General features: G+C 69.6%; 64 protein-coding genes and 2 pseudogenes (1 of these 66 running past the window's edge). 35 read left to right on the top strand and 31 right to left on the bottom strand.

Features of this window, described 5'->3' with window-relative positions; all coding sequences use genetic code 11:
• Nucleotides 1–614 precede the first annotated feature (614 nt).
• From KY572_RS34240 to KY572_RS34220, 6 genes and pseudogenes are all read left to right on the top strand, one after another.
• Complete coding sequence (locus tag KY572_RS34240) at nucleotides 615–983, top strand: helix-turn-helix transcriptional regulator (RefSeq protein ID WP_224247883.1); 369 nt, start codon at nucleotides 615–617, stop codon at nucleotides 981–983.
• A 139-nt stretch (nucleotides 984–1,122) separates the two neighbouring features.
• Nucleotides 1,123–1,395: a hypothetical protein gene (locus tag KY572_RS34235; RefSeq protein WP_224247880.1), complete on the top strand. Its 273-nt coding sequence runs from the start codon at nucleotides 1,123–1,125 to the stop codon at nucleotides 1,393–1,395.
• A 284-nt stretch (nucleotides 1,396–1,679) separates the two neighbouring features.
• Nucleotides 1,680–1,775: pseudogene (locus KY572_RS48230) on the top strand (Imm52 family immunity protein); the annotation flags it as partial.
• Between the two features lie 241 nt (nucleotides 1,776–2,016).
• The gene (locus KY572_RS34230; RefSeq protein WP_224247879.1) at nucleotides 2,017–3,210 is read left to right on the top strand and encodes a hypothetical protein; all 1,194 of its coding nucleotides are present in this window, start codon (nucleotides 2,017–2,019) and stop codon (nucleotides 3,208–3,210) included.
• Between the two features lie 147 nt (nucleotides 3,211–3,357).
• A complete protein-coding gene (locus tag KY572_RS34225) occupies nucleotides 3,358–5,004 on the top strand; it encodes a HEAT repeat domain-containing protein (RefSeq protein ID WP_224247878.1) in 1,647 nt (548 codons plus the stop codon).
• Nucleotides 5,005–5,075: 71 nt separating this feature from the next.
• Nucleotides 5,076–6,581 carry a chondroitinase-B domain-containing protein gene (locus KY572_RS34220; protein WP_224247877.1) on the top strand — a complete coding sequence of 502 codons (1,506 nt, stop codon included), beginning with the start codon at nucleotides 5,076–5,078 and terminating at the stop codon, nucleotides 6,579–6,581.
• Here the strand turns inward: KY572_RS34220 and KY572_RS34215 are convergent.
• On the bottom strand, nucleotides 6,541–7,464 hold the full coding sequence (locus KY572_RS34215) for a LysR family transcriptional regulator (protein ID WP_224247876.1): 924 nt from the start codon (nucleotides 7,462–7,464) through the stop codon (nucleotides 6,541–6,543). The genes KY572_RS34220 and KY572_RS34215 overlap by 41 nt on opposite strands.
• Before the next feature lie 167 nt (nucleotides 7,465–7,631).
• Between KY572_RS34215 and KY572_RS34210 the strand changes: the two genes are divergently transcribed.
• Nucleotides 7,632–8,291 (top strand): hydrolase, encoded by a 660-nt coding sequence (locus KY572_RS34210; RefSeq protein WP_224247875.1) that lies wholly within the window; start codon nucleotides 7,632–7,634, stop codon nucleotides 8,289–8,291.
• Between the two features lie 38 nt (nucleotides 8,292–8,329).
• Nucleotides 8,330–8,422, top strand: a pseudogene (locus tag KY572_RS34205) (NAD(P)-binding domain-containing protein); the annotation flags it as partial.
• A 33-nt stretch (nucleotides 8,423–8,455) separates the two neighbouring features.
• Here KY572_RS34205 and KY572_RS34200 read toward each other — a convergent pair.
• Nucleotides 8,456–9,760, bottom strand: coding sequence for a Zn-dependent hydrolase (locus KY572_RS34200; RefSeq protein WP_224247874.1), 1,305 nt, complete (start codon nucleotides 9,758–9,760; stop codon nucleotides 8,456–8,458).
• 99 nt (nucleotides 9,761–9,859) lie between these two features.
• Between KY572_RS34200 and KY572_RS34195 the strand changes: the two genes are divergently transcribed.
• The 9 genes from KY572_RS34195 (at nucleotide 9,860) to KY572_RS34155 (ending at nucleotide 21,737) form a co-directional block, all read left to right on the top strand.
• The gene (locus KY572_RS34195) at nucleotides 9,860–11,086 is read left to right on the top strand and encodes an erythromycin esterase family protein (RefSeq protein ID WP_224247873.1); all 1,227 of its coding nucleotides are present in this window, start codon (nucleotides 9,860–9,862) and stop codon (nucleotides 11,084–11,086) included.
• A 534-nt stretch (nucleotides 11,087–11,620) separates the two neighbouring features.
• Nucleotides 11,621–12,148 carry a hypothetical protein gene (locus KY572_RS34190; protein ID WP_224247872.1) on the top strand — a complete coding sequence of 176 codons (528 nt, stop codon included), beginning with the start codon at nucleotides 11,621–11,623 and terminating at the stop codon, nucleotides 12,146–12,148.
• Nucleotides 12,145–13,110, top strand: coding sequence for a beta propeller repeat protein (locus KY572_RS34185; protein ID WP_224247871.1), 966 nt, complete (start codon nucleotides 12,145–12,147; stop codon nucleotides 13,108–13,110). The genes KY572_RS34190 and KY572_RS34185 overlap by 4 nt, the downstream gene beginning before the upstream one ends.
• A gap of 27 nt (nucleotides 13,111–13,137) precedes the next feature.
• Complete coding sequence (locus KY572_RS34180; RefSeq protein ID WP_224247870.1) at nucleotides 13,138–14,148, top strand: hypothetical protein; 1,011 nt, start codon at nucleotides 13,138–13,140, stop codon at nucleotides 14,146–14,148.
• A 44-nt stretch (nucleotides 14,149–14,192) separates the two neighbouring features.
• Entirely contained in the window at nucleotides 14,193–14,747 is a 555-nt protein-coding gene (locus KY572_RS34175; protein WP_224247869.1) for an RNA polymerase sigma factor, read from the top strand.
• Entirely contained in the window at nucleotides 14,744–15,631 is an 888-nt protein-coding gene (locus KY572_RS34170) for a hypothetical protein (RefSeq protein ID WP_224247868.1), read from the top strand. Before KY572_RS34175 ends, KY572_RS34170 begins: the two co-directional genes overlap by 4 nt.
• 23 nt (nucleotides 15,632–15,654) lie before the next feature.
• Nucleotides 15,655–16,989 (top strand): serine/threonine-protein kinase, encoded by a 1,335-nt coding sequence (locus KY572_RS34165; protein WP_224247867.1) that lies wholly within the window; start codon nucleotides 15,655–15,657, stop codon nucleotides 16,987–16,989.
• A 134-nt stretch (nucleotides 16,990–17,123) separates the two neighbouring features.
• On the top strand, nucleotides 17,124–20,558 hold the full coding sequence (locus KY572_RS34160) for a hypothetical protein (protein WP_224247866.1): 3,435 nt from the start codon (nucleotides 17,124–17,126) through the stop codon (nucleotides 20,556–20,558).
• 522 nt (nucleotides 20,559–21,080) lie between these two features.
• A complete protein-coding gene (locus tag KY572_RS34155; RefSeq protein ID WP_224247865.1) occupies nucleotides 21,081–21,737 on the top strand; it encodes a DsbA family protein in 657 nt (218 codons plus the stop codon).
• Between the two features lie 93 nt (nucleotides 21,738–21,830).
• On the opposite strand, the gene KY572_RS34150 is transcribed toward KY572_RS34155, so the two are convergent.
• The 8 genes from KY572_RS34150 to KY572_RS34115 all read right to left on the bottom strand — a co-directional run bounded on the left by KY572_RS34150 (nucleotide 21,831) and on the right by KY572_RS34115 (nucleotide 32,995).
• Nucleotides 21,831–22,982 (bottom strand): DUF5011 domain-containing protein, encoded by a 1,152-nt coding sequence (locus KY572_RS34150; RefSeq protein ID WP_224247864.1) that lies wholly within the window; start codon nucleotides 22,980–22,982, stop codon nucleotides 21,831–21,833.
• A gap of 175 nt (nucleotides 22,983–23,157) precedes the next feature.
• Nucleotides 23,158–24,525, bottom strand: a complete 1,368-nt coding sequence (locus KY572_RS34145; RefSeq protein WP_224247863.1) for a GH1 family beta-glucosidase — start codon at nucleotides 24,523–24,525, stop codon at nucleotides 23,158–23,160.
• Nucleotides 24,526–24,585: 60 nt separating this feature from the next.
• Nucleotides 24,586–25,407: a carbohydrate ABC transporter permease gene (locus KY572_RS34140; protein WP_224247862.1), complete on the bottom strand. Its 822-nt coding sequence runs from the start codon at nucleotides 25,405–25,407 to the stop codon at nucleotides 24,586–24,588.
• Nucleotides 25,404–26,282, bottom strand: a complete 879-nt coding sequence (locus KY572_RS34135; protein WP_224247861.1) for a carbohydrate ABC transporter permease — start codon at nucleotides 26,280–26,282, stop codon at nucleotides 25,404–25,406. The genes KY572_RS34140 and KY572_RS34135 overlap by 4 nt, the downstream gene beginning before the upstream one ends.
• Complete coding sequence (locus KY572_RS34130) at nucleotides 26,279–27,568, bottom strand: sugar ABC transporter substrate-binding protein (protein WP_224247860.1); 1,290 nt, start codon at nucleotides 27,566–27,568, stop codon at nucleotides 26,279–26,281. Before KY572_RS34130 ends, KY572_RS34135 begins: the two co-directional genes overlap by 4 nt.
• Nucleotides 27,565–29,010 carry a glucoamylase family protein gene (locus KY572_RS34125; protein WP_224247859.1) on the bottom strand — a complete coding sequence of 482 codons (1,446 nt, stop codon included), beginning with the start codon at nucleotides 29,008–29,010 and terminating at the stop codon, nucleotides 27,565–27,567. The genes KY572_RS34130 and KY572_RS34125 overlap by 4 nt, the downstream gene beginning before the upstream one ends.
• An 8-nt stretch (nucleotides 29,011–29,018) precedes the next feature.
• A complete protein-coding gene (locus tag KY572_RS34120; RefSeq protein ID WP_224247858.1) occupies nucleotides 29,019–31,889 on the bottom strand; it encodes a TonB-dependent receptor in 2,871 nt (956 codons plus the stop codon).
• Nucleotides 31,890–31,927: 38 nt separating this feature from the next.
• Complete coding sequence (locus KY572_RS34115; RefSeq protein WP_224247857.1) at nucleotides 31,928–32,995, bottom strand: LacI family DNA-binding transcriptional regulator; 1,068 nt, start codon at nucleotides 32,993–32,995, stop codon at nucleotides 31,928–31,930.
• Between the two features lie 83 nt (nucleotides 32,996–33,078).
• Between KY572_RS34115 and KY572_RS34110 the strand changes: the two genes are divergently transcribed.
• The 4 genes from KY572_RS34110 to KY572_RS34095 all read left to right on the top strand — a co-directional run bounded on the left by KY572_RS34110 (nucleotide 33,079) and on the right by KY572_RS34095 (nucleotide 39,194).
• Nucleotides 33,079–36,276 (top strand): discoidin domain-containing protein, encoded by a 3,198-nt coding sequence (locus KY572_RS34110; RefSeq protein WP_224247856.1) that lies wholly within the window; start codon nucleotides 33,079–33,081, stop codon nucleotides 36,274–36,276.
• 346 nt (nucleotides 36,277–36,622) lie between these two features.
• Nucleotides 36,623–37,384 (top strand): SDR family oxidoreductase, encoded by a 762-nt coding sequence (locus KY572_RS34105; RefSeq protein WP_224247855.1) that lies wholly within the window; start codon nucleotides 36,623–36,625, stop codon nucleotides 37,382–37,384.
• Nucleotides 37,385–37,508: 124 nt separating this feature from the next.
• Complete coding sequence (locus tag KY572_RS34100) at nucleotides 37,509–38,705, top strand: acyltransferase family protein (protein ID WP_224247854.1); 1,197 nt, start codon at nucleotides 37,509–37,511, stop codon at nucleotides 38,703–38,705.
• A 273-nt stretch (nucleotides 38,706–38,978) separates the two neighbouring features.
• Entirely contained in the window at nucleotides 38,979–39,194 is a 216-nt protein-coding gene (locus KY572_RS34095) for a hypothetical protein (RefSeq protein WP_224247853.1), read from the top strand.
• 63 nt (nucleotides 39,195–39,257) lie between these two features.
• On the opposite strand, the gene KY572_RS34090 is transcribed toward KY572_RS34095, so the two are convergent.
• Entirely contained in the window at nucleotides 39,258–40,721 is a 1,464-nt protein-coding gene (locus KY572_RS34090) for an SH3 domain-containing protein (protein ID WP_224247852.1), read from the bottom strand.
• A gap of 640 nt (nucleotides 40,722–41,361) precedes the next feature.
• Here KY572_RS34090 and KY572_RS34085 point away from each other — a divergent pair.
• Nucleotides 41,362–46,713: a trifunctional serine/threonine-protein kinase/ATP-binding protein/sensor histidine kinase gene (locus KY572_RS34085; protein WP_224247851.1), complete on the top strand. Its 5,352-nt coding sequence runs from the start codon at nucleotides 41,362–41,364 to the stop codon at nucleotides 46,711–46,713.
• 14 nt (nucleotides 46,714–46,727) lie between these two features.
• On the opposite strand, the gene KY572_RS34080 is transcribed toward KY572_RS34085, so the two are convergent.
• From KY572_RS34080 to KY572_RS34065, 4 genes are read right to left on the bottom strand one after another with little or no spacing between them, the layout of a single operon-like run.
• Nucleotides 46,728–47,375, bottom strand: coding sequence for a hypothetical protein (locus KY572_RS34080; protein ID WP_224247850.1), 648 nt, complete (start codon nucleotides 47,373–47,375; stop codon nucleotides 46,728–46,730).
• Nucleotides 47,369–48,433, bottom strand: coding sequence for a pilus assembly protein (locus KY572_RS34075; protein ID WP_224247849.1), 1,065 nt, complete (start codon nucleotides 48,431–48,433; stop codon nucleotides 47,369–47,371). The genes KY572_RS34080 and KY572_RS34075 overlap by 7 nt, the downstream gene beginning before the upstream one ends.
• Complete coding sequence (locus tag KY572_RS34070) at nucleotides 48,433–49,920, bottom strand: Tad domain-containing protein (protein ID WP_224247848.1); 1,488 nt, start codon at nucleotides 49,918–49,920, stop codon at nucleotides 48,433–48,435. The genes KY572_RS34075 and KY572_RS34070 overlap by 1 nt, the downstream gene beginning before the upstream one ends.
• Nucleotides 49,917–50,696 (bottom strand): TadE/TadG family type IV pilus assembly protein, encoded by a 780-nt coding sequence (locus KY572_RS34065; protein WP_224247847.1) that lies wholly within the window; start codon nucleotides 50,694–50,696, stop codon nucleotides 49,917–49,919. Before KY572_RS34065 ends, KY572_RS34070 begins: the two co-directional genes overlap by 4 nt.
• A gap of 382 nt (nucleotides 50,697–51,078) precedes the next feature.
• Here KY572_RS34065 and KY572_RS34060 point away from each other — a divergent pair, with 382 nt between their 5' ends.
• Nucleotides 51,079–52,326, top strand: coding sequence for a sensor histidine kinase (locus KY572_RS34060; protein WP_224247846.1), 1,248 nt, complete (start codon nucleotides 51,079–51,081; stop codon nucleotides 52,324–52,326).
• Nucleotides 52,327–52,335: 9 nt separating this feature from the next.
• Here KY572_RS34060 and KY572_RS34055 read toward each other — a convergent pair whose 3' ends face one another.
• Complete coding sequence (locus tag KY572_RS34055; RefSeq protein WP_224247845.1) at nucleotides 52,336–54,945, bottom strand: LamG domain-containing protein; 2,610 nt, start codon at nucleotides 54,943–54,945, stop codon at nucleotides 52,336–52,338.
• A gap of 230 nt (nucleotides 54,946–55,175) precedes the next feature.
• On the opposite strand from KY572_RS34055, the gene KY572_RS34050 reads away from it, so the two are divergent.
• The 4 genes from KY572_RS34050 (at nucleotide 55,176) to KY572_RS34035 (ending at nucleotide 61,012) form a co-directional block, all read left to right on the top strand.
• Nucleotides 55,176–56,864: an MFS transporter gene (locus tag KY572_RS34050; RefSeq protein WP_224247844.1), complete on the top strand. Its 1,689-nt coding sequence runs from the start codon at nucleotides 55,176–55,178 to the stop codon at nucleotides 56,862–56,864.
• Between the two features lie 54 nt (nucleotides 56,865–56,918).
• The gene (locus tag KY572_RS34045; RefSeq protein ID WP_407660053.1) at nucleotides 56,919–58,358 is read left to right on the top strand and encodes a hypothetical protein; all 1,440 of its coding nucleotides are present in this window, start codon (nucleotides 56,919–56,921) and stop codon (nucleotides 58,356–58,358) included.
• Nucleotides 58,359–58,524: 166 nt separating this feature from the next.
• Entirely contained in the window at nucleotides 58,525–60,171 is a 1,647-nt protein-coding gene (locus KY572_RS34040; protein WP_224247842.1) for an endo-1,4-beta-xylanase, read from the top strand.
• Nucleotides 60,172–60,259: 88 nt separating this feature from the next.
• Nucleotides 60,260–61,012: a hypothetical protein gene (locus tag KY572_RS34035; RefSeq protein ID WP_224247841.1), complete on the top strand. Its 753-nt coding sequence runs from the start codon at nucleotides 60,260–60,262 to the stop codon at nucleotides 61,010–61,012.
• A 9-nt stretch (nucleotides 61,013–61,021) separates the two neighbouring features.
• On the opposite strand, the gene KY572_RS34030 is transcribed toward KY572_RS34035, so the two are convergent.
• The 9 genes from KY572_RS34030 to KY572_RS33990 form a co-directional block, all read right to left on the bottom strand.
• Nucleotides 61,022–62,803 carry a serine/threonine protein kinase gene (locus KY572_RS34030; protein WP_224247840.1) on the bottom strand — a complete coding sequence of 594 codons (1,782 nt, stop codon included), beginning with the start codon at nucleotides 62,801–62,803 and terminating at the stop codon, nucleotides 61,022–61,024.
• A gap of 45 nt (nucleotides 62,804–62,848) precedes the next feature.
• On the bottom strand, nucleotides 62,849–64,063 hold the full coding sequence (locus KY572_RS34025; protein ID WP_224247839.1) for an Ig-like domain-containing protein: 1,215 nt from the start codon (nucleotides 64,061–64,063) through the stop codon (nucleotides 62,849–62,851).
• Nucleotides 64,064–64,124: 61 nt separating this feature from the next.
• Nucleotides 64,125–65,876, bottom strand: a complete 1,752-nt coding sequence (locus tag KY572_RS34020) for an Ig-like domain-containing protein (protein WP_224247838.1) — start codon at nucleotides 65,874–65,876, stop codon at nucleotides 64,125–64,127.
• Nucleotides 65,877–66,119: 243 nt separating this feature from the next.
• Nucleotides 66,120–67,781 (bottom strand): ATP-binding protein, encoded by a 1,662-nt coding sequence (locus tag KY572_RS34015; RefSeq protein WP_224247837.1) that lies wholly within the window; start codon nucleotides 67,779–67,781, stop codon nucleotides 66,120–66,122.
• Nucleotides 67,768–67,998 carry a hypothetical protein gene (locus tag KY572_RS34010; RefSeq protein WP_224247836.1) on the bottom strand — a complete coding sequence of 77 codons (231 nt, stop codon included), beginning with the start codon at nucleotides 67,996–67,998 and terminating at the stop codon, nucleotides 67,768–67,770. The genes KY572_RS34015 and KY572_RS34010 overlap by 14 nt, the downstream gene beginning before the upstream one ends.
• 39 nt (nucleotides 67,999–68,037) lie before the next feature.
• A complete protein-coding gene (locus KY572_RS34005; RefSeq protein WP_224247835.1) occupies nucleotides 68,038–68,448 on the bottom strand; it encodes a response regulator in 411 nt (136 codons plus the stop codon).
• A gap of 14 nt (nucleotides 68,449–68,462) precedes the next feature.
• Nucleotides 68,463–70,262 carry a PAS domain-containing protein gene (locus KY572_RS34000; RefSeq protein ID WP_224247834.1) on the bottom strand — a complete coding sequence of 600 codons (1,800 nt, stop codon included), beginning with the start codon at nucleotides 70,260–70,262 and terminating at the stop codon, nucleotides 68,463–68,465.
• Nucleotides 70,263–70,388: 126 nt separating this feature from the next.
• Complete coding sequence (locus KY572_RS33995; RefSeq protein ID WP_224247833.1) at nucleotides 70,389–80,600, bottom strand: non-ribosomal peptide synthetase/type I polyketide synthase; 10,212 nt, start codon at nucleotides 80,598–80,600, stop codon at nucleotides 70,389–70,391.
• A gap of 161 nt (nucleotides 80,601–80,761) precedes the next feature.
• Nucleotides 80,762–81,934, bottom strand: coding sequence for a hypothetical protein (locus KY572_RS33990; RefSeq protein ID WP_224247832.1), 1,173 nt, complete (start codon nucleotides 81,932–81,934; stop codon nucleotides 80,762–80,764).
• Nucleotides 81,935–82,262: 328 nt separating this feature from the next.
• On the opposite strand from KY572_RS33990, the gene KY572_RS33985 reads away from it, so the two are divergent.
• From KY572_RS33985 to KY572_RS33970, 4 genes are all read left to right on the top strand, one after another.
• Nucleotides 82,263–83,432, top strand: coding sequence for an ATP-binding protein (locus KY572_RS33985; RefSeq protein ID WP_224247831.1), 1,170 nt, complete (start codon nucleotides 82,263–82,265; stop codon nucleotides 83,430–83,432).
• On the top strand, nucleotides 83,429–84,979 hold the full coding sequence (locus tag KY572_RS33980; protein ID WP_224247830.1) for a response regulator: 1,551 nt from the start codon (nucleotides 83,429–83,431) through the stop codon (nucleotides 84,977–84,979). The genes KY572_RS33985 and KY572_RS33980 overlap by 4 nt, the downstream gene beginning before the upstream one ends.
• Nucleotides 84,980–85,173: 194 nt before the next feature.
• Nucleotides 85,174–88,272: a serine/threonine-protein kinase gene (locus KY572_RS33975; RefSeq protein ID WP_224247829.1), complete on the top strand. Its 3,099-nt coding sequence runs from the start codon at nucleotides 85,174–85,176 to the stop codon at nucleotides 88,270–88,272.
• Nucleotides 88,269–89,159, top strand: a complete 891-nt coding sequence (locus tag KY572_RS33970) for a sigma-70 family RNA polymerase sigma factor (RefSeq protein ID WP_224247828.1) — start codon at nucleotides 88,269–88,271, stop codon at nucleotides 89,157–89,159. The genes KY572_RS33975 and KY572_RS33970 overlap by 4 nt, the downstream gene beginning before the upstream one ends.
• A gap of 60 nt (nucleotides 89,160–89,219) precedes the next feature.
• Here KY572_RS33970 and KY572_RS33965 read toward each other — a convergent pair whose 3' ends face one another.
• Together KY572_RS33965 and KY572_RS33960 are read right to left on the bottom strand one after the other, a co-directional pair.
• A complete protein-coding gene (locus KY572_RS33965) occupies nucleotides 89,220–90,758 on the bottom strand; it encodes a hypothetical protein (protein ID WP_224247827.1) in 1,539 nt (512 codons plus the stop codon).
• 58 nt (nucleotides 90,759–90,816) lie between these two features.
• Nucleotides 90,817–92,391: a hybrid sensor histidine kinase/response regulator gene (locus KY572_RS33960; RefSeq protein ID WP_224247826.1), complete on the bottom strand. Its 1,575-nt coding sequence runs from the start codon at nucleotides 92,389–92,391 to the stop codon at nucleotides 90,817–90,819.
• 128 nt (nucleotides 92,392–92,519) lie between these two features.
• Between KY572_RS33960 and KY572_RS33955 the strand changes: the two genes are divergently transcribed.
• Nucleotides 92,520–93,461 (top strand): 1-phosphofructokinase family hexose kinase, encoded by a 942-nt coding sequence (locus KY572_RS33955; RefSeq protein WP_224247825.1) that lies wholly within the window; start codon nucleotides 92,520–92,522, stop codon nucleotides 93,459–93,461.
• A gap of 26 nt (nucleotides 93,462–93,487) precedes the next feature.
• A complete protein-coding gene (locus KY572_RS33950; RefSeq protein ID WP_224247824.1) occupies nucleotides 93,488–94,588 on the top strand; it encodes a hypothetical protein in 1,101 nt (366 codons plus the stop codon).
• A 24-nt stretch (nucleotides 94,589–94,612) separates the two neighbouring features.
• On the opposite strand, the gene KY572_RS33945 is transcribed toward KY572_RS33950, so the two are convergent.
• From KY572_RS33945 to KY572_RS33935, 3 genes are read right to left on the bottom strand one after another with little or no spacing between them, the layout of a single operon-like run.
• Nucleotides 94,613–95,944: an SGNH/GDSL hydrolase family protein gene (locus KY572_RS33945; RefSeq protein ID WP_224247823.1), complete on the bottom strand. Its 1,332-nt coding sequence runs from the start codon at nucleotides 95,942–95,944 to the stop codon at nucleotides 94,613–94,615.
• A 12-nt stretch (nucleotides 95,945–95,956) separates the two neighbouring features.
• The gene (locus KY572_RS33940) at nucleotides 95,957–96,646 is read right to left on the bottom strand and encodes a hypothetical protein (RefSeq protein WP_224247822.1); all 690 of its coding nucleotides are present in this window, start codon (nucleotides 96,644–96,646) and stop codon (nucleotides 95,957–95,959) included.
• 14 nt (nucleotides 96,647–96,660) lie between these two features.
• Complete coding sequence (locus tag KY572_RS33935; RefSeq protein ID WP_224247821.1) at nucleotides 96,661–97,938, bottom strand: metal-dependent hydrolase family protein; 1,278 nt, start codon at nucleotides 97,936–97,938, stop codon at nucleotides 96,661–96,663.
• A gap of 55 nt (nucleotides 97,939–97,993) precedes the next feature.
• Here KY572_RS33935 and KY572_RS33930 point away from each other — a divergent pair, with 55 nt between their 5' ends.
• Both KY572_RS33930 and KY572_RS33925 read left to right on the top strand, forming a co-directional pair.
• Nucleotides 97,994–99,349 (top strand): DUF4032 domain-containing protein, encoded by a 1,356-nt coding sequence (locus tag KY572_RS33930; RefSeq protein WP_224247820.1) that lies wholly within the window; start codon nucleotides 97,994–97,996, stop codon nucleotides 99,347–99,349.
• Between the two features lie 9 nt (nucleotides 99,350–99,358).
• Nucleotides 99,359–99,667 (top strand): hypothetical protein, encoded by a 309-nt coding sequence (locus KY572_RS33925; RefSeq protein WP_224247819.1) that lies wholly within the window; start codon nucleotides 99,359–99,361, stop codon nucleotides 99,665–99,667.
• 3 nt (nucleotides 99,668–99,670) lie between these two features.
• Here the strand turns inward: KY572_RS33925 and KY572_RS33920 are convergent, their stop codons facing one another.
• Nucleotides 99,671–99,711 carry the 3' end of a DUF423 domain-containing protein gene (locus KY572_RS33920; RefSeq protein ID WP_224247818.1) on the bottom strand. The gene runs 331 nt beyond the window's last position, so only the last 41 of its 372 coding nucleotides appear in the window; its start codon lies off the right edge, out of view; its stop codon occupies nucleotides 99,671–99,673.

The raw sequence follows: 99,711 nt of genomic DNA, 5'->3' as shown, positions 1-99,711 counted from the left end.
TGACGGTGGAGATCTGAGATCTGGAATCCCGGTCGACTGAGGATCAGAAACACGCGCTCCCTGAGGACCATCAACAGCCCGCATGCACAAGGACGTAGGCGGCCCCACTGCACAGGATTCCGCGTCCACTACGCGCAAGCTGTCCGCTGATCACGTGATCACGTCCCCGGGTAGCTCTGCGTAGCACTCGGCTCCCGCTCCGCTCTCAGCCCCGCAGCACGCATCGGCATCGCGCCGAGACGGGATCGGCTTGCCTCTGACCTTGGAGGGGGACAGGCCGATCCCATCGGAGCGCGCGCCACTGGCCACACCGAGGGGGATCGGCGTGGCCAGTGCGAAGCGACTGGGGGAGCCCTGCATCCTGGGGGCGCCCCTGGTCGCGGCAGTTCACCGCGCCCGGTGAGCTGATCGGCTGCCTGCTCTCTCCCTGTCATGCGCCCCCGGCTTGGGTGTTTCGTGCTGGCGCGGCGCGCGAGGTTCCCATGATGAAAGACCACCAGACAGCACGGCCCGCAGAGGGCTTCTCCCGGCGCAAGGCCCGCAGTCGGCCTCGCTCGCTTCCTGGGGACGCGAAGCGCCAAGAGCGGCGGCTTGGGGCTACGCTCGGTCGGGCGCTGCGGGCCGCACGGATGCGCGTGGGGCTCACTCAGGCCGACCTTGCCGCGAGCGTCGGCATTGCTACCGAGGTCTTTGGGCGGATGGAGCGCGGGAAGATGCTTCCCAGCGTGCCCACGCTGTTCCGGCTGTGCGTGGCCCTGCGAAGTGGCCCGCATGAGCTGATGGGCTTCGCCCCCGTGGACAGCCTGCCGCAAGCGGCACAGCTCGAAGTGCCGCCCGAGCTGGCGCACGCGCCCGAAATGCGACGCTTGCTGCATCTGCTCGGACGCCTCCAAGGGCTACAGCTCAGGCTGATCCTGCGGCTGGTCGTGGCCTTCGCAACGGAGCCCAAGCGCCCCCGGCGCCAGAGGAGGGATCGAGGATGACCACGCCCCCGCAGCAAGACGCCCCGACGATGTTCTACCCCCTCAACCCCTGCGGCCACCTTCGCGGCCCCGGTGGTGGTTGCATCGGATCCCCCGAGTGCAAGCGCGAGCCTGTCAGCGCGGACAAGCTGGGGAGTTGGTGCAACGTGCTGGAGAACTCCGCGCGCGGCTCGTGGCCCATCCTTCCCAGGCGGTCACGGGTGAAGGCCGCGCGACCGTCGCGGACAAGCTTGGGGCGGCGGTGAGCCTGGGCGAGTGCCTTAGCGCGGTGCTGGCCAACTTGCTGGAACACAAGGCCATCCTGACGACGGAGGAACAGGCGACGCTGGCCACCATCGGCGCGAACGTGGAGATGCGGGGGCGGGATCTCTGCGACTTCCTGACGACCTGGACAGGTGGGGTCCCTTCGTGAAGCACGGCGCGTCCTGGCGTGCTCCAGAGTCCCCCAAAGGCCCAGTTTGCGGGGGACCAAGGGGACCAAAAAAGGACCAAATCCGCTGGACTCGTGCGGACGCGTGTGGACGCTTCGAGGGGCCGATTTTCAGAGGGAAACCGAGGAGAGCGCCGTTTTTCAGAGCGGGCCGGTTTACCCCCTACACGGCTTCGATTCCCGCCGCCTCCACTCTTCTACTTCGTCTTGACGGGTGGTTGGACAAGGGGACCCTCGTCATCCTCACTCCCTAGCGGTTCACCGCTTCAAACCCGCAGCACGTCGTGCTTGCCGCACGTGTCCACGAGTTGCTGGACCGGGCCGGGCTGCTGCGGCAGTTGCAGCCCTGGCTTGCAACTTGACGGCGTGGCCAAGGTTGATTCGCTGGCTCGCCTGGTGACAGCTGTCATCCCTCTGGTGGCTCGAGTCATCCGGCGCCTGGGGGCTCATGCCATCACCTGGGACGCTCTTTCCTCGCAAATCCTTGAATGTACGTGGAGTCCCGGGTCTTCCGGGGTTTGGCACGAGCGCTGCAGTCATGCCTTCCCGTCAAGGCACTTCCCCTGCCGGCTGCCCGCCCCCCGTCATCCCAGGAGCACGTCCATGCGTTTCCCCAAGATCAGCATCCCCAAGCCGAGCTTGCCCAAGCCGAGCTTGCCCAAGCCGACTGCTCCGAAGCCGACCGCCCCGAAGCCGACTGCTCCCAACCCGACCGCGCCCAAGCCGACCGCGCCCAAGCCGACCCCCAGCCCGCGCCCGGACATCAACGGCAACTTCCCCGGCCAGAAGCCGGGCGGCAAGCCCACCTTCACCCCGCGCCCGGACATCAACGGCAACTTCCCCGGCCAGAAGCCGGGCGGCTCCACCTTCACCCCGCGCCCGGACATCAACGGCAACTTCCCTGGCCAGAAGCCCAACCTGGGTAACCCGTTCAGCGGCCTGAACAACCCGCTCAGCGGCATCAACAACCCGCTCAGCGGCATCAACAAGCCCTTCGGTGGCCTGAACAACCCGTTCGGCGGCTTGAACAACCCGCTCGGCGGTGTCGGCAATGTGCTCGGTGGCATCGGCAACGGCATCGGCGGTGCCTTCTCGGCCGCGGGCGGCGTCCTCGGCGGCGTGGCCAGCGGCGCGGCGGGCCTTGTCGGCGCGGGCCTCGAGGCGGCCACCATGCTGCCCAGCGCCCTGGGCATGATGAACCCGCAGATGATGGACCCGTACGCGGCCGGTGCCATGCCGATGGATCCGTACGCGGCCGGCGCCATGCCGATGGACCCATACGCGGCCGGCGCCATGCCGATGGATCCGTACGCGGCCGGTGGCCTGCCTCCGGATCTCGCCGCTGGCATGCCGATGGACCCGTACGCGGCCGGCGCCATGCCGATGGACCCGTACGCGCTCGGTGGCCTGCCTCCGGACCTCGCCACCGGCATGCCGATGGACCCGTACGCGGCCGGTGGCCTGCCTCCGGACCTCGCCGCTGGCATGCCGATGGACCCGTACGCGGCCGGTGGTCTGCCTCCGGACCTCGGTGGTGCCCCGATGATGGCTCCGTCCGCAGCCAGCGTCAGCGCTCCGATGGGCGGCGCTCTGCCGGCTTCGGCGGACCCTCTGCAGTCGAGCCTGAGCAACATCTTCAACGCGGTGGCTGACGCCATCAACACCGCCACACAGGCCATCGACACCGTCAAGCAGCTCGTGGATCCCTCCGTGGCCCAGCCCCTGGCGCGCCAGGCCGTCGCGGCCCCCGTGGCCCAGCCCCAGCAGTGCCAGGTCGTCGGCGCCCCGATTGAGTAGGGGGCCACTCCAGGACCCAACATCGAGCGGTAGGTGGCCCTCACGCTTCTGACGGAAACGTCAGGCGTGGGGGCCCGCTGTTTTCGTGCCGGGGAGCTGGAGGTACGCTCCCGGGCAGGCGCATCCTTCCTCCCGTCCGCCTGCCCCTTGTCCTCCGAACCTCTCCATCCCCAGACGCCGCGGCACCCGCGGGCCAGCGACCGGCTCCAGGCCGTCCGGGCCCTGGCCTCTTCGTCACTTCCCATCTCAGGGCGGCTGGACGGGCTCTTCGGCGCGCTCACCGACAGGGACTGGCGGGTCGTCGAGGCCGCCTGGGAGGGCATCGCCTCGCACCGGAACCCGTCGTCCGTCGAGGCCGTGCTCCGCGAGCTCAAGCAGGCCCTGGAGGAGATCTTCCCTCCGGGCACATCACGCCCCCCAGACGCTCCGCTGAGCGATGAGCACGAGAAGCGGCTGCTCCCGTGTCTGAGGGCGGCGTGGCTCGTCCGTGCCGAGCCCCAGCAGGTGCTGCCGCTGCTGCTGCGCACCCTGGAGCAGGGCGGCACGAGCCTCATGGGCACCATGCGCCGCATCTTCGACGGCCTGGGGAAGCCCGCACTCCCCAGGCTCATGGATGCCCTGAATGCCGCGACAGATTCCGCGAGGAAGCTCGAGCTCGCGCTGATCGTGGTCTCCCATGACGCGCAGGCGGTTCAACCCCTTCTCCTGACCCTGCTGCGCAACGACCGGACGTACGATGCAGCCTGGCTCCTCCGCGGAATGGGCAGCAAGGTCGCCGCCATCATGGAGGACCTGTTGGCGCTGTTGGGACGCGAGTACGCGCGCCTGCGGCAGCGTCGCGCGGAGGGCAAGGCAGGTCCCGGGAGCTTCGGCGAGACCCCGGTGTACATCGTGCTCTCGGCCATCCAACGCGCCGGAGAGGCCGCCAGAGCCGTCGTGCCCATGCTGCTCTCCTGCCTCGCGGAGGAGGACTGTCCGGTGCGCGGCAGGATGCTCCAGGTGCTGGCGGCCATCGGAGATCCCAGCGCCGAGCCGGTACTCCGGGCTCACCTCACCCACTCGGATGCCACCGTCCGGTGCGACGCCGCGTCAGGACTGCATCGCATCACCGGACGGGCGGACGAGGTCCTCCCTGTCCTGCGCCAGTCCCTCAAGAATCGGGGGGACTCGCAGGCAGCGCTCTCGGCGCTGGTGGACCTGGGAAGCGACGCGGCTCCCGCGATTCCCTGGGTGCTCGACTGGGTGGAGGCCGAAGGCCCCTCGTACTGCCAATGGGACACGCCTGGGCCCCTGGCCCAGCTCTTTCTCGCGGGCTTTCCCCCGACTCCTCGCGGACTCCGGATGATGCGGAAGCGGCTGGAGTCGCGTCAGCATGCTTCGACCGCGATCCGCCTCCTCGGGGACTGGGGGCCCGCGGCGGCGAGCGCTGCCCCGGAGATCCTCACCTGGGCGAAGAAGCGCCGCCGTGACGCGTATCAGCGTTGCGAAGCCTTGGACGCGCACTGGAGGGTCTCGGGCGAGCCTGGCCCCGCGCTGCGAGGACTGCCTCGGCTGCTGCGTCTGCCCAACGCCCTGCACCTCTGGACCCCGGGCAGGGATCTCGTCCCACGGCTCGTGGGCGTGCTCCACGAGGCTCCTTCCGAGCTCCGGCAGGCCGCGGCCGAGGTGCTGGCGTTGGCAGGGAGCAAGGTGCACGCGAGCCTGCCCGCGCTGGAGGCGCTCCAGGAAGACGCCGACCCCAAGGTCCGCGTCCGGGTCCGAGCCGCCATCGAGTGCATCTCGGCGGACTTCTGACTCACGAAATGCGTACGTGCGCGACAGGAGCAGGGCAGACTGGCTCGGCACACCTCGCAGGAAGAGCCATCATGAAAATCCCATCCCTCGTGCTGCTCCTGGTGTCCTGCACCAGCTTCGCCGCGGTGAAGAACGTCTCCACCGTCTCCCAGCTGCAGTCCGCGCTCTCCTCCGCTCAGGCCGGTGACGAGATCATCCTCGCCAACGGCACGTACGCCGTCAGCGCCAACCTGAACTGCGCGGCGGACGGCACCGCGGCGCAGCCCATCATCGTGAGGGCCGCCAACCGGCACGCGGCGCTCATCCGCTTCAACGCGACCGAGGGCTTCAAGGTCTCAGGACGGTACTGGGTCTTCGACGGCCTGACCATCGAGGGGGCTTGCGCCCAGGACCCGAGCTGCGAGCACGCGTTCCACGTCACGGGCCACGCGGAGAACTTCGTCCTGCGCCACAGCCGCGTCCGCGACTTCAACGCGCAGCTCAAGGTGAATGCCACGCAGAACTCCAGCGGCGTCTTCGAGATCCCTCACCGGGGCCTCATCGAGAACAATGAGATCTACGACACGCGCGTCCGCAACACGACGACGCCCGTCACCAAGCTCAACATCGACACCGGTGAGGACTGGATCGTCCGCGACAACTACATCCACGACTTCTCCAAGGCCAACAACGGCATCTCCTATGGCGCGTTCATGAAGAGCGGTGGCAAGCGCGGCATCTTCGAGCGAAACCGCGTCATCTGCACCAAGGATGCCCCCGCCGGAAACGTCCGCATCGGCCTGTCCTTCGGAGGTGGAGGCACCGGGAACGCGTTCTGCGCGCCGGCCTTCGACGCGAACGTTCCCTGTGATCCCGAGCACTCGGATGGAATCCTGCGCAACAACGTCATCATCAACTGCTCGGACGTGGGCATCTACCTGAACAAGGCTGCCAACACGAAGGTGCTGTTCAACACCCTCATCGCGACCACCGGTGTGGACTTCCGCTTCGCCTCCACCACCGGCGAGGCGCATGGCAACGTGGTGTCCTCCGTCATCCGCACCCGTGATAGCGGCTCCTTCACCGCCGGCACCAACCTGATGAACGTGAGCTCGGCCACCTGGGACTCCTGGTACGTCGCGCCGCTGGCCGGAGACCTGCGCGTCGAGGGCAACGTCTCACAGCTCATCGGCGCCGCGGCCGCTCGCGCCACGGTGACGAACGACTTCTGCGCTCGTCCTCGGCCGTCGTCGGGGAACTACACGCTCGGCGCGCTGGAGCACTCGCTGGGCGAGTGCGACGGAGGCACCAGCACGCCCACGGACGGCGGGACGCCGGCGGATGGAGGCTCGGGGATGGGAGGTGACGGTGGCACCGCTGACGGTGGCACCGGCGGTGGAGTCGACGGTGGCCTCGATGCGGGCACTGGCGGTGAGCCGCTCCCCGGAGACGAGGAGCCCGAGGCCGACAAGGGCGGTTGCAGCGCCAGCGGTGGCATGGCCGCCATCTTCCTCTGCCTGCTCGTGCCGGTCCTGTCGCGCCGCGCTCGTCACCGGCTCAGCTCGCGGAGAGCAGCTTCGCCAGGCCCTGGCGCTTGAACTCCTCGACGACGAAGTCCACGAACACGCGTGTCTTCGCGGGCAGCTGCCGGTGTCCGGCGTAGTAGAGCGCAATCGGGCCGATGTCGGCGTACCAGTCCGGCAGCACCCGCACCAGCGTCCCTTCCTTCAGGTGCGGCAGCGCGTCGGGCATCGACACGAAGGCGATGCCCAGCCCCATCAACGCGCAGTGGGTGAGCGCCTCGGGATCGTTGAGGATCATCCTGGGCCGCATCTCCCCCGACGCCTCCTCCCCCGAGCGGCTGCGCAGCGGCCACGAGCGGATGCGTCCGCTCTGCGGTGCGCGCAGGAGCAGGCCCTCCAGCTCCCGGAGATCCTCGGGCTTGCGCGGCGGTGCAATCCGTCCCAGGTACGCCGGCGAGGCCACCGCGACCACGTGCGCCCGAGCCAGCTCCCGGGCCACCAGCCCCGAGGGCAGCTCGAACCCGCCGCCAATCGCCGCGTCGAAGCCCTCGGCGATGAGGTCCACCGGCCGCGTGTCCAGGTGCCAGTCCGGCACCACGGCGGGATAGCGCGACAGGAACTCGCGCAACAGCGGCACCACGTAGCCGCGCCCGAACACGGGGGCCATGCTGACCTTCAGCGTCCCCGCCGGCTGGCCCGCCGACATGGACACGTTGGCGATGGCCGCCTGGAGCGTGTCCAGCCCGCCGCTCACCTCGCGCAGGAAGCGCTCCCCCGACTCCGTCAGCTTCAGCCCGCGCGTGCTGCGCTGGAACAGGCGCACGCCCAGCCGCGCCTCCAGCCGCGCCACGTTCTGACTCACCGCCGCCGGCGTCAGCCCCAGCGTCCGCGCCGCCGCCGAGAAGCTCGAGGCCTGCGCGCTGCGCACGAACGACTCCAGCGTGATGAGCGTCTCCATGCGCCTCGACGCTAGCCTCGGCACCCCTCGCTTTAAACATCTTCTTCAAACTGATTCCGCGGATTGCCCGCTACAGCAAGGGGAGTGACGTCTTCATAGTGCTCTCCATCAGCGGCACGGCACTCCGCCGGCGCTGAGAGCAATTCCCCCAACCTGGAGACGCTCACATGAACGCACAGCGCAACCCCAAGGCCGGTCTCGATGCCCTGCTCACCCCCGACAACAGCGTGCTGCTGCTCATCGACCACCAGCCGTTCCAGTTCGCCGGCCTGCGCAGCCACGACAGCCAGACCGTCATCAACAACGTGGTGGGCCTGGCGAAGGCGGCGAAGCTGTTCGGCGTGCCCACGCTGCTGACCACGGTGCTGGAGGAGCGCGGCGGCTACCTCATCAAGCAGCTGCAGGACGTCTTCCCCGAGCAGAAGCCCCTCAACCGCACCTTCATCAACACCTGGGAGGACACCCGGGCCGTCGAGTGGGTGAAGAAGACCGGCCGCAAGAAGCTCATCATCGCCGCGCTGTGGACGGAGATCTGCCTGGCCATGCCCACCCTCCACGCGCTGGGCGAGGGCTACGAGGTGTACATCGTCACGGACGCGTCGGGCGGCACCTCGCTCGAGGCCCATGAGGTGGCCATCCAGCGCATGGTGCAGGCCGGCGCGGTGCCCATCACCACGGCGGTCCTGTCCGCCGAGCTGCAGCGCGACTGGGCCCGCACGGACACCGTGGCCGGAATGGCCCAGCTGCTCATCGATCACATGGGCAACGTCGGCACCGCCTTCGCGTGGGAGCAGCAGCTGCTGAACACCCCGCACACCTCGCGCTGAGACCCAGGCATCCCCCGAGCACCTCATTGGAGCGTGTCATGGGGATTGGAATCATTGGCGCGGGAAGCATCGGTCAGGCGCTGGCGGGCCACATGGCGAGGGCCGGCCATGAGGTGCTCGTCAGCAACAGCCGCGGCCCGGAGGTGGGCATCCCATTCGATGCTCTAGCGGCGCCCGCCGGCGGCCAGCTTGCGCCGGGGCTCGGCCTTGCGCGCCAGGTGCTCCACGGTCTGCTCGACCGTCGCGAGGAACGCGCGCACCGACTTGTCGAGCGCCGGCTCTGGCGTGTCCTCGATGCGGGTGTGCGAGATGCCCGGTGAGGACTGCGCGAAGACCATGGCGGTCGGCACGATGTCGGCCATCTCCGCCGCGTCGTGGAGCGGGCCCGAGGGGATCTCCGGCGCATGGCCGGTGACGCCCTTGACCGCCTTGCGCACGAAGCCGGTGAGCGTCTCGTCGAAGATGCGCGGGGTGATCTTGAGGATGGGGCTCCACTCGACCTTGACGTTGAACTCCTTCGCCGCGGCGAGCGACGCCTTCTTCGCCCCCGCGAGCAGCTTCGCGAGCACGTCCGCGTCGAGCGCGCGCATGTCGATGGAGATCTCCGTGCGGCCCGGCACCGCGGTGACGAAGTTCGGCTCGACCTTCACCACGCCGCAGGTGGCGACCACGCGCGTGCGCGGCGTCTTGCCGGAGAGCTTCGTCGCCAGCTCCTGCGCGCCGAGCGCGAACCGGGCGCCCGCGAGGAACGCGTCCTGGCGCAGGTGCAGCGGCGCGGCGCCGGAGTGCGCGGCCTGCCCGATGAACTTCAGCTGGTGGCGCTCCACGCCCATCGTCCCGAGGACCACGCCGACCGGGCGCTTCATCTCCTGCAGCACCGGTCCCTGCTCGATGTGCAACTCGAGGTAGGCCTCGGCCCGCAGCTCGTCGAAGTACTTCCTCGCGGACTTCATGCCCTCCAGGGTGATGCCGTTCTCCTTCAGCGCGTCAGGGAGCTTCACTCCGGCGCGGTCCACGAGGTGCGCGAGCTCCTTGTGCGGATCGAGCGAGCCCGCGGACGCGGCGGACCCGGTGAGGCTGCGACCGAAGCGCGCGCCCTCTTCGTCGGCCCAGTCGACGATGTGGATGGTGACAGGCGGGCGGGCGCCCTTCGCGGCGTAGACGCGGAGGACCTCGAGCCCCGCGAGCACGCCCAGGCACCCGTCGAGCCAGCCGCCACCGGGGACCGAGTCGAGGTGGCTGCCGATGACGATGCTCCGCTCGGAGTCTCCGGGGAGCGTGGCCCAGAGGTTGCCGGCACCGTCCTGACGCGTGGAGAGGGAGAGCTCGTTCTGTAGCTTGCCCGCGAACCACTCGCGCGCCTTGCGCCAGACGGGGCCCCACGCGACGCGCTGGGCGCCGCGCTCGTCGGAGGTGAGCTTCTCGAGTTCCTTCAGATCGGAGATCACGCGCTTCGAAGAAGGGTTCATGGCCCACTTCATAGCGCGGGTGCGGGGTGGAGAGGAGCCACCCGCCGCATCCGAGTGGTACAACGCGGCATCTCCACTCAGGGAAGGGAAGGACCGCGAATGAGATACCTCCTGCTCCTGCTGCCCTTGCTGTCGAGCTGTGCCGCGCCCTCCAGAGGCGCGGCTGCGCAGGCGACCGAGGCGGTGTCCGACGCCGACCGGATCGTTCGAGACCTCTGTGACAAGCAGCTCGCGCTGCTCGGCGAGGAGGGCCACCACGGGAATGCCAGGACCGTCGCCTTCAAGGCGGAGCTGACCCGCAGGCTCGTGGAGGAGTGTCAGTACGATGCCTTCGTCATCGAGGCAGGCATCTATGACTTCATCCACATCCAGACGCTGCTGAAGGAGGGCCAGCCCGTCAGCGAGGACGTGGTCGCAGCCGCGATTGGCGGGATGTGGGCCAATCAGGAGATGGCGCCCCTGATTCCGTTCCTGGTCGAGCGGCTCAAGGCGGGCACCCTCGTCGCCGGTGGGCTCGATGATCAGATTGGCAGGGGCACCTACGCGCAGCGCGAGATGACGCGGGAGCTCATCCCCGCGCTGGAGGGCCCGAGGCAGGCCGAGTGCGGAGAGGTACTCGAGAGGCACATGTTCTGGCGGTACGACGAGGCCAACGGGTACACGGTGGAGACCGCGAGGTTCATCCTGGGTTGTTGGAAGGAGCTGGAGGCGGTGCTCTCCAGGCCCGGAGTGGCGACGACACCGAGGAGCCAAGGCCAGCTGCAGATGGTCCGCAGCCTGGAGCGGAACTTCACCCGTCAGGTCGCCGCGATGTCCCGGCCCGCGGAGCAGACCGGACGAGGCTGGAACTGGGACGACTTCAACGGGCGTGACCGCTCCATGTTCATGAATCTGGAATGGTTCCTGTCCCAGTCATCCAGGCCCAGAAAGGCCATTGTCTGGCTCGCCACCATTCATGCGGCGAAAGCGCTGAAGAGCCTGGATGCGGACGCGCGACACGGGACGCCCTTTGGCTCCCATGTCCAGGAGAAGTTCGGGACGCAGGCCTTCGTGCTTGGCTTCTCCGCGGTCTCCGGGAGCTATGCCACTGGCAGCTCGACTCACACATATACCCTCGAGCCCGCGCGGGCCGACTCCCTGGAGGGCTGGGCGTTCTCGAGCCATACCGGGGACACCCGGTATCTGGATGGGAAGCAGCTTCGTGACTTCGGGCCCAGGGTGGCCCGTCCGTTGAACTACTCGTGGATGACGGCCCCCTGGGCAGAAGTCATCGACGGGCTGCTGGTCTTTCGGGAAGAAGCACCACCGCGCCCGGTGACTCGCTAGCGTGTATCAGGGCCGTAGAACAAGAAAGGGAGCGACGGGGGTCGACGGAAACGTTCTATGTCAAGGTTGGGAAGATCGAGGGCGCTCCTCGAACGGCACAACAACGTCAAGGATGGGTTGCTCTACAAGGCCCGCCGGGAACTCTACCCGCTCGAAGAAGAAGGCGGCCTCCACCCGGACCAAGAAGGTGGCCCGGGTTCCTGGTCGCAAGCGGGCCGCCGCACCCCGCGGCGCTCGGGCTCGGGGGTAGACAGTTCGGTTACACCCCCAGAGCCAGAATCAAAATCGGCTTCAAAAAAAAGCCGGGCTCCTCCCATTCAGTGGGGCATGCGGCCTCGCTGAGCGAGGTCGACGCATCGTCTTCCGAGTCAGGACCCGCTCCTGGCCACGGGAGACGTCTGTCCACTCCAGGGAGAAATTGACATGTATTTGTTGATGGCATTGAGCCTCACGGCCTCGGTGACTGTTGCGCAGCCTCATGTGCCTCGGGATGCCCCGACTCTGCGTCTCCACATCGAATCGGACGCACCCGAGGTGGAGCTGTTTCGTGTGACGGGGGAGGGGGTGGGGACCGTCGCCACGGGGCGAGGGGTCGCCACGGTCGGCATCGTCCACTACCAGCGCGAGTGCCGTGCGCCGTGCGACGCATCCATTCTCGAGCCTGGTGCGGACTTCTTCATCGGCGGCGACGGCATCCAGCCCTCCAAGCGGTTCTCGCTCCTGGGCCATGGAGAGGATGTCACGCTGCACGTGGACCCGGGCAGCTCGGCGTTGCGCTCCCTGGCATGGACGGCGCTCGCTTTGGGCGTCAGCGCGGCGCTCGTGGGAGGAGGGCTGATCGCGTATGCCTCGAGCGAGGACAGCGGCAACTCGCTGAACGCCAGCTCCGACTCGTCGAGGCTGAAGACCCACGGCTGGGCCGCGCTCATCGGTGGCGGCCTGATGACGGGCGCCGGCGTCTCGCTCTTCGCCTTCAGCTCGACGGACGTCGAGTTCCTTCCGTCGTCCGCGCCCGGCAAGCGCCGTGTGGCGGGCCAGGGCCACGTGGTGACGCGGCGATGAAGCCAACACTCCTTGCGGTGCTCATGGTGGCGTGCTGCGCGCTGGCTGGCTGCGGAGGCGACCGAGGTGCCGAGTGGGTCCGTGTCGACGGCAAGGCCTCCCAGACGCTCCGCGCGATCCACGGCAGTGGCTCCCAGGACATCTGGGCAGTCGGAGACAATGGGATGATCATCCACTGGGATGGGAGCGCGTGGTCGGCCGTGGAATCTGGCACCGGCGTGAACCTGGTGGCGGTGCACGCCCTGGGGCCTCGAGATGCGTGGGCGGTCGGACAGGACGTCGTGCTCCGTTGGGACGGGACGCGGTGGGGCCGGGTCGACATCGGCCTCACCCTCACTCACTCCATCACCGGCGTCTGGGCGGCGGGTCCGAGCGATGTCTGGCTCGCCATGGAGATCTCCGGCAGGTCCGACCTCAAGGGCGCTGGGTACTTCGATGGGAGGACCTGGTATTTCCGTCCCTTTCCGGAGGGGGTGGACGACATCTCCGAGCACGTGTGGGGGAGCAGCGCGAGTGACGTCTGGGTCACCCTGCAATATGACCCGCGGTTGCTGCACTGGAGCGGCTCCCAGTGGGAGGTCGTCTCTCCGGACGTCAACCCCACCACCCGGTGGAGTGAGCTGGGAGGAACCGGGGGAGCCGATGCGTGGGCCGTGGGGACCAGCTCCTTGGGCATGGTGCTGCTGCGCAAGGATGCTCGCGGGTGGAGCACTGTGCCCATGGACGGAGCTGGCCTCCAGGGCACGCCGAGCAATGGCCTCTGGGGAATGAACGGGCAGGTGTGGCTCGTGGGGGAGGATGGCGAGGTGGCTCGGTTTGACGGGAGCGCCTGGCACCAGGAGCTCCCCCCGGACTGGGAGGTGCCCACGCTGCGTGACATCTGGGGCGCGAGCGATGCGGACCTCTGGGCCATTGGAGATGATGGCTTCGTGGCCCGGCGGACTCCACCGCTCTCGCCTTGATGCGAGCCGCGTGGTTTAAGCCCACGCATGCTCTCGCGGTGTGCCCTCGTCCTGCTTCTTGCCGGTAGCGCGGCCGCCGCCGAGCCGCGCGCCGAGGCACGCTGGGGCTTGCGGTGGAGCGCGCCAGACCCCGGCTGCATCCAGGCCGCGCCCCTGGCCCGAGCGGTGGAGGCGCGGCTGGGGCGCACGGTGTTCGGACCGGAGCCGGAGTTCCTCATCGACGGTGTGCTGCGGCGCGGGCAGCCGTCGGGGTGGATGGCGGCGCTCACGCTCGTTGACGGGACCGGGCGCGTGCTCGGCAGCCGTGAGGTCTCCACCCCAGAGGATGCCTGCGCCGCCATCGAGCCTCGCGTCGTACTCGTGCTCTCCCTGATGATTGATCCGGCGGCGCTCTCCAGCGCCGTACCCCAGGCCTCCGCCACGCCCGAGTTCCCGCGGGCTCCCGAGGTGGAGGAGTCCGCGCCTCTCGCCCTCACCGAGGAGCCTGCCCCGGTCGTCGTGGAGCGCCCACCTCCTTCGCGCACCCAGATCGTACTGACCACTGCCGCAACGGGCTCGACAGGCCTGGGCCTGAACGCCGCGGCGGGAGTCTCCGGGGCCGTGTGGTTCCGCCCGCGTGAGTGGGCCGGACTGGTGCGCATCGGGATCTATCCCTACTCGGCCTTCGAGGAGGCAGGCGGGCGCGTCGTGCTGTCGAGCGCCTCGCTGGAAGCGGGCGTGTGTCCCCTCGTCGGCGCTGGCGGGGCGTGGCGCGTCTCCGGCTGTGCCACGGTCATGGTCTCGAGCGTGCTGGCCGTCAACAACGGCTTCCCGCAGGACCGGGCCGAGCTGCTCGGACGAGGGGATGGCGGGCTCCGTGTCCAGCTCGAGCGGCGGATTGGCAAGACGGTGGCGTTGCATGCGAGCCTGGGAGCGGCGATGGGCTGGTTCCGCCCGACCGTCCGCCTGCTGCATCCCGACGGGAGCGTCGAGGACTTCCCCCTGGGCCTGCCACTCCATCTGACGTTGGACCTTGGGGTGTCGTGGCTGGAGTCCTGAGGCCGAAGCTCGGCTAGACTCGCGAGCAGCCGACTTCCGTCACGATGTCACTTCCCCAACCGGAGCCACCGCTCGGGCCTGCGCCGACGGCCGTCACCTTCCAGCAGGTCTACGCCGAGCACGCCCCCTTCGTCTGGCGCTCGCTGCGGCGGCTCGGTGTGCGCGAAGCGGACCTCGAGGATGTGTGCCAGGAGGTGTTCGTGGTCGTACACCGACGCCTTGCGGATTTCGATGGCAGCTCCGCGCTCAGGACGTGGTTGTTCGGCATCTGCCTGCGAGGGGCGTCCGACTACCGGCGGCGCGCGCACATCCGTCGGGAGACGACCGTCTCCACCATGCCGGAGGATGCTCTGCCCCCCGAGCAGGTGGAGGTGGTCGCCCGGCGGCAGGCCCGCGCGCAGCTCGACCGCATCCTGGAGACGTTGGATGAGGACAAGCGCGCCGTGTTCGTCCTCTTCGAGCTCGAGCAGTGGCCGATGAATGAAGTCGCCCAGGCCGTGGGGTGCCCGCTCCAGACGGCCTACGCGCGCCTGTATGCGGCACGCCAGAAGGTGCAGGAAGCCGTCGCTCGCACCCAGCAGAAAGGAGGCCAGGAATGAAGCAGGCTGATCCCCCACGCCTCCTGGATCCGGACTCCGAGGCCTCGTCCTCTCTGCGCGAGCTACTCGAGTCCGCGCGGGCCGACGAGCCCACCCCGGCGGAGCTCGCCTCCCTGGCCGGCAAGCTGGGACCGCTGTTCACCCCACCGGGAGGGGCTCCTCCGAGCACCCCGTCGCCAGGCTCGGGCAGCGCGCCGGTGCCGAGCACATCCGGTGGTGCTGTTTCGGCTGCTGCTGGAGGGCTCAAGGCGAAGGTGATCCTCGGCGTGGCGGCCGTGGCGCTCGCCGGGGCCAGCTTCCAGGCTGGCCGCCTCGTCGAGCGTGAGAGTGGCTCGGCGCAGCGGGCGAGCGTCTCCGAGAGGGCGGTGGAGGCTCCCGCCGCGTCACGGCTCGCGGAGGCCCCCGCGCCGGTGCAGCTCCCGGAGCCCGCCCGGGTGTCATCGCCCGAGGTGTCGAGAGAAGCTCCTCCTGCCCCGGGGCCGTCGAGGACGGGGGCGCCGGCTGCTGTTCCTTCTCCCAAGGTGGGCTCTCGGCCAGCGGGGAGCGCCCAACGGCGGGAGCCCGCGGAGGCCCCGGCGCCCTCGACTCCCAGCGCGGTTCCGGGGGCGGCATCGGTGGATGAGGAGCTCCTGGAACTCGAGCCGGCCTGGGGGGCGCTGCGGCAGGGGAATGCGGCAGCAGCGCTCTCCCGTGCCGAGTCTCATGCAGCGCGCTTTCCGAGCGGTGCGCTCTCTCAGGAGCGAGAGGTGATCGCGATCGATGCGCTGGTGCGGCTCGGCCGCCGGGCTGAAGCCGAGGCGCGGGCGGAGGCGTTCCGCGCGCGCTACCCGACGTCAACGCATCAGGTTCGGATCCAGGGGCTGCTCTCCGGCACGGAGCGCTGACCGCTTCTCCTCTCGAGGTTCTCTTGGCCGATGCTGTTCCATCCTCGGATCCCCCGGCCCCGCTGCCTGCCGGCACGCAGGTAGGCCCCTGGCGCGTAGTGGCCTGGGCGGGACAAGGGGCCTATGGCGCCGTCTACCGGGCAGTGCCTGTCCACGCCCAGCACTCGCCACCCGTGGCGCTCAAGGTGGCGCTGCGCCAGGGAGACGCTCGCTTCTTTCGCGAGGCGCAGCTGCTCTCGCGGATGAGCCATCCGAGCGTTCCCCGGCTGAGGGACAGCGGCACGTGGCAGTCTCCGGAGGGGACGCTGCACCCCTGGCTCACCATGGAGTGGGTGGACGGGGTGCCGCTGTACCACTGGGCCTGGAACCCTGCTGTGTCCTCCCGGCAGTGCTTCGGCGTGCTGGCGCAGTTGGCTCGGGCGCTGCAGGCCCTGCATGAGATGGGGGCGGTGCACCGCGACTTCAAGGGAGAGAACGTGCTGGTGCGCCACGCGGATGGCCGGGCCATGCTCACGGACTTCGGGCTGGGCTGTTTCCCGGGGGCCGAGCGGCTGACGCCTGCGGGTGTCTGCCTGGGCACGCCGCTGTATCGCTCGCCGGAGGCGGGCCAGTTCGAACTCAGCCGTCGGCACCAGCGCTCGGCTGCCTACGTCCACACGCCCGCGGATGACCTATACGCGCTGGGAATGGTGGCGTGCCGGCTGCTGACGGGGGAGTACCCGGAGTGGGTGGAGCCGACTCAGGATGCGCAGGGCGCCTGGCAGGTGCGCAGAGTGCGCACGCCCGCTTCGCTTCGAGGGGTGGCGCCCAACGTGCGTGCCTGCATCGTGCGCCTGCTCTCGGTGAGCCCCGAGCAGCGCGGCACGGCGGCGGAGTGTGCCGAGGTGCTGGAGCAGGCCTCACGTCCGCCACGGGCCATGCGTCCGCAGTGGTCGTGGCTCGCGATGGCAGCGGGCCTGGCGCTGGTGGTGTGGGCGGGGTGGACAGTGGCCGCGCGGTCCACGGAGAAGGCCTCATTGGCCCAGGCGAGGACTGCGGCTGCGGGCTCGCGGGACGCGGGGACAGTAGGGCTCGGAGAGGCTGCGACGAACGCCTCCACGGCGCAGGCGCTGGAGCCTTCCTCGCCCGCACCGCTCGCGGAGGAAGCTCCTCCCGAGCCGCGAACCGGGCAGGTGCGCCCCGATGCGAAAGGGCGCTGCCCTCACAAACGCCAGGTGGTTCTCAACGGGGCCTGCTGGCTTCCGTTGGACCCTGAGGAGTGCGAGGCGATCGGTTCCCAGATGTTCAAGGGAAAGTGCTACGTGCCGGCCCTCTCCTGGGACCGCCCCTCCACCTCTCAGCCCACGCGTACACCCTGACGCCTCAGGCGGCGCCGGAGGGCAGCGGCCTACCACGGGGGTCATGTCCTGCCGCGGCGCCCCTCTCTATGCTCCTGCCCGCAGTCGCCAGGACGATGCGTCGCGCCAGGCCTGCGGGATCTCGGAGAGGAGCCATGCCTCTGCAGTTCAAGACCAACCCGAACGCACTGACGTTCCCCCACTTCGAGCCCTATTCCTGGAAGGAGCTGCGCAACCAGCTCCTGTTCCGGCTGCTCGCCCGGCATGGGTCGCTCGTCGCCAGTGCCCTCGAGTTCACGGCCCAGGAGGCCGTGGAGATCGAGTTCAGTGGACAGAAAGTGCCCGCGCATGGCCAGGTCAAGATCCACGTCAACACCCCCACGAAGCGCGACTTCTACAAGGCGCCCTACCTGGTGAATCCCTACCAGCCGCAGGGCGAGAACGGCTTCTTCAAGACCTTCGGATGGAAGTTCGCCCAGCCCCTCATCCTCGGAGGCGCTCGCTCGGATGCGGAGCTGGCCAAGGCGACGCTGAAGCTGGACGTCGAGCGGATGAAGAACGGCCCGTTCTCCCAGGAGCCCTTCACCAACGATTACGAGATCTTCAAGGTGGCTGGCTTCCGCTTCTTCGCCAAGCACAAGGGCTGGCGCGAATGGCTCGTGAAGAAGCTCAGTGAGTCGGAGCTGAAGACCGGGGTGCTGGACCCGAAGACGTGCACGCTGCTGAAGAAGGCTCTCCCCGAGTCGATGGTGAGCGACCTGGATGATACCACCCCCATTCTCGTCCACGGCACTGCGCGGACCCTCCTCCAGCACCTGGTGATGTTCCACCAGCACCCCGAGCAGTACCCCAAGGAGTGGGGCACCTACCTCCAGTCAGAGGTGCGCAAGTCGCACCACATGTACAAGTCGCACCAGCGCCTGGTCTCGCACTACCAGCAGCTCGAGCAGCGGGTAGACGACATGGAGGACGACAACAGCCGTCCCCTCACGGAGGCGCGCGGGGAGTACCTCGCCGCCAAGGTGATGGCGATGATCTTCGCGGGGGATCTGTTCGAGCTGAAGATGGGCTTCGGCGACCGGGAGAAGCCGCAGGGAATCGACCAGATCTGGGCCCGGCGTGACGCCACGACGAACACCGTCGAGGCCTACTTCGTCATCGAGTGCAAGGGCTCGAAGAGCGCGAAGCATGGCCAGAACAAGGAAGAGACCCAGATGTCCCCGGGCTGGGTCTTCAAGAAGCTGGTCGAGCTCGCCAGTGACAGCTCGGGAGAAGAGGCGCGGCTCAAGGGGCTGGCGCGCAATGTCCTGGCCGCCATGTTCGACGAGGGCAGCAAGGTGGCCGTCTTCGGCATGACGATCAAGTCGATCTTCGACAAGGATCACACCTTCCAGACCGCCGCCCGGTTCAACGTCCAGATCTCCAAGCAGCTGCGGTTCCCCACGCTGCTCCAGGAGGCCAATTTCCAGGCCTGCACCCTCGACAGTGTCGATGAGCTCTTCGGCAGCAGCGCCTTCCCGGCCGTGAAGTCAGCGGACGTCGGCATCATGGGGACCGTTCCCACTTCCACCATGAAGTTCGATGTGCCGAAGGACCTCCGCTTCTTCAACTACAATGACGCTCTCAACCCCGACCACCCGCGCAACAAGCGACTGTTCTCCCTGCTCACGGCGCATGCGGCCTCCATCCTGAGCGTACAGGACTACTTTGGCGTCGAGCCCCACAAGGTGACGATCGATGGGGGCGGGAAGCTGCGCGCCTATACGGGCTTCGCCACGACGAGCTACGGCGGAAACAACGAGCACCAGCACGGGCTGATCAACACCCTGGTGGACCCGTATGATCAGGACGCCACCGGCTCGGGAGCACTGCTCCTGGAGTACAACGACACGGAGAAGGTGAAACGGGCGCTCGCCTGGAAGCAGAAGGCGCTCAAGCCGGCTCCGAATACCTCCCGCCCGAAGTGGATGGCGAGCGTGGCGAGCACCACGGACCACGCCCAGGTCAACGGAGTCCTCCTGTTCTTCGCCAAGCGTCCCTGGGCGCGACAGGAGCTGCACCGGATCTGGAAGGGAGGCATGGTGGACGAGCCTGTGGCGGAGACCTTGCTCGCCTTCCCCAACCTTCCCTCGAAGTGGTTCCAATGGAAGATCGGCAGCACGCTGCTGCGCGAGCGCATCATGGCCATGTCCTCCACGTGGGATCGCTTCACCCACCACGAGGGCAAGTCCTTGAAGCGGATGGGGCAGCACTACCAGTCCCTCGAGAAGGAGCTGGGGACGAACAAGTCCAAGACCGTGCTCACCGAAGTGAGTGGCGAGTACCTGGGCGCCCGTGCCATGGCGGTCATCTTCGGCAAGGATCGGCTGCAGCTGAAGATGGGCCATGGGGAGAAGAAGGTCCGTCAGGGCGTGGATCAGATCTGGGCGAAGAGGGACCCCACCACGGGAGACGTGGTGGCCTACTTCCTGGTGGAGTGCAAGGGCAGCAAGGGCGCGGAGCTGGGCCAGAACGTCCACGAGACGCAGATGTCTCCCGCGTGGATCTTCCAGAAGATGCTCGAGCTGGCCAAGGAAGGCGGCCGGCTGCGAGGGCTGAGTGAGAAGGTGCTGAGCGCGCTCTTCGAACCCACGAGCAAGGTAGGCGTCTACGGAGTCATCATCCAGAGCCTGTTCGACCCCAAGAAGAGTCCGGGAGGGCGCTTCAACATCCGGCTCACCTCGCGGCTCTTCTTCCCCGACCTGCTCGAGCTCGCCAATGGGGGGGTGGACGGATCGGACCTCTACAGCCAGATCCTGCACGAGCGGATGCCCCTGAGCACGTTCCTGCCGGACTACGCATCCACGCGCATTCCGGTGAAGAAGTCCTCCATGGTGGGCAAGCCGTTCGCAAGGCCCTCGAACCACAAGACGTGTTTCAACTACCCGCTCACCCTCCAACACATGCAAGCCCTGGCGAAGCTGGGGACACCGCAGGAGCCGCTCCTCACCCTGGATGTCCCAGCCGATGGCGATTGTGCCTACGTCACGGTGCTGAAGTTCCTGGAGAAGATCCCGGGCCTGTTGGGGAAGCTCGGCCTCGTGAAGGTCCCCACGTTGGATGAGCTCAAGGACAAGGTCGTCGCGGAGATCAACACCTCTCCGGACTTCGCGCGCGGCTTCCTGGAGAAGGGGCAGTCGCTCGAGCAGCTCAAGACGAAGGTGAAGGAGCGGCACGCCTTCTTCGGGGCGCATGGCGACATCGTGCTGCCAGCCCTGGCGCGCCAGCTCGGGCTCTGCATCCACGTGATCCACCCGAGCGGGTTCGACGAGGACCTCAACCAGTCGTTCGGGCTCAGCCTTCCGCCGACCGCGCCAACGGCGTATGCGGTGTTGACCACGTACATGGGCAATCCGGGGAGCATTGCCCACTACTACCCGGCGTTGCCGCGTCGACGTCGTACTGGCGCCCAACCGGTGGCATCCTCGTCGAAGACCCAGACGCCGAAGCAGCAAAACGACAAGAAGCGCAAGATACCCCAGAGCTTCGACTCCGGTGGCTCGAAGGGCACGGGCCACGGGGACCCGGGCAACAACAAGAGTCACAAGTAGGCAGGGCGCGCTCCCCCTGAGCCACCCTCCGTCACCTAGGAGATGATACGATAGTGTCATGTTGACACTTAATGACTGAGGTCGAAGGATAAGGCATGACCTGGGTCAAGCCTGCCGACCACGCACCGCGCATGGAGCGCGCGCTGCTCTCCCTGGAAGGGCTCTCGGTGGGGTCATGGCGAGACCGCAGCGGAGCCTCGAGGCATTTCAGGCGGGGATGCCCTGGCACTGGGTCTCCCCGCATGTGTTCGATGGCGTCGGCTCCATGGGGAACGGCTGGGAGACCGCGACACCACGTGTGCCATCGTGGGAAGCATCGTCGTACTGAGCGCCGGCCGTGAGTCCATCCCGCCGGCGTGGCTCGGGGCGCGCGAGCGTCTCCAGATGAAGGTGTAGCGTTCCGACGAAGCGGCTGAAACTCGCGCGCGCCTCGTGACACTCCTGGGGGCGCGGCGAGAAAGAAGCCGCGCCGCCAGCTCCGTCCTTGGAGCGGCGCCTCTCATTCCACTCAAGAGGTCCACCATGAAGTCGTTCCTGTCCGCCGGCGCGGCTGCCGCCGCGTTCCTGGGGCTGTCCACGCTCGCCGTCGCCGGCACGCCGTCCTCTCCGAATCCCGACGACTGCAAGGAGCGTCCCCGCGCGGAGGCCAGCGAGAAGCAGGTCATCCCAGCCACTCCTCGCGCGGATGCGCCGGCGCTGGGGCGCGCGGACGCCAAGGTGACGGTGGAGGTGTGGTCGGACTTCGAGTGCTCGTTCTGCGCTCGCGGGGCCGAGACCGTCAAGGCCCTGCGCGAGAAGTACGGGGAGCAGCTGCGCATCGTCTTCCGGCACAACCCGCTGCCGCTCCACAAGCAGGCGCGGCTGGCGGCCATCGCGGCCATGGCCGCGCATGAGCAGGGGAAGTTCTGGGAGTACCACGACGCGCTCTTCGCCAACCAGAGCGCCCTGGACCGGGCCTCGCTGGAGGCGCTGGCCGGCAAGCTGAAGCTGGACATGGACCGCTTCCGGCGCGCGCTGGACTCGAGCACCTGGACCAACTACGTGGACATGGATCTGGCGGAGGGCCAGCGGCGCCGGTTGGCCGGCACGCCCACCTTCTTCGTCAACGGCAAGCCCATCATCGGTGCGCGGCCGCTGAGCGTCTTCGCGGAGACCATCGACGCGGAGCTCCAGCGCTGACGGGCTCGGCCCACGCCCGGGTGAGGTGAGGGCGCGAAGGCACCTTCACCCCACCGAGCCTCCGCCTCCCCGGGCGGGCTGGGAGGCACGCGCCTACCAGGGGCAGTCGATGACCTCCACCACGCGCTTCTGGAGGTTGGACTTGCGGCCGCCGGGATCCATCGTCCAGTAGTGCACCGTGTACGTACCCTCGGCCCAGCCGTTCACGAAGCCGGCGGTCTGCACGGAGTACGAGACATCCCCGTAGCAGTCGTCCGTGGCCGTGACGCCCGGGTCCACCCAGTTGCTGCCGCACGTGTGCGTCATCCGCATGTCGCCCTTGAGGCGGAGCGTCGGCGGCAGGGTGTCCTTCACGATCACCGTGCGCTCGGCGGACGTCGTCCCCTGCCCGTTCCACGCCATGTACTGTACCGTGTAGCGCCCCTCGGCCCTCCAGTTGGGGCCAGGGCCGTACGGATCCTGTCCCGAGTTGTAGGTGTGCACCGTCACCGCGCCACACGCGTCCGCGGCCAGGGCCCCTGGCTCGCTCCAGGAGTTGCGGCCGCACTCCAGCGTCTCCTCATCGCGGCCCTGGAGCGCGAGCACCGGCGCGGAGAGCTGTGCCGTGCAGTCCGTCTGCGGGAGCACGGTCAGCAGGCGCGTGCGCTGGGTGATGTGGCCGGCCCCGTCCGCCACGGTGTAGGTGAGCGGGTAGATGCCCGGCTGGTAGGTGTTGTAGTCGCCCGAGCGCTGGAAGTTCCTCTGCCCATCGCAGCTGTCACTCGCGTAGGCCCCTGGATCGATGTAGCGCGTTCCATAAGGCAGGACGACCTGCGCGTCGCCGTTCAGCGTGAGGCTGGGCGGGTAGATGTCGATCACCCTCCACGTCGTCGAGCAGCTGCCTTGATTGCCCGCCGCGTCCCACAGCGTGAGGCCGGTGCTCGTGGTCCCGGAGTAGAGCGTGCCCAGGCTCCAGCTCGACCAGATGGTGCCGCAGTTGTCGCTGAAGTAGAGCAGCTCGGAGGGCTGGGTGAAGTAACCATAGCCGGAGCAGTTCATGAGGCCGCCCTCGGGCTGGCAAAGCACCGTGGGAGGCGTCACGTCCGGCGATGTGCAGCTGTCCAGGCTCGAGGCCTGGCTGGTCAGCGGCATCTCCTCCTCGGGGGGCAGCTCCCCGCCGCAGGCTGTGGCCAGCAGGAGGTTCAGCCCCGTCAACGCCCAGGTGAATCGGCTCGTTCCACGGTTCGAATGCAGTCCCCATCGCATGGTGTTGGCTCTCCCGGAGTCCTCGCCCGGTCTCATGCCGGGCGCGAGGCAGGACAGGAGGGTAGGGGAGCCGGGCGGAGCTTCTCTTGCCCTGGCACGCCAGAGTCATTGTCCTGGCGCGCCAGCGGCCACTGCGGGCTTCCGGGGCCGTTGACCACTCACGGTCGTGTCTCCGTCAGGCGTCCGGCTCCTCGTTCAGGGCCGCGCCGTTGGTGGCGATGACGCGCGAGTAGAAGCGAGCGCTGTCCTTGGGGGTGCGCTTGAGGCTCTCGAAGTCGACGTGGACGATGCCGAACCGCTTGGAGAAGCCGAGCGACCACTCGAGGTTGTCGAACAGGGACCAGAGCATGTAGCCACGCACATCCACGCCCTGCTGGATGGCGGTGTGGACGGCGGTCAGGTGCTTGCGCAGGTAGTCGATGCGCAGCGGATCCCGGATGCGGTTGCCCTCGGCGACAGGAGGATCGAAGAAGGCGGCGCCGTTCTCGGTGATGTAGATGGGAATCGGGCCGTAGCGCTTCTTCACCATGTGGAGCGTGTCGAGGAGGCCCTGGGCGAACACCTCCCATCCCGTCTCGGTGTACGTGGCCTGCTTCTGTCGCACCGGCGCGGCCCGCTGGGGCCAGGAGCGCTCGTCGGAGCGCGTCACGTTGCGCGTGTAGTAGTTGACGCCGAGGAAGTCGATGGGCTGCCGCGTCAGCTTCAGCGCCTCCTCCGACCAGGGCTGCCACGCCGCGCCGAAGACCTCGGTCAGCTCCTTGTCCGGGCAGGTCCCCAGCAGCGCGGGATCCAGGTACTGCCGGTTCATGTACGCGTCCGCGCGAGCAGTGGCCGCCAGGTCCGCCTCGCTCTCCGAGGCGGGATACTTGGGCTCCAGGTTCACCACCAGGCCGATCTGGTGCTTGCCCGAGGCGCGATAGGCCTGGACCGCCGCGCCGTGCGCGCGCATGAGGTTCCGCGAGGCGATGGGCGCCTCGAAGAGGTTCTTGTGGCCCGGGGCGAGCGCGCCGTGCAGGTAGCCGCCGTCGGAGACGACCCAGGGCTCGTTCAGGGTCGCCCACTTCTTCACGCGGTCGTCGAGCCGGCGGAACAGCGTGGTGCCGTAGTCGGCGAACCAGCCCGCGATGTCCGGGTTGAGCCAGCCGCCCCGGTCATCGAGCGCGGCGGGCAGATCCCAGTGGAAGAGGGTGATGATCGGCTCGATGCCATTCGCCAGCAGCGCGTCCACCAGCCTGTCGTAGAAGTCGAGGCCGGCCGGGTTCACGGCGCCCTTGCCCTCGGGGAGGATGCGGCTCCAGGCGACGCTGAAGCGGTACGCCTGCATCCCGAGCTCGCGCATGAGCGCCACGTCGCTGGCGTAGCGCCGGTAGTGATCGCAGGCCACATCGCCGTTGTCGCCGCTGGGCGTCAGGCCGGGCGTGTGCATGAAGCGCTCCCAGATGCTGGGCCCCGCGCCGTCGGCGAGCGGAGAGCCTTCGATCTGATAGGCCGAGGTGGCACTGCCCCAGAGAAATCCGCGTGGAAATTCGATGTTCTTGGTCATGTCGGGTTCAAGCAAGGTGGTGGGGTTGAGCTCAGAGGTAGCGGTCGCGCCGGCGCGGCTTCATCCCTTGATGCTCCCCGCGAGGAGGCCCTGGATGTAGTAGCGCTGCAGCACGAGGAACAGCACCAGGACAGGCAGCACGGTGATGACGCCGCCTGCCATCATCAGCTCGCTGTCCTGCACGTGCTCGCGCGTCAGTGAAGCCAGCGCGACGGGGAGCGTGTGGCGGTCGTCATCCGTGAGGACGATGAGCGGCCAGAGGAAGTCATTCCATGAGCCCAGGAAGGTGAAGATGGCCAGGGTCACGAGGATGGGGCTGAGGGAGGGGAGCACGATCGACCAGAAGAGGCGGAACTCGCCGGCACCGTCGATGCGCGCCGCCTCGAGCAGCTCGTCGGGGATGGAGAGCGCGTACTGGCGCACCAGGAAGATGCCGAAGACATTGGCCACCGACGGCAGCAGCACGCCCAGGTACGTGTTGACGAGCCCCAGCTGCTTGAGCAGCAGGAAGAGGGGAATCATGGCGACCTGGGCGGGGATGATGAGCGCCCCCAGCAGCAGCCGGAAGATGCGCTCACGGCCGGCGAAGCGCAGCTTGGCGAACGCATAGCCCGCGGTGACGTTGAAGCACAGCGCCAGCAGGGTGGCCGCGGTGGCCAGGAACAGGCTGTTGGCGAAGCCGCGGCCCATGCCTGTCCGCGCGAAGAGCTGGTGGTAGTTCTCGAGCGTGGCCGCGCGAGGCAGCAGCGGCGGGGGAGAGCTGCTCGCCTCTCCCGGGGCCATGAAGGACACAGACACCATCCACGCCAGCGGGCCCAGGCTGACCACGGCGGCCGCGAGCAGGGCCGCATTCACCAGGAGGGCCCGTGGCTGCGGCCTCATGGCTCACTCCAGCGGCGAAGGGCGAAGGACTGCAGCAGGGTGACGGCGAACATCAGCAGGAAGAGGAGGAAGGCCACCGCCGAGGCGGAGCCCAGGTTCCACCACTTGAAGCCCTCCTCGTACATGAAATACAGGACGCTGGTCGTGCTCTGCAGGGGGCCTCCCTGCGTCATCACGTAGGGCTCCGCGAAGAGCTGGAAGTACCCCGCCATGGTCAGGATGCTGACCAGCACCATCGTGGGCGCGAGCGAGGGCAGGGTGACGAAGCGCAGCTGCTGGAGCGCCGTGGCGCCCTCGATGCGCGAGGCCTCGTACAGCTCCTCGGGGATGCTCTGGAGCGCGGCCAGGAAGATCACCATGTTGAAGCCGGCGTTCTTCCACACCGCGAACAGGATGATCGCCGGCATGGACCAGCGGGGATCTCCGAGCCAGTCGATGGGGGAGATGCCGACCCACCCGAGCACCTCGTTGATGAGGCCGTAGCGGGTGTGCAGCAGGTAGTTCCAGATCACCGCGACAGCGACCAGGGTGGTGACGACTGGAGCGAAGAGCGCCGTCCGGAAGATCGCCTTGCCGCGAGCCACCGCCGAGTGGAGGAGCAGCGCCGCGGCCAGCGAGGCCACGATGGAGAGCGGAACGCCGACGATGACGAAGAAGAGCGTGTTGCCGAGCGCCTTCCAGAAGAGGGGCGTCTGCAGCAGGCGCAGGTAGTTGCCGCCCCCGACGAAGCGGAGGTTGTCGAGCCGGGCCAGGGCGTAGATGTCGAAGTCCGTCAGGCTGAGGCCCAGCGCGGCGAGGACCGGCAGGAGGAAGAAGACGGCAATCATGAACAGGGCGGGCGACACGAACACCCACCCGGCGTGCGCGGCCTTCACTCGCCAGCCTCCCGCGCCAGGATCCAGCGCCGCTTCTCCAGGATGCGGTCTGCACGGGCATCCAGCTCCGAGACCGCGGCGTCGGCCGTGAGGGCTCCATGGGCCGCCTGCTCGGCGACGACTCTCAGCTCGGTGGCGATGCGCTCCCACTCCGGCACCTTGGGAGTCGGCTCGACGCGCTCGAGCTGCTCCCGGAACGCGGCGGCGTAGACATCACCGCCGAGCTCCGAGCCCTCCCAGCTCGACCGCCGGGGCGGCAGGTCGCCGGAGAGGGCATAGAAGCGACGCTGAACCTCGGGCTGCGACAGGTACTCGATGAGCTTCCAGGCCGCCTCCTTGCGCGAGGAGTTCGCGAACATCACCAGGCTCGAGCCGCCCGCATTCGACAGTCCCGGTCCGCTGGGGCCGGGCAGCGGAGCGGTCATCCAGCTCCCCGCGAGCTCCGGGGGAAGACGGCGCTTGAACTCGCCGATGTTCCAGGGGCCGGTGATGTAGAAGGCGAAGTACCCGCGGGCAAACTCGTTCCAGACGTTCGCGATCTGGGTGTTGGTCGCGCGCGGAGCCAGCTCCTGCTCGAACAGCTCCAGGTAGAAGCCCAGGGCGCGCCGGAAGCCCGGGCTGCGGAAGTTGCCCCACCGGCCGCCCTCGCGCAGGAGCGGCTCGTCCTGCTGGAGCCCGAGCAGGAGCAGCGGCTCGAACTCGTTGAGCGGCACCAGGATCGAATAGTGCTCCGCGCCGGGCAGCCGCTTGATGGCCACGAGCATCCGCCGCCACTCCTCCCAGCTCCTGGGTGGCTGGCTGAAGCCGGCCTGGGCCAGCAGGTCCCTCCGATAGAAGAGCAGCCGCGTGTCGACATACCAGGGGACACCGAAGAGCCGCCCATCGATGACGTTGGTGTCCCAGATGCCGGGGAAGTAGTCCCCCTGCTCGACGAGCGCCGACGCCGAGGCGAGCGGCTCCAGGGGAGCGAGCGCTCCGAGCGTGGCGAACTCGGGGACCCAGGTGTTGCCCATCTGCGCCAGGTCGGGCGTGGCATCGCCCACGAAGGCCGTCAGCAGCTTCTCGTGAGCGCCCTGCCAGGGCAGCTGCTGCACGTTGACGCGGATTCCGCGGTGACGGGCCTCGAAGTCACGCGTCAGCTCGGCCACCACTTCGCCTTCCCGACCCATCGCCCAGAACTCGAGCACGATCTCGCCCGAGTCAGGCCGGGCACAGGAGGCCAGGCCACACACGAGCGCGGCGATGGAGAGGCAGCGAACGGCCTGCTCCGCGCCCGCCAGCGTCACTGCTTCTCCCCGAGCCATCCGCCCTGGAACCCCGCCCGCTCGAGGCCTGCACGGAGGTAGGGGTTCTTGCGCATCACCCGCCACACGAGCTCGCTCCGATGGTTCTCGAGCATGGCGATGATGGGGCCCTGGTCGATCCCGAGATAGTCGTCGGCCACCCAGCCGAAGCCAGGCACCCGGCGGCCCTCCTGGAGCGGGACATCGTAGGTAAAGCTGGGGTTGAACGAGTCCAGGAAGCCGTAGGTGGAGTAGATGTGCTCGCCATAGCGGCGATGCATCTCCATGACGGCCGGGATGGCAATCTCGGGTGCGAACGGGATGGACGCGGCCGCCGCGGTAGGTGCCAGGGTCCCATCGTCATGGAGCCCCGGGCCTCGGGCCGCGTAGCCGCGGAACCTCCGCCGCTGGCCCTGGTAGTCGAGCTCCACGTCCGCGGGCCCGTCGCAGGCCGTCAGTCCCCAGACGTCCTGGCCATACCCCTTCCAGCTGCCCGGCTGACTCATCGCATACGTGCGCTGGGCATACGTGGCGCGGCGGCTGTTCTCGAAGTAGTCCATCCCGCGGGCGCGCATGTAGTCGTCCTGGATGCCGCGGAAGTCCACCCACACGTGGCTGTACTGGTGCCCGAAGAGGGGCGGGAAGCTCAGGTGCTCCTGGCCGAAGAAGGAGCCCCAGTCCTTCCCGTAGTCGGAGACCCACTCCTGCCAGGCATTCGGCTCGACGGGGAACGTCGGCGAGCCCAGGGCGAGGAGCACCAGCAGCATCGCCTCGTTGTAGCCCTTCCAGTCATAGGCGATGAAGCCCGCCTCGGGTGACCAGCCATGGGAGATGGCGGGCGGGCGGGCCTGCGCCCAGCGCCAGTCCACCCTGCGATAGAGCTCGTCGGCCAGCTTCCGGATCTCCGCTTCCTGCGGCGAGTCCCCGTCGAAGTAGGACTGCGCGAACAGCACCCCTCCGAGGAGCAGGGCGGTATCGACGGTGGAGAGCTCGTTCGTCTCGAAGCGGTGCCCCGTCTTCATCTCCAGGAAGTGATAGAAGAACCCCCGGTGTCCGCTCACGCCGCTGGGCTCGGGCCCCTGCGGCGCGGAGTGGAGGAAGCGCAGGGTGGTGAGCGTGCGATCTCGAGCCGCCTCCCGGCTCACGTAGCCGCGCTCCACGCCGATGCCGTACGCCGTCAGCCCGAAGCCCACCGCGGCGATGCTGCTGAAGGACGGGCTCGGATGGCGATCCGGGATCAGCCCGTTCTCCGGGTTCGCCGTCTCCCAGAAGAAGCGGAACGTGCGCGCCTCCAGGTCCTCCAGCAGCTCCTGCTCGGAGAGCCGCGTGGCGCTCGGGGAGGGGCTCGGGTCCAGCGCATTGCGAGCGCAGCCCGCCAGCGCGCTCGCAAGGAGCAGCGCGACGGCCATGGCGGAGAGCAGGGAGCGGCGGCCGGGGCGTTCCATCGAGAGGCTCAGAAGCTGTAGCCCATGCCGAACTGGAGGTTGCGCGGCGGGCCCACCAGGGTCGAGGGCTGTCCATACTTCGGGTTGGCGGGCTCGGTCTCCGGAGGGATGAACCCGTCGTATCCGCCGAAGTTCTTGGCGTTGAAGAGGTTGAAGCACTCGGCGAAGGCGCTGATCCGGCGACCCTCGGAGATGACGAAGTCCTTCGTCAGCCGGAGGTCCACCTGGCTGAACTGGATGAAGCCGTCCGCCCGGCCACCATAGGGGCGGAACACGAACTCGGTGGGACCAAAGCCCTGGGACGCATCGGAGACGTTGAAGGGCAGGCCGGTGCCGAGCGTGATCAGCGTGGAGAGCTTGAAGTTCAGCGGCAGCCCGACGATGCCGGAGAGCACGAGCCGGTGACGCTCGTCGGTCGCGGTGGGGCTGATGGGGCTGTCCTTGACGGTCGGGTAGTCGAAGTTGAAGAGCCCGCCGCGCTCCTCCGCGAAGCCCAGGGTGTAGGCCAGGGACGCGCCCCACTGGATGCCCCCCTTGGACAGCTCGCTCGAGTAGCGCTTCTCGGCCGAGACCTGCACTCCCCGGTAGGTGGAAGTCCGGTCGTCGACCGAGATGATGACGTTCCCGAAGCCACCCGGCGTGGGGATGAAGTCACGGCTGCCGGTGGACCTGCGGTTGGCCGGGTAGAAGCCGACGCCGTTCTGGCTGCGGATGTACGTGAGCGTCAGCGAGGTGTTCACCGGCCCGAGCTGCTGCCGGAGGCCAGCGCTGAACTGATCGCTGAACTGCGGCCTGGTGTCGTTCTCGAGCAGGAAGAGCTCCGGGGCGGGAGCCACGCCCTGGTCGATCAGCGAGTCGAGTCCCGCCCTGGTCAGGTACTCGGGGCGCCAGGCGATGGTCGGCTGACCGTTGCGCATGGAGCCATCCCGAGAGAACTGGAAGGTGCGGACCTGGTACTGGAGGCGGAGCCGCTCGTCCACGGCGGTGTTGAACAGGGTGCGGTCGTAGTAGCGCCCGGCGCCGGCGAAGAGGACCGTGCGCCCGTCGTCCCGGACATCGAACGTCACGCCGAGCCGTGGCTGCACGGCCCCCAGGAAGATGGGGCGCTGGTTGCCGTCGGTGAGGTAGTTCTCCACGCGGAAGAAGTCGGGCCCGTTGGTGGGCTCGACCAGGCGCGCGAGCTCCTCCACCGCCACGCGGACATCCTCGGGAGTCACATAGTCGTTGTTCAGCGGTTGGGTCTCCACATCCCACCGCAGGCCCACGTTCACGGTGAACCTGCGGGCGATCTCCCAGTCGTCCTGGACGTACACGCCGAGCTGCGTGTTGTTGGCGGTCATCCGGGGATCGCCGACGCCGTAGGCGGCCTCGAACGGGAACTCGTAGCTGAGATCGTTGGCGGCGTCCTCGCGGAAGCGGAAGACGGGGTTGCCGAAGAGCGTGCGCTCGATCTTGTACTGCTGGAAGGAGAGCTTGGCGCCGGTCTTCACCACGTGCTGGCCGGCCCACTCGAAGTTCGCGAACGTGACGTCGTCGCGCAGCGTGAAGGCCCGCTGGGTGATGTCCTGGGTGGTGTCGCGGCCGCCCAGGCGGATGACGCCCTGGTAGTCTCGTCCCACCTCGTCGGGGTTCGAGGCGGTGGGGTTGAACTGCGAGTCGAGGTACTGGAACGTCGCCTCATTCGTCAGCTCGCCCAGCCGCAGCTGATGGCGGAGCGCGGCGGTGAGCACGTTGTTTCGGACGTTCTCGGCGCCCTCGCGGCCCACCAGTCCACCGAAGCTGCGGATGTCTGTCTCGCGCCGGAGGCTGGCGCTGAGATCGACGGTCTGGTTGCCGGTCGGCCGCCAGCTCAGCTTCCCGAAGCCGAGGTGCTCGCGGAAGGGACTGGTGAACCTGCCCTCGAACTCGCCGAAGCGGCCCACGTTCTCGTCGGTGGGGTTGCCCATGGCCACCAGGTTCGAGCGGTCCTGGATGTTGCCCTCATAGCTCGCGAAGAAGTGCAGCTTGTCCTTCACCAGGGGACCGCCGAGCGCGGCGCCGAACTGGGAGCGCAGCAGATCGGGCCGCTCCAGGGCCCCCTTCTCCACGTCGAAGTAGTTGCGGGCCGCCAGGGCCTGGTTCTGGAAGGTGAGGAAGAGGTCGCCGTGGAACTCGTTCCCGCCCGAGCGGGTGATGGCGGAGATGATGGCGCCGCTGGCCTGCTCGTACTCGGCCTTGTAGTTCTGGCTGATCACGCGGAAGCCGCTGACGGCGAGCTGGGGGAAGGGGTTGCCGCGGCTCGAGTCCTGCCCGACGACGCCGCCTTCGATGACGTTGTTCTTGAGGCTCACGCCGTCCACGAAGACGTTGGTGTTGCGGGCCTCGAGCGCGCCGGACGAGTAGTTCTTCTTGAACTCGTCGTTGGACAGGCGGACGCCGGGCGCCAGCGCGGCGAAGTTGAGGAAGTTGCGGCTGCTCTGGGGGAGGTTCTCGATCTCCTCGCGGCTGACGTTGGTGGCGACCTCGGCCGTCGAGCTCTCCGTCGTCTTGCCCTCGACGATGAGGGTCTCGCTCTGGCCGAGATCGAGCGCCACCTCCTCCTCGGGGTTGATGGTCAAGTCCACCGTCTGGCCGACCTGCACGGAGACCGTGCGGTACACCTCCTTGCCGCCGGGCAGGGTGGCGGTGATGACGTACTCACCGGGCTCCAGGCCGGTCAGGAGGTGGGAGCCGTCCGAGCGAGCGGTGCCCTTGGCGGAGGCGCCGTTGTTCGTGTTCACGGCGAGCACGGTCGCGCCGGTGATCGGCCCGCTGGGGGAGCTGAGGGCCACCCGGACAGTCGCCGTCGTCTTCTGCGCGAGCGCTGGCAAGGCCGTCAGCACCACGGCGAGCCCGAGCACCCTGCATATCCGGTCGATTCTGCTGCCTGGCTTCCTGTTCATGGCAACCTCGCTGCGTGACGCCGGGAGCGTCGTTGGGGCGGCTTCTCGGTGCCGCAAGACTCGCGAACCATCACCTGGGGCACCAGCGCGCGGGACACGGGCCGCGAGCGCGTGGGGCTCTCGATGCCGAGCAGGAGCTGCTCCAGCGCGGACCGGCCGAGATCCGCGATCTGGACGCGCACCGTGGTCAGCGCGGGGCTGACCAGGGAGGCGAGCGGGATGTCGTCGAACCCCGCCACGGCGATGTCGTCGGGGACGCGCAGGCCGGCCTCGCGGAGGGCGACCATGCAGCCCACGGCGATGACATCGTTGGCGGCGAAGACGGCGTCGGGGCGGTCGGGCTGGGCGGCCAGGGCTCGCCCGGCGAGGTAGCCGGACTTCTCGCTGAAGTCTCCCGGCAGCACCTGCGTTGGGACGCGGGGCAGGGCGGACGCCATCTCGTCGCGATAGCCGCGCAGACGCTCCTGGGCGTCGAGGTTGAGCTCGGGGCCCGCGATGTGGACGATCCGCCGATGGCCGTGCTTGATGAGGTGGCTGACCATGTCGCGAGCCCCGCGGTAGCTGTCGATGCTCAGCGTGGAGTGCCGCGAGTCCTCGAGGGGGCTGTTGAGGAGCACGATCGGCAGGGAGCTGGGCAGGTTCTTGTCCAGGAGCGCGGCGTCGACGTGCGGCGACATGACGAGCAGCCCATCCACCCGGCCTCTCATGGCGCGGATGGCGCCGGCCAGCTCCGCCGCATTCCCGTGGGTGCTCGACAGCAGGAGCTGGAGGCGCCGCAGGCGAGCCACGGCATCGATTCCGCGGATGAGCTCCGAGAAGAACTCGCCGTGCAGATCCGGCAGCAGGACGCCGACGATGTTCGTCCGCTGGGTGGCGAGGCTGCGCGCTCCGCTGTGCGGCACGTACTGGAGGGAACGCACCGCGGCCAGCACGCGCTCGCGTGTCTCCGCGCCCACGGTGTCGAGGCCATTCATGACGCGCGACACCGACGCGATGGAGACGCGGGCCTTGCGAGCCACGTCCTTGATGCTGGCTTGCGATCCAGTGCGCGCGGTCCTGGCCATGGGCTGGCGTCGTCATGTAAACGCTTTCTCCCTCTGAGTAAACGTTTTCTCTATGACGCCGCGCGGCGTGAGGAGGCTCCGAGATGCGCATGACGCAGGCGCTCGATGAAAGGGTGGGGAGGATGGCGAGGGTGGCCCTGGCCGCCAGTGCACTGCTCCTCCTCACCGCGGCCGCGCCCGAGCCTCCCGCTCCGAGGATGCTGGACACCTTCGACGACCTGGCGCCATGGCGGGTGGCGGCATCGGACGGCGTGGCCGTCGCGAAGGCGCCGACGGTGGGGACGGAGGGCGGGGCGCTGCGGCTGTCCTTCGATCTGGGCCCATCCGCCGGCTACGCCTTCGCGCGTCGAGACCTTCCACTGGAGCTGCCGGAGAACTTCGAGCTCTCCTTCTTCGTGCGTGGGGAGGGAGCGCCGAACAACCTCGAGTTCAAGCTGACGGATGCCAGCGGCGAGAACGTCTGGTGGCACGTCCGGCGCGACTTCCAGGTCCAGCGCGAGTGGCGCGAGGTGCGCATCAAGAGGCGTCAGATCTCCTTCGCCTGGGGCCCTACCTCGGACAAGACGCTGCGACGCACCGCGGCGATCGAGCTCGTCGTGAGCGCGGGCAGCGGCGGTGGGGCGGGGTGGATCGAGATGGATCAGCTGGTGCTCCGGCCTCTCCCCGTCGAGACCGGGAAGCCGCCACCGCTCACCGCACGCGCCACCTCGGCGGGCGAGCTCGCGAAGCTCGCTGTCGACAGCGACCTGGCGACGGCCTGGCGCAGCCCTGCATCCAGCCGCGGCCCGCAGTCGCTGACGCTCGATCTCGGGCGCATGCGTGAGTTTGGCGGGCTCTCGCTCACCTGGGCGCCAGGCGCGCACGCGCGCGATTACGACATCGAGCTCTCCGACGACGGGCAGCGCTGGCGTCTCCTGCGCGGTGTCCGCGGCGGAGATGGAGGCGAGGACCCGATCCTGGCGACGGAGTCGGAGGCGCGCTTCATCCGCATCCAGATGCGGAACCCCAGCGGGCAGGGGTTCGGGCTCGCGGACGTACGAGTCGAGCCACTCGAGTTCGGCGCCGATGCGAACGCCTTCCTGAAGGCGCTGGCGCACCGTGCGCCGAGAGGGCTCCACCCTCGCGGATTCGTTGGAGAGCAGAGCTACTGGACGTTGATGGGCGTCAAGGGAGGTGGTGACGGCGCGCTCTTGTCGGAGGACGGGGCGCTCGAGCTCGGCCGAGGAGGCCCCTCGATCGAGCCGTTCGTCATCGACGGGACAGGCCTCACGAGCTGGGCGGACGCCGCGATCGTGCACAGCCTGTCGGACGACTCCCTGCCGATGCCGTCCGTGGAATGGACTCGGCCCGCCTGGCGGCTGACGGTGAAGGCCTTCGTGGCCGGCGAGCGCGGCAAGGATCGCCTCGTCGGCTCCTACACTCTGAGGAACCTCACCGACGCGCCGCTCTCGCTGCGGCTGGCCCTGGTCGTGCGACCGCTGCAGGTGAATCCGCCGACGCAGTTTCTCACGACGCCTGGGGGCGTGAGTCCGGTCCGGAGGATGGCGTGGGATGGTGAGGTGCTGAGCGCGGATGCACGACGCATCTTCCCGCTCCAGCGCCCCGACATGGTGGGGAGCTCGAAGTTCGACGGGGGAGCCTATCCGCAACGCCTCCTGAGGACCGATGCGGCGGGTGAGCCTGCGGTCGAGGATGAGACAGGTCTGGCCTCGGGAGTGCTGGCCTATGACGTCGTTCTGCCACCGCGCGGTGAGAAGCGCCTCGGCCTCGTCGCGCCGCTGATGGGGGACGTGCCTGCTCCGCCGCGCACGGAGTCCGAGCGCTGGCTTGATGAAGAGGAGGCGCGTGTCGCGGCCTCATGGCGGAAGGAACTCTCCGTCACCCAGGTGGATGCGGCTGGGCGAGGGCGGGAGGTGACGAACGCGCTCCGCACCGCGCTCGCGCACATCCTCATCATGATGGATGGGCCAATCCTGCGTCCCGGTGCGCGCTCCTATGCTCGTTCCTGGATCCGAGATGGCGCGATGATCGCCGAGGCGCTCCTGCGCCTTGGGCACGGGGAGGAGGCCAAGGCCTACCTGCGCTGGTACTCGGCGCACCTCTTCTCCAACGGCAAGGTGCCCTGCTGTGTCGATGCGCGCGGAGCCGATCCTGTGCCGGAAAACGACAGCCACGGCGAGTTCATCCATCTGGCGGCGGAGGTCTGGCGCTACACCGGAGACCGCGCGCTGCTCCAGGCCGTCTGGCCCAAGGTGGAGGCGGCGGCTCGGTACATGAACGAGCAGCGCCTCTCCGAGCGCTTGCAGTCCCATCTCGACACGCCGGAGCGGCGCAACCTCTTCGGGCTCATGCCGCCCTCCATCTCGCACGAGGGCTATTCGGCGAAGCCCGCCTATTCCTACTGGGACGATTTCTGGACGCTGCGAGGCTTCGAGGACGCCGTCCTGCTGGCGGCGACGTTTGGAGATGCCCGGACGCGAGCGCGCCTGGCCGCGCAGCGCGATGAGTTCCGCGCCGATCTGATGAGCTCCGTGCGCGAGACCGCGCGCCGCTTCGACATTCCCTATATCGCCGGTGCGGCGGACCTGGGCGATTTCGACGCCACCTCGACGACGATCGCGCTCTCTCCTGGGGGACTGCGGCGCCAGCTGCCCGCGGACCTCCTGGAAGGAACCTTCGAGCGCTACTGGCGGAACTTCACGGCGAGGCGTGACGGTGGCGCATCCTGGAAGGACTACACTCCCTACGAATGGCGCGTTGTCGGCGCGTTCGTCCGGCTCGGTCGCCGAGACCGTGCCTTGGAGGCCCTCGACTTCTTCATGGGCGATCGTCGCCCGCATGCCTGGAACCAGTGGGCGGAGGTCGTGGGCCGAGACCCGCGCGAGCCTCGCTTCATCGGGGACATGCCGCACGGCTGGGTGGCCTCCGACTTCATCCGCTCGGCGCTGGACCTCTTCGTATACGAGCGGCGCGACGACGACGCGCTCGTCATTGCCGCCGGCGTTCCGGAGAGCTGGTTGCAGGGGGACGGAGTCCGCATCCAGAACCATCACACGCCCTGGGGGGCGCTGAGCTTCACCTTGAGGGCGGAGGGAGACCGTCTGACCATCCGCCTCGAGGGAACGGCCCGGCCGCCGGGCGGCTTCATCATCCCGGCCGATCTCTTCGACCCGTCCGACGCGCGCATCAACGGTCGCCGCGCGAAGTGGAGTGGCGCTGAGCTCGAAGTGGCGCGTGCTCCGGCGACCATCGTCCTCACTCGCCGCAAGGAGGGGCGTTGATAGGGCGCTCCATCGCGAGTTCGCGGCCTATGACGGCAGAAGTTCTTGCTCCTGGAGAGAGGCGCCTGTGCCAGGGGAACGGTCTGGCCAGGGAGGCCCCTGTGCTCGGACCGGTACCGAACTGGTATGACAGGCAGACCAGTTCGGACAGAGCGCGCCCGGCAGGGGGGACCGGAGGCGGGCGCGGACGCGGGCCTGCTGTCCGGTTCAGGTGGCGAAGCCTTTTCGGCAGTCGTGAAAAGACTTCTTCGGGCCTGCTTATCTTTCGCGGAGCCGCTCGTAGGCCGCATCGGCGGTGGGAACTCGGGATAGACTCCGCGCCCCCGTCCTTCCCGAGGAGTGCCGTATGAGTGCTTTCCTGTCCGGCCAGGTCGCCCTGGTCACGGGCGCCGCCGCTGGTATCGGCCGTGCCATTGCGCTGGCCTTTGCCCGCGAGGGCCGCAAGGTCGTGGTCTCCGACGTCGACACGGCAGGTGGCGAGGGCACTGTCGCGCAGATCCGCGCGGCGGGCGGCGAGGCCCGCTTCATCCGCTGCGACGTCACCCGGGATGCCGAGGTCCGCGCGCTGGTGGAGGGCTGCAAGGAGGCCTACGGGCGCCTCGACTATGCCGTGAACAACGCCGGCATCGAGATCGAGAAGGGCAAGCTGGCCGACGGCACCGAGAGCGAGTTCGACGCGATCATGGCCGTCAACGTCAAGGGCGTCTGGTTGTGCATGAAGCACGAGATTGCCCTGATGCTCGCTCAGGGCGGAGGCGCGATCGTCAACATCTCCTCCGTCGCGGGCCTGGGCGCTGCCCCGAAGATGAGCATCTATGCCGCCTCGAAGCACGCGGTGATTGGCCTGACCCGCTCGGCGGCGGTCGAGTACGGGAAGAAGAACGTGCGCATCAACGCGGTCTGCCCGGCGGTGATCGACACCGACATGTTCCGCCGCGCCGCCGAGACGGATCCGCGCAAGGCCCAGATAGCGCTCTCCGTGCATCCGGTCGGCCGTATCGGCAAGGTCGAGGAGGTCGCCGCGGCGGTGCTCTACCTGTGCAGCGATGCCGCCGCCTTCACCACGGGCGTCGCCCTGCCGGTGGACGGCGGCCAGACGGCGTTCTGAGCCGACATCTGGGGCAGCCGACCAGGCGAGCGCCTCGCGGAACCGTGCGCGAGGGACCCGCCGGCTTCACCTGTTCCCACCTGCCGGTGTAAGAATTCCGCTGGACGCGACGTGACGGGAGCGCATGCGCAGCGCCAGCACCGGACAGAGGGCACTGCCAGCGTTGACCGGACTGCGCTTCTGGGCGGCGCTCCACGTGGTGGTCTTCCACTTCGGGGGCTTCTGGTTCGACCACGCTCCCCGGTGGCTGGTGTCCATCTACCTGTGCGGCTATGCCTCGGTGGGGCTCTTCTTCGTGCTCTCGGGGTTCGTGCTCGCCTACAACTACGTGGGCCCCGACGGAGGGATGGACGTGGCCCCTCGTGCATTCTGGGTGGCCCGGCTCGCGCGGGTGTATCCCGTCTATGTGCTCGCGCTGCTGCTGATGGCGCCTCAGGCCCTGTTCGAGGCGCGGCAGGGGCACGAAGCGTGGGCCTCGCAGCTGGTGATGAGCGGGGTCAGCTCGCTGATGCTGGTCCAGGCGTGGCTGCCCTCCCTGGCGACGACGTGGAACACTCCGGGCTGGTCCGTCGCCGTGGAGGCGTTCTTCTACGCGGTGTTCCCCGTGGCCGCGGTCTGGGTGGGAAGGCTGCGGCGCGAGCGACTGGGCTGGACGCTGGCCGCGCTGTGGGGCCTGGGGCTGCTGCCGTCCTTCGTGTACATGGTGCTCGAGCCGGATGGAGGCCCTGGCAACCTGTTGACGCAGGGCCCGTGGCTCGCGGTGCTCCGGTACAATCCGCTGCTGCGGCTGCCCGAGTTCCTCATGGGGATGGTGCTGGGGCGCCTCTTCCTCCTGGAGCAGCGAGAGGCGGGGCCTCGGCGCTCGGGGGCGCTGCTGGCGACGGGCGCCGCCCTGCTGACGCTGGGGGCGTTCGCGATGAGCCTTCGCCTGCCGCTGCCACTGCTCCACAACGCGCTGCTGGCGCCTGTGTATGGGGCCCTGGTGTATGGGCTCGCGCGCGGAGGTGGAGCGCTCGGCGGGTGGCTGTCGCGGCCCCTGCTCGTGCGGCTCGGGGAGGCCAGCTACGCGGTGTACATCCTCCAGCACCCGGTCTGGATCGGAGTCACCGCCGGCCTGGGATGGCTGGCGGTTCCGATGTTCGACACGGCGCCGCGACTGTTCTTCGTGCTGACGCTCTCGATCCTGGTCGCGGTGTCGCTGCTGAGCCACCGCTATGTGGAGCGTCCGCTGCGGGCATGGCTGCGGCTAGGGCTTCAGCCCTGGGTCGAGCAGGGCGAGCACCGGCCAGGAATGGCGCCCGCCACGCCGCCGAGGGATTGAGTGAAGTGGAGGTCTTCGATGGTTCGTCGCGCGTTCATCCAGGAGCAGGGCAGCGGACGGATGGAGCCGGAGATGAGGGAGCTCCTACGGCCTGGACAAGGCCCGCTACACCGAGCTGACCGTTGCCCGCTGGAACGAGCTGACCGCTTCCAGTGAGTCCTCGCCGCGTTGACGGCGAGCCTACTTCCCCAGCGGTACAGAGGTTTCGCTGGTGCTCCGGTACCTCTCTGCAACGCGACAGGGAATCCACCCTGTCGCGGCAGGAGGCTCCACATGTCTACCATTGATTCCGCGTTCAAGGCCGCCGCTGGCACCCCGGGACTGTCGCAGTCTCAGCTCGACGTTCTCGCCGGGCTTCCCCCGGACCAGCAGAGAATGATGGCGGCTCAGATGCAGCTCGACAAGGAGCAGCAGGCCGTCAGCCTCATCAGCAACATCATGAAGAAGCTCAACGACATGAGCATGGCCATCATCAACAACATGCGTTGATCACGGCCTCGAGACAGCCGCCCGGCGCAAGCTCGGGCGGCCTCGTCTCGAAGTCGAGGCTACTCAGGGCGTATACGCCCCCTCGGGCGCGTAGATGTGCATGTTCACCGAGGTGTTCGCCGTGTAGGCGCCCTTGCCGAAAGGCGCCTGGCCCGTGAGCGTCGTCCCGTTCCAGGTGAGGGAGATGTCCTGGCAGCTGTCGTTGGTGCCCGCGTTCGCGCGGAAGCCCGGATCACGCGCCGTGTAGGTACCGTCGGTGTTCTTGCCGGTGATGAGCACCCAGTGCTCGCCGTACGGCCCGTCCAGGCGCACGGCCACCGGCAGCCCCTGCTCGAGCGCGCGATCGATGGCCCCCTGACCGAACGCGGGGCTGTGCTGGACGAAGGTGCGGTCACCCACCGTCACCGCGGCGCTGTTGGAGGTGTCGGCCAGGTCTCCCGGGCTCACCATCGGCTGCCCATCGCCATTCTGGTAGGCGCTGATCGCCATGGCCTTGCAGGTGATGAGGCAGCCCGCGTCCTTGATGCTGGCGGTTCCACCCCAGGCTGGGATGGTGCTGGCGGAGTAGAGCGGGTCTCCCTGGGAGAAGTGCGGCGTACGCGCATCGAGGTTCTCCTGCGTGCGCCCCTCGGTGACGGTGCCCAGCGTGACGCTGGGAGACACGCCCACCGAGCCCGACTGGAAGCCCCCCGCCGGGCCGGAGGGAGGAGGCGTCGAGCCGCCCACCGTGCCGCCGCCCTGGGCCTGGCGCGAGTCGCCCAGATCGCCGATGCCCGGGTAGCTCTGCCCGTCCGTGGGCTGGACGTAGCCCTGGTGCACGTAGCCCGTGAGCCCATCGCTGGTCTGCACGAAGAGCCAGTCGGTTTGGGTCTCATGGCTGCCCAGCACGGTGAGCTCGGTGCCGTTCGTCAGCATCCGCTGCTCCTTGGTGTTCGTGCCCGCGCCCTCGCGGAGCCTGAGGCCGTCACTGGCGTCCACCCGCACCCCCGAGGGCAGCGGGCCGTCGGCGACCTGGCGGTTGGCCACGCCCGACAGACCGAGCGCGGAGATGGCCGCATCGCGCTTCGGCCCGGGAGGCAGCGACAGCACCTGCTTCAGGGCCGAGGCCGGCACCTTCGCGGGCGAGTTGTACTCCGGGTGGGAGGCCTGCCAGCTGCCGAGATCGGGGTAGGTGATGCTCGGATTGTTCGGATCCACCACGCTGCCATCGGGGCGCTGCACCACGGCGTGGCCGACGGGATCATTCGCGTCCCGGAAGAGCACCACCGTGTCGTTTGGACGCGCCAGGTTGCTGGCCTTCTCCAGGCAGTTGGCCTTCCCATCCCCGAGCACCTCGTTTCGCAGGGTGCTCGACGTGCCGTCCGGCGACATGGGGCGACGGGCGGGCGGCTCGAAGCGCGTGGCCGTGAAGGTGCTCGCGGGAGACGCGGCGCTCGTCGGGGGCGCGCTCGCCGCCGGTGCAGCCGGAGCGGAGGGAGGAGCAGACGGCCGCACCGGGGGCTTGTAGGAGACGCTCTTGAGGGACACGGGGATTCCTCCTGGTAGGAAAGGGACCTTTTTTGAAGCCTCACGGGAGAGACAGTTCTCGCCGCCGGCAGTCGCAAAAAAGATCCGCTCCTCCCAGGTGTGGGAGAGGGTAGCCGTGCTGACCACGGAATCCCCCCCGTCGCGGTCCAGCAGCCTCTCCGCCCCAGTCCTCAGTTCGCGGCGCGCCGGGCCTCCTCGGAGCGCTTCGCCATCTGGCCGGTGGTCATCTTCTCCTCGATGCGCATCGAGTCGATGACGTCACGCGAGGTGGCCTCGAACTCGACCGCGACCTGTGGATCCCCAACCGTGGGCCCAGGCGCTGGCCAGCTGACCTGATGCTCTCCCGGTGAAGATTTTCATCAAGGTCCTGTGAACGGGCTCACAGGGCGGGGGGCGTCATCGCGCGTAGGGTGGAGCGATCCCCAAGTGGAGGAGCCATGCCCGTTCCCACATCCCAGAATGGCTCCCGAGGCCCGTGATGCGCGGCGCATCCCGTCGGCATCCGGAGTCCCTTAAACCCTCTCAGGGCACACTGGCGGCGCATGACGGCGAGGCTGCTTCCTCGCTGGGGAGCCTGCCCCTGGAGGCTTCATCACGCTGTAGGATGGCGCCCCCCACCGCAGGAGCCATCTCCAGCCGCATGCAGGCCATCCCTGGATACCGTATCGAGGAGAAGTTGCACCAGGGCTCAGGGTCGGTCATCCACCGCGCCTACTCGGAGCGGGAGGGCTGCTTCGTCATCCTCAAGACGCCGGTCGCTCCCTATCCCCTGCCGGCGGAGCTGGCGCTGCTCGAGCGCGAGCACGAGATCGGCCGCAAGCTGGAGGTGGAGGGAATCGTCCAGCACCTCGCGCTCGTCCCTCATGGGCGCTCGTGCACGCTCGTCCTGGAAGACTTTGGGGCGATCTCGCTGGCTGACCATCTGGCCACGCACGGGCCATTCGAGGTGGGGCGCTTCCTGGAAGTGGCGCAGGCACTCACCCGTGCCGTGGAGTCCCTTCACCGGCACGAAATCATCCACAAGGACATCTGCCCCGCCAACGTCTTCTACAACCCGCATTCCCGGCAGGTGAAGCTGGGGAACTTCGCCCTGGCCTCCATCCTCACCCGGGAGCGGCAGGAGTTCCGGACGTCCGCGCTCATCGAGGGAACGCTGGCCTACATCTCCCCGGAGCAGACGGGCCGGATGAACCGCGCCATCGATCATCGCGCGGACCTCTATGCGCTGGGAGCGACCTTCTATCACCTGCTGGTGGGCACTCCGCCCTTCGACACGCAGGAGGCCGTGGAGCTCATCTCCTGTCACATCGCCCGGCCGCCCCAGCCTCCGCACCTGCGGCGGCCCTCCATCCCCGAGCCGCTCTCCGCCATCCTCTGCAAGCTCCTGGAGAAGAACGCGGAGGACCGCTACCAGAGCGCCGAAGGGCTGCTGGCGGATCTCTCCGAGTGCGCGCGCCAGCTGGAGGCCACCGGCCACATCGCCCCCTTTCCGCCAGGCCAGCAGGATGTCCGCCGGACGCTGCACATCTCCGAGAAGCTCTATGGCCGCGAGGAGGCCCTGGCCACGCTCATGGCCGCCTTCGAGCGGGCCGCCGCGGGCCGCGTCGAGCTGCTCATCGTCGGAGGCCCCTCCGGGGTGGGCAAGTCCGTCGTCGTGCGGGAGATCCACAAGCCCATCGCGGCGCGGCGCGGCTACTTCGCCACCGGCAAGTGCGATCAGGTAGGGCAGACGCCGCTGTCCATCTTCACCCAGGTGCTCGAGGAGCTGGCGCGCCAGCTGCTCACCGAGAGCGAGGCGCGACTGGAGCAGTGGCGCTCCGTCCTGCGCGACGCGGTGAACGGCAACGGGCAGCTGCTCATCGAGCGGGTCCCCGAGCTCGTGTACGTCCTGGGAGAGCAGCCCCTCCTGCCCGCGCTTCCCGCGGCGGAGACGCACAGCCGGTTCGAGGCCGCCCTCACTCAGTTCCTGCTGGCGTTCGCCACGGTGGCGCACCCGCTGGTCATCTTCCTGGATGATCTGCAGTGGCTCGAGCCCGCCTCCCTGCGCTTCCTCACCCAGCTCGCCACGAGCCCGTCCGCCTCGCATCTGCTGATCGTCGGCGCCTGCCGTGACGACGAAGTCCTTCCGACGGATCCGCTGGCGCTCGCGCTCGCCGAGCTGGAGCAGCGCACGCCGCCGCCCACGCGGATCTCCATGGGGCCTCTCCACCTGGAGCAGGTGGTGACGATGGTGACGGACACCCTGGGCTGCCCGGTGGCCGTGGGCCAGCCGCTGGCCGAGCTCGTCCTGGAGAAGACGGGCGGCAACCCCTTCTTCATCACCCAGCTCTTCGACACCCTGTACCAGGACGGGCTCCTGCGCTTCGACTCCCAGGAGCGGCGCTGGACGTGGAACCTCGGGCGGCTTCAGCGCCTCGGGGTCAGCGAGAACGTCGTCGAGCTCATGGTGAAGAAGATCAAGCGCTACCCCGAGCAGACGCAGCGGGCGCTCATGCTGGCCAGCAGCCTCGGCGGCACCTTCGATCTCGGCTCCGTCTCCATCATCCTCGACGCTCCACTCCGCAGCGTCGCCCAGTGGCTCTGGGACCCGGCGCGGGATGGGCTCCTCGTGCTGCACGACAACAGCTCCCAGTACTACCTCTGGGCTCGGGAAGAGCGGAAGGACGCCCCCCAGCCGACGCAGGTCCTCTACCGCTTTGCGCACGATCGGGTCCGGAAGGCGGCGCGCTCCCAGATTCCCGAGGACCAGCAGGAAGCGCTCAGCCTGCGGATCGGTCAGCGGCTGCTCGAGAAGCTCACCCCGGAGCAGCAGAGCGAGCGCATCTTCGAGCTGGTCAGCCACCTCAACCTCGGCAGCGGGCTGATGGCCTCGGCGGCGGAGCGGTCCACCTGTGCCCGCATGAACCTGCTGGCCGCTCAGCGCGCCAGGGCCACCACCGCCTACGAGGCCGCCGTCAGCTACCTGCAGCAAGGCCTCCGGTTGCTCCCAGAGGATGCCTGGGACAGCCACTCCGAGCTCACGTTCGCCCTCCACCGCGACTTGATCGAGAGCTCGTTCCTCTGCGGCCACCTCGAGCGGGCCGAGGCGCTGTTCGCGCTCGCCGCGCGGCGGGCGAAGACCCGCGAGCACCTCGGTGAGCTCTACCCGCTCATGTGCCGCATCCTCCAGACCTCGGCGAAGGTCCAGGAGGGGTTCGAGCTGGGCCGGGAGGGCCTGCGGCTCCTGGGCATCGAGCTGCCGACGGAGCCGGACGCAGCCGGGGCGCTGATCGAGGCCAGGACCGCGGAGCTCCAGCGGCTCATCGGCGAGCGGGAGCTCCAGGAGTTCGTGGCGCTGCCGGTGATGCAGGACACGGAGAAGGCCAGCTGCCTGGCGCTGCTCCACGAGACGTGGACGTGCGCGCTGATGATGGGAGAGCCGATGCCGGTCTACCTGACGGCCTTGCACATGGCGGCGCTCTCGCTGTCGAGCGGTAACTCGGAGTTCTCGGCCTGTGGCTACGTGGCCTACGGCATGGTGCTGGCGATGCAGGGGGACTACGCCCGCGCCTACGCCTTCGGGAAGCTGGCGATGGCCGTCAGCCAGAAGTTCAAGCACCCGCTGGTCATCCCGAAGGTGAACAACACCTTCGCCAACTTCATCAACCACTTCGTCAACCCGGTCGGGACGAACATCCCCCTCTACGAGGAGTCCTATCAGTACGCCCTGCGCTCGGGCGATCGGTGGTGGGGCGCGTGGGCCGCGATGTGGATCTGGGTCGCCAGGTTCATCAAGGGCAGCCCCCTCTCCGAGGTCCACGAGACGGGGTTGCTGTACCAGGACTACGTCCGCTCCTCCGGCTACGCCCCCCTCCATGAGTCGCTGCGAGTGATGCAGCACCTCGTCCGCGGCCTGCAGGGAGGCGCGCTGCGCCCGGGCCCGGAGGAGGCGGAGGAGTTTCGCGAGGAGGCTGTCGTCCAGCGCTTCGAGCGGCTCCACGCCGAGTTCGCCATCCACTGGTACTACCTGCTCCTGTCCCTGGTCTCCTACCTCCGGGGCGACTTCGAGGGTGCGCTCCGGGCCAGCGATGAGGCGGACAAGCGCCGCGAGATCGTCCCCCGGACGATGCACTACTCCACCCACTTCCTATACCGCGCGCTCATCCTCGCCGCGCGGTGCGCGAAGGCCGGGCCCTCGGAGCGCCAGGAGCGGCTGCGAGAGATCGCCTCGCACCGTGAGCAGGTGCGCGAGTGGGCGGAGCAGTGCCCCGCCAACTACCAGCACGAACTCCTGCTCATCTCGGCGGAGCATGCGCGCCTGGTGGGAGAGTCCGAGCCGGCGTCGCGGCTGTATGAGGAGGCCATTGCCTCCGCGCGGGAGGCCGGGTACCTGCATCACGAGGCGCTCGCCAACGAGCTGGCCGGCAGACACTACCTCGAGCTGGGGCGGCCCAAGGCGGCCAGGGGCTACCTGCTGGAGTCACACCTCCTGTACTCCCGCTGGGGGGCGGCTACCAAGGGCGCGAGCCTGGAGGCGGACCATCCCGAGCTCTTCGGCGCCGCGAAGTCCCAGGCCCCCGCGCGAGCGGCGGTAGACCCCTCGCGCCTGCACGCCGAGCGCATCGATCTGGCCACCGTCATGAAGGCGGCCCAGGCGCTCTCGGGAGAGATCGTCCTTGGCCGGCTGATGGAGCGCATCGTCCGCATCGGGATGGAGAACGCGGGGGCGCGTCGCGGCGTCCTCATCCTCGAGCGAGAGGGGCGCCTGCTCGTCGAGGCCACCGTCTCCCTGGAGGCGGACACCGTCCAGGTGCAGCAGTCGGTGCCCCTGGAGAGCTGCTCCGACGTCCCGCGCAGCCTCATCCAGTACGTCCAGCGCACGGGGAAGACGGTGGTGCTGGACGATGCCCTGGAGGATGCGTCCTTCCGGGGAGATCCCGACATCGCCTCGCGCCGGGTGCGCTCGGTGCTCTGCCTGCCAGCGGTGGGACAGGCCCGACGGCGAGGCATCCTCTACCTGGAGAACAGCCTCACGGTCGGCGCGTTCACGCCGGAGCGCACCCACACCCTGCAGCTGCTGGCCACCCAGGCCGCCATCGCCCTGGAGAACGCGGTGCTCTACGAGACGCTGGATCAGCGGGTGAAGGCGCGGACGCGGGAGCTGACGGAGAAGAACGAGACGCTGGCGGCCACGCTCCAGGAGCTGCGAGACACGCAGGACCAGCTCATCACCCAGAGCCGGCTGGCGGCGCTCGGCTCGCTCACCGCGGGCATTGCCCACGAGATCCGCAACCCGATGAACTTCATCCTCAACTTCTCCGAGCACACGGCGGAGCTGTGCGATGAGCTCGTCGGGGAGCTGCCGCGGCTCTCCCAGCGCCTCGAGCCGACGCAGGCGGAGTTCCTCCAGGGCATCGGCGCGGACATGAAGACCAGCCTCTCCAAGGTGCTCGAGCACGGAGACCGCGCCTCCCGCATCATCGGCTCGATGCTGCAGCACGCCCGAGGCATCTCCAGCGAGCGGACGGAGACGGACCTCAACCTCCTCCTCCGCGAGTCCGCGAGCCTGGCCTGTCAGGCGGCGCGAGCCAGCGATCCGTCCTTCACCGTCACGCTCCTGCTGGAGCTGGACGCCTCACTCGGCCTGGTGAAGGTGTCCCAGCACGAGGTGGGGCAGGTGCTGCTGAACCTCCTGAACAACGCGTGCTTCTCGGTCAGCGCGAAGCGTAAGGCGAGCGCCGGGCAGGGGTACGTGCCCGAGCTCGTGCTCAAGAGCCGCGACCTGGGGGACTCCGTGGAGCTCCGCATCCGAGACAACGGCACGGGCATCCCCGCCGCCGCGCTGCAGCGGATCTTCGAGCCCTTCTTCACGACGAAGCCGGCTGGCGAGGGCACCGGGCTCGGCCTGTCCCTCAGCCGGGAGATCATCGAGCAGGGCAACAACGGCACCCTCCGGGTCGAGACACGGGAGGGCGAGTACGCGGAGTTCATCGTCACGCTCCCGCGGAGGTGAAGCTCCCCGCCGCCTCAGGGCGCCGCCGCGCCCGCGGTCGTGAGGAACACCCCCACCTGGACCGAGCCCCCGCTCTGCGTGAGGTTCAGGCGAAGCTCCTGCTCGGAGCGGCGGAAGATGCCGGGCGCCTCTTCCTGGAAACCGGCGCGCGTGAGCTGCTCGCGGTACCAGTCCGCCACCTGCTCCTTGCTGGCCACCACCTGATACGCCAGCGTCCGTGCCCCCTCGAAGTCACCCTGCACGGGGCTCTGGGCGCCGGGGTAGAGCAGGGTGGAGGACGGCCTGGCAGGCGGAGCAGCTGCCCCGAGCTTCGCCTCGCCAATCACCACGGAGGTGAGCCCGCTCGGCTCGCGCTCGAGGATGACGGTGTAGGCGGTGAACGTCTTCGTATCCAGCGCCGTGAGGTGCGGCTGGGCCGCGAACTGGCGCTGGTTGCGCTCGATGTAGAAGCCGGCCTCGTCGAAGGCGGTGGCGAAGTGCTGCAGCAGCTGCTGCACCGAGTGCCGGGAGGTATAGGCCTGCAGGCGGATGGGAATGCCCGCCATGTTCATCCGGCCGGGCACCTCCACCTGGGTGACCAGGCCCGGCACCTCCCAGCGGAGCGGATCCGCGCCGGGAGCGGCGGCCAGCAGCACCGTGACGGCGATCAGTGGGCTCAGCATTCCCGCATCCCCAGGAAGCACAGGTTGGACGCACGGCGCACGGCGGTCGGCTTGTGGTCCGGGCCGCCGGTGTTGCGGGGGCGGTCCACCTCGTCCAGCTCCTCGCCGCGCGGCGTGTCGTTCTCGATGTAGTCGTCCTCCTCGCCGCGGTAGCTCATGAAGAAGCCGTTCTCGTCGATGGGGCTGTAGCCGGCGAAGGCCTCGGCGAAGTCGGAGGCCGCGCGGCCCGCGGCGCGCCCGTTGTTGGAGAACACCTTCATCGCCGCGTAATAGAAGGTGGGGTTCTCGCGGCAGGGCTCATTGGGGCGCTCGGCCTGCAGGGGGCAGTGGTCGCCCAGGTCCGCGTCGGCGAAGCCGAAGTCCCCCAGGAGGATTCCATAGCGCCCGGAGCACACGCCGCCCACGGCCTGGCCCGTCGCGCAGGCCTTCATCGTCTCGTGCTGCGCCGGCGCCTCGCCATGGATGAGGGCGCGCGCCTTGTCCAGCACGAGGACGGGCAGCGACGGCAGCCCCTGGAGGTCCGCCTGCGCCGAGCAGCTGATGCCGCCCACGTTCTCGTAGATGCCGTCGAGCGGGCTGTCCGTCTCCTCGCCCAGGTCCTGCCCGGGCTGGGGAACGCCGAAGTCTCCGTCCTGGGGCATCATCAGCGCCGGGCGGCGGCTGCGGGGCACGTCGAACGCCACCTGATCATCCCGGGTGCAGTCCAGCTTCAGCCCGTTCATCCGCGTGAAGACCTGGGTGAGCTCGGGGCGGCCGTTCAGGGTGGAGCTGCGCCCATCGAAGTCTCCGTAGCGCGCGCGGGCGTGGGCCTGCACCTCGGGGGCGATGTTCTCGAAGGAGCGGAAGTCACCAATCTGCTCCTTCCGGGGCTCCATGCGGTGCACGCGCAGCGCGGTGCTGTCCCACAGCGGAGAGACGGCCGCCTCGGGCACCTTGAGCGAGAGGTAGCCCACCTCGGCGAAGTGGATGCCGTACACCGCCACGACGGTGAAGGTGAGCAGTCCCAGGCTCAGCTCCACCAGGGCTTGTCCTCGGGAGGCGTGGGGGGCGGCGCGCATCAGTGGACTCCTTTGTAGCCAGCGAGAGTGAGCTGCCGGAGCGCTTCCGCGGCGGGCTCTCCCACCGTGTCAGCAATGTCCGTGCCGCCTCTCCGAGGGTCCCCCGCGGCATCGACATCGGCCGAGACGAGGGTGGCGCGCCAGAAGGGGTTCCAGAGGTTGGGGGGCTCGTTCCAGTGGCCCGGCCGGTGGTAGTAGGCCAGCCCGGTGCCCAGCGCCGACTGCACGCTGATGTCGGTGCCATCCGCCGTGTTCCAGCCGTGGCTGTCGAAGGAGCTGTTGGAGTCGGGGGTGAAGCGCAGCTGGAAGACGAGCTCCCAGGGCGCGCTGTTGCGTCCCCGCGCCCGGTAGTCGCGCTGTACCAGCGCGAAATTCTTGGGCTGGGCCCAGAGGTTGGCTTCCTCCTGGTCGGCGGTGTTGTACGTCATGCCGCCAATGAAGGTGTTGGGGCAGAACTGGCGCGGCCAGCAGGACATGAGGGTGTGCCGGTGCTGCTTCTCCATGCCTACATCCGCCTGGCCCAGCTTCGAGCTGGCCGGGGTCCACCAGTGGTCGTCCGAGGCATCCTCCTTGTCGGTGGCCCGCACGCCGGCGGTGGCCGTGACGCGGAAGGGGGCGCAGCCGGGGAAGGTCACCTCCAGGGTGGCGTGGTCCTCCGCGAAGGTGAACCACGTGGAGTCCGCTCGGCCGCCGTGGCCCAGCTCCGAGCCCCAGTAGGCGCTGCCGCCGCCCTCGATGACGCGCAGGCGGGCCCCGGCCGCGCCCAGCGCTCCCAGGATTCCGCCCGGGGCGTTCATGGAGGGGTCCACCTGGCGGCGGGTGATGAACCCGTACCCGCGGGAGGCCATGGCCATGTCCATGGCGTGGCCATTGCCGCCCGACGTCGCATGCACCAGCTCCCCCACGGACACGGGGGTGGGGCCGGCGTGCAGCTCGCCCGGGAAGCGGCTGTTTTCACTGGCCATGGCCGTCATGCGCGCGGCGAAGGACTCGGGGCCGCCCGAGACGGACTGCTGCAGCTCCTCGAACATCTTTCCCTGCAGGTAGGCCAGGTAGTTGCCGAGGATCTGGATGTTGTAGGCCTGCACGCCGGCGCGGGCGTCCAGCTCGTGCCACCGCTCCTCAATCTCCGCGTTCTTCTCGTCCAGCGCCTCCAGGGTGGTGGCGGCGGCGGAGCAGCCGTGGGCGGCCATGCGAGCGGAGTTGAGGTCCGCGCGCACCATGCTCGTCCAGCTGATGAGGCTCATCACCGAGGAGATGGCCACCAGGTTGCCGGTCTGCGCGCGCCGCATGAGGGCCACGCTGTTGAACGTGCGCGCGGTGGCCACCGCGCCGCTGTAGGCCGCCAGGTCCGCCACGTTCTGCGTCTCCATCTTGTCGCGCAGCTTCATGGAGAAGGACAGGGTGAGGCACACCATCAGCACCAGGAACAGCAGCGCGATGCACATGAGGATCAGCGACTGTCCGCGAGGGGAGCGGGAGCTCATGGCGCCTCCGAGGGGAAGGGGCAGTTCTGCGTGGCGAAGAACCGCGGACGCGGCGGCGTCATCATCCGCATGGCGTAGGTGGCCTGGAGCGGGAAGGCGTACTGGCGGCGGTCGGCGCGCCGCAGCATCTCCTCGCGGATGGAGGCCTCGAGCGTGACGGGCCTGGTCGCGCCCCAGCGCGCATCGTGAGCGGGCACCAGCGGGTCCACGGCGACGAAGTCGCGCAGCCCCAGCTGGGCCAGGAACATCCGGCTCAGCACCCAGTTCGCGAAGGGGACGCGCATGGGGTACCAGAAGACGAGCCGCGCCTCGAGCCGGGTGACGTCCGTGACGCTGGAGTAGCGAGCCGGATCATCGAAGCTGCGCTCCTCGTCCGCGCGGATCTCCGAGGCCAGCGGGCGCTCCCGGGCAATCCAGACGATGCTGCCGGAGTGCCCGCTGTCCGCCGCGGGAGTGAAGCGGTTCTCGCGGTGGAGGCGGAAGGAGGTGCCCAGCGCCACCGCCGAGTCCGTGCGAGCGAAGGAGGGCAGCAGCGAGGCGATGGCCGCGTGCGTCATCGCCTCGCAGTCCCCGTACTTGACGCTGCCGGTGCGCACGGCCCGGAAGGCGGCGTAGCCGGTGAGCGCCTGGGCCTGGAGCAGCAGGAACAGCTGCAGCGTGCCCAGGAAGAGGAAGAGGGTCAGCGGGAGGCTGATGGCGGCCTCCACGGTGGCCTGGCCCCGCTGCGAGCTCGGGCGGACGGCCTTTCGACGGGAGGGTGAGGACGGGTAGGACACGGCGGGGGGCTCCAGGGCCTGCGAGCAGCCCCCCCGCCTACTGCGACGGGCATGCCACGGCCGGAGGAGGCCCCACCGCCTGGAGCGCCCCTTTGACGCGGGGCCCCGGGGCCTCGTGGAGTCCCCGCCCCTGGTGTCGGCAGTCACCAGAGCGGAGACAGTTGTCTCCGGGACGGCAGGCTTTCCGTGGAGGTGGGATTGTGGGTACAGGTACCCCTCGGAGGAGGCTCGGCCCTCCGAGCCGATAGGACTGTCGCTTCAATGACGCCGCTGTCCCCTCGCGTTGCGAGCAAGAATCCATCGATTCACTCTCGTCGGCATGAGTGGAACAGACGCCCAGGAAAAAGGACGGGTACGTCAACGGACGCTGGTGGTGTTTGCCGTGGTGGTCGTCCTCCTCTACGGCGTGGATCTGCTCATCCTGGAGCACGCCAGCTGGGAGCCGCTCGCGGTGCGGCTGGCCTGGGCGGTGGCGATGATCCTGACCGGGCTGGCGATGAACCACACGAGCCCCTTCCAGTCATGGCTGGTGAGCTCGGGCTACGGGATCGTCTCCGCGCTCTGCTACCTGGGGCTGGTCGCCTTGGGCGGCGGGCCCCATGGGCCGTACTTCTCCTTCTCCCCCGCGATTCCGCTCGTGATGGCGATGGCGTCCACCGAGACGCTGGGGGCGCCCGTGACGTGCGGCCTCGTGAGCGCGCTGGGCGGCGGGTGGATGCTGCATGCCTCGGGAGCGTCACCGCTCGAGGCCTTCCTGTGGTCGCTGATGATGCTCGTGATGATGTTCTTCGGGCTGTACGGGGGCGTTCAGTTCCGCAAGGCGCGGCTCGCGGAGAACGAGACGCGGCTGGAGCGCTCGCGGCGCGAGGCCCTGGAGAAGCTGGCCGCGAGCGAGCGCCGCCGGGCCCAGTCCGAGCGGCTGGCCACCATCGGCCGCCTGGCGGCGGGCGTGGCGCACGAGCTGAACAACCCCATCGCCTATGTGCGTACGAACCTGGACTTCCTGGGGCGGGAGCTGCTGAGCACGCCGCCGGGCTCCCGAGAGGAGGTGCGCGAGGCGTTCCAGGACGTGAACAGCGGCGTGGAGCGCATCCGGCAGATCGTGTCCGATCTCCGCGGCTTCTCGCGGATGGACGCGACGGAGGAGCCCGCGCGGTGCTCGCTCGCGGAGGTGGTGACGGATGCGGCGCGGCTGGCGTCCGTCCGGCTCAAGAGCGTGGCCCGGCTTCGGGTGGAGCTGCCCGCGGAGCTGCCCGAGGTCCACGTGGTGCGCCGACGGCTGGCGCAGGTCATCCTCAACCTGCTGGTCAACGCCAGTGACGCGCTGGAGGCTCGCCGCGGGCAGGAGAGCGAAGTCCGGGTCCAGGCGCGTGTGGAGGGCGAGGCGGTCCAACTGCTCATCGAGGACAACGGCCCCGGCTTCCCCGAGGAGGTGCTGCCCAGGTTGTTCGAGCCCTTCTTCACGACGAAGGAGCCCGAGCGAGGCACGGGGCTCGGGCTGATGCTGTCGCGGGAGTACGTGGAGCAGTTCGGTGGCACGCTGACGGCGGCGAACCGGGAAGAGGGTGGGGCGCGGCTGTGCATCCGTCTGCCAGCCATCGCCCACCACCCGGTGTCCGCCACGGCTTGAGGAGCGCCGTCAGGGCATGAACCTCCACGGCCGCGTCACGGATGGCTGGAAGCAGTGGACGAGGGCCTCGGTGGCGCTGGGGATCTCCTGGACGACGCCGGCGCCGTAGCCTCGCGTCTGGCACCAGGCGCTGACCTCCAGCCGGGAGGCCGCGGCCGCGAAGTTGCCCGTGCTGGAGGCCGGCCCAAGCTGGCTCCAGGGCACGTTCTGGCGCAGCCCCGAGTTGAAGCAGCCCACCCACGGCCGGGACGTCATCTCGAAGATCTGCCCCGTCGTCCAGCCCAGGCTCGTGCACCAGCGGCGCGCGGCCGCGGTGCAGTGCGTGGAGGAGATGGACCGCTCATCCGCGCAGCCGGAGTGCTTGCGCGCCAGCTCCTCGAACGTCACCGCCAGGCTCTCGTGCTGGATGGGGGCGCAGGCCACGTTCACCTCGGTGGCCGTCGCTGAGGACGGGACGCCCACCAGGGAGATGGGGGGACGGTTGCCGATGACCTGCTGGAGCGTCTCGTAGAAGTTGGTGGCGCTGCTCAGCGCGTCGTCCGCTCCTCGCTGGGCGCAGACGCGGTGCATGGCCGCGGCGCACGCCTGCGAGCCCAGCGCGGAGACGCTGTTGCAGCCCGGGAACTGGTGGCTCATGACGAACTGGCCGAGCGTGGGCTCCTCCTGGATCGCCGCCTCCTTGCAGTCCGCGCCCAGCGTCGACATGCAGACGCTGCGGTTGGAGCGTGTGTGGGCGAAGAACCGCACCTCGTCGATGAACCCCTTGAACGAGCCTTCGCCATTGGCCGGGCAGGCCTGCGTGTCCAGCGTCACTCCCGCGCCGATGGACAGCACCCCCGTGCCCAGCTGGAAGGTGCCCGGCGCCGTGGGGAGCACCCGCCCCGTCTCCACGCCGTTGACGTACTCGGCGAACTGCCCCGTCGTTCCGTCCCAGGTGTAGGCCAGGTGGGTCCACACGCCCTTGGGCAGCACGGGGCTCCGTCCCAGGCGTACCCGCTGCCCGTTGATCTGGAACGACATCTGGACCGTGTCGTTCGCCTCGTAGATGAGGTCCAGCGTGCCGCGCTTCTGCAGCAGGTAGCGGTACGGGTTGCCCGTCGTGCAGCCCTGGTTGATGGCCGCGTCCGGGCGGACGGCGAGCTGCACGGTGAAGCCCTTCACCGGCGCGCCGATGCCGGGCGTGGTGCCGCTGGCATCCGCGAGGTTCACGGTGAGGGCCCCGCCGCCGGGGAGGACCAGCGCCTTGCCCTTGCCCTGCGGCTGCCACAGCGAGCCCGAGGCCGGCTGCGTCACGTTGTTCTTGTCGGAGATCTGCGCGGTGCCGGTGACGGTGCCCGTGAAGAAGCGGCCCGAGAGGTCCGGCGTGCGCGTCACGTCATAGTCGCCGGTCCGGGTGACCAGCTCGTTCATCGGCAGGAAGAGCACCTGGAAGGGGTTGAGCAGCTCGCCGATGTCCACCTCGTTGTAGTCCGCCGTGTTGCTGCCGAAGAGGGCCAGCACGTCGTGCGTCTTGGTGACGGGCAGGTACTTCGTCTCGTTGCTGGAGCCGGGCGGGAAGTTCTGCGACGGGTGGCGCTCCTGCTCGAAGTTCCACATGGGGCCCGAGTAGAAGAGGTGACCCCGGTCCAGGCGGTCCGTGTTGAGGCTCCCGTCGATGTGGTAGGCGGCCCAGCCCGTCTCCGAGCCGATCAGGCTGATGGCCTCGCGCCGCGCGCCATCCGTGTACCGCACGGCGGCGTAGAGCAGGTTGCGCCCCTCGTGGTCCACCCAGGGATAGGCGCCGCGGATCAGCCCTGTCGCGGCGGTGTCACCGAACTCCTCGCCCGTGGCGGCCTTCATTCGCTGCCAGGCCAGCGGGTAGCGCTTGAGCGCCGTGTTCGGGTCGCTGAACATCGCCGACACGGGGCGCGGGGTGCTCCAGCCCGTGCTGGCGCAGGGCGTGGGGTTGTAGGAGTACATCAGGTGGTCGATGACGCCGTTGTTGTCCGGACCGCCCTGGTAGATGAGCAGCCGCCCGTCGGAGGTCATCGTCGGCTCGATGCCCCGGATGTGGGCGCCCGTGACGGTGGTCAGGGTCTCCAGCGCGCCCGTCGTGAACGAGGCGATCTCCGCCTGGGGCGTGAACGGCTGGCTCACCCGGATGTCCACGGTGCGGCGGCGGAAGATGTTCGGGCCGTTGTACATCTGCGAGTCGAAGAGGAAGGGCTGGTAGATGGCCACGCCGCTGCTGAGCGTGTAGGGCTGCGCGGGCTGGGTGAAGCAGAACGCCAGCGCGTTCTCCCCGTTCTTCACGTCCAGGGTCTTCCCGGTGGAGAAGGCACTCGCGAAGCCAGGCTTGCCCTCGGCGTCGTAGGTCACCGCCTCGGGCCGGAAGACCCGAGCCCTCCAGGTGGTGGTCGTCGTCACCTGGTCCTCCCGCACGTTGCCGATGAAGACCCGGCCATCAATCGTGGAGGAGTGGCCGTTGGCGCCGAAGGGCGTGGAGATGCGCGTATTGACCAGCTGGGGGCGCGGCACCGCGTCCGCCTCACCCGGAGCCAGGAGGAGCCCGAGCAGTGGCGCGAGGAGGCCCGGCACGTGCCAGCGCGCGCGCCGCGAATGGAGGTCTTGGATGAACATGCAATCTCCGTAATCGAGTGAAATCGGCGATAACATGTCTTCCTTGAGAGTGGCAATGAGCGGCTTGCGCGGCGGAGAGGAATTGGCCTCCCAGGCATGTGTGAAACGCTCGACTTTCGAGCGCGTTGGTAGGGCCTGGTCGCATGAAGTGATGTTTACTGGGAGTCGCTATGGCTCCTCCCGACGCCCCGGCTTCGCCCCCGAGCAGCTCCGCAGTCGCCGCCCAACCCATGACCTCCGAGGAGAAGCGCGTCATCTTCGCCTCCTCGCTGGGCACGGTGTTCGAGTGGTACGACTTCTATCTGTACGGCTCGCTCAGCGCGATCATCGCCAAGCAGTTCTTCTCCGGCGTCAACCCCACGGCGGCGTTCATCTTCGCGCTGCTGGCGTTCGCCGCGGGCTTCGCGGTGCGGCCCTTCGGCGCGCTGGTGTTCGGACGGCTCGGGGACCTGGTGGGCCGCAAGTACACCTTCCTCGTCACCATCCTCATCATGGGCATCTCGACGTTCATCGTCGGCCTGCTGCCCGGGTACGCGACGCTGGGCATCGTCGCGCCCATCATCCTCATCGTGCTGCGGCTGCTGCAGGGCCTGGCGCTGGGCGGTGAGTACGGCGGGGCGGCCACCTACGTGGCCGAGCACGCGCCCAACGGCAAGCGCGGCAGCTACACGGCGTGGATCCAGACCACGGCCACGCTGGGCCTGTTCCTGTCGCTGCTGATCATCCTCGGCTGCCGCGTGTCGATGAGCGTCGAGGCCTTCGAGTCCTGGGGCTGGCGCATCCCGTTCCTCATCTCGGTGCTCCTGCTGGGCATCTCCATCTGGATCCGCCTCATGCTCAGCGAGTCCCCCGCCTTCCAGAGGATGAAGGCCGAGGGCAAGACGTCCAAGGCGCCGCTGAGCGAGGCGTTCGCGCAGTGGGGCAACCTGAAGATCGTCCTGCTCGCGCTGTTTGGCGTGGTCGCCGGGCAGGCGGTGGTCTGGTACACGGGCCAGTTCTACGCGCTGTTCTTCCTCACCCAGACGCTGAAGGTGGACGCGCAGGCGGCGAACCTGATGATCGCCGCGGCGCTGGTGCTGGCCACGCCGTTCTTCGTCGTCTGCGGCGCGCTGTCGGACCGTATCGGCCGCAAGCCCATCATCATGGCGGGGCTGGCCCTGGCCATCGTCACCTACTTCCCCATCTTCAAGGGCATCACCCACTTCGCCAACCCGGCCCTCGAGGAGGCCATCGCGCGCGCGCCGGTGGTGGTGAGCGCCGACCCGAACGAGTGCAGCTTCCAGTTCAACCCGGTGGGCACCTCGAGCTTCACCTCCTCGTGCGACATCGCGAAGTCGGCCCTGGTCAAGCGCGGCATTCCCTACTCCAACGTGGAGCTCTCCGCGGGGCAGCCGGCCACGGTGCGCGTGGGCCAGACGGTCATCGCCGCGTACGCGGCGGACCCGGCGGGCTCGGGCAAGACGGAGGTGTCGCTCGGACACGGGCCCTCGGCGGGCCACGGCCCGAGCGCTGGGGATGCGAAGGCCGAGGCGGCGCGCTTCGATCGCGAGCTCAACGCGGCCATCCAGGCGGCGGGCTACCCGCTCAAGGCGGACCCGGCGCGAGTGAACCACGTGCCTGTCGTCCTGCTGCTCATGGTGCTGGTCCTCTACGTCACCATGGTCTACGGCCCCATCGCCGCGATGCTCGTGGAGATGTTCCCCACGCGCATCCGCTACACGTCCATGTCGCTGCCGTACCACATCGGCAACGGGTGGTTCGGCGGGTTCCTGCCCACCACCGCGTTCGCCATCGTGGCGGCCACCGGCGACATCTACTCGGGGCTCTGGTACCCCATCGTCGTCGCCGCGCTGACGCTCGTCATCGGCCTGCTGTTCGTGCGCGAGACGAAGGACAGCTCCGTCTACCATACGCACTGACGCTCCGAGTCCTTGCGCGCGTCACCATTGCTCGTTGCTCCCTTTGGAGGTTGCATGGCCGTGTTGCGTCTTGTCGCAGTGCTCGCCCTGTCCGCCGTGAGCGAGGCCCAGGCGTCCTCGTGGAGTGCTCCTCCGGTGGTGGGCGCATCCGTGCTGGCCCAGACCGCGCCGGACTCGGGGACGACTCCGCCGCCCACCACGGGGGAGCGGCAGCAGCCCACCGTGCCGCCGCCCGCGCCGCCTGCCCCCGAGGCGCCCGCTGCTCCCGCGGCCCCTGCCGCTCCGGCTGCTCCCGCTGCTCCTGCCGCGCCCGCGGCTTCCGCGGCCTCCCCGGCGACGGAGAACGTGCTGCGCCCCTACGGCATCTTCATCACGCGCGTGGTGGTGTCCTCGGCCGCGGTGGAGTCCTTCAACCAGCCCAACGCCACGGCTCCCACCGGCGCGGGCGACCCGGTGTTCCCCAGCGCGCCGGACGATGCGCGCTTCTCGTTCCAGGTGGGCCAGACCCGCTTCGGGCTCTGGGTGAATGAGAAGGGCTCGCTGCGTGGCCAGGTGGAGGTGGACTTCGTCGACTTCGCCAAGGCCACGCCCACGGTGCAGGCCCTGCCTCGCCTGCGCATCGCGCGGGTGGACTGGGTGCCGGCTCCCGGCCACACGCTCTCGCTCGGCCAGGACTGGGATCTCGCGGTGCCGATCAACCCGCACGGCATCAACCTGGTGGGCGCGCTGTTCACCGCCGGCAACACCGGCTTCATGCGCCAGCAGCTCCGGTACCTCCACACGCAGGACTCCTACGAGGTGGGCCTGGCGCTGGGCTTTCCCGCCGCCAACGCCACGCCCAAGGACGCCGCCCTGGAGCTGGGCCTCTTCCCCACCATCGCCGCGCGCGGCGCCTACAAGTTCGGCTCGAGCCGCGTGGGCGCGAGCGTGATCGCCACGCGGCTGACCTACGCCCGGGACACGCCCCAGGAGCGCCACGGCACCTCGTACCAGGGCGCGCTCTACGCGGAGCTGATCCCCACGCCAGCCACCACCGTGCGGGTGGAGCTCAACTTCGGCCAGAACACCGCCAACCTGGGCATGCTCTCGCTCTCCCAGGGGCGCACGGACAAGGACATGCGGGACTTCGGCGGCTTCATCTCGGCGCGCCAGTCCTTCAGCCCCCATCACGCGGTCTACGGCCTCGTGGGAATGCAGCGCGCGCTGAAGCCGGGTGACGTGGTGCCCGCCTACGCATACCCGGCGGTGCCGGAAGGCCAGCGCCCCGCCGTCTCCACCGCGGCGCTGAGTGGCACCGGGCCGGGCCTGCTCCGCAACGGCTCCGCTCGCCTGGGCTACGAGTTCAAGCCGGGGACCGCGCTCGCCCTGGTGCTGGAGGGCTTCCTCTTCCAGTCCCGCCATGCGCTGCAGCCGTTCGACCTCGAGGATCTCGGGTCGGACGGAGGCAAGCGCACCGCCGTGGGGCTCGAGACGGGGATGCTCTTCACGTTCTGAGTCGCACGCCCATGGGGGCTGCGCCCACACAACGGCCGCAGCGCTCCGACAGCGACCCCTGGCATGCTTCGGGCGTGCTCGCGCGGCGGTTTCCTGGGTCAGAATGGGGAACCGGCGGTCGCGCGCGCTCTCAGGGGCCCCTCTCCGGGGCGGAAGGTGTAACGCTATGCAACGGAGCTGGGCTGTCGGGTGTCTGGCGATCCTCCTCGTCCTGGGGTGCGATCCGGAAGCGCCTCCCGAGCAGCCTGTGGATCGCACGGCACCCGAGCTCTCCCTCACGGCGCCCGCGGCCTCCGCCCAGGTAGGCGGAACGGTGGATGTGCGAGGGCTGGCCTCGGACGACCAGGCGGTGAGCCTGGTGGAGGTCCAGGTCGACCAGGGCCGGTTCGAGCCCGCCACCGGGACCACCGACTGGAGCTACCGCTGGGACACCTCCACCGTCAGTGACGGCTTCCACACCTTGACGGTGCGCGCCACGGACAGTGGGGGCAACCTCGCACTCGCCGCGAGGACGTTCGTCGTGAGCAACGCCCGTCCGGAGCGCCCCATCGCCATGACGCTCACCTTCCCCATGCGCGATGGCGTCATCGGCGACACCCTGCGGGCCTCGGCCACCTTCACCAACACGAGCACGCGCGTCGTCCAGGTCCCCAGGCTGGTGCTCACGGCCCGCCCTCCGGGGGCCTCCCTGCCTGACGGGCCCGCGGTGGACTTCGAGCCGGTGCTCGGGCCGCTCACGCTCGTTCCGGGCCAGGAGGTGCGGCTCGACGCCTTCGCCCGGACGCGTCCGCTCGATCCCGTCGGCATCTGGCAGGTGTTCCCGAGCTACGAGGACGAGACGCGCACGGTGCACATCGGGCCCGTGCAGGCCATCCCGCTCCGGCGCCAGGTGCGGCTGGGCGCGGCGACCAACCAGGGGCGCCTCTTCGACGTGAACGAGCCGCTGTACCAGCAGACGTTCCTGGCCCACTTCGACTCGATGACGCCCGAGTACGAGATGAAGATCGCCCAGCTGCAGCCGAGGTTCGGCGAGTTCGAGTTCGCCAACGCGGACCGGCTGGTGGCCTTCGCGGAGCAGCACGGCAAGGAGCTGCGGGGCCACACGCTCATCTGGGGCAACTCGCTGCCGGCCTGGCTCACCGGACGGACCTGGACGCGCGAGGAGCTCATCGAGGTGCTCGAGACGTACGTGGCCACCGTGGTGGGGCGCTACCGCGGCCGCATCCCCGAGTGGGATGTGGTGAACGAGGCCATTGATGATCAAGGCCGGCTGCGCGCCAACCTCTGGAGGGACACCATCGGCCCCGAGTACATCGCGCTGGCCTTCAGGGCGGCGCACCGCGCCGATCCCTCCGCCCGGCTCTTCTACAACGACTTCAGCGCGGAGAAGCCCAACGCCAAGGCCGCCGCCATCTACGAGCTGGCCGTCTCGCTCAAGGCGCAGGGCGTGCCCATCGACGGCATCGGGATGCAGGCGCACGTCTCTCCGAACTACTACCCGACGCAGGCGGAGCTCGAGTCGGTGATCGCCCGCCTCGAGGGCGCGGGGCTGCGGGCGGACCTGACCGAGATGACGGTGAACCTGTCCCAGGTCTCCGACATGCCGGAGGCGGAGCAGCTGGAGCTGCAGGCGCGCATCTACAAGGGGATGGTGGCCGCCTGTCAGGCCCGCCGCGCGTGCACTCGCGTGACGGCCTGGGGTGTCACCGACAAGTACAACTCGCTGGGCAGCGGGAGCGCGCCGCTCCTCTTCGACACCCGCTATGCCCCCAAGCCCGCCCTGACGGTGATCCGCACCATCCTCGGGCGCTGAGCGCTCCGCTCCCTGGTGCCAGTCTCATTGTATGAAGCATTCGGGCCGCGATACACTGAGCGGGCTCTCGAGCGATTCCGGAGGGGGTATGCGTCTCAGCCGGCAGGGCCTGTTGCTCGTCGTCTTCCTCGCGGTGCCCGCGTTCGCGGCACAGAAGCCCAACCCCTTCCTCACCCAGGCGAAGGTCCACTACCAGGGCCTGGAGTTCGAGAAGTGCCTGAAGCGGCTCGAGCAGGCCGGCCGGTGGAAGAACAACACCCGCGCCGAGCAGGTCGAGATCGAGCTCTACTCCGGCCTCTGCGCGTTCAGCCTCGGCAACGAGGAGGATGCGCGCAAGTCGTTCTCCATGGCGCTGGAGCTCGATCCGAAGGTGGAGCTGCCTCCGTACTCGAGCCCCCGGCTGCTCACCTTCTTCGATGCGCTCGCGCAGCGGGTGCCGGGGAGGACCGCTCCCGAGGAGGTCGCCACTCCCGAGCCGCCGAAGCCCGCGCCCGCGCCCGCCCCCGCGGCGCCGGAGGCCCCTCGCAAGGTGGAGCTGCAGCCTCCCGCTCCGGCTCCGCAGCCGGTCCTCACCCAGACGGCGCCAGCCCCCGAGCCCAGGAAGAAGCTGCTCTTCCCGCTGCTGCTGTCGGGCACGAGCGTGGCGGCGGCGGGAGGCGCGGTCTACTTCGGCACGCAGGCACGCTCCGAGGAGAAGCGGGCGAACGATCGGGACACCTTCTACGAGGATGCGCTCGCCAGCCAGGATCAGGCCCGGCGCGACGCGCGCGTAGCCAACGTGGCCATCGGCGTGGCGGCCACCGCGGCGGTGGGAGCGGTGCTCGCCTACGTCCTGCAGTGAGGCCCCCGCTCACATCCCGTCGAGCAGGTTGACGCGCAGCACGACGTCCCGGTTCGCCGGGACGGAGACCTTGACCTTCTTCTCCACGTCGAGGTCCCGGTTCACCAGCGTGAGCGTCTGGGTGCCGCTCGGCAGCTCGATGGGCGCCATGGGCGTCACCCCCAGCGTCTTGCCGGCGTAGAAGACCTCGGCCCACGGATTGACTCGCAGCGTGACGGTGCCAGTGGCGGCCTTGGCCGCCGGGCGTGCCGCGGGCCGGGAGGCAGTGGCCGTGGCCTTGCGGGGCGGCTCCTTCTCGACGGGAGCGGGGGCGGGAGCGGCAGTGGGCGCGGGAGCAGCGGGCTGCGCCGTCGCGGCGGCGGGCGGCACCTCGGTGGGAGGGAGCGCCTCGGGCGCGGGAGGTGGAGGCGCGGGCTCGGTGTCCGGAAGCTTCTCGGAGGTGGGCCGTGCAGGGAGCTGCGCCAGGGCCGGAGCCGACGGCACGGCGTCGGGTCGCGGCTCGGCGGCAGGACGTTCGGTGCGCGTCCACAGCGCCGCGCCGCCAGCCAGCATGAGGAGGGCCGCGCTGACCGCGGGCCAGCGCCAGCTCCGGCTCGGGCGCCGCGGCTGCTCCGCGGGAGCGGGTGCTGGGGCTGGTGGGGCAGGGGCCGCGACGACGGGCGCCGCGAAGTCCGTGGAGAGATCCACGTTGACCCACTGCGAGGTGCTCGTCACCGGAGCGGCGCCCGGCTGTGTCGGATCCGCCTTCAGGGGCGCCGGGACGAGGGGGAGGGGAGCGCGGCCCGCGGAGGACGGGGGGCCGGGCGGCGGGGTGGGCAGGCCGAACGGGTTGCCGGCCCTGTGGCGGAGGCTGACCACCGTCGCCATGTCCGCCTCTTCGCTGAACAGGCCCTGCAGCAGCGTCTTCACTTCCTCCTGGGCCACGCCGCCCAGGCCGAGCACGAAGATCTCGAGCGCCGTCGACATGCTCTCCGCCGTCGGGAAGCGCTCCTGGGGATTCTTCGCGAGCGCGCGGCGGCAGATCTCCTCCAGCTCCGGGGGAGTGTTCGGGCGCACCTCGCGCAGGGGCCGGGGCGCGTCCTGGAGGATGGCCTTGACGAGCGCGGCCTCCGAGGTGCCGGTGAAGGGGCGCTCTCCGGCGAGCAGCTCATAGAGGACGACGCCCATGGCGTAGACGTCCGTGCGGGGATCCGCCGGGTGGCCGCTCAGCTGCTCGGGCGCCATATAGGCGTACTTGCCCTTCACCGTCCCGGCGCCCGTGGTGGAGATGGAGGTGGAGGCCTTGGCGATGCCGAAGTCCACCATCTTCACGATGCCGTTGAAGCCGACGAGCACGTTGTCCGGGCTGACGTCGCGGTGGACGATGTGCTGCGGAGCGCCCAGCTCGTCCGTGAGCGTGTGCGCGTAGTGCAGGCCCTTGAGCGCCTGCGCGCAGATCCACGCGGCGAAGCCGACGGGGACCTCCATCCGCCGCTCCTCCGTGCGGCGCTTGATGGCGCGCAGGTTCATCCCGTGGATGAACTCCATCGCGATGAAGTAGGCCCCGTTGTGCTCTCCCAGCTCGAAGATCTGGACGACGTTGGGGTGGGACAGCTGCGCCGCGAGCCGCGCCTCGTTGAGGAACATCTCGACGAACTTCGGGTCCCTCCCGAGGTGCGTCAGCATGCGCTTGACCACCACGGTCTTCGCGAAGCCCGCGGGCCCCTCCTGTCGAGCCAGGAAGACCTCTCCCATCCCTCCCGTGGCTAGGAGCTTGAGGAGCCGGTACTTGCCGAGGCGATCATCGGACATGGGGGGCGCCTTGGGCTGTGCGAAGGTCATGTGATCAGGGAGAGCTTAGGGGAAGTACCGGTCGCGGAGATAGAGCTCGACCAGATCCCGCTCGGAGTCGGTGAGCAGGCGAGCGAAGACGAGCAGCTCGGCGATCTCGGTCTGCGCGAAGGAGGTGTCCAGGCGGTCCTGGCGACCGCCGAGGAGCAGGCCGCCCATCCCGACAGGGCCGGTGTCCCGGTTGTTGAGGGCCTCTTCGATCATGTTCACGCGCAGTCGCGAGTTGACGCCGTCGTACACGGCGGTGGCCTGGTAGAAGGCGCCGGCCATCTTCTGGGTGCCCGGGCTCGTGAACTTGGTCGCGTAGAGCTGGAGGGCGCCCAGGGGAACGGTGGTGGCCTGGAGGCGGATCCGGTTGGTGCCCGCCGCGCTGGGGGCATCCATCAAGGTCTTGTTCGCATCCACCTGTGGGGACTTGTACACGAGGAAGACCGTCAGGGGCTGAGGCAGGGGGGAGGCGAAGGCGGCCGAGAGCAGGTAGTCCCCTTCACCGGACGTGTTGCCATCGAACGCAACGGTGGGCAGACCGTTGAGGCCGGAGAGCTTGAAGACGGGCTGCCGGGTGGCCTCGCTCTGGCCCACGTCGCGCCCGTTGCCGGACAGATCCACCCAGGAGGAGACCGGCGCTCCGTCCGCCGGGAGCGCCACGCCCTCACCGAGCAGGCGATCCGCCGAGAGGTGCAGCGCGATGTTGGGAGGAAGGATGGCGACGTACACCGTGGCGGTGGCCGACCGGCTGGGGTCCGCCACGCTCGTGGCCACCACGTGATAGGTGCCCGTCGTCGCCGGCGCGGTGTAGAGGCCGCTCGCCTCGATGGAGCCTCCCGCGGCCCCCTCGCTGACGCTCCAGGTCACCGCCGGGTTGCTCGCGTTGCTCACGGTCGCCGTGAAGGCGTAGGTGGTGTTGGGGGCGATGCTTACCGACGTGGGGTTCACGCTCACCGAGATGCCGGCGTCGGTGCCGCCATCCATGCCACCGTCCGTCCCTCCATCGGTGCCGCCGTCCATCCCGCCGTCGGCGCCACCATCGAATCCGCCGTCCGCCGGACTGCCTCCATCGGGAGGTAGCTCCTCCGCGGACTGGCAGCGCAGCTCGATGCAGACCTGCTCCGGAGGGCAGGCGTGCGAGTCATCGCATCGTCGCCCTGGGGGCTCGGTGAAGTTCACCGAGCAACCGACGAGCAGGAAGCAGCCAACGAAGAGGAGGAAGAGTCGATTCATGGGGCTCGAGAGGGAGGACGGCGGGGGCGGTGGCGGCTGGGCCCCAGGTTCACCCACGGCATCAAGGGAAGTACCGGTTCATGAGGTACGCTTCGACCTGGCCCAGCTCGGTGTCGCTGAGCACGCGACTGAAGACGAGCAGCTCCGCGAACTCGGTCTGCGCGAAGGCGGTGTTCAGCAGATCCTGGCGTCCCGCCAGCATGAGGCCGGCCATGCCCATGGGGCCCGGATCGCGGTTGTTGAGCGTCTCATCGAGGCCATTGGCGCGCAGGCGCGAGTTGGCGCCCGCGTACACGGCGGTGACGTAATAGAAGGAGCCGGTCGTCTTGGCGGTGCCCGGACTGGTGAACGCGCTCGTGTAGAGCTGGAGGGCGCCCACGGGAACGGTGGTGGCCTGGACCCGGATGCGCTGGGTCCCCGTGGCCGGGGGCGCGTCGAGCAGGGTCCTGTTCGCGCTCACGGGCGGCGCCTTGTACACGAAGAAGACCGTGAGGGGCTGGGGCAGGGCGGACGCGAAGGCGGCCGTGCGCAGGTAGTCTCCCTCGCCCGCCGTCGTGGACCCATCGAAGGCGACCGTGGGCAGTCCATTGAGGCCGGCGCTCTTGAAGATCGGCTGCCGGTTGGCCTCGGTCTGGCCCAGGTCGCCCCCATTGCCCGAGAGGTCCACCCAGGTGCTGACCGCGGCGCCGTCAGCGGGCAGGGTGCCCGTGGGACCGAGGAGCTGATCGGCCGAGAAGTGCAGGGCGAGGCCGGCGGTGGGGAAGGGCGTGACGGTGACGGTGGCGGTGGCGCTCTTCGTCGGGTCCGCCTCGCTGGTGGCCACCACGTGGTAGGTGCCGGGGGTGACAGGCGCGGTGTAGAGGCCGCTGGCGTCGACGCTGCCACCGGCGGCCCCCTCCTGGATCGTCCACGTCACCGCGTTGTTGCTGGTGTTGCCGACGGTGGCCGTGAACTGCTGGGGCTCGCCGATGACGAGCGTCGCGGTGGTGGGGCTCACGGTCACCGTGATGGCCGCCGTGACGGTCACCGTGGCGGTGGCGCTCTTCGTCGGGTCCGCGGCGCTGGTGGCCACCACGTGGTAGGTGCCCGGGGTGCTGGGGGCCGTGTAGAGGCCCGAGGCGCTGACGGTGCCGCCGCCGGCCTCCGTCACGCTCCAGCTCACGGCGGTGTTCGTCGTGCCCGTCACCGTCGCGGTGAAGGTCCTCGTCTCTCCCGTGAGGAGGTTCGCGGTGCTCGGGCTCACGCTCACGACGATGATGGTCTGGACCGGCTCCACCGTCACCGTGGCGGTGGCGCTCTTCGTCGGGTCCGAGGCGCTGGTGGCCACCACGTGGTAGGTGCCCGGGGTGCTGGGGGCCGTGTAGAGGCCCGAGGCGCTGACGGTGCCGCCGCCAGCCTCCGTCACGCTCCAGCTCACGGCGGTGTTCGCCGTGCCCGTCACCGTCGCGGTGAACTGCTGGGAGGTGCTGACGGTCAGGCGGGCCGCGGCGGGAGACAGGCTCACCGCGACGGGCTGCTCCGTGGCGCGCACGTTGACCGTCGCCGAGCTGCTGCGGCTGGGGTCCACCTGGCTGACGGCGACCACGTGGTAGGTGCCCGCGACGGAGGGCGCGGTGTAGAGGCCGTCCGCGTCGATGGTCCCGGCGCTGGCGCCCTCGAAGAGGGACCACGTCACCGCCGTGTTCTCGAAGCCGAGGACTGTCGCCGTGAAGCGCTGCTGCTGCCCGAAGCCCAGGTTGACGGCGCGGGGGCTTACCGAGATGGAGCGGACATTGACATCCGGCTGCTCGTCAACGCACCGAACGAGGAGCACTGAAACAAATAACAGCGTGACACATGACGACACTCGAGCATGGGTCATTGGCTCCCCAAGGCCAAGGTGAAATGCCCTGCAGTGTAGACAATAAATGCCACATATCCAGCATTCCCGAAAGTGTGGGAAAGCAGAGTGAACAAGCGTAACCGGCTTACCTTTGAGTTCACGGTTATTGTCGCAGTGCAGCAATCCAGGCAGGGCTGAACGCTGCGCCGTGACGGGGAGTGGACTGCTCCGGGCTCAGCGCGCTGGGGGCTCTTTCTGGGCGGCGGGCAGGGTGAAGTGGAAGGTCGCTCCCTCCTCGGGCCGTCCTTCCGCCCAGACACGTCCGCCGTGGCGGGAGATGATGCGGCGCACGTTGGCCAGCCCGATGCCCGTGCCCTCGAACTGCTCGGCCGTGTGGAGGCGCTGGAAGACGCCGAACAGCTTGTCCGCGTACCGCATGTCGAAGCCCACGCCGTTGTCCTTCACCCACACGTGGGCCTCGCCGGACTCCTCGCGGCCTCCCACCTCGATGATGGCTTCGGGCTTGGGCCGCGTGTACTTCAGCGCGTTGGAGATGAGGTTCTTGACGGCCAGGCGCAGCAGGGACTGATCCGCCTGGACCTCGGGCAGGGAAGACACCCGCCACTCGACCTTTCGTCCCTCGGCATCGGGGGCGAGCTCGCGCTGCACCTCCGCGACGAGCTCGCGCAACACCACCGGGCTCTTGTTCAGCTCGGCCCGCCCCATGCGGCTGAAGGCCAGCAGATCATCCACCATCTTCCCGCCCTGTCTGGCCGCCTCCGAGATGGTCGTGACGTAGCGGCGGGCGGTGGCATCCAGCTGGGGGCCCACCCGCTTCTCGAGCAGCTGGGCGAAGCCCGTGATGTGACGCAGCGGGGCGCGCAGATCGTGGCTGACGGTGTAGCTGAAGGACTCGAGCTCCTTGTTGGCCTCCACCAGCTCCGCCGTGCGCTCCTGAACCCGCCGCTCCAGCAGCTGGTTGAGCCGCCGGACCTCCGCCTCGGCCCGGTTCTGCTCGGTCATGTCGTGGCCCTGGACGAAGATGCCGGACACCCGGCCATCAGGCCCACGGATGGGCTGATAGATGAAGTCCACGTAGGCCTCGTCCAGCGACCCGCCCTGCTGCCGCTGAAGGACCACCCGCAGCCCGCGACCGATGAAGGGCTCGCCCGACATGAAGACGCGATCGAGCAGCTCGTAGAAGCCCTGTCCTTCCAGCTCCGGCAGCGCCTCTCGCACGGGCTTTCCCACCAGCTCGCGATGCCCGACGACGCCGTAGTACGCCCGGTTGACCAGCTCGAAGACGTGCTGGCGCCCCCGCAGGAAGCACATGAAGCTGGGGGCCTGATCGAACAGCTGATGCAGGTGACGGCGCTCGTCCTCGAGCGACAGGTTGGCCTGCTGGACACGCTGGGCCCGGAGCAGGACGCCGGCCTCGATCTGCGCCGAGCGCGCCAACTGCTCCCGGTCCGCCTCCACGGCCTGCTTGAGTCGCTGCAGCTCCGTCACGTCCACCGTGTGCTGGAGGATGTAGGCCACCTCTCCGCGCTCATCGAGCAGGGGCGTGTGCGTGGCGCTCCAGTAGCGCTCCTCGACGACCACCCCCGCCTCGGTCTGGCGGGGCACCCGGTAGGGGATGAGCGCCAGCGTGTCCGGCGCGCGCTGGGACAGGACCCGCTCGAAGGAAGCCCGCAGCATGCGCAGGCTGGCGTTGTTGGGGTCCTCCGGATCGTGGGGGAAGAGCTCGAAGAGGCGACGGCCGATGAGATCCTCGAGCCGGCTGGCCGTGGTCTGCAGGTAGGCCTCGTTGGCGGCCACGTACCGCAGCTCGCGGTCCACCACCATGTACGGGTTGGCCGAGAGGCGAAAGATCTTCTCGAAATCACTCGATTGCACCGAGGGCCTCCTTCCTGGTCGCGGGCTCCTCGGGAGCCGCATGGTGAACAGGGTTCCTTCCCGCGCGGTGGCAGTCGGAGAGGATGAGGTCGAAGCGGCACTCGGAGAGGGCCTCGTTGAAGCCGGCGTGGCTGTCGACCCGGGTGAGCGCCAGGCGGGCTCCGGCCTCCTCGAGCTGCGCGCAGATGAACTCCGCATCCAGCGGGCTGTCCTCCACGAGCAGCACCCGCTTGGAGCGAAGGGGGGCGGGAGCGCTTCAGGGCATCTCCACCAGCATCCAGTACTTGTTGAGGGCCAGCATCAGCTCGACGAAGGAGGAGAACGTCACCGGCTTGAGGAGGTAGCCCGCCACGTTGAGCTGGAAGCTCTCCATGCGGTCCTTGTCGTCATTGGAGGTGGTGAGCACCACCACGGGGCTGGAGCGCAGCACGGGGTCTGCGCGCAAGGCCCGCAGGAACTCGATGCCGTTCATCTTCGGCATGTTGATGTCCAGCAGGATGAGCCGGTTCTGCGAGGGCACCGACCCGCTCCTCAGCATCTCCAGCGCCTCCACGCCGTTGCCCGCCACGTAGAGCGGGTTGCTGATGTTGTTCTTCTTGAAGGACCGCTGGACGTTCATCACGTCCACTTCATCGTCTTCGACGAGCAGGATGTTCAGCGTTCTCATGAGTTGGATTCCATTCATCGCTTGGGCGGGGTCTTTGGCCAGATGAAGAAGAAGGTGGCCCCCTGGCCCACGGCGGACTCCACTCGCACGGAGCCTCCGCGGGCTTCCACGATCTTCTTGACCACGGACAGGCCGATGCCCGTCCCCTCGACTTCATCTCTCGCCCGCAGCGTCTGGAAGATGCCCCAGATGCGCTCGTGATACTCGGGGGCGATGCCGGGGCCGTTGTCGGCGATGGCGAACTCCCAGGCCTCGCCCTGGTCGGCGCAGCGCACCCGCACGAGCGCGTCCGGGCGCTGGGCGTGCTTGAGCGCGTTGCTCATGAGGTTGAGGAAGACCTGCTGCAGGGGCACCCGCTCGGCGAGCAGCTGCGGCATGCGGCTCTCCACCTGGATGGCGGCGGGCGGCTTGGGCGAGAGCAGCTCGATCGTCTCGGTGAGCAGCGCTCCCACGTCGATGGTCTCGGGCTCGGAGTTCGTCCGGCCGGCGCGGCTGTAGGCGAGGATGCCGTTGATGAGCGCCTCCATCCGGTGGACCCGCCCCGTCAGCAGCCGCATCTGCCCGCGTGTCTCCTCGGGCATCACGTCCTTCAGGTCATCGGAGATCCACTGCGCCAGGTTGGCGATGCCCCGCAGGGGCGCCTTGAGATCGTGGCTGGCGACATAGGCGAACTGATCGAGCTCCCGGTTGCTGCGCTCGAGCGCGACGATGAGCCGGTCGCGCTCGGCCTCGGCGCGCTTTCGCTGGGAGATGTCCAGGGCCACCATGGCCACGCCCAGGCGGCTGCCATCCGAGCCGAGCACGGGCGCCGTGGACGCCAGCCAGGTGGAGATCTCATCCGAGGCGTGCGACTTGCCGGTGCTCTCGAAGGTGACCGTCTTTCCCGAATCGAAGACCTGGCGGAAGAGATCCTCCGGGTGGGGCTCCAGCTGCGGGAAGAGCTCGCGCGGGGTGTGGCCCAGATGGGCCTCCTCGGGCAGGCCGTTCATCTCCGCCAGGGAGCGGTTGATGCGGATGTAGCGCAGCTTCTCGTCGAAGAGCCCCATGGCCGCGGGGACGGCATCGAAGAAGGTGTTGAGCGCGGCGCGCACCTGCTCCGAGTCGCGGCGCTCCTTCTCCGCCCGCTCGAGGGCGCTGCGGATCTCCTGGATGTCGATGCTGCATCCGAGCCAGCAGAGGACGCGACCCTCGGCGTCCCGCAGGGGGAAGCCCCGAGCGCGGTGCCAGAGCCAGGCGCCGTCGTGTCGCCGGTAGCGGCACTCGAACTCGTAGGACTCGCCCGCCTCCAGGGCCTGGAGCCAGCGCCGGTTGATGTCGGGAAGATCTTCCGGGTGGATGACCTGGTGCCACGCCCCGGGCTCCAGCGAGCTCTGCGAGAGGCCGGTGAACTCGTACCAGAACCGGTTGAAGTGGTCCGGCACCCCGTTCGGCCGGACGATCCAGAAGATCAGCGGGAGGTTCTCGAACAGCGAGCGGTACCGGATGAGCTCGGCCTCGATCTGCCTCAGCCGCTCGCGGGGGACCTGCTCCTGATCGAGCGTCATGAGGGTCACGGCCACACGAGGCGAGCCGCCGTCGCGCGACAGCAGGGGCTGGGCGACGACCCGCAGCGAGGCCTCGCCCAGCACGAGGTTCCTTGAGGTGGGGCTGCCCGTCTCCTGGGCCTGCCGGAGCAGCGGCGGGGTGGAGCTGTCCGCGCAGAGGGGGAGCTCCTCGTACGCGCGCCCCAGGAGCTTCTGGGGGCTCTCTCCGAGCATTCGCGCGAAGTTGGCGCTGCACTCGATCAGCCGGCCCGAGGCATCAAAGATTGCCATTCCCTCTTGAGCGGGCGCGTCGCTGGAGGACGAGAGAGCTGCCGGAAGGTTCATGCGGCGGGACCTTATTACATCCAGGTCCCGAGTGCCTTTTCCCGGCAGGCCCGCTCGAGGCTCCGGAAAGCCTCACGCACTGCCCAAACCTGAGCGAAATCCTTCACTGGAATCATCCTCCCTGGCTGTTCGTGCAAGGTTGCTTACTCGCCCTGCGAGGCTCTGTCTCACGATGCGTGCGACCGCCGCGACATGAGGCGGCTCCATCATCGTGAAGTGGTCGCCGGGCACGTTGTGCATGGAGAAGGGGCCGTCCGTCTGGTCCATCCACCACCGCTCGGCGTGAGGCTCCAGCACGCCGTCTCGCTCCCGGGCTCGAATGTAGAGGAGGGGGAACAGGCCGCGGCCGGGCGAGTAGGTAGCCAGGGCCTGGGCCTGCGCCATGAGGAGCTCTCGGAGGGGAGAGTCCTTGGCGACCGCGCTGGCAAAGCCCTCCCAGGCCCCGGGCGCCCGCTCGCGGAAGGGAGCCACCAGGTGCAACAAATCCTCGGGCTGGTGGACCTGGAGCTGTTTCAAGGGCAGCGGCGGCGTGTCTAAAAGCAAGACAAGAGAGACTTCCATGTCTTTCTGGAGAAGCTGGCGAGCCATCTCGGTGGCCACGGCGCCTCCGGAGGAGTGTCCGCCCAGCTGGAAGGGTCCGCGAGGCTGTCGCTCCAGCAATTCGGAGATGTAATGCGCGGCCATCGTCGGCACGTCGGGATGGATGGGTTCTCCCGGCTCGAGGCCCGAGGCCCGGAAGGCATACACCGGCTGCTCGGGACCGAGCTGGCGAGCCAGACTCATGTATGTGAAGACCGTGCCGCCGATGGGCTGGACCAGATAGAGGGGAAGGTGCTCGGCCGTCCCCGCCTGAAGGCAGACGAGCAGGCGGCCCTTCGGTACGGATGGCGACTCGGGCTGTGAGGCCGAGGCGCTGCTGGCTCTGTGGATGGTGGCCAGCAGCTGGCTGAAGCGGGGGTTCTCGACGAGGGTGTGGACGGGCAGCACCACGCCGAGCCGCTCACGCACCCGGGTGCGAAGCTGCAAGGCGATGAGCGAGGACCCACCGACATCGAAGAAGTGATCGTCGGGGCGGGTGGAGGAGACTCCCAGCACCTCCCGCCAGATCTCCGCCACCCGGTGCTCGAGCGTGTCCCGGCTCGGGGGAGGGGCCTTCATGATGGGCGCGGGGGGAGGCTGGACGCCCAGGGGAGGCGGGGTACGGCGTACGCCCCCCATCACGGAAGGCGCGCGCGGTGCCCTCATGGGCTGCTCGGCGGGGTCCGCCTCGAGGAGGTACTCGCGTCGCTCGAACGGGTACGTCGGCAGGGACACCCGCTGGCGCCGCTCGCCGCGCGAGAAGGCCGCCCAGTCGAGCTCCCCTCCCACGCACCAGAGCTTCCCCACCGCGCCCAGCAGGGCCTCCAGGTCGCCGCGCCCCGAGCCTGGGGTGGACAAGGTGTTCGTGACCAGGCGGGCCTTCCCTGTCTCGGGGTGGATGCGCGCCAGCGAGGCCAGCACCCGGCCCGGTCCCACCTCGATGAGCACCGGAGCGGGCAGTGCCAGCAGGGTGGACAGCCCATCGGCGAACCGCACCGTGCCTCGCAGGTGGCGGGCCCAGTAGGAGGGATCCGTCGCGTCCGCGGAGCCCATCCACGTGCCGGTGAGGTTGGAGACGAGCGGGGTGAGCGGGGCCTGGAGCTTCATCGACGCCGCGCGCTCGGTGAGGCGGCCCGCGAAGGGCTCCACCAGCGGCGAGTGCGAGGCGCCCGCCAGCCACAGCCGCTGCGCCTCGATGCCTCCGGCGCGCAGCGTGGCCTCCAGCTTCTCGATGGCCTCCTTGCGGCCCGCGACCACGCAGTGCGCGGGCCCGTTGATCGCGGCGATGGAGACGCCCTGGGCCCAGCGGCTCGTGAGCGCCTCCTCCGGCAGGGGGACGCTCAGCATGGCGGACTCGGGCATCGTGTCGCACAGCCGTCCGCGGAGGGCCACGAGCGCCACCGCATCCTCGAGGGAGAGCACGCCGGCGAGCGTGGCGGCGGCGTACTCCCCCAGGCTGTGTCCGGTGAGCGCGGAGGGCTTCACTCCCCAAGAGAGCAGCAGCTGCGCCAGCGCATACTCGGTGGAGAAGATGGACGCCATGTTGAGCGACGGGCGCAGGAGCTGGGCGGAGGCCTCGGCGCGCCCGGCCTCGTCGCCGAAGAGCACCGGGCGGAGGTCGACCCCCAGCTCCCGGGCGAAGAGCTCGGCGCAGTGGTCGAGCGTCTCCCGGTAGACGGGCTCTCCCTGGTAGAGCTCCCGCCCCATGCCCACCTGCTGGGTGCCACCGCCGGGGAACATGAAGACCACCTGGAGCGGCTGGGGCTGGACGACTCCGTCGAAGACCCTGGCGCTCTCGCGAGCCGCCAGCGCGCAGGCCGCGGCCTCGCGATCCGGACTGACCACCACGCGGCGGTGCTCGAAGGCCGCGCGCCCCTGCTGGAGGGTGAAGGCCACATCCGGCAGCGGAAGCTCCGGCCGCTGCCGCAGGTGCTCGCTGAGCCTGTCGGTGATCGTCTCGCGCGCCGCGGAGGTGCGGCCGGACAGCGGCAGCAGCTGCCAGGGGCGGGAGGGACCGGACGGCGCGCGTGGCGGAGCCTCCTGCAGGATGGCATGGGCGTTGGTTCCACCCATGCCGAAGGCGCTCACGGCGGCGCGGCGGGGCCGCTTGCCGCGTCGCCACGGGCGCGGCTGCGCGTTCACGAAGAAGGGGCTGTCCTCGAGCGCCAGCTCCGGGTTGGGACGGTGGAAGTGCAGCGTGGCGGGGATGAGCTCGTTCTCGAGGGAGAGCGTCACCTTGATGAGCCCCGTCACCCCGGCCGCCGCGTCCAGGTGGCCGAGGTTGCTCTTGAGCGAGCCGAGCGCGCAGAACTGCTTGGGGACCGGGCTCCGGCGGAACGCCTTCGTGAGGGCGGCGACCTCGATGGGATCGCCCAGCGGCGTGGCCGTGCCGTGCGCCTCGACATAGCTCAGGGTCTCGGGCGTGACTCCCGCCGCGGACTGGGCCCTGACGATGGCCTCCACCTGTCCCTCGACGCTGGGCGCGGTGTAGCCCACCTTCTGTGAGCCGTCGTTGTTGATGGCCGAGCCCAGGATGACGGCATGGACGGTGTCGCCATCCGCCAGCGCCTCGTCCAGCCGCTTGAGCACCACCACGCCCACTCCGCTGCCCGGCACCGTCCCCTGCGCCTGCGCGTCGAAGGGACGACAGTAGCCGTCGGGCGAGAGGATCCCTCCCTCCTCGTAGGGGTAGCCGGAGGGGCCCAGCGAGAACAGCGACACGCCGCCGGCCAGGGCCATGTCGCACTGGCCGGACAGCAGGTTCTGACAGGCCAGGTGGATGGCCACGAGCGAGGTGGAGCAGGCCGACTGCAGACTCAGCGCGGGGCCGCGCAGGCCCAGCTTGTAGGCCACCCGCGTCGACAGGAAGTCGTTGCCGTTGCCGACGATGGCCCGGTAGTCGCCCGAGCTGCCCCGCATGGAGCCCAGCGAGGCCACCCGCTGCAGCCAGTAGCGAGGGACGCCCGCTCCAGCGAACACGCCGATGGCGCCCGGGTAGCGGCGGGGATCATAGCCACTGTCCTCCAGGGCCTCCCAGCAGCTCTCGAGGAAGAGGCGCTGCTGCGGATCGGTGAGCTGGGCCTCCTGGGGCGCGTACCCGAAGAAGCCCGCGTCGAAGCGCGCGGCCTCCTCGAGCATGCCCAGGGCGGGGACGAAGGAGGGATCCCTCAGGAGCTCCGGCGGCACGTCGGAGGCGTGGAGCGACTCGCGGGTGAAGCGGCTGACTCCTTCACGGCCCTCGCGCAGCAGCTCCCAGAGCTCGCGCGTGCTCCGGGCTCCGGGGAAGCGTCCGGCCATGCCGATGACGGCGATGGCGTGCTCCCGGCGCGCGAGCGTGGCGCCCGCCACCTCGAGGGAGAGGGCGGCGGAGACTGGAGCCGTGGGGGCTTCCTTCTCCTCGGGGCTCAGGTGGGCGGCGAGCTGGCGGATGGTGGGGTACTGGAAGAGCGTCACCAGCCCGATGTCATGACCCAGCCGCTCGCGGATCCGCGCTCTCACCTGCGCCAGCAGCAGCGAGTGGCCCCCGAGCTCGAAGAAGGGCGCATCGACGCCCACGCGCTCCGCGCCCAGCACCTCCCGCCAGATCTCGGCCAGCGAGCGCTCGAGCTCCGAGCGCGGTGCCACGTAGCCCTGCTCGGCTCCAGAGCGGGCCGCGCTGGGAGCGGGCAGCGCCTTGCGGTCGAACTTGCCGGTGAGCGTGAGGGGGAGCGCATCGATCCTCACGAGCGCCGACGGCAGCATGTACCGGGGCAGACGCTCCGACAGGTGGGTGCGCAGCGCGACCATGTCCAGCTCTGGCGGAGCGACGACGTAGCCCACCAGGAGCTTCTGGCTGGGAGTGTCCTCGCGCACCACCGCCACCGCCTTGGACACGGCGGGGAAGGAGAGCAGGGCCGCCTCCACCTCCCCGAGCTCGATCCGGTGGCCTCGGACCTTCACCTGGTTGTCCAGGCGGCCGAGGAAGTCGAGGGTGCCATCGGCCCGCCAGCGGAACCGATCCCCCGTCCGGTACAGGCGTCCTCCGGGCTCGGCGCCGAAGGGGTCCGGCACGAAGCGCTCCGCGGTGAAGGAGGGCTGGCCCACGTAGCCGCGCGCCACGCCATCCCCGCCGAGGTAGAGCTCGCCCGCGACGCCGATCGGCACCGGCTGCATGTGCCGATCCAGCACATAGGCGGTGGTGTTGGCGATGGGCTGGCCCAGCGGCACCGGCTCCTCCACCCGGGAGTGGGGCTTCAAGGGCCAGGCCGTCGCGAAGGTGGTGCACTCCGTGGGGCCATAGACGTGCGTGACGCCGCCGCCCAGCTCCACCATGCGGCGCGTATGGGAGGCGGACATCACCTCCCCGCCGGTGAGGATGAGGCGCACGCTCGCCAGCCGCTGCGCGACCATGTCCACCGCCAGGTTGAAGAGGCCGGTGGTCAGGAAGATGCAGGTGACGCCATGGCGGGAGAGCTCCTCGGCCAGCTCCACCGCGTCCGCGGGCGGGTGGGGCGGGAAGACGGCGAGGGTGGCCCCCGTGAGCAGGCTGCCCCAGAGCTCGAAGGTGGAGGCATCGAAGGAGAGCGGCGAGGCCAGCAGGAGCGTCTCCCCCGGCCCCAGCTGCGCGTAGCGGATGTTCTTCACCAGCCGCAGCACCGAGCGGTGCTCGATGCAGACACCCTTGGGCCGGCCAGTGGAGCCGGAGGTGAAGTCGATGTACGCGAGGTTTCGAGCCGTCACGCCCGAGGGCGGAGCGGTGATGGGCTCCTCGTCCAGCCGGGCCTCGTCCAGCAGCAGGTGCCGCGGCCCCTGGGCGGGGAGCTTCGGCAGCAGGGCCGTGGTGGTGACGACGGCATCCGGCTGCGTGGCCTCGAGCATGAAGGCCAGGCGCTCGCGCGGGTAGTCGGTGTCGAGAGGGACGTAGGCGCCACCTGCCTTGAGGATGCCCACCAGGGCGACGATGAGCTCCACCGAGCGTCCCATGGCGATCGCCACGCGGGAGTCCGGGCCCACGCCCATGCGGCGCAGCCGCCAGGCCACCTGGTTGGAGCGCTGGTCCAGCTGCCGGTAGGTGAGCTGCTGCTCGCCAGACCTCACGGCCACGGCCTCGGGATGCTGGAGGACCTGCTCGGCGAAGGCCTCCGGAATGGTGGAGTCCCGGGGGTAGGCGGCGGCGGTGTCGTTCCACTGCACCAGCAGCCGCTGGCGCTCTTCCTCTCCCAGGAGCGGCAGGCTGGAGATACGCGCGTCCGGCTGACGGACGGCTCCCTCCAGGAGTCTGCGCAGGTGCCCCGCCATGCGCTCCAGGGTGCCGCGCTCGAAGAGCGCCGTGGAGTACTCCCACTGGCCCCCCAGCGTGTCCGCCTCCTCCCAGGAGAACAGGGTGAGATCGAACGTCGAGCGTCCCGGATCGTACGCGAGCGGCTCCACTTCCAGCCCCGGCAGGCTCAGCCGCCCCAGCTTGGAGACCTGGGGCGCGAACACCACCTGCACCAGGGGGAGCGTGCTGAGATCGCGCTCCGGCTGCACGGCCTTCACCAGCCGCTCGAAGGGGAGCGCCGCATGCTCGTGAGCGCCGAGGCTCGTCTCCCGGACCCGCGCCAGCAGCGACCGGAAGGACGGCTCTCCCGTGAGATCGGCCCGCATGGCCAGGGTGTTGACGAAGAAGCCCACCACCTCCGCCATCTCCGAGCGATCCCGGTTGGCGTGGGGCATGCCGACGATGAACTCCTCCTGGCCGGTGTAGCGGTGCAGCAGCGCCTGGAAGGCGGCGAGCAGCACCATCGTGGGCGTGACGCGCTCCTGGGTCGCCAGGGCTCGCAGCGCCGCGGTGGTCTGCCGGTCGACCCGGAAGGGCACCACCGCTCCACGGAAGTCCTGGACGGGGGGACGGGGCCGATCCGAGGGCAGCTCCAGCACCGGGGGCACTCCCGCGAGCTGCTGCTTCCACCAGGAGAGCTGCTCCGCCAGCGCGGGCGTCTCGGCCCACTGCCGCTGCCAGACCGCGTAGTCGGCATACTGCAGCGCGAGCGCCGGCAGCGAGGGCGGCTCCCCCCGGGCCAGGGCACCATAGAGGGCCTCCAGCTCGCGGTAGAGCACGTCCATGGACCAGCCGTCCGTGATCGCGTGGTGGAGGTTGAGCAGCAGCACATGCTCGTCGCCACTCAGCGTCAGCAGGTGCGCTCTCAGCAGGGGGGCCCGATGCAGATCGAAGGGCTGCCTGGCGTCGGCCTCGGCGCGGCGCTGCACCTCCAGCTCCCGCTCTTCTGGCGGCAGCGCCCCCAGCTCGATGCGATCGAGGTGCACGGGCAGGTGTCCCGCGATCACCTGCACGGGCTGGCCCTCCACCTCGGCGAAGCGGGTCCGCAGGGACTCGTGACGGGAGACGAGCGCCTGGAGGCTCTTCTCCAGCGCGTCGGCGTCGAGCGTCCCGCGCACCCGGAAGAAGGCCGGGTAGTTGTAGGCGGCGCTCGAGGGGGCCAGCTGCTGGAGGAACCAGAGCCGCTCCTGGGAGAAGGAGAGCGGCACGATGGCGCCACGGGACGCGGAGGTGATGGAGGCAGTGGCCGGCTCTCCGCGCTGGGCCCTGCTCAGCAGGTCCGCCAGTCCCGCCAGCGTGGGGCGTGAGAAGAAGGAGCGCAGGGGCACCTCCACCTGGAACTGCTGACGGATGCGCGCCGTCACCTGCAGGGCGCGCAGCGAGTGCCCGCCCAGCGCGAAGAAGTCGTCGTCGAGCCCGACCCTGTCCAGGGAGAGGCTCTCCTTCCAGATGGTCGCCAGCGCCTGCTCCGTCGGCGTGCGGGGGGCGACGAACTCCTGCGCCAGCTCCGGCCGCGTTCCATCCGGGGCTGGCAGGGCCCGGCGATCCACCTTGCCATTGGGGTTCAAGGGCAGGGCATCCAGCACGACGAAGAAGCCCGGCACCATGTAGGCCGGCAGCTTCCGCGACAGGAACTCGCGCAGCTCCGTGGTGGAGGGAGGCGGGCTCGTCCTCGGGATGACGTACGCCACGAGCTGCTTGTCCCCCGCCCCGAGCTCCCGGGCGGAGACGACCACCTGCTTCACGCCCGGGTGGTCGCCCAGGACGGCTTCGATCTCGCCGATCTCGATGCGGAAGCCACGGATCTTGACCTGATGATCGATGCGCCCCAGGAAGTCGACGAGTCCTCCCGGCAGGTAGCGGACGAGATCTCCCGTCCTGTAGAGCCGGGCTCCGGGCTCCTTCGAGAACGGGTCGGGGATGAAGCGCTCCGCGGTGAGTTCCGGGCGTCGCCAGTAGCCTCGGGCCACGCCGGCTCCGCCGACGTAGAGCTCGCCTGGCACGCCGCGCGGAACGGGGCGCAGGTGACGATCGAGCACATAGCCCTGCACGTTGCGCATGGGCCGCCCGATCGGGATGGAGATGGCGCCCTCGGGCACCTCGGAGATCGGGTGGATGTGGGTATAGACGGTGGCCTCGGTAGGGCCGTATGCGTTGAAGAACTGCTGGTGTCCCTCCTCGAGCGCCACGCGGACCCAGTTGGGGTCCAGGGCCTCGCCCGCGAGCATGACGGCCCGGAGCGTCCGGAAGAGGAAGGGCCGCTCCCGCACCAGGTTGTTGAACACCGCGGGCGTCATGCAGCACACGGTGATGGCCTGACGCCGCAGCTCCTCCCCGAGCGCATGCGGAGACAGGGTGAGGTCCCTCGTGCCGACGACGACACGGGCTCCCTTGAGGAGCGAGACCCATATCTCGTACACCGACACGTCGAAGGAGTAGGTCGTGCTCTGCAGGACGCGATCGTCGGGGCTCACGTCGGCGTGGAAGGCCAGCTGGACGATGGAGCGGTGCGCGATGCCCACGCCCTTCGGAGTGCCCGTGGAGCCCGACGTATAGAGGACATAGGCGAGGTGCTCGCTTCCGGTCTCCTCCAGCAGTGGAGCCAGCTCCTCGGCCGCGGGAGCCGTCTCCGTCGCGTCGACGCGGAGCAGCTCGCGGCCCTCGAGGGGAACAGGGGGCGGGGGCGCGCCCACCGTCACCAGCACTCGGGCCTGGGCATCCTCGATCATCCAGGCCAGCCGCTCCGGCGGCAGCTCCGGGTCGAGCGGCACATAGGCGCCCCCCGCCTGGAGGATGCCCAGCATGGCGATGATCGTCTCGGGCGAGCGCTGGGTGAAGAGGCCCACCCGATCCTCGGTGCGCACGCCCCGCTGGCGCAGCTCCCGGGCGATCCGCTGGGCCCGGCGGTCCAGCTCCCGATACGTGAGCTGTCGGTCGCCGAAGACCAGGGCCACGGCCTCCGGGGCGCGCCGGACCTGGGCCTGGAAGGCCGCGTGGACCGTGACATCCTTCGGATAGTCCGCCTGCGTCTGGTTCCACTCCCGCAGGAGCTGGTGTTCCTCCTCGGGGGACAGCAGCGGAAGCTCCGAGAGCCGCTGCCCCGGCGTCTCCAGGGCCCCGCGCAGCAGCACCTCCCAGTGCTTGAGCAGGCGCGCCGCGGACTCCGGCAGGAACAGCTCGCGGTTGTATTCGAGCTTCAGGCGCAGGTGGGTCCCCATGTCCCGGGCGGACGCCATGAGCTCATAGGCGACGAACGGCAGCTCGATGTCGACGGGAGTAAGGGTGAGGGAGGGGCTGGTGTGCGTGGGCCACGGGTCTCTCAGGGCGAAGAGCACCTGGAAGAGCGGAGGCCGGCTCAAGTCCCGCGTGGGGGCCAGCGCCTCGACGAGATCCTTGAAGGACAGCTCGCCGTGGGTCTGCGCCTGGATGAAGTCGTCCTGGGTCCGCAGGACGAGCTCACGGAAGGACGGATCATCTCCGACGCGCCCCCGCAGCACGACCGGGTTGCCGAAGTAGCCCAGCAGGTTGAGCACGCCGGGAAGGGGCCGCCCCGCCAGCGGAGTCCCCACGGGGATGTCATCCTGACGGGTGTAGCGATACAGCACGGCCTGCAGGCCCGAGAGCACCACCGAGAAGAGCGAGACACCCTCCCGCTTCGCCAGCTCTCGCGCGGCCTGTCCCAGCTCCGCGGGGGCGCTTCGCTCCACCGTGCCCCCGGCGAAGGCCTGGACGGAGGGGCGGGGCCGATCCACCGGCAGATCCAACGCGGGGGTGGCCCCGCGCAGCTGCTGCCGCCACCACGCCAGCTGCCGCTCGATTCTCCGGCCCTTCAGATGCTCTCGCTGCCAGAGCGCATGAGCCCGGTACTGCAGCCGGAGCGCGGGCACGTCGGCGGGCCGCCCCTCGCGGCGCGCCGTGTACAGCGCGAAGATCTCGGAGAAGAACAGGCCCAGCGTCCAGTCTCCATCCGAGATGAGATGGTGCATCGTCAGCACGAGCAGGTGCCGCCGCGGCTCCACCCGCACCAGGCAGGCCCGCCACAGGGGCCCGTGCTCCAGGTCGAAAGGGTGGGAGACTTCCTCACGAGCCAGGAGCAGGGCCTTCTCCTCGAGCCCTTGCCCTCCTGTGTCCCCGGCGGCGCTCACGTCTTGTTCTCGCCAGGGAAGCTCGATTTCAGGCGCAATGCTTTGAGTAGGCTGTTCGCCCACTTGGACAAAGGTTGTACGAAGTATCTCGTGTCGCTTTGCGACATCCGCGAGGGTTTGTTGCAACACGCTCACGTCGAGCGGTCCATCGAGCCAGGCGCCCGCACGCTCGTGGAAGGCGGGGGCGGCCCCGTGGAGCTTCGAGAGGAACCACATGCGTTCCTGCTCGAGCGAGAGGGGAAAAAAAGGAGGATAATTCATGAGAAAAAACGAGCCGCCGGAGGGGAGTGCCTAGATTGTACCTTCGGTCCGACTGACTCGCTGTATCACTTCTCATGCTTCATTCCCGTTCAGCGCGGGTGTGAAAGAAACAGCAATCTTTCATTTTCCGTGGAACGCGTGCGCCGTGTGCGGTTTGCCACTCAGGGTGTGGGTTGTTCGGAGAGGATGCGCACGTTGAGTGCGGCATTTCCGTAGAACTGCGTGTTCTGGCCGACGAGGTGTGTCTCGAGGCGGCGCTGGAGCTCGACGTTGTAGCGACCGAGTTTCATGAATCCGTCGTTGAACCAGCCATTCCCGTCTCCCGAGCCATCGACGTATTCAGCGTAGCGTCTGGCCGAGGGCCAGATGACGGAGTCGAGCGTCACGGCGAGCGCGCGCACGTCCGGGTCCTCCCACTCCATGCCCGCGTCACGGGCCTCGGTGATGAAGGCCACCACGCCGTTGCCGTGGGACACGTCCTGGCCCGGGCGGGAGCGGGAGCCCCAGGCGTCGTCCCAGAAGACGGCCTCCGCGTGGGCCGGGTGGGGCCTCAGCTGCTCGCGCAGGGACGAGCCGTGGTTGGGCAGGTGCCAGTTGATGGCGTGGAAGACTTCCTGGTACCGAACCTGACGGGTTGGGTCCGAGCTCATCAGGGACAGGTTCATCGCGATATAGGCCCAGTGCGAGGCCATGTGTGTGTTCTCGCGGTAGATGTAACTGCTTGCACCGCGACTGAACCACTTGTCAAAGATATACTTCTCCGTGAACTCCAGGATTCGATGATAGGCTTTGCGGTAGCGCGTGTGCCCGTAGAGCGCGGGCCGCTCACGGATGACCCGTAGCAGACGCGTCACGTAGCGCCAGCAATAGCTCTCGGTCAGCGCGACTTCGTCTCCCAGCGTCTCCGGGTGCTGGGAGGCCCAGCCGCGATACGCATCCCGGAAGTGGCTGTCGGGCAGCGACCAGGAGTCCCGGGCCGTGTCAATCACATTGTCGACGTAGAGCAGGGCCCGGTCGAGGTATTGGATCTTCCCCGTGGCCCGATACATGGCGGTGTTGCCATCGATTCCGTAGGCGAGTGTATAGAGCTGCCAGCTGTCACCCGAGGTGCTCGCGGGCAGGAAGCTCGAGTGGTGCTCGAAGTCCCACTGCTCCAGGAAGCGCTGCTCCCAGTCCTCCACGCCCCGGAGGCCGGGGGGCGAGGGGGGGAGCACGTCCGGGAGGGGCTCGTCAGACCCGCTGAGCGGAGCGCAGCCCCCCGCGAGCAGCAGCGCGAGCACCCCCACCAAGCGCCCGAGAGAGCCACAGCCCGTTCGTCGAGAGGAGTCCAACATGCAAGGTGTCCTGGATGGGGAACCGGCGCCTGCCTGGGCGGGTACTCTTATCGGAAATGCTCGGCAGCGCTTCCCAGCGGCAGGGCGATGGATGTGGGTGGCTTTTGACATCGCATCGCCCCCGAGCGCCTCAGCCAGGGACCAAAGTATCGGAATTTCCTAAGCGAGTGCGGCACTTTCCAAGCGTCGAACCGATGACAGTCGAGCGCGGACTCGCGTATATTTGAAGGCGCCCTCGGCTCCCTGGTGGGTCATGCCACACTCGAATCACAGTCCCGATCCCACCGTGCCTTCCGCCCTCCATGCAGGTCCGCTCGCGGAAGGACTCTTGCAGTCCGGGCCCCAGCACCTCGTCCGGTCCATCCTCGCGCACCTCTCCGAAGGCGTGGCCCTCGTCGACGCCAGGGGCGCGCTCATCCATTCCAGCCCTCCGGCCGAGCCGTTCTTCGGCGTTGGGGGGACTACCCATGGGGTCTTCTTCCCGGATGAGCAGACGCCCTTTCCCGCGGACCAGCTGCCTGTCTGGGGGGCGTTGAAGGGAGAGGAGATCCGGGGTGTGGAGCTGTTCGTCCGCGACGAGAGGGTGCCGCAAGGCAGGCATGTCCGCTGCGATGGTCTCCCGCTGCGCGATGAGCGGGGCGCCATCATGGGTGGCCTGCTGCTCGTGAAGGACACGGGCAAGGCCGCGCGGAGCGAGGAGGAGAAGCGCCGCAAGCTCAACGAGGAGGTCGAGCGGCGCATCGTCGAGCGCACCGCCCAGCTCGAGGCGTCCAACCGGGAGCTGGAGGCCTTCGCGTACTCCGTGGCGCATGACTTGCGCGCCCCGCTGCGCGCCATCACCAGCTTCAGCGACGCGCTGAGGGAGGACTGCGCCGACCGCCTGGATGAGATGGGGCTGGACTACCTGAAGCGCATCCACGGTGGAGCCCAGCGCATGTCCGCGCTCATCGACGGCATCCTGGCGCTCTCGAAGGTGAACCGCACGACGCTGGTGGCCAGCCAGTGCGATCTGTCGGCCCTGGCGCGGGCGGTCTCGGAGCAGCTGCGGGCCCAGCACCCGGACCGCCAGGCGCGCTTCACCCTCCAGGCGGGGCTGGTGGACCAGGGCGACCCGCAGCTGCTGCGCTCCCTGGTGGAGAACCTGCTGGGCAACGCGTGGAAGTTCACGCGCAAGCGTCCCCTGGCCGAGATCGAGTTCGGCGCGACGCAGACACAAGGGGTGCGCACCTACTTCGTGAAGGACAACGGCGCCGGTTTCGAGATGGAGTACAAACACAAGCTGTTCGGAGTCTTTCAGCGGCTGCACGCGCAGTCGGAGTTCGAGGGCAGCGGCGTGGGGCTCGCCACGGCGCACCGGATCATCCGCCGCCATGGCGGGCGCATCTGGGGCGAGGGCCAGCCCGACCAGGGGGCCTGCTTCTTCTTCACCCTGAACGAGCTCCCCCCGTCCGTCGTCTCCACCGCTCCCCTGGAGCCCCGCCCTGGAGGTGAGGGATGAGCACCCAGCGCCTGCGGCTGCTCCTCGTGGAGGACTCCGAGGACGATGCCATGCTGCTGCTGCGCGAGCTGCGCCGCAGTGGCTACGAGGTCTCCCACACCCGTGTCGAGACGCGCGAGGAGATGGAGCGCGCGCTGAGCGCGGGGACCTGGGATGTCGTCATCGCGGACTATGCGCTGCCCCACTTCGACGGCCTGAGCGCGTTCGCCCTGGTGCGCCAGCGCGGGCTGGATGTGCCCTTCCTCATCGTGTCGGGGAAGATCGGCGAGGACGTGGCGGTGGCCGCCATGAAGGCGGGCGTCCACGACTTCGTGCTCAAGGATCGGCTGGGGCGACTGGGGCCGGCCGTGGCTCGCGAGCTGCGCGAGGCCGAGGTGCGCGCCGAGCGCCGCAAGATGCAGGAGCAGCTGATGCTGTCGGATCGGCTGGCCTCGTTGGGCATGCTCGCCGCCAGCGTGGCGCACGAGCTCAACAACCCGCTCGCCTCGGTGATGATGAACCTGGAGTTCAGCCTGACGGACGTCCAGGAGTCGGGCGGCTCCAAGGAGTCGGTGCAGGCGCTGCGCGAGGCGTTCTCGTGCGCGGGGCTCATCCGCGACATCATCCGCGACATCAAGATCTTCTCCCGCCCCGAGGGGCAGCACTTCGGCCCGACGGACGTGCACCGGGTGATGGACTCGGCCCTGCGCATGGCGCACAACCAGCTGTTCCACCGGGCCCGGCTCGTGAAGGACTACGGGGACCTTCCGCCCGTCCACGGCGGCGAGGCGCGGCTGGGGCAGGTCTTCCTCAACCTCATCATCAACGCGGCCCAGGCCATCCCCGAGGGCCAGCGGGACTCGCATGAGATCCGGGTGGTGACGCGGCGGCTCGGCGAGCTGGTGCGGGTGGAGATCCGCGACACCGGTCCGGGCGTGCCGCCGGAGCTGCGCGAGCGCATCTTCGAGCCCTTCTTCACCACGAAGCCGGTGGGGGTGGGCACCGGGCTGGGGCTGTCCATCTGCCGTCGCCTCATCAACGAGATGGACGGCAGCATCGGCGTGGACAGCGAGCCCGGACAGGGCAGCACGTTCTGGATCCACCTGCGCGTGGCCCGGGAGCAGGAAGTCACTCCCGAGGTGAAGGCGAAGTCCTCCCGGCAGGGGCTGGGGGTGCTCGTGCTCGATGACGAGGCGGCGGTAGGCAAGGCCCTGCGCCGGCTGCTGAGCGCGCGGCACCAGGTCATCACGTTCGACCGGGCCCAGGATGCCCTGGCGCACATCACCTCGGGCCGCCGCTTCGACGCCATCCTCTGCGATCTGATGATGCCGGAGATGAGCGGTGCCCAGTTCCATCACGAGCTGGAGCGGCTGGCGCCTGAGCAGGCCCAGCGGGTCATCTTCATGACGGGCGGAGCCTTCACGGAGGAGACGCGCGCCTTCCTGAGCACCGCGCGCAACCCCTGCGTGGACAAGCCCCTCGACATCCAGCGGCTGTTGTCCATGCTGGAGGCCCTGCCGGGCAGTGCCGCCTCGCGGGGCTCGACCGGGTTCGGCTCCACGATGTGAGCCGGCTCGCGCCCCTTCCTGCCGGCCGACTCCGCCGTTGGCCCCAGAAAGTGAGAAAAGCGCTCCCCCTCGTGGCTCGGGGCTGAAAAAAGCCTGGAGTTACAGTGGGTTGAGCGCCATCTGGGGAAAATGAGAATTTCCCTGTAAATGCCGATTCGTGAGAAAAAAGGGGTCCTGTTAGCTTGGGTGCCGGCATGGGCTGCCCCGACGAAACGACGCTGAGCCACCTGCTCGTGGGCGGCCTTCAGGAGGAGCGGAGGGCGCAGGTGCTCTCCCACGTGGAGGGCTGCGCCGACTGTCAGCGGGTGCTGGCCGCGGGGGAGGACTCCGGGCCGGCGTCGAGCGTCACGTCCGGGGAGGCCGACGCGGGGAGCTTCCTGGCCCGAGGCGCCACCGTCTCTCGCTACGTGGTGCTCGAGCGCATCGGCGATGGGGCCATGGGGGTGGTGTACGCGGCGTATGATCCGGAGCTGGATCGCCAGGTGGCGCTCAAGCTGCTGCGCCCCGAGGGCCGCCAGCTGGAGGAGCTGCGTCGGCGGTTGCTCCGAGAGGCGCAGTCGCTGGCCCGGCTCTCCCACCCCAACGTCGTCGCCGTGCATGACGTGGGCCCGTGCGGGGACAGCGTCTTCCTGGCCCTGGAGCTGGTGGAGGGCACCACGCTGGCGGACTGGATGAAGGAGGCGCGCCCCTGGCGCGAGGTGCTGCGCGTCTTCCAGGACGCCGGGCGGGGGCTGTCCGCCGCGCATGCCGCGGGCCTGGTGCATCGCGACTTCAAGCCCGCCAACGTCCTCGTGGGGCGAGATGGCCGGGCGCGGGTGACGGACTTCGGGCTGGCCCGTCCCTCGAACCGCACGGGCCTCCCTGGCGCCATGGGCGTGCTCCCGGCTTCCTTGCTGGGGCACGACACCGCCCCGCTCACGCGGAGCGGTGTGCTGGTGGGGACGCCGGTCTACATGGCTCCGGAGCAGCTCCGGGGCGAGGGGGCGGACGCGCTCTCGGACCAGTTCAGCTTCTGCGTGGCCCTCTATGAGGCCCTGTATGGCGTGCGGCCCTTCGACGGCCGCACCCTGGAGGAGCTGGGGCGGGCCATCGAGGAGGGACGGGTGCGAGCGCCCGCTCGCGAGGCGAAGGTCCCCGCTCGGGTGCGGCGAGCCGTGCTCCGGGGCCTGCGGACCCGGGCCGAGGAGCGCTTCCCCTCCATGGAGGCGCTGCTGGCGGCGCTCACTCCGCGCACCGTGCGCGTCCGCACGTGGCTGGTCGCCTCCGTCCTTGCCGTGGGCCTTGCGGGCGTCACCGTGGACTACGTGGTGTCCCACCGGCATGAGGTGCGCTGCGCGCAGGAGGCGGACAAGGTCGCCGCGGCCTGGAGCCCCGAGCGCCGCGAGCGCGTGCATGCGGCCTTCCTCGCCACGGGCAAGCCCTATGCGGTCCCCGCCTGGGAGAAGCTCTCCTCGGAGCTGGAGGCCCAGGCCTCCCTGTGGCGCACGCTGCGCACCGAGGCCTGTCTGGCGGTGGAGGAGCACACCTCGGACACCGCGTGGCAGACGGTCGCGTGCCTCGATGCCCGGCTGTGGCAGCTCGCGGCCGTCACCGAGCTGCTGGAGAAGGCGGACAGGCAGATGGTCCAGCACGCGCAGCAGATGCTGTCCTCGCTCGAGGGGCTCGAGGGCTGCAAGGAGGCCCCGGCGCTCTCCACCCGTCCGCAGCCGCCGGATGCCCTCCGCCCTCGGGTGGATGCGGCGCGGCGCAGGCTCTCCGAGGCCCAGGCCCGCATGGAGGCGGGCCGGTACTCCGAGGGGCTCGCGGTGACGACGGGGCTCCTCCAGGAGATCCAGGGGGTGGACTACCGCCCGCTCGAGGCGGAGGTGCGCGTGCTCCATGGCCAGCTCCACGCGCTCTCCGGTCAGCTCAAGGAGGCCGAGGAGAGCCTCTACAAGGCCGTGTGGGCCGCCGAGGCCGGGCGGGACGACGAGGCGGCCGCGCGCGCGTGGATCTTCCTCATCTGGGTGGTGGGGGATCAGATGGCCCGCGCGGGCGAGGTGGATCGCATCGTCCTGCACGCCCAGGCCGAGGTGGCGCGGCTGGGCCGGGAGCGCTTCCCGCGCATCTCCACGGAGCTGCACCTGCGGATGGGCGGGCTCCTCATGGTGCAGGGAAAGCTGGAGCAGGCCGACGCGGCGTTCTCTCACGGCCTGGAGCTCGCTCGGAAGACGTACGGCGCGGACAGCCTGCGCGCCTCCTACTTCCTCGTCGGGCTGGGGCGCGTCCGTACCCGGCAGAGCCGCCCGGCGGAGGCGCTGGAGCTGTACCAGCAGGCCTTGAGACTGCGCGAGCGCACCTGGGGCCTCGAGCACCCCGCGCTGGCGCTCAACCTCAACAACATCGCCATCGAGCTGCTGGCGCTCGGCCGGCGGGAGGAGGCCATTGCCACCTGGCGCCGCTCCCTGGCGCTGCTGGAGGCCTCCCGCGAGCCGGACCACCCCAGCTTCGCCGCGCCGCTCACCAACCTCGCCTCGGTGCTGCGGACCATGGGCCACCTGGACGAGGCGCGGCAGGACCTCGAGCGGGCCCTGGCCATCTTCGAGCGCGGCAAGGGGCCGGATCACCCCAACACGGCCAGCGCGCTCACCGAGCTGGGAATGGTCGCCTTCGACTCGCAGCGGCTGGACGAGGCGTGCGCCTACCACGAGCAGGCCCTGGCGCGCGTCCAGCGGGCGCTGGGGCCGGACACGGCTCGCGCCTCCGCGCCGCTGACCTACCTGGGGTCGGTCCACCTGCGGGCGGGGCGCTACGTCGAGGCGCGGAGGGCTCTCACGCGCGCCCTGCAGCTCTGGGAGAAGGAGGGAGGGCCTGATGGCTCCTCGGCCACCAACGCGCTGCGTCCCCTGGCGCGGGTCGAGCTGGCCTCGGGAGCGCCGCGCAAGGCGCTCGAGCACTGCCAGCGGGCCCTGGCGCTGGATGAGCGGGTGCAGGGCGCGGAGGCTCCGGATGTCGCGCTGGATCTGGCCTGCCTCGCGGAGGGGCACCTGGCCCTGGGCGCACCGGCGCAGGCCGTGCCGCTGCTCGAGCGGGCCCGGCGGCTCCACAGGATCGCCCCCAGGGATCCGCTCGATGAGGCGTGGGCCACCTTCCTGCTGGCCCGGGCGCTCGGGGAGCAGCGCTCGGCCGCCGAGAGAGCGCGAGCCGTCGCCCTGGCCGAGGAGGCCCGGACACGGATGGAGGGCCTGGGCATCCGGGCCCGCGTGGAGCTGCGGCAGGTGATGGCCTGGCGGCAGCGGGTGGAGGCACCATGAGCGAGACACGGGACCCGGGCTCTCTCTCCGCGCTGCTGCGGGCCCATGCGCCCCGGGAGCGAGGCGCCGCGCTGGAGCAGGTGGCGGGGCTGGAGGCGCTGCTGCGCGAGCACTACGCGGGGGGCCAGGACCGGTGGCCGTCCGTTCCGCTCGGGCCGGAGCGCTTCGTACGGCACCTGGCGCGGCACCTGCCGGAGGACCTGGAGGCAGGGCTGCGGCAGCTTCACGGCGCGGACCTGTTCCTGGCGTGTGCCTGCGCCGAGGGAGAGCCGCTGGGGCTGCATGCCTTCGAGCAGCACATCCTCCAGCGGGTGCCCTCCCGGCTGGGCCAGCTCCCGGAGTCCACCGTGGATGAGGTGCTGCAGGAGGTCCGCCAGCGCCTGCTGCTGGGGCGCGGGGACGCGCCGCCTCGCATCGCCGACTACTCGGGCCGGGGGCCGCTGCTGGCGTGGGTGCGCATCATCGCCGCGCGGATCGTCGGCGAGCTGGCGAACAAGGAGGGGCGGCAGGTGCTCTTCGATGAGCCTCCCGAGGTGCTCGCGAGGATGCTGTCCGCGAACGATCCGGAGCGTACGCTGCTCCGGGAGGACTCGCGTCAGGCGCTCGCCGAGGCGCTGCGCAAGGCGCTGGCGGCGCTGCCGGAGCGGGATCGGGCCCTGCTGCGGCTGCACCACCTCCATGGGCTCACGATGGACCGGCTCTCGGCGATGTACCGCGAGTCCCGCTCGGGCGTGGCCCGCCGGGTGGCCCAGGCCCGCGAGCGGCTGCTGGAGCTCACGCGCGAGGACCTGGCCTCCCGGCTGAAGCTCGCCGGCCCCGAGGTGGAGAGCCTGCTCGGCCTGGTACGCAGCCGCCTGGACCTCAGCCTCCAACGGCTGATGAGCTGAGCGCGCGCTGGCCGGACTGGTCTGCTTGTCGGACCAGTTGCCCGGAAGTCCGAGGGGAGCTCAGGGCGTGGTCAGCACGCTGGTGAGCGCCTCGGCCAGCGAGGTGTCGACCAGCGAGTCCATGCGGTAGGGCGCTCGCGTGAGGTCCACACCCGGGGTCCGCAGGGCGGCGATCCGCACCACGTAGGACTGCTTGGCCTGGAGCACGCCTGGCGGGACCCGCACCTGTCGCCGCGCCGTGAGGAACGTGGCCACCGTCTCCGCGCGTGCCACGTCCGGGGCGCTCGTGGTGGTGTACAGGCGGAAGATGCGCAGCTCGTAGACGTCCGCCGTGCCCAGCGTGGGCGGCTCCCAGGTGAAGACGGGCGTGAGGGAGGCCAGCGTCCGGTCCGCCTGCGCGTCGGCGCCATCCACCTGGAGCCGGGAGGGGGGCGAGAGCCGCGCCTGCACGGGCTGCGAGGAGAAGGCGCTCAGCTCGGCCTGGTCCTCCAAGGACACGCCGATCGTGCCCATGGCCCCCTGCGCCGGCAGCCGCACCGGGACCTGGTAGCGGTGGACCACGCTGGCCACCACGCCCCAAGTGGGCGGATAGGGGTTGCCGTACTCCAGCGCGAGCGTCACGTCCTGGCTGGCGGCCGGGATGTTGCCCGAGAGCAGTTCACCCGCATAGCCCACCACGCCCTCGGAGATGCCGCCCACCGCTGGAGCCAGGATGAAGCTGTGGCGCACGGACGTCTCGGGCAGCGACACCGCCAGCGGGTGCACCGAGGCCCGGTGCGCCTCGAAGCTCGAGCGCCGCCAGTCGAGCGTGAGTGGACGCGGAGGGAGGGCGGCGAAGGTCCCGTCCATCGGCGTGGCCTGCTCATCCGGGCGGAAGCTCACGCGCGTCAGCGTCAGCCCCCGAGCCGTCGCGAAGTAGTTGAAGTCCCCCGCCGAGCGGCGGAGCTTCTGGAGGAGGTAGAGCCTGTCCCCCTTCGTCGCATCGACGACTTCCTGGCGCCCGAAGGCCGAGCGGTACGTCGCTCCCGCCGCGGAGAGCGAGGTCGCTCCCGGCTGAGGGGGCGTGTCCATGTGGAGCACCCCCGCCGCGCCCGCGTTCGGGGCCACCATGTCGAGCTCCTGGTAGGCATCCATGGGCGCCAGCCCATCCACGCTCAGGGTGACGGGGATGGCCGCGGGCACGGTGACGACGCCCTCGCGGCCCAGCAGGTGCTCGTCGAGGTTGAGCTGGCGATGCGAGGTGATGACGTAGGCGCTCGTCCCCCGCTTCAGGTAGTACGGGCCCTCCGGGACGTTCGCGAACTTGAAGGTGTCGGTGTCCACGGAGATGGCGGGGCGCGTCTCGAAGGTGTCTCCCGTGGGCACGAGCACCTCCAGCGTGGACCTCACCTCCGTGGTGTCCGCGGTGCTGACATCCCCCGTCTCCAGGCGGCGGTGGATGATGCGCTTTCCATGGACGGCGGTCGGATCCTCCCCCGCGAGCGGAGGATCGATCGGCGTTGGCGTCTCGTCGGGGCAGGCGAGGGACAGAAGGCACAGCGGGACGAGCAGGGCGGAGAGAAGGACAGCGGACCCGGGGCGACGCGTGGAGGTGAGCATGAGCGGACGGATCGTAGCCCACCCGCTCCCCGGGACCGACAGGGCCGTGGGCCGGTGCTCAGGGATGCCGGGGCAGCAGCACGGTGAAGGTGGTGCCTTCGTCCGCCAGGGAGCGGGCGCTCACCCGGCCCCCGTGCGCCAGTACGATGTGCCGGACGATGAAGAGCCCCAGGCCGATGCTCCTCCCGGCGCGGACCGCCTGGAGGTGGCTGCCTCGCTCCATCGGCTCGAAGATGCGCGGGAGCACGTCCGGCTCGATGGGGTCCCCGCTGTTGTGGACCTCCAGCACCACCGCGTCCACCTCGCCCCGCGTCGTCACCTTCACCGGCGTGTTCGGAGGGCTGTACTGGAGCGCGTTGCCCATCAGGTTGCCGATGACCTGCATCAGCCGGTCCGGATCCCACTCGCCCTTCCCATCTCCCGCCTGCTCCACGTGGATGGTGCGGTCCGAGTGGATGACCTGCAGCTCGTCCACCACCGTGTGGACCAGCTCGTGCAGATCCATGGGCTGGCGGTTCAGCGGGATGCCGCCGCCCTGCCGGGCCTGGGTGAAGTCCAGCAGATCCCGGATCATCCGCGTGGCGCGATCGGCCGCCGTGAGGACACGGACGGCGTTGCGCCGCTGCCGCTCCTCCAGCTCCTCGCTGCGGAGGATGGCCGTGGCCGCCAGGGTGATGGCGTTCAGCGGGTTGCGCAGATCGTGGCTGACGATGCCGATGAGCTGCCGCTCGAACTCGGCGCGCTGGCGCGCCTCGGCCTCCAGGCGCTTGCGCTCGGTGACGTCCTGCAGCGCCCCCACCACCTGGCTGGCCCGGCCCTCCTCGTCCCGGACGATGTGGCACCGGTCCACGATGAACACCCACGTCCCATCCGCGCGCCGCAGGCGGTACTCCTCCTGCCAGTCCTGCGCCGTGCCCGCGATGGCCGCACGGATGCCGCTCACCACGCGCTCCCGGTCCTCGGGGTGGAGGTGCTCCTTCCACCACTGGGTGTCGCCCGTCTGCCCCGTGTCCGGGTAACCCAGGTAGGCGGGCAGCGAGATGCTCCGCTCTACCTCGTCCGTCTCCGTGTTCCACTCCCAGATGACATCCCGCGTGGCGCGGGCGGCGAGCAGATAGCGCTGCTCGCTCCGGCGGGCCCGGGCCTCGGCCGCCTGGACCTCCGTGAGCGAGCCCTCCGCGAGCACACGCCGGGCACGCTCATCCGCCAGGACGCGCTTGCGCTGCAGCTCCCAGCGCGAGAGGGCGTGGACGCGCGCCAGCAGCTCCGCCGGCTGGAAGGGCTTGAGGACGTAGTCGTTGGCGCCCGCCAGCAGCGCCTCCTCCACGTCCTCGGGCCGGGCGTGCCCGGTGAGGATGAGCACGGGGAGCATCGCCGTGGAGGGAGTGCCGCGCAGATAGCGGCACACCTCGAGCCCGGACAGGCCCGGCATCTGCCAGTCCAGGACGAGCACGTCCGGCGGGCCGTGCTGGTGCAGCGCCTCGAGCATGGCCTCCCCGTTGGAGAACACCTCCACCCGGCAGGCGCTCGACAGGGAGCGGCGGATGGCCTCGATCTCGGTGGGACTGTCGTCCACGACCCAGACGAGAGGCGTCAGGTCCACGGGAGGGCTGGCGGGAGGAGGGGGGGCCACGGCTGCCTCGCTCTAGCCTCCGCGCCCGATCGCGTCAACGAGGGAGGGCCGCGCGCACGCGTCCGTTGGGGGTGGAACGTCGGGCCGCATCCAGATACACCCTGACTTCCAGGGAGGAACGTTCAGTCATGAAGCCCATCGTGACGATGACCATCAACCCGACGATCGATCTGGCCACCACCGTGGATGTGGTGACTCCCGAGCACAAGCTCCGGTGCGACCCGGAGCGAAGGGATCCAGGAGGCGGAGGGCTCAACGTCGCGCGCGTCATCCGCGAGCTGGGCGGAGAGTCGCTCGCGCTCTACCCGAGGGGCGGGCCCACCGGAGAGCTGCTGGAGCAGCTGCTGGAGCAGAAGGGCCTGCGGCGCTGGCCCATCGCCATCTCGGGCCACACCCGCGAGAACTTCACGGTGGCCGAGCGCAACGGCAAGCGCGAGTTCCGCTTCATCATGCCGGGGCCCACGCTCTCCGAGAAGGAGTGGCAGGCGTGCCTGGACGCGCTCTTCACCGTGGCCGCGGACGCCGAGTACATCGTCGCCAGCGGCAGTCTGGCGCCGGGCGTCCCCGTGGACTTCTATGCCCGGGTGGCGCGGGCGGCGCGCAAGCAGAACGCGCGGCTGGTGCTCGACACCTCCGGTCCGCCGCTGCGCGCGGCGCTGGAGGAGGGCGTGTTCTTCGCCAAGCCCAACCGCAAGGAGTTCCGGGACATGATGGGGGCCCAGGTGGATGAGCCCTCCGCCCTGGCCGCGGCCGCCCGGGACTTCCTGGGCCGGGGGTGCGCCGAGCTGCTCGTGGTCTCCATGGGGGCCGACGGCGCCCTGCTGACGACGAAGCAGGGCCAGTTCCGGGCCATCCCTCCGCCCGTGGAGACGCACAGCTCCGTGGGCGCGGGGGACAGCTTCGTGGGAGGCATGACGCTGGGGCTCGCGCGCGGCCTGTTGCCCGAGGAGGCCTTCCGGTGGGGCATCGCCTCGGGGACCGCCGCGCTCCTGTCCCAGGGGACGGATCTCTGCCGCCGCGCGGACGTCGAGTTCCTGCTGGAGAAGGTCCAGCCCCAGCGTCTGGCGTGAGTCGACGCTGTCTCGGAGGAATTCCCGTGCGCAACTGCCTGCTCCTCTTCCTCCTGGTAGCGGCCCCGGCCGCGTGGGCACAGGTGGCTCCCGAGAACCTCCCGCCGCCTCCTCCTCCGCCACCGCAGACAGCGCCTCCGCTGGTGGAGGCTCCCGAGGAGCCCGAGCCACCTCCTGCCTCCGTGCAGAGCACCGGCACGGGCCGCGCGCTCGTGGTCAAGCCCGGAGAGCGGTTGCGCGTGGAGACGACGCAGGGGCAGACGGCGTCAGGGGAGCTGGTGAGCCTCATGCCCGGCGCGCTCTCGCTCCAGGCCTCGCCCGAGCAGGTGCTGACCATCCTGCTGAGGGATGTGCAGGAGCTGGAGACGCGCAAGCGCGCGCCGGGACATGGAGCGCTGGTGGGGGGCGGCGCGGGAGCTGTCTCCGGTGGCCTGCTGCTGGCGCTGCTCTGCGTCGCGTTCGCCGAGGGAGGCGATGACACCGGGCTTGCCTGCGGGGGCGTGGGAGCGCTCATCGGTGGCGCGATCGGGGCGGGAATCGGCGCGGTGGTGGGGCTGGCGGTGCCCCGGTGGTCCACGATCTACGAGAAGGAAGACGGTCCCCTGGCGCTGCGCCTGCGGGAGCCCGAGGACGACGCGCTCCAGGGCTGGTTCTCCGGCGATGGGCCTGTCGGAGAGGTGGGGCTGCAGCTGGGCTATGCGCGGAACCTGGGCTCCTCCGGTGCCACGAATGGCTGGGGAGGTCGGCTCCACCTGCTCGCGCTGCTCGGCCCGTACCTCGCGGTGGGCCCGGAGGTGGCCTGGTACAGCAACGTCGGCAGCGAGACGTTCGTTCCAGCCGAGGGGCCGGTGTTCCAGAGCGAGCACAGCCTCTTCCAGCTCGGGGGGCTGATCCGAGGGGGCGTGGAGATCGGCCCGACCCGGACCTCGGCGCTGCTGTGGCTGGGCCTCACCGACAACCAGACGGGCCATGTCGGAGCGGCGGCGGGAGGCGAGGTGGAGCTGAACCTCTTGGCGCAGGTGCCTGTCGTCGTCGATGTGCGCTACCACTTCCAGGTCGCCCGCGACGAGTTCGAGTCCGTCCAGCGGTTCCTGACCTTCGGTCTCGGCTCCCGCGCGCGGTGGTGAGCCAGGCCCCTCGGGCCCGGAGGCTCAGGGCCCGGTGGGAGCATGCGGAGCCGGGGGTGGCTCGCGGGGCGCTGGCGGGACTTCCACGGTGCTCGCGGGGGGCTCGGGGCGATGGAGCTTCCACGTCCCCACGTACCGATCGTGGTTGCGTGGGTTCTCGTAGCGAGCCATGCCGACCAGGCCCTCTGGCGTGAGCACCGCCTCGTGCTCCACCTTGCCCTGGCCCTTGCTCAGCAGCGGGGTGGAGAAGCGCAGCCGGGAGGGCTCCAGCGTGAGCGCCTCGAGCGAGAAGGGCCCCTGCTTCTGGCCGTTGGCGAAGACGATCCGCACGGTGCCGCCCGGGTGGGCCCCCGCCTGCTTCAGGGTGAGGAAGAGCGTGGCGGGGGACTGGCCCGCCTCCTGGGAGTAGAAGCGCATCTCCCCCTGCCACGTGCCGAGCAGGGCGGGCAGCTCCAGGGGCTGGCCTTCCGGGAGCGTGGGCAGCGCGAACGCGGGGGGCTGCACCTCCACATAGCCACCAGTCTGGCGCAGCTCCTCGTAGGTGCTCCAGGCCACGCGCTGGAGGCGCTCGGCCTGCTCGGGCGCGAGCGAGGCCAGCGTCACCGTCCTGGCGGGGTTGAGCACGCCCTCGGGCATCGGGTGCCCGGTGAGGACGGTGGCGAGGCCCACCGGGGACTGGCCCGTCAGCGTCGCATAGAGGGCGGAGGCCGTGAGGTAGGTGCCCGCGGGGGACGGGTGGCTGCCGTCCTGGTGGTACAGCACCCCGCTCGGATCCTCCTGCCGCACGCGGGCCCAGGCGAGCCCCGCGGGGATGATGGGCGCTCCCAGCTCGCGGGCCACGGACATATAGGCCTGCGTCAGCCGGGCCTGGGACTCGGGCGTGTCCCGCCGGGCCCAGGTGAGCAGGAAGAGCGGCTGGGCGCCCACCTTCCGCGCCTCCTCGACGAAGCGCCGGGCGTAGGGGTGGAAGGCCAGCTCCGGATCATTCACCTCGTGGCGGCCCTCGATGAGCAGCAGGCCCAGCGTGCTCTGCTCCTGGAGCACCACGTAGTCCCAGCGGCCCTCCCGGAGCGCCGCGAGCGCCTCGCCGCGATCCCAATGCTGCTGCAGGCGCACGCCGGGGCGGGCGATGGCGCGCGTCTGGATGCGCAGGGGCGGGGTGGCCGATGCGGCCAGTCCCTCCAGCATCGCCGGCAGGTTGTTGTTGTACGTGTAGCTGTTGCCGATGAAGAGGACGCGGAGCGCACGCTCGGGCGGGGGCGTCTGCGCGGACGCACGCGGCGCGAGCGCGAGCCCGCACACGGCGAGCATCGTGAACACGGCGAGCGGGAGACGGAGGCCTGGAGTCGGACGCATCGGGGGGACAGCTTAGAGCAGCTTCTCGATGGCTTTCTGCAGGTCCTCCTTGGACTGCCACCCCAGCACCGCCTGGAGCGTCACGAGGTGCAGGGTCTGTTGCTCCAGGCGCGCCTGGGCAGCCGAGCCCACGGACAGGCGCACCTTGCGGACCTTCGTGCGCAGCGACTCCAGGCCCAGCAGCTCCCGGCTCAGCTCCTCCAGCACGGCGAAGGCCCGGGTGCCCAGCGCGTCGAGGGCCGCCAGGGCCTCGGGGGACTCGTGCTGCTCCCAGTCCACCTCCAGCTCCAGCGGAGTGCCCAGGGTCGCGGCGAGCGAGGCCTGCCGCTCGGTGAGCTTCCGCCTCAGCTCGAGCCGCGTCGGAGGGGGAGGCTCCCCCTTGGGGAGCTGGGCCATGGTGGGCAGGTCATGCACCGTGATGGCCTCGATGGCCTCCAGCCGGACGAAGAGGGCATCCGGCTCGAGCCGCCGGGCGTCCGCGCTCTGCGCCTGGAGCACCACCGTCTTCCCACCCCGGCGATCGTCCCGCTGTTCCAGCAGCACGCCGTGCACGTCCCTGCCGCTGCGCAGGTGCAGGGTGACCCGCGGCGGCCGCACGGGCTCACCCCTGGCCCGCGGGGACTGCTGCTCGGCCAGCCGCGCGAGCAGCTCCTCCAGGGTGCTCGCCTCCAGCTCTTCGAGTGCCTTCTCCAGAGGTTCCATGAGCGTCTCCCAGATCAAGGTTCGCGGCGATACACCTTGCCACCCTTCATCACCAGGCGCACCTGACGCAGGGCGGAGATGTCCCGGGTGGGATCGCCGCGCACCGCGACGAGATCCGCCAGCAGCCCTTCCTTCACGTGCCCGAGCTGCTCCTCCAGGTGCATCATGCGCGCGTTGACGGAGGTGGCGGCCCGCAGCGCCTGCACGGGGGCCATGCCGGACTCCACCATCAGCTCCAGCTCGCGCGCGTTGTCCCCGTGGGCGAAGACGCCTACGTCGCTCCCGTTGCAGATCGTCACGCCCGCGGCCAGCGCGGCGCGGAACGTCTCTCGCTTCTTGCGCAGGGACTCCGGCTCCGGGCTGGTGCCCTTCTTCCAGCCGCCGTACCGCACGAGGGCGTCCCGCGCGGAGAGGGTGGGGCAGAGCACCACGCCACGCTGCGCCATGAGCTTGAGCACCTCCGGCGTCGCGTCATCGCCGTGCTCGATGGTCTCCGCGCCGGCCATCACCGCGCGCCGGATGCCCTCGGGCGTGGCGGCGTGCACCACCACCGGACGTCCGCTGCCGCGCGCCGTCTCCACGATGAGCCGCAGCTCCTCCTCGGAGTACGTGGGGCGCGCCTCGCCGCGAGGGCCCCAGCGGTAGTCGCCGTAGACCTTGATCCAGTCCGCGCCCCGGCCGATCTGCCCCCGGACGGCGCGGATGAGCCCGTCCACGCCGTCGGCCTCCTCCGCGCCCTGGGGCACGTGCCACTCGGCGGCGAAGCCCTTGGGGCCATAGCTGCCGGTGGCCACCAGGGCGAGCGTCGCCACCCGCATCCGGGGGCCGGGGATGATGCCCTGGTCGATGGCCTGCTTGAGCCCCACGTCCGCGTCCGAGGCGCCCTCGGTGCCCAGGTCCCTCACCGTGGTGAAGCCCGCCATCAGCGTGGCGCGAGCGTGGTTGGTGGCCCGGGCCACACGCAGCGCCAGGGACTCCTTGAGCACCTGATCGTTCCAGTTCGCCTCGTCATACGGGTGGAGGAACAGGTGCGAGTGGCCCTCGATGAGGCCGGGCAGGAGCGTGGTGTCCGGCAGGTCGATGACCTCCGTGCCCTCTGGAGGCGTCACCTTGGCCGCGGGCCCCACGGCGGCGATGCGGTCTCCGCGCACGAGCACCACCCACCCCGTGTGTGGCTGGGCGGTGGTGCCGTCGAAGACGCGGGCCGGGCGCAGCAGGGTGGCCGGCTGGGCGAGCGTTCCGGTGGACACGAGACAGAGCAGGAGGGCGAGGGACGAGGGGAGGGCGCGCATGAGGGCGCGGGCAGAATATGCTTGGGGTGCACCTCCGCGCTCGTGAAGAGGCGACATGCCACCCAACGGACTCACCGCCATCCAGATCCGCCAGGGCCACCCGGACTTCCTCGACCTGCCCTGGCAGCTGCCGCTCGCCGAGTGGGAGGGGAAGTGCACCCGGCTGGTCCAGGTGCCGCGCGGCCTGTCGCGCCACGAGGTGCTCTTCGTCAGCTACGGCAAGGTCATCTACGCCCTCAAGGAGCTGCCGCCGCGCGTCGGCCAGCGCGAGTACGAAGTGCTGCGCGGCCTGGAGGAGCGCGGGCTGCCGGCGGTGGTGGCCGTGGGGCTGGTGAAGGCACGCACGGGCGCCTCCGCCGAGGACGAGGAGAGCAGCATCCTCATCACCCGGTTCCTGGAGGGCTCGCTGCCCTACCGCACCCTCTTCATGAACCAGGGCCTGGAGCGCTACCGAGAGCGGCTGCTGGACGCCATGGCGAGCCTGCTGGTGCGCCTGCACCTGGGCGGCTTCTACTGGGGGGACTGCTCCCTCTCCAACACGCTGTTCCGCCGGGATGCGGGCGAGCTGCAGGCCTACGCGGTGGACGCGGAGACGTCCGAGCTGCACGACAAGCTCTCGGACGGCAAGCGCCTGCACGATCTGGACATCATGGAGGAGAACGTCGCCGGGGGCCTGGCGGACCTGGTGGCGATGGTGCAGCTGCCTCCGTCCCTGGACGTGTTCGAGACGGGCCCCAACATCCGCAAGCGCTACGAGCGGCTCTGGGAGGAGATCAACAAGGAGATCCCCGTCGCCCCGCAGGAGAGCTACCGCATCCACGAGCGCATCCGCGCCCTGAACGATCTCGGCTTCTCGGTGGGGGAGGTGGACCTGGTGGCCAGCGGCGAGAGCGACCACCTGCGCATGCGGACCATCGTCACGGACCGCAACTACCACCGCCACCAGCTCCACAGCCTCACGGGCATCGTCGCCGAGGAGCGGCAGGCCACGCTGCTGCTCAACGAGATCCAGGAGCTCAAGGCCACGCTCACCCGCGAGCTCAACCGCAGCATGCCCTTGAGCACGGCCGCGTTCCGCTGGCTGGAGGAGCGCTTCAATCCAACCATCCAGAAGCTCCAGCCGGTGAGGGAGGGGACGGACCTCTCCGAGCTCTACTGTCAGGTGCTGGAGCACAAGTGGTTCCTCTCCGAGCGGGCGAAGAAGGATGTGGGCCTCCAGCCGGCCATCGAGGACTACATGGAGCTACGCAAGCGCCAGAAGGATCCCTCCGTGGCCGCGCTGCTGATCGGCGGTCCAGTCTCTCCCTCGCTCCCTCGGCCGGTGCCTGCGATAAGTGCAGCCGATGGGAAGCAAGAGGCGGCGATCTCCGCCGAGCCCCGGCCCGTCGACAGCTCCACGGGAGGCCGTTAGTTTTCGCGCATGGCGACGACCCGCTCCTCTATCGACTCCCCTCTGGCCATCGAGATCGCGCTCCGGCAGGAGAAGGTGGGCGCGCTGCGGCGTGTCGGAGACACGCTGGAGAAGATGCTCGGCGAGCTGAAGGAGCTGGAGCGCCAGCTGCGCACCCTCACCGGGCCGGCGCGTGCAAAGCCGCTCGCCGCGTACCATCAGCTCCGGGCGGACGCGGAGTACCAGCGCTGGTGCCTGGTGGTGCAGCGCGAGGCCATGGGCCTGTTCAACCACTCCGAGGTGGACCTGATGTACCCGGTCCCCCCGCAGCTGAAGTGAGGCTCAGCTCCCGGAGCGCCACACGGCGGCGGCCAGCAGCGCCC

It is taken from the genome of Hyalangium gracile (genome assembly GCF_020103725.1).
Classification (GTDB): domain Bacteria; phylum Myxococcota; class Myxococcia; order Myxococcales; family Myxococcaceae; genus Hyalangium; species Hyalangium gracile.
This window is presented reverse-complemented; position numbering and strand designations above follow the sequence as displayed.

Excerpts from the sequence above, each read along its gene's own strand:
- KY572_RS34230 (WP_224247879.1), top strand. The coding sequence starts at position 2,017 with ATGCGTTTCCCCAAGATCAGCATCCCCAAGCCGAGCTTGCCCAAGCCG.
- KY572_RS34220 (WP_224247877.1), top strand. The coding sequence starts at position 5,076 with ATGAAAATCCCATCCCTCGTGCTGCTCCTGGTGTCCTGCACCAGCTTC.
- KY572_RS34215 (WP_224247876.1), bottom strand. The coding sequence starts at position 7,464 with ATGGAGACGCTCATCACGCTGGAGTCGTTCGTGCGCAGCGCGCAGGCC.
- KY572_RS34210 (WP_224247875.1), top strand. The coding sequence starts at position 7,632 with ATGAACGCACAGCGCAACCCCAAGGCCGGTCTCGATGCCCTGCTCACC.
- KY572_RS34200 (WP_224247874.1), bottom strand. The coding sequence starts at position 9,760 with ATGAACCCTTCTTCGAAGCGCGTGATCTCCGATCTGAAGGAACTCGAG.
- KY572_RS34195 (WP_224247873.1), top strand. The coding sequence starts at position 9,860 with ATGAGATACCTCCTGCTCCTGCTGCCCTTGCTGTCGAGCTGTGCCGCG.
- KY572_RS34185 (WP_224247871.1), top strand. The coding sequence starts at position 12,145 with ATGAAGCCAACACTCCTTGCGGTGCTCATGGTGGCGTGCTGCGCGCTG.
- KY572_RS34180 (WP_224247870.1), top strand. The coding sequence starts at position 13,138 with ATGCTCTCGCGGTGTGCCCTCGTCCTGCTTCTTGCCGGTAGCGCGGCC.
- KY572_RS34175 (WP_224247869.1), top strand. The coding sequence starts at position 14,193 with ATGTCACTTCCCCAACCGGAGCCACCGCTCGGGCCTGCGCCGACGGCC.
- KY572_RS34170 (WP_224247868.1), top strand. The coding sequence starts at position 14,744 with ATGAAGCAGGCTGATCCCCCACGCCTCCTGGATCCGGACTCCGAGGCC.
- KY572_RS34160 (WP_224247866.1), top strand. The coding sequence starts at position 17,124 with ATGCCTCTGCAGTTCAAGACCAACCCGAACGCACTGACGTTCCCCCAC.
- KY572_RS34155 (WP_224247865.1), top strand. The coding sequence starts at position 21,081 with ATGAAGTCGTTCCTGTCCGCCGGCGCGGCTGCCGCCGCGTTCCTGGGG.
- KY572_RS34150 (WP_224247864.1), bottom strand. The coding sequence starts at position 22,982 with ATGCGATGGGGACTGCATTCGAACCGTGGAACGAGCCGATTCACCTGG.
- KY572_RS34145 (WP_224247863.1), bottom strand. The coding sequence starts at position 24,525 with ATGACCAAGAACATCGAATTTCCACGCGGATTTCTCTGGGGCAGTGCC.
- KY572_RS34140 (WP_224247862.1), bottom strand. The coding sequence starts at position 25,407 with ATGAGGCCGCAGCCACGGGCCCTCCTGGTGAATGCGGCCCTGCTCGCG.
- KY572_RS34125 (WP_224247859.1), bottom strand. The coding sequence starts at position 29,010 with ATGGAACGCCCCGGCCGCCGCTCCCTGCTCTCCGCCATGGCCGTCGCG.
- KY572_RS34115 (WP_224247857.1), bottom strand. The coding sequence starts at position 32,995 with ATGGCCAGGACCGCGCGCACTGGATCGCAAGCCAGCATCAAGGACGTG.
- KY572_RS34110 (WP_224247856.1), top strand. The coding sequence starts at position 33,079 with ATGCGCATGACGCAGGCGCTCGATGAAAGGGTGGGGAGGATGGCGAGG.
- KY572_RS34105 (WP_224247855.1), top strand. The coding sequence starts at position 36,623 with ATGAGTGCTTTCCTGTCCGGCCAGGTCGCCCTGGTCACGGGCGCCGCC.
- KY572_RS34100 (WP_224247854.1), top strand. The coding sequence starts at position 37,509 with ATGCGCAGCGCCAGCACCGGACAGAGGGCACTGCCAGCGTTGACCGGA.
- KY572_RS34095 (WP_224247853.1), top strand. The coding sequence starts at position 38,979 with ATGTCTACCATTGATTCCGCGTTCAAGGCCGCCGCTGGCACCCCGGGA.
- KY572_RS34085 (WP_224247851.1), top strand. The coding sequence starts at position 41,362 with ATGCAGGCCATCCCTGGATACCGTATCGAGGAGAAGTTGCACCAGGGC.
- KY572_RS34080 (WP_224247850.1), bottom strand. The coding sequence starts at position 47,375 with ATGCTGAGCCCACTGATCGCCGTCACGGTGCTGCTGGCCGCCGCTCCC.
- KY572_RS34075 (WP_224247849.1), bottom strand. The coding sequence starts at position 48,433 with ATGCGCGCCGCCCCCCACGCCTCCCGAGGACAAGCCCTGGTGGAGCTG.
- KY572_RS34070 (WP_224247848.1), bottom strand. The coding sequence starts at position 49,920 with ATGAGCTCCCGCTCCCCTCGCGGACAGTCGCTGATCCTCATGTGCATC.
- KY572_RS34055 (WP_224247845.1), bottom strand. The coding sequence starts at position 54,945 with ATGTTCATCCAAGACCTCCATTCGCGGCGCGCGCGCTGGCACGTGCCG.
- KY572_RS34050 (WP_224247844.1), top strand. The coding sequence starts at position 55,176 with ATGACCTCCGAGGAGAAGCGCGTCATCTTCGCCTCCTCGCTGGGCACG.
- KY572_RS34045 (WP_407660053.1), top strand. The coding sequence starts at position 56,919 with ATGGCCGTGTTGCGTCTTGTCGCAGTGCTCGCCCTGTCCGCCGTGAGC.
- KY572_RS34040 (WP_224247842.1), top strand. The coding sequence starts at position 58,525 with ATGCAACGGAGCTGGGCTGTCGGGTGTCTGGCGATCCTCCTCGTCCTG.
- KY572_RS34035 (WP_224247841.1), top strand. The coding sequence starts at position 60,260 with ATGCGTCTCAGCCGGCAGGGCCTGTTGCTCGTCGTCTTCCTCGCGGTG.
- KY572_RS34030 (WP_224247840.1), bottom strand. The coding sequence starts at position 62,803 with ATGTCCGATGATCGCCTCGGCAAGTACCGGCTCCTCAAGCTCCTAGCC.
- KY572_RS34025 (WP_224247839.1), bottom strand. The coding sequence starts at position 64,063 with ATGAATCGACTCTTCCTCCTCTTCGTTGGCTGCTTCCTGCTCGTCGGT.
- KY572_RS34005 (WP_224247835.1), bottom strand. The coding sequence starts at position 68,448 with ATGAGAACGCTGAACATCCTGCTCGTCGAAGACGATGAAGTGGACGTG.
- KY572_RS34000 (WP_224247834.1), bottom strand. The coding sequence starts at position 70,262 with ATGGCAATCTTTGATGCCTCGGGCCGGCTGATCGAGTGCAGCGCCAAC.
- KY572_RS33995 (WP_224247833.1), bottom strand. The coding sequence starts at position 80,600 with ATGAATTATCCTCCTTTTTTTCCCCTCTCGCTCGAGCAGGAACGCATG.
- KY572_RS33990 (WP_224247832.1), bottom strand. The coding sequence starts at position 81,934 with ATGTTGGACTCCTCTCGACGAACGGGCTGTGGCTCTCTCGGGCGCTTG.
- KY572_RS33980 (WP_224247830.1), top strand. The coding sequence starts at position 83,429 with ATGAGCACCCAGCGCCTGCGGCTGCTCCTCGTGGAGGACTCCGAGGAC.
- KY572_RS33975 (WP_224247829.1), top strand. The coding sequence starts at position 85,174 with ATGGGCTGCCCCGACGAAACGACGCTGAGCCACCTGCTCGTGGGCGGC.
- KY572_RS33970 (WP_224247828.1), top strand. The coding sequence starts at position 88,269 with ATGAGCGAGACACGGGACCCGGGCTCTCTCTCCGCGCTGCTGCGGGCC.
- KY572_RS33965 (WP_224247827.1), bottom strand. The coding sequence starts at position 90,758 with ATGCTCACCTCCACGCGTCGCCCCGGGTCCGCTGTCCTTCTCTCCGCC.
- KY572_RS33955 (WP_224247825.1), top strand. The coding sequence starts at position 92,520 with ATGAAGCCCATCGTGACGATGACCATCAACCCGACGATCGATCTGGCC.
- KY572_RS33945 (WP_224247823.1), bottom strand. The coding sequence starts at position 95,944 with ATGCGTCCGACTCCAGGCCTCCGTCTCCCGCTCGCCGTGTTCACGATG.
- KY572_RS33940 (WP_224247822.1), bottom strand. The coding sequence starts at position 96,646 with ATGGAACCTCTGGAGAAGGCACTCGAAGAGCTGGAGGCGAGCACCCTG.
- KY572_RS33935 (WP_224247821.1), bottom strand. The coding sequence starts at position 97,938 with ATGCGCGCCCTCCCCTCGTCCCTCGCCCTCCTGCTCTGTCTCGTGTCC.
- KY572_RS33930 (WP_224247820.1), top strand. The coding sequence starts at position 97,994 with ATGCCACCCAACGGACTCACCGCCATCCAGATCCGCCAGGGCCACCCG.
- KY572_RS33925 (WP_224247819.1), top strand. The coding sequence starts at position 99,359 with ATGGCGACGACCCGCTCCTCTATCGACTCCCCTCTGGCCATCGAGATC.